This is a genomic window from Kutzneria sp. NPDC051319, from assembly GCF_040682195.1.
In the GTDB taxonomy this organism is placed as follows: Bacteria; Actinomycetota; Actinomycetes; order Mycobacteriales; family Pseudonocardiaceae; genus Kutzneria.
On sequence record NZ_JBFBAM010000037.1, the window covers coordinates 1 to 88476 of the forward strand.

Here is an 88476-nt window from a genome sequence, read left to right on the forward strand (position 1 = left end):
CCGCGAGTCCCGCTCTCGGGCAAGCATGTGTCGAGTTCCGTAACTCGACATTCAGTTGCCGGAGAGCGGGACTCGCGGTGTCACTGGCGGCGGAGGGCGGCCAGGGCCTCGTGGCGGACGGAGCCGGCGGAGGCTGCGGTGCCGACGGCCCAGACTGCGACGACCGCCACCACCCACGGCGCCGGCAGCAGCCGGTCCACCAGGGCCAGGCAGACGGTGGCGGCGAGCAGGGCGACCCGGAGCAGGCCGAGGTACCACCGCCGCCGTGCGGTGCCGAAGACCCTGGTGCCCACCAGGTAGATAGTCAGCCCGGCGGTGATGAACCAGGCCGCGGTGGACGGCGCGGGGTCCTGGAGCGACAGATTCACGCCGGCCGCGATCATGACCAGCGCGAAGGCCGGCGGCAGGTGCCCACCGGCGTAGAGGGAGTACGCCAGCGCGGGATTGCCGCCGGACAGGCTGAGCAGGCGCTCGTAGATCTCGGCCGCCGACGTGAAGTAGATCCACCACAGCGCCCCGGCCAGCACCAGCCCACCCACCAGCACCAGCCAGTACCCGAGGTCGTCGGACGGGCGCTTCAGCACCGCGCCGCCCACCGTGATCACGACCTCGCCGAGCAGCAGGATCATGAACAGGCCGAACCGCTCCGACAGGTGCGCCGAGTCCAGCGCCTGGTCGGGCTGCTTCGGCGGCGCGAGCAGCTCACGCCACCGGCTCTCCCGGCTCGGCCGCTTCTTGCCGCGACGGACATCGCGGTGGACGTCGCGGTGACTGCCGAGCAGCAGGAAACCGGCCTCCTGGAGCAGGGTGAAGCCCCACAGCACGTACAGCCACGGCCAGGGAAGGAACGCGGACACGGCGAACAGGACCGTCGACGCCGTGTAGCCCCAACTGATCCGGTGCTGGTCGAGCTCGCCCTTGGCCGGCCACCGGTGCGCGACCGCCAGGATCAGCCGGACGCCGGCCAACGCCAGCGCGAACACCGCCGGATGGCCTTCGAACACGTCATGCGCCTGGGTCGCCGCGATTGCGCACGGCACGGTGCCGAGGAGCACGAACAGCCGGTCGGCGACGCGCTTGTCGTCACCGCGGCGGTTGTACAGCACCGCGAACCCGATCCACGTCCACCACAACGTCGCGAACAGGCCCAGCGCCGCCGCCACCCGCGACCACTGCGGATCGGTCACGATGCCGTGCGCCACCTGGCCCACCGCGAACACGAACACCAGGTCGAAGTACAGCTCCACCCAGCCGACCCGCTTGCCGCCCTCGTCGCTCACGGCACGGATTCTGCCGTCCCGAAAAAATCTTCGGAAAAGGCCACGCCCGTTGTCGAGAACCCGTCGGCGGCTCCGTCCCAGGGGCACGAGCGGCCGTGAGGCCCGCTCCCAGCCCGAAGGAGTCGTCATGCAGCAGACCCAGGTCTTCGAGGTCCTCGACCGCCCGCTCAGCCAGGAGCTGCTGGCCCGTGACCTGTGCCGGCTGGCCTATGTGGCCAAGGACGGCACGCCGCGCAGCATCCCGATCGCCTTCACCTGGAACGGCGCCGAGATCGTGCTGTGCACCAGCAAGAACGCGCCCAAGCTGCATGCGCTGCGGGCGAACCCGGCCGTGGCCATCACTATCGACACCGAGGTTCACCCGCCGAAGATCCTGCTGGTCCGGGGCCTGGTCGAGCTGGACGAGGTCGACGGCATCCCGGCCGAGTACCTCCAGATGAACGGGTCCTACGAGATGACCGCCGAGCAGCGCGTCGAGTGGGAGGCCGAGGTCCGGTCGCTGTACGACGGCATGGTGCGGGTGGTCATCAGGCCGACCTGGGCCAAGCTCATCGACTTCGAGACCACCCTGCCGTCCCCGGTCGAGGAGCTGGTCCGGCAGCGGGCCGAGCGTCAGAGTGCTTGAAGCACTATGACTTCAGTGACAACTAAAACGAGGCTCCTCGACAAACGACAACCGCCAGTGAATTGCCGATACAAACAACAACCCTTGATCGGCCAAGGCGTTCGGGTGATATCCGCGGAAACGGCCTCGCGACGTCCCGGTTCGGGACGAAAGTCGGGCCTTCCCGCCACTCGACTCCGGAGGCGACGTGCCACACAACCCCAATCAGCCCAGAGGCGCCGACGGAAAATGGGTCAAGGGCAAAGGCACTGCTGGCGCGGTGGTCGCGGGATTGGTGGCCGGCCTGCTGGCGGCGGCCAACGGCGCGGATGTCACGACGTCCGTCGGCACGGTTCTCGACACCGCCACCAGCCAGGAAGCCGAAACGGCGACCAGTCGTGACGCGGCGAAGAAAGGCAATGAGAAGGAAGCATGGCAGCGGCTGGCGCTCAAGGAGATCGAGCGGAAGGTGAAGGACGGTCTTCGGTGCTCGGTGCAGTCCTTCGGGCAAGTCCAGCAGTTCTTCGTGAACCACCCGTGCACAAAGCTGGATCAGCTCGTGTACGGACTGGAGGACACGAACGGCAACGTCATCATCGGCACGGTGATGTGGGTGACCATGCCGTCGGCGGCCGAAGCCGAGGAGCTCCGCAAGGTGGAGGATGTCTACGGCAGCGGCGACGTCACGCCGTTCACGTCCGAGATCCTGGGGGTCGGCGGCGTCAAGTTCACCGGACAGCACTACCGCGCCCGATTGGACGGCCCCCTGTTCGTCATCTCCGAGACGGAGCCGTTGCGGGGCCGGCCGTCGGACGAGCTGCTGCTGGACGTGGCGACGGTCGCGGATGTGTTGCCACCGCTGTGAACGGGGAGCGCCGGGCAAGGTGCGTGAAGGCGATGAAACGGGCATCTCTACGATGTGCCGGTGCACCTGGGCGAGATGGTGGCAGGACTGCGCACCGGCCGTGGCTTGTCGCAGGAGCAGTTGGCGGAGCAGAGCGGGGTGAGCGTCCGCGCGATCGGCGAGATCGAGCGCGGCGCCACCCGCCGCCCGCACCGCGAGACGCTCCGCGCCCTCATCGGGGCCATGAACCTGACGCCGGGGGAGCAGCAGGCGCTCGCCGGCGCCGCCCGGTCCGCACCGCCGCCGGACACCCGTCGCCGGCGGACAACAACCCGACCGGCGCTGCCGGCCCCGGTCACGTCGATCGTCGGCCGGTCCGACGATCTCGCTGCGGTGCAACGGCTTGTGCAGGATTCCGCGGTCCGCCTGGTCACGATCACCGGCACGGGTGGGGTCGGCAAGACCCGTCTCGCGGTCGAGGTGGGCTGGCAGGTGGCGGCACGCTTCGACTCCGTGCACGGCCTCGACTTGAGCCCTCTTCGACACCCGGACGACGTCCCGCAGGCGCTGGCCGAGTCCCTGCGCACCTCGGACCCGGCCGCGCTGATCGGCGACGGGCGATGGCTGTTGGTGCTCGACAGCTTCGAACACGTGGCCGCGGCGGCCACCTCCGTGGGGGCGCTGCTGGCCGGATGCTCGCGGCTGACCGTGTTGGCGACGAGCCGGTCTCCGTTGCGGCTGCGGGGCGAGCACCTCTGGCCACTGGCCCCACTGTCCACTCCGGACGGTGACGACACGGCCGCGCTGGCCGACAACGCGGCGGTCCGGCTCCTGGTCGAACGCACCGCCGCAGTTCGGCCGGGATTCACGCTCACCGAGGCCAACGCCGGCGCGGTCGCCGCGTTGTGCCGGCGGCTGGACGGCCTGCCGCTGGCCCTGGAACTGGCCGCCGCCCGGCTGCGCACCCAGGCCCCCGCCCAGGTGCTGGCCCAGGTTCGCGACCTGCACGGCGACGCCGTGGACCTGGCCGACCGGCACCTCAGCCTGCGCCGCACGGTCGAGTGGAGCACGCGTGGGCTCACCGATCCGGACCGTCGGCTGTTCGGCCTCCTCGGCGCGTTCGCCGGCGGCGCCGATCCGGTCGACATCGAGGCCGTGCTGGGCGCACCGCCGTTGTCGTTGGCGACGCTCGCCGCGAACAGCCTGGTCACCGTCGCCGAGCAGGCCGGCAACACCAGGATCGGCATGCTGGACACCATCCGCGAGGTGGTGGAGGACCAGCTCACCGGCCACGGTGATCGGGCCGCCCATGCCGGCCACTTCCTGCGCCTCGTCCGCGACGGCGACCCCCGGCTGGCCGACGAGCTGGAGAACGTGCGGGCCGCCGTGCAGCACGCCACTGACTCTGCGCCGACCTTGCTGGACGTCGCGACCGTGCGGGCGTTGACCAGCCACTACGTGGCCCGGGGACGGTTCGCCGAGGGGCGGCGGATGTTGACCGTCGCGGCCGACGCCGCACCCACCGAGCAGGCTCGGGCCTGGGCCCTGCACGGGGCCGCAGTGACGGCGAACGAGAGCGGCGATCCCGAGGCCGCGCTGGCGTTGGCCACCGCTGCGGCCGACATCTTCGGCGTCGACCCGGACGGCCGGGCTGCGACGCTGACCCTGATCGGCAACGCCCACAAGTTCGCCGGCCGCCACGACGAGGCCGCGGCCGCGTACACCGGCGTCCTCGACCAGGCTCGACTCACCGGCGATTCCCGCCGGGAGACCATCGCCCTGAACAACCTCGGCGCGCTTGCCCACGACCGCGGCGCCTACGCCGAGGCCATCGACTACCACCGCGCAGCCCTAAGCCGTAAACGCGAACTCGGCGACCGCCGCGGCGTCGCCGTCGCTCAGCTCAACCTCGGCGCCGTCCGCAACGACACCGGCGCTCACGCCGAGGCCGCCGCCCTGCTGGCCGAGTCCGCCGCCACCTTCGCCGCCCTCGGCGAACCCGGCTCCGAGGCCTTCACCCTGGCCCTCCTTGCCCAGTCCCAGGCCGGTCTCGCCCGCTGGTCCGACGCCACCGCCACGGCTCGCCGCGCGCTGGACCTGGCCCGCCGCGTCGAGCACGCCCAGGCCATCGGGCTGGCCCTGTTCGCCCTCGGCCAGACCACCGCCGCCGACGGCGACCACAGCGGCGCCACCCGCTTCTTCCACGAGGCACTCACGTTCCCGCTCGGCCGCCCCGACCAGGCTCGCGTCCACGAGCACCTCGCGCAGCTCTGATTCTGCCGGCTTTTCCGCCGGTTCGGCCTGGAGTCGGCGTGCGGTGATCTCTACCGTCTCCCGGGTCACGGCCCGTATTTGTCTGTCATTGAGGAGACGCATGCCGTTGTTATCCCGCGCGTTCCGTGCCGCGGTGCTGGTTCCGCTCGCGATCGCCGCCGTGGCGCTGACCGGCGCCACACCGGCGTCGGCCGACAACACCATTCCGCCGCCGGTGAGCGGCGATGTGCTGTATTGGTGGACCAACACCGGCAATGACGGCACCGGCGTCAAGTGCATGCAGGTCGACCCGGGGCGCGACGACGACTTCGCCCCGGTGGACCAGTACCACTGCCAGTACCGCAACAACCAGGGCTGGCGGATGGGCTCGGTCAACGGCGACCCCACCGTGTTCTGGCTGCAGAACGTGGCCTCGGGCAAATGCCTGGACGACTACGCCTACGGCATGAACCAGGGCAACCCGATCATCCAGTACACCTGCCTGATCGGCACGAACCAGCAGTGGCGCATGATCTGGAACTACAACGACGGCAGCGCGCAGTTCCAGAACGTGAACAGTGGCCTGTGCCTGTCGGTGGACGCCATCAACTCCAGCAACTCCGGGGTTTTCGTGCTCAACCCCTGTTATGTATTATTCAAGGAGGGGTACTAGCCGATCTGGGCGGGCTGACCAAAGCCCCCCGGCCCACGCTTGCCACTGCCGGGCAGGCGTGGCCCGTGGACTCAGAACGCCGGCAGCGTGTGCCAGGCCTGCCCGGCGTCGGGCGCGTCGTCCCGGACGACGGTGCCCTCGATCAGCCCGTACGGCCGGTCGGCTGCGTAGAAGACCTCGTTGTCGTTGGCCAGCCCGAACTTGCCGAGATCGACCACGAAGTGATGCTTGTTGGGCAACGAGAGCCGCACCTCGGCGATCTCCGGACGGGCCTCGATCACGGCCTGGCCCATCGCGTACAGGGTCTGCTGCAGCGACAGGCTGTGCGTGTCCGCGAAGGCGGCGAGCAGCGCGGCGCGGGCTTCGGCGAAGCTCTTGTCCCACTCGACATCCAGCCCCGAGAAGCGCCACTGGGCGCTGACGGCGGTGGCCAGGATGCGGTCGTTGGTCTCGGGCAGGGTCGTGTACTTGTCACGGGGATAGCCGTGGAACTCCGACCCGGTCGTCTTCAACACGATCAGGTCCCGCAGCCCGGACACGACCCACGCGTCGGAGCCGTCGATGGTCACGGCCGTAGTGCGCTTCTCGTCGGAGCCGCGGACGAAGGAGTGGTCGTTGGCGGCGATCCGGCCCCAGCCGTGTTCGTCGATCAACACCCGGGCGCCGGTGATCTGGTCGAAGGAACCGACGAAATGCCGGCCCAGGCGCAGCGCGAACTCCTCGATCTCGCCGACCGGCGCCTCCTTGGCGAAGGCGTAGACGGTGTTCTTCTGCGTGTCGGTGGGCACCACTCCGGAGTTGTCGCCGGTCAGGTGGGTGTCGGCCAGGTCGCCACGCAGCGAGGTGCTCACCGTCAGATCCCGCAGCGAGTGCACGGAACCGTTGCGGGACACCGTCACCAGGCGGTTCTCGGCCTTGCCGTACTGGTTGGGACCAAGGTGGACGGCCACGATCAGCTCCCTCGGTAGCTGGTGAAGGAAAACGGGCTCAGCAGGACCGGCACGTGGTGGTGCCGGTCGGGGTCGGTGATCCGGAACGTCACGGTCACCTCGGGGAAGAAGGCCTCGCGGCCCACCCGCGCGAAGTAGGTGTCGGTGTCGAAGACCAGCCGGTACACGCCGGCCTCCACGTGGTCGGGGCCCAGCGTGCGGCAGCGGCCGTCGTCGTCGGTGACGCCGTCGCCGATGATCCGGCCGTCGGATTCCAGCCGCACCAGCACGCCCTGGGCGGGTTGGCCGGAGGTGGTGTCGAGCACGTGCGTGGTGATCATTGGACGACCTTCGCCAGGCGCAGCAGCGCGATCTTGCCGAGTTCTCGGACGGTGACGGCCAGTTCGGTGTCGGGGTCGTGGGCCAGCCGCTCGCGGAGGTCGGCCAGCAGCTCGTCCCCGCCGCGGCCGGCGGCGCAGACCAGGTAGATCCGGCCGAACCGCCGCTCGTACTCGCGGTTGGCCGTGACGAACTCGGCGGCGTTGTCCACTCCGGACTGTTCGGCCCGTGACGTGGCGCTGCCGGTCTTGTCGCCGATGCGCGGGTGGCCGGCCAGCGCGAGCTCGACCTCCTCGGCGGTCAGCGTCGTCGCCGCCCGCTCGGCTACGGCGAACAGCGCCTCGGGGGAGTCGTAGGGCTGCCCGTCGAGCACGGTCCGCACCCAGCGGGGCACCGCCAGGCACTCGGCCAAGGCTCCCTCGGTCAGCGCTGCCTCGTCGAGGTTCATGTCCAGCGACGGTAGAAGCGCCGGCCGACGGATGTCAACAATTTGTTGAAGTCGATCATGACTGGGACCGGTTCAGGTAGTTGTAGACCGTGAACCGCGTGACCCCGAGCGCCTCGGCCACCGTGGGCACCGACTTCCGCATCTCGAAGGCCCCGCGTTCCTCCAGCAGCCGCACCGCCCGCTGCTTGTCGGCGCGGGACAGCGAGCTCAGCGGCCCGCCGAACTCCGCCTCCACCTCCGCGAGCACCCGATCCAGCGCCCCGACGCCGACCGGCTGATCGTCGGCCGCGTCACCGCTCTGCGCGCTCGCGACCGCCCCTTCCGGCGGACTCGCGTCGCCCGGCACTCCCAGCCGTAACGTCACGCGGGTTGCCCCGCCGGCCAAGGCCGCGCGGAAGATCTCCGGCAGTGCGTTCAACACCTCGTCCGACGGCCCCCGCACGGTCGTGCCGAGAGGCCCGAATGTCGTGTCCAGGCCCGCCTTCTGCGCCTGCTCGGCGGCCTGCGCGGCATGCGCGGGCGGTTCCCCGCCGGGCTCGGCGCGGAACGGCTCGGTGGTGAACTCGGCCTCCAGATCCACCGCCGAACCGTAGCGCCGACCGTTGACCGGCCGCAGCGGAGCGTTCTACTCTCTCACTACTCGGAAAAGTAATTCCGCGATACGGAAATCGGAGTGATCCGGTGCTTCTCGACGCCAACCTCTCGATCCTGTTCACCGAGCTGCCCCTGCTGGAGCGGCCGGCCGCGGCGGCCAAGGCCGGCTTCGACGCGGTGGAGTTCTGGTGGCCGTTCGACACCGCGAACCCGACGCCGGCGCAGGTCGACGCCTTCGTCGACGCCCTCGACACGGCCGGCGTGAAACTGGTCGGCCTCAACTTCTTCGCCGGCGACATGCCGGCCGGCGACCGCGGCGTGGTCTCCTGGCCCGGCCGCCAGACGGAGTTCAACGCCAGCGTGGAGATCGCCGTCGACATCGCCCGCCGCACCGGCTGTCGCACCTTCAACGCCTTGTACGGCAACCGGATCGCCGGCTTCACACCGTCCGAACAGGACGAACTGGCGACCGCCAACCTCACCGTCGCGGCCACCGCCGTGCAGGCGGTAGGCGGCACGATCGTGCTGGAGCCGCTGTCGGGCGCGCCGGACTACCCACTGCTGACCGCGGCGGACGCGCTGGCCGTGGCCGACCGGGTACCGCTGGACAACGTGGCCCTGCTCTGCGACCTCTACCACCTCGCCGTCAACGGCGACGACCTCGATTCCGTGACCAGCAAGCACATCGACCGCATCGGCCACGTCCAGTTCGCCGACGCCCCCGGCCGCGGCGAGCCCGGCAGCGGGCAGCTGGAGCTGCTGCGACACCTGACCACCTTGTCCGCCAACGGTTATCGCGGTCACGTCGGCGCCGAGTACCGGCCGACCGGCGCGACCGCCGACAGTTTTGGCTGGCTGCCGACATTCCAGAAGGAGGCGTCATGAGCAAGATCGGCTTCATCGGCCTCGGCATCATGGGCTCGCCGATGGCCGGCCACCTGGTCGCCGCCGGCCACACCGTCACCGGCTTCGACCTGTCCGAACCGGCCCTGGCCAAGCTGGTCGAGGCCGGCGGACACCGGGCCGCCGATGTCACCGAGGCGATCGCCGGCGCCGAGGTCGTGATCACGATGCTGCCGCAGGACGAGCACGTCGAGGCCGTGACGACCGAGGTCATCGCGGCCGGCGCGGCCGGCCTGCTGCTGATCGACATGAGCACGATCCGCCCCGAGACGTCGAAGAACGTGGCGGAATCGGCCGCACACAAGGGAATCCGCGTGCTGGACGCGCCCGTGTCGGGCGGCGAGGCCGGGGCCAGGAACGCGGCACTGTCCATCATGGTCGGTGGCACGGCCGAGGACTTCGCCGAGGCGCTGCCGCTGCTGCAGAACCTGGGCAAGACCATCGTGCACGTCGGCCCGCACGGCGCCGGCCAGGTCGTGAAGGCGGCCAACCAGCTGGTCGTCGGCGGCACCTACGCCCTGGTGGCCGAGGCGATCGTGCTGCTGGAAGCGGCCGGCGTCGACGCGCGGGCCGGCATGGACGTGCTGGCCGGCGGCCTCGCCGCCAGCCGCATCCTCGACCTCAAACGCGAGTCGATGATCGCCCGCAACTTCCAGCCGGGCTTCCGGATCGACCTGCACCACAAGGACATGGGCATCGTGCAGGCCGCCGCGCGGCAGGCCGATGTGTCGCTGCCGATGGCCGGCCTGGTCGCGCAGCTCATCGCCGCCGCCCGCGCCATGGGCCACGGCTCGCTGGACCACTCCGCGCTGCTCAAGGTCGTCGAGACCCTGTCAGGAAAGGCGTAGCCATGCCGAAGATCCCCGTCATGCAGGCGGTCGTCGAGGTGCTCGCGTCCGAGGGTGTCGACATCGTGTACGGCTGCCCCGGCGCCGCGATCCTGCCGTTCTACGCGGCGCTGGAACAGAGTTCGCTCAACCACCTGATCGTGCGCCACGAAGAGGGCGCCACCCACATGGCCGACGGCTGGGCCCGCACCACCGGCAACGTCGGCGTCGCCGTCGGCACCTCCGGCCCGGCCGGCACCAACATGATCACCGGCCTCTACACCGCGCAGGCCGACTCGGTGCCGATCCTGTGCGTCACCGGCCAGGCCGTCTCCAGCAAGCTGCACCAGGAGGCGTTCCAGGCGGTCGACATCGTGGAGATCGCCAAGCCGGTCACCAAGTGGGCGGTGCAGATCAAGGAGGCCGCGCAGGCCCCGTGGATCTTCCGCGAGGCCTTCCGGATCGCCCGCTCCGGCCGTCCCGGCCCAGTCCTCATCGACCTGCCGCTGGACGTGCAGAAGCAGGAGATCGAGTGGGACGGCGCGATCGACGCCCCGCTGCCGATCGAGGCCGTCACCCCGCACCAGCCCCGCGTCGAACGCGCCCTGGACATGCTGCTGGCGGCCGAGCGACCGCTGCTGCTGGCCGGTGGCGGCGTGATCGGCGGCGAGGCCTCCGCCGTGCTGCGCGAGGTCGCCGAGCTGCTGGGCGTGCCGGTGCAGATCACGTTGATGGGCAAGGGATGCCTGCCCGATGACCACGAGCTGTTCGCCGGCATGGCCGGCATCCAGACCAGCCAGCGTTGGGCCAACGCCCTGTTCCTGGAGTCCGATTTCGTGCTGGCCCTGGGCGCTCGGTTCGGCGACCGGCACACCGGCGACCTCGCCGTCTACCGGGGCGATCGCAAGTTCGTCCACGTGGACGTGGACCCGTTGCAGATCGGGCGCGTCTTCGGGCCGGACCTCGGCGTCGTCTCGGACACCAAGCTGTTCCTGGAGGCGCTGCTCAAGGCCGCTCAGCAAAGGCACGCAAAGCGATCCTGGCAGCAGTGGGTGGCCCGGATCGAGGAGCTGCGCACGCAGCTGCCGCGGCGGGACGACTTCGACACCGTGCCGATCAAGGCGCCGCGCGTGTTCCGTGAGATCAACGAGTTCTACGGCCCGGAGACGTACTTCGTCACCGCGATCGGGCTCTACCAGATCTGGTCCGGGCAGTTCCAGCGCACGCACCTGCCCCGGCACTACCAGGTCTGCGGGCAGGCCGGCCCGCTCGGCTGGGAGATCCCGGCGGCGATCGGCGTGCGCACGGCCAGGCCGGACGCCGAGGTCGTCGCGGTGGTCGGCGACTACTCCTTCCAGTTCCTGGTCGAGGAGCTGGCGGTGGCCGCGCAGTACGACGTGCCGTTCGTGCTGATCATGCTGAACAACGAGTACCTGGGCCTGATCCGGCAGGCCGAGACCGGCTACAACATGAACTACCAGGTCGACATCCACTACGACGAGTACGGCGCGGACAACGTCAAGATCATGCAGGCCTACGGCTGCTCGGGCCGCCGGGTCACCGAACCGGGCGAGATCACCGACGCCCTGGCCTGGGCCCGCAAGGAGGCCGGCCGGACCAGCCGGCCGGTGCTGGTCGAGATCATGATCGACCGGGCCGCCAACGCGTCCATGGGCAGCGCGCTGAACACCGTCGTCGAGTTCGAGCCGGTCAGCTGAGGACGATGAAGGTCCTGCTGGCCCCGGACAAGTTCAAGGGCACGCTCGCCGCCGGCCAGGTCGCCGACCACCTGGCGGCCGGCCTGCGGCGGGTCCGGCCCGACCTGGAGGTGCGGGTGGTGCCGGTCGCCGACGGCGGCGAGGGCACCGTGGACGCCGCCTGCGCCGCCGGCTTCGACCGCCTCGTCACGACCGTGACCGGGCCGCTGGGCAGCCCGGTGCGGGCGATGCTGGGCCTGCGCGGCGGCACGGCCGTCCTGGAGCTGGCACAGGCGTCCGGCCTCGGCTGGGGCAGCTCACCGATGTCGGCGTCGAGCTACGGCGTCGGCGAGCTGATCCGGGTGGCCATGGATATCGGCTGCTCCCGGATCGTGCTCGGCCTTGGCGGCAGCGCCTGCACCGACGGCGGCGCCGGCATGCTCCGGGCCCTCGGGGCGCTGGTCATGGACGCCGACGGTGTGCCGGTGGAACCGGGCGGTGGCGGCCTGGCCCGCGTCGCCCGACTCGATCTGAGCGGCCTCGACAGCCGCCTGGAGCAGGTCGAACTCGTGCTGGCCACCGACGTCGACAATCCGCTGTCCGACGCCGCCCCGGTCTACGGGCCGCAGAAGGGAGCCAGTCCACTCCAGGTGGCGTTGCTGGGCCAGGCGCTGGCCCACTGGGCCGAAGTCGTCGGCGGCGATCCGACGCTGCCCGGTTCCGGCGCGGCCGGGGGAGTGGGCTACGCGGCGCTGGCGGTGCTCGGGGCCGTGCGCCGAGCCGGCGTGGACGTGCTGCTCGACCTGCTGGGATTCGGTGACGCCGTGCACGACGCTGCCCTCGTCATCACGGGCGAGGGCTCCCTCGACGCCCAGTCCCTACGTGGCAAGGCCCCGGTCGGCGTCGCGCGGGCGGCCGGGGGAGTGCCGGTGGTGGCCGTGGCCGGCGTCTGCTCGCTGACGGCCGAGGACCTGGTCGGAACCGGGATCAGCGCCGCCTACGCGCTGACCGACCTCGAACCCGACCCGGCGCGGTGCCGGGCTCGACCGGGCCCCTTGCTGGAGCGGACCGCGGAGCGCATCGTGAGAGATCACCTATGCTGCTGAGCGGGGCCGAGGAGGATCTATGTCCACAATGGATCTGACGTTGGTGGCGCGGCGGGCGGTCACGCCGAACGGCATCGAGGCGGTCGAGGTCGGCGTCCGTGACGGGCGTATCGCCGCGGTCGAGCCGATGGGCGCCTCGCTGCCGTCGGAGGCCACGGTCTGGCTCGACGACGACGAGGTGCTGCTGCCGGGCCTCGTCGACACGCACGTGCACGTCAACGATCCCGGCCGTAGCGAGTGGGAGGGCTTCGACACCGCCACCCGGGCGGCCGCGGCGGGCGGCGTCACGACGATCGTCGACATGCCGCTCAACAGCCTGCCGCCGACCGTCGACCCGGACGCGTTGCAGGTCAAGCGCAAGGCGGCGGCCGGCCGGGTCTACGTCGACGTCGGCTTCTGGGGCGGCGCCGTGCCCGGCAACCTCGCCTCGCTGCCCCCGCTGCACGAGGCCGGGGTGTTCGGCTTCAAGTGCTTCCTGCTCGACTCAGGCGTCCCGGAGTTCCCGCCGCTGACCCATTTCGAGCTGGCCGACGCGCTGCGGGTGCTGCGGGACCTCGACGCCCTGATGATCGTGCACGCGGAGGACGCCGAGGTCATCGACGCCGCGCCGCCCTCGTGCGGCCGCCGCTACCGTGACTTCCTGGCCTCCCGGCCGCGCCGGGCCGAGAACGAGGCGATCAAGGCCGTGATCGCGCTGGCCCGCCGGACCGGGGCCCGCGTGCACATCCTGCACCTGTCCTCGGCCGACGCGCTGCCGCTGATCGCCGACGCCAAGGACGAGGGTCTGCGCATCACCGCCGAGACCTGCCCGCACTACCTGTGCTTCACCGCTGAGGACATCCCCGACGGCGCCACCCAGTTCAAGTGCTGTCCGCCGATCCGTGAGGACGCCAACCGCGACGCCCTGTGGCGGGGCCTGGCCGACGGCGTGATCGACTTCGTGGTCAGCGACCACTCGCCGTGCACCGAGGACCTCAAACGCCTGGACACCGGCGACTTCGGGCACGCGTGGGGCGGCGTCGCCAGCCTCCAGCTCGGGCTGCCGGCCGTCTGGACCGAGGCCCGTCGCCGCGGCTTCGACCTGTCCCAGGTCGTCTCCTGGATGGCCGCGAAACCCGCCTTGCTCGCGGGATTCGCACGCAAGGGCCGCATTGCTGTCGGCGCCGATGCCGACCTGAGCATGTTCGCCCTGGACCAGCCGTTCACCGTCGATGTGCACAAGCTGGCCCACCGCAACCCCGTCACCCCGTATCACGGCCGCGACCTCACCGGCGTCGTGCGCGGCACCTGGCTGCGCGGCCGCAGCATCGTCGGCGAGCAGCCGTTCGGACAACTACTCACCAGAGGAGATTCATGACCCCGGCCTGGACCACGCTTCCCGATCTCGCCTCTCGCCGGCTGGGCGGCGGGGTGCCCTGGGCCAACGACGAGTTCTTCGCCGAGCGGGAGAACCTGATCAAGCCGGAACCGCCCGTGTTCCAGACCTACACCTTCGGTCACAAGGGCCAGGTCTACGACGGCTGGGAGACCCGCCGGCGCCGGGAGCCGGGCGTGGACCAGGCGATCGTCCGGCTCGGTGTGGCCGGTGTCGTGCGCGGGGTCATCGTCGACACGGCGTTCTTCAAGGGCAACTACCCGCCCGAGGCGTCCGTCGAGGCGTGCGCTCTGGAGGGCTACCCCAGCGGCGAGGAGCTGGCCGCCGCGTCCTGGCACACCATCGTGTCGCGGGCCAAGCTGGCCGGCGACTCCGAGAACGTCTTCGACGTCGACTCCGACCGCCGCTGGACCCACGTGCGGCTCACCATCTACCCCGACGGCGGCGTCGCCCGTCTCCGCGTGCACGGCGAGCCCGTGGCCGACCCCCGGCTCCTGATCGGCACCGTCGACCTGGCCGCGTTGGAGAACGGCGGCGAGGTCCTCGACGCCAGCAACGTCTTCTACTCCAAGCCCACCAACCTCATTTCCCCCGGCCTCGCCGCCGTGATGGGCGACGGCTGGGAGACCGCCCGCCGCCGTGACGACGGCAACGACTGGGTGCTGCTGCGGTTGGCGGCCGAGGGCGTGCTGTCCGTCGCCGAGGTCGATACCAGTCACTTCAAGGGAAACGCCCCCGGCTGGGCCCGTCTGAGCGGCTGCGCCGACCGCGTCGACGACCCCTCCGCGTGGTTCGAGCTGTTGCCCCGCACCAGGTTGCAGCCCGACACCCGCCACCGCTTCGTGCTCGACGTCGACCGTCCCGTGCAGCACGTGCGTTTGGACGTCTTCCCCGACGGCGGTATGGCCCGCCTCCGCTTGACCGGCGCCCCCACCGAACGCGGCCGTTCGTCCTTGCTACGCCGCTGGTTCAACGCCCTCCCGGCCGATCACGCCATGACCGTCTTCGACAACAAGGCCGTCGTGGACGCCCGCCCGCTGGACGCCGACCAGCCCCTGCCACACGTCCTCAGCCGCCTGATTTGTTGATCACCCCAAACGGCACGTGCACGCCGGGCACGTGCAGCTCGGCGAGGTTCTCGGGCTTGTCGTCGAAGAAGATGTGTGGCCGTAGGACATCGAGCACGCCAGCCTTCTCTATGCCTCCGAGGAAAAATGCCTCGTTGACCGTCACACCCCACCGCTTGAGGCTTGTCACGGCTCGCTCATGCGTAGGCGCATTGCGGGCCGTGACAACGGAGATCCTCAGCCGGCGGTGATACCCGGGGCACTCGATGCTGTATTGCTCTTCACGCTTCTGGATCGCGTTGAGGCTGGCCAGGAAGTCCTTGAGCGGCCCCTCTCCGTGCGGCGTAACCATGTTGGCGACCTCATGTCCCTTGAAGGCAGGCAGGCCTTCCTTCTCCCATACCTGGTCTGAGACGTCGTCGGCCAAGACACCGTCGAAGTCGAACGCGATGCGGAGGTCTTTGTCGTTGGGATCGTCGGTGAAGGCGGTGTCGAGCACGCGGCCTGCCGGGAGCTTCATGTCTACCGCTGCGCGCACATCTCTGTCGTCCGCCGACAAAAACAGTGACATGTTCAGTGGTGGCATGAACTGATAGGGGGCACGGCCCTGGCTGAAGATCGCGCGAGTGATAGCAAGCTCGTGGTGAGCGATTGATCGCATGACTCGGAGACCTGTATCGGGGTCGTTGCGCGAAAGGATGATCACCTCGACCAGCGGGTCATCCTCGGGTCTGAGGTCGTTGAGCGAAAGCAGCCGGCTCACGAAGGGGAAGGCCTTGCCTTCGGCCAGGGGCACTTCGAGGTTGGCCTCCTGATAGTGGCGATAGGCTTCCTCGCCTTTGGTTTCGAACACCTTGTTCGACTCGGTCAGATCGAACAGGGCGCTGGACGCGATACCGACTACCAGTCGGTTTTTGAGGTCGTAAGGCATGGCGCGCCTCCCGGACAGTGGTTCGTGTTTGGAAGTCGCGCGGGCCGGGCGGTTGGTTACTTCTTTCTCTCTCCCCACCCAGCTACTGGCAGGTTTTCGCGGTGCGTCCCTTCCAGGCGCCGCCCCGCCCCAGCCAGTGTCGCCGCGCCGAGTCGACGGTCATCGCCGTGTACAGCACCGCCACCGCCGGCAGCGCCGGGGCCAGCCACAACGGCAGCCGGTACATCCGCAGCATCGGCCCGTACGTCGCCGCCATGATCACCCAGGCCAGCAGGCCCAGCACCCGGACCTCCATCGGCCCGACGGCGACGGCCAGCGGCGGCACCACGAAGATCAGCAGTAGCCCCAGCACACACCCGGCCAGCAGCAGCGGTGACGTCCTCAGCTGTGTGTAGGCCGAGCGGGCCACCATGTTCCACAGGTCCGCCAGCCTCGGGTACGGCCGCCGGCTGGTGATCGACGTCGACAGCCCCAGCCACGTCCGGTGGCCGGCGCCCTTCAACAGCTGCCCGAACGCCACGTCGTCGATCAGCGCGTCCTTGATCACCGCCAGGCCCCCGGCCCGCTCCAGCGCCTCCTGCCGCACCAGCATGCAGCCGCCCGCCGCGGCTCCCACCCGTGACCGCGGGTCGTTCACCCGGCCGAACGGGAACAGCAGGCTGAAGAAGTAGACAAAGGCCGGCACGATCAGCCGCTCCCACCACGTTTCCGTGCGCAGCAACGCCATCTGCGACACCAGGGCCCGGTCGTCGGCCACTGCGGCCACCACCAGCTTGCGCACCCCGTCGGCCGGGTGCGCGATGTCCGCATCCGTGAACAGCAGGTACTCGCCGTCGCTGGCGTTGTTCACCCCCGTCTGCATCGCCGCCACCTTGCCCGCCCAGCCCGGCGGGGGCCCGTCGCTGCGGACGATGTCCAGCCGCCCCGTGCCCACCGCCCGCGCCGCCTGCGACGTGCCGTCCGTGCTGGCGTCGTCCACCAGCACCACCCGGAACGGCCCCGGGTAGTCCTGCCCCAGCAGCGTCGGCAGGGTCAGGCCCAGGATCTCCGCCTCGTCCCGTGCCGGCACCACCGCCACGACGGCCGGCCATCGATCCACCGGCCCGCCGGCCGGCAGCCGTTGCGTCGTTCGCCAGAACCCGCCGTGCGCCAGCAGGAGGTACACCCACGCCAGCGCCGCCACCCCGGTCACGATCAGCACGCGGGCGAGTATTGCCGATCATGACCGTTCTGCCGGCCGCGACAGACCGGGAGCAGGGGTGTTGACTGGGACGCGTGATGATCCGGAAGAGCACCCTCGGCCAGAGATCCACCGTGTCCCGCCTGATCGCCGCGCTGGAACGGCGGGAGCTGACGATCTTCGCCCACATCGACCACGCGGCCCACGCGCGGCAGGCGGACCTGCGGCTGCCCGCGATCGACGTGCTGGTCTTCGGCAACCCGAAGGCGGGCACGGGGCTCATGGCGGCCGACCCGCGGGTGGGGCTGGACCTGCCGCTGCGCATGCTGGTGTGGGAGGGCGAGCCGCAGCAGGCCTTCGTCGGCCACCACGACCCGAGGGAACTGGCCGGCGAGTACGACCTGGCCGAGCACAAGGAAACCCTGGACCGCATGGCGGAGCTGCTGGAGTCGGTGGCGGCCGAAGCCGCGGGGCAGTGACGGGCCGCGATCGCCCGGGTCGACATGAGTGATCGCCTGATGCCGCAGCGGTAATCGCCGGGGCGGCGTGGAAGAGTTGACCACCGTGCGGAAGAAGTACACGATGACGGCGCTCGTCCTCGGTGTGGTGGCAGTGGTCGGGGTGGGTCTGCTGGTGTGGTCCACGTTGACGACCCAGGTCCAGAACCAGGCGGCGGCCCAGCAGCAGTGCGCGCAGCCCGACGAGGTGGACATCTACCTCCACGACGACGCCGAGTTACCCAAGATCCAGGCCCAGGTGCTGGCCACGCACCAGGACGTGGAATCCGTGACCACACAGACCAAACAGCAGTCCTACGCCGACTTCGCCCGCATGTTCGCCGACCAGCCCGACGTGCTGAAGACGGCCAGGGTGGACGCGATGCCGGCGCTGGTGAAGGTGCGGCCCAAGCCGGTGTGTCGGCCGGCGCGCTGGGGGACACCCTGACCCAGCAGTTCCCGCCGCCGTCGGAGATCCACCGCCTGATCTGCAGCGAACTCCAGCACTGACCGTTCGTCGGAACCGATAGTCATCCCACGTCCGATTCGCGCTGTACACCCGCCGAACGGCCGGTGTCCGATAAGTCGTTTCCTCCTAGAGTGACCTGTTCTACGGGCCCTGAGGAGGGAAAATGACAGGTCGGTTACGCGTGCTCGCGGCCGGTGTCGCGCTGGTGGCTCCGTTGCTCGCGGTGACGGGAGCCACGGCGACGGCCGCGCCGGATTCGTCGTACAAGATCCCGTCGATGCTCAGACAGCAGGCCGACCAGGTGTCCCGGCTGGGACCGGCCACGGCCGGCAGGCTGAACGCCCACGCGGTGGAGATGGACCAGGCCGGCATCGGCGTCCAGGTGTTCGCCGACGGCCCGGTCACCGCCGACCAGGAGAACCAGCTCCGGTCGCTGGGCGTGACCGTGAAGACCAACGCGGCCAAGCTGGCCGACGTGCCGGGCGCCGAACTGCCCGCCGCCGGCCTGGTCAGCACCGTGGTGCCGGCCGACAAGCTCAACGCCGTCGCCGCGCTGCCGTGGGTGTCCACCCTGCGGCCGAGCATCCGGCCGGTGACCGACGTCGGCCCCAACAGGGCCGAGGGCGTCAAGCTGCACAAGGCCGACATCGCCCAGAAGCACGGCCTGACCGGCAAGGGGCAGACCGTCGGCGTCATGTCCGGCGACGCCGACCACGTGGCCGAGTCCATCGCCCGCGGCGAGCTGCCGGCCGACACCAAGATCCTCAGCCAGGCCGACTACGACAACGACGAGGGCACGGCGATGATGGAGATCGTCCACGACCTCGCCCCCGACGCGAAGCTCATGTACGCCACCAGCGGCGAGACCCTGGCCGACTACGTCAAGGGCTTCCACGACCTCGCGGCCAACGGCGCCACCATCATCACCGAGGACCTCGCCTTCGACGACGAGCCCGCCTTCCAGCAGGGCCTGGGCGCCACGACGGCGGAGAACCTGGCCAAGCACGGCATCTGGGTCTCCTCCTCGGCCGGCAACCTCGGCACCCGGCACGCCCCGCGCGTCGCGGCCAAGGGCACCGGCCGCACGCCCGACGACCAGACCGGCGCGCAGACCAACTGCCCCACGCCGATTCACAACACCGTCAACCTGCGTGGCACGGACAACTCGTACAACCTCAACCTGTTGCCCGGCGCCTCGGTCATGCCGACCCTGCAGTGGAGCGAGCCGCGCGCGATCTACCCGACCACCGGGCAGGGCGGCTTCACCGACCTGAACCTGTACCTGGTCGACGCCGCCGGCAACTGCCTGGCGTACAGCAATGCCAAGCAGGCCAACGGTGTCGGCGACACGCTGGAGCAGTTCACGTACACCAACGAGACCGGCGTCGCCCAGCCCGCACGGCTCGTCGTCGACGTGGCCGGCACCTCCTCGGCCCGTGCCGTGCCGACCCTCGACCTCCGGTGGCGCGCCCTGTCCGCCGGTGTCCAGACCCTCGACCCGGTCGACCGCGCCGGCTCGCTGAACCCGGACTCCAACTACCTGGGCTACGCCACCAGCGCCGGGGCCACCGACGCCACCACCGCGACCGACCCCAAGACCAGTCCGCTGGAGGCCTACAGCGCCGCCGGTCCCGTGCAGATCATCACCACCACCCGCTGCCCCGGCAAGGGAATCGGCCCGTGCCAGGGCGTCCCCGGCGGCCACGCCCGGACCTTCTCCGCGCCGACGTACACCGCCACCGACGGCGTCTCCGTCAGCGGCGTCGGCCCGTTCGGCTCCGGCACCTGCCCCTCGGTCAACCCCGGTGACTGCCGCTTCTACGGCACCTCCGCCGCCACCCCGAGCTCCGCCGGTGTCGCCGCCCTGACCCGCCAGGAGTTCGGCGGCCGCTGGATCTCGCCCGAGCTGCTGACGTTCGTCCTCAAGGCCCGCGCCGTGCACCGCGACGGTGACGGCTGGGGCGCCGGCGTGCTCAGCGCGATCTAGTCGATGACTGTTGAGGGGTGTTCGGCTTGCCCGAACACCCCTCAGCCATGTCCGGCGCCGGTACGGTCGCAGGCGTGGAGTTCATGGACGCGGTGCGGCGGCGCAGGATGGTTCGGTCGTTCACGGACGAGCCGCTGGCGCCGGAGGTGGTGGAGCGGATCCTGGACACCGCGCGGCGGGGACCGAGCGCCGGGTACAGCCAAGGCGTGGAGTTCGTGGTGGTGACGGACGAGGCGACGCGGCTGGAGCTGGCCGGCGAGGGCGAGGAGATGCTGGCCAAGGTCGGCATGAAGAACTTCGTGGCGCAGGCGCGGGTGCACATCGTGATCTGCGTGAGCGCCGAGATGTACAAGTCCCGGTACCGGGAGTCGGACAAGATGGCGGTGGTGGGCGACACCACGGAGGACGAGCTGTGGCACACGCCGTACTGGTTCACCGACGGCGGCGCGGCGCAGATGCTGTTGCTGCTGGCCGCGGTGAACGAGGGCGTGGCGGCGGCGTTCATCGGCCCGCAGCCGGCGCTGCTCCGGCGGCTGCTGGGCATCCCGGCCGACTACCACCCGATCGGCGTGGCGCTGCTGGGCCACGAGGCGCCGGACGCCAAGCAGTACGGGGATGTGTCCGCACGCAAGAGGGTCCGGCGCCCGCTCGACGAGGTCGTGCACCGCGGCCGCTGGTGAGGCCCTACGCGTGGAGGGCCCCGAGCACTGCCGGAATCCCCAGCGCGTCGGCGAAGTCGTGCACCGCTAGCCGCTGGTGAGGTCTACGCGTAGAAGGCCTCGACCACCTCCTGGACCCGCAGCGCGTCGGCGAAGTCGGCGAGGTTGGCCGGCCGCAAGCCGCGAATGGCCTGCGCGAAGCGGGAAAGGCGCGTGGTCTCGGCCCCGGTGCCGTCGCCGGAGACCTCCACCGGCGTCCACGGGCCACCGTCCGAAGTGGACAGCTGGGCCCAGTTCGTCAGCCGGAACGACCGCTTGGAACCCCACAGGGTCCACTCGTAGTGCTCCGGCGCGGCGACGTTGGCGTACCCGGTGACCTGCACGGGAACTTCGCCGGCCCGCAGCAGACCCCGGGCCGCGACCTCGCTGCCAGAGGCCGGATAGTCCACGGTGGCCCGCTCGGCCGAGATCGGCCCGACCAGGTGGTCGGTGAGGTAGGCGAAGTGGGAGAACACTTCCCGGATGAAACCGCCCTCAGCCCGCTCGCCGACCCACGCCGCCGGCGCCTGGAACGGCCGCGGCCACTGCGGGAACGTCATCCGCACGTCCACGCCGAGCAGCCGCCCGGCCTCCGGGATCGCCTTCTCCAGGTACAGCGTGCCGTTCGTGTCCGACAGCGGGAAGTTCACGGCCGTCACGCCACCGGCGGCGGCCATTGCCCGACCCTCGGCCAGGTCAACCGCCAACGGCTTCTCGCAGAACACGGCGATGCCCTGCTCCAGCGCCTGCAATGCGTACGGGGCGTGCCACGACGGGGGAGTCGCAATGTAGATCGCGTCCACGTGGTCCGGGAACTCGGTCGCCGGCAGCACGGGGATGTCGGGGAACTCCCCCTGGATCGCGTCCTCGACCTCGGGATTGGCGTCCGCCAGGAAGGTCACCTCGAAGTCGGGATGCTTGACGGCCTGGGCGAAGGTGCGGCGGCCCATCACGCCGAGGCCTATGACGCCCAGCCGGATCGGTGTCTCAGTCACAGGTACATCCTGCTACCGCGGCATCGGGCAGGCGCCCGACAGCCGACCGGTCGGTGCCGCGTGAGTGGGCCGAGCGGACTGTGGTGACGTGGGCGGTCATCTTTCACGTTCATGCTGCTGAAGGGCGATCTTCACCTGCCGAAGGCAGGTACGGGTGGCCTTCAGATCATCGGGCTTCGGCAGCCTCATGTGCACGACCCTGTTCCTGATCCGCGTCACCCTGCGCAGTTCTTGTAGAAGATCCGCATCGAAGCCGATATGCGAAGCCTCCGATCGTTCTGCAGCCAAATCGATTAACTGGCCGAGAGTGAGGTAGTCCAGTGGATTCGAGAGCCTGCCGATGTTGAAATCGGCGCTGAAATTTGCGGATTTTCTGATGTACTCGATTAATTCGCGGCGCAGAACTTGCCCATGCCACTTCGTGCCAAGTTTCGCCTCGAAGGCGAAGGCCAGTGACCTCCGTATCGTTCTTTCCAGCTCGAACAGAGCGGCAGACAGCTCCCTCCAGCCCATCGGAGGTGCGGTGCAAAGCTTGCTCGCCGCCTGTAGGCCGTCGAGCCACGACTTGCCAAGGGCTCGATCGAAGAGAATCAGGTGCCGGTGATCCAGGTCCAAACGGCCGACGCCGGCGGAGATGAGCTCTCCCTGCATCCACTCGGGAACATCGTGAATGGGGACCTCCGTCGTGTGATATTCGATCACCCATTCTTCGAGCCAGGCGATGTAGTTGGGTCCGAGCTCGTACAATGTCTGACAGGCGACGGTGGCAGCCACTTTGTAAACGTCTCTCTTTGTTAGGCGTCCCTCGTGTTCATGTAGTTTCTGGGTGAATCCCCTACTTTGCTGTGCATCCGGGATTTTGCAGTTGTTCCTTGACTCGAGGTCGGCAATCGCCCACTCGGCAAAACGGCTAGACTTTAGGTGGATGTCGGTGCTGTCTATGACGAGAGAGCTGCCGTCCCCGATCGGGAAAGCGGACCTCGGTTGGCGTGAGAGGATCAGCGCACGTCCGCCGGTTTTGTCGATCCACTCGTTCACTGGAACGCGAAGTTGTTCGAGCTTGCGCGGCGATTCTATCAGCAGTTCCATCTCTAGAATTATCGCCACGTTGACACCGGGTTGCGGAGAGAATGTGCTCGCACGGCTGAGGTGGAAAGACTGTGGGTAATACCCAAATTCCGTGAGTTCGTCCAATATTGCCGCGGCTGTGCTATCCACTCGATGGAAAGCGCAGTAATGGAGAAACGAGTGTGAGGTGGACCGCAACTTCTGGATAATCTCTGGATACCACAGGTGATCGGTCATATCAGTTCCTGCTGTGTCTGGAGTCGAATGCAGACAACGCAGTCAATCGCAGTCCATTGTGATCTTCGGCCACGAGTCCTAACTGTATAAGGTGATTAATTTCGTTCGGATATAGCTCTTCTAGGGTGTCGATCTCGAAAGGGCTGGTCTGAATGAGGTCAAGTACATCGTTCTCGGTCGGGTAGTAACGGGCGATGCTTGCCATCATCTGGTGAACCTGGCCGGCTACGGAACGACGCCACTGTCGACGGGTATGGGTCAGCACGTCCGTCGTCACCTCGCGCAGCGTTAGGTCTGCAGGAAGCGACTCGACCATTTGGGCGGCAAGTGTTCGGAGCAGGAAGACGTGTCCGTCGGCTAGTTCCGCTACTTCGGATGCTGCATCCTCGCTCCAGGTGACAGCCATTCGGCGGCCGAGGTGGACGAGAATCTCCATGCTTTCGGTCTTTGTAAGGGGTGGTAGAAAAAGAGTTGTCGCCCACGCGAAGAATGGGTTTTCGCGACCGAAAAGCTCACCTTCCTCAAGTATGCTACTGGTTAGCCCGCTGACCAGTACGTTGAAGTTGGCGTTTTCCTGCACGAGTGCCCTGAGTGCGCCCAGTAGCTCCACCGCCTGTGGCCGGTTTGCGTTCCACTCGGTGGCGGGGCCGACCAGGCTTTCAATCTCGTCCAGCGCGAGTACAACGTTGACCTCTTGTCTGGCGATATGGCTTAGTAGGATGTGAATTGCTCGACGAAACTCCGCCACTGTCGGCGAGCTTGGCAGTTGGACGAGTTCATGTGTGCGGAGTCCCTTGGAGCGTAGCTCGGTGAGAAGGTTAACGCGGATGTCGTCGAGAAGATTGGCGACTTGCTCTTCCGTGTTGCTTGGAAGTGTTTCCAGATCCCTGAGGACAAATATCTGACGCACCTCGGTCGTTTCTGCAACCCGTCTCCCGAACTCCTTGACCAAGGACGTCTTTCCTGTTTTACGTAGTCCGAATACGCCGGAGACGCGTCCCGCCGTGAGGTGATCGGCGAGTTCGCGAAGCGGCCTGATTCGGCCGAAGAAGTCGCGCCCAGTGACCGGCAGGGTCTGTTTGTAAGTATTGGTTTGCGTGAGCCTCCGTAGCAGGCTGTGCCAGATCTCCGACGCCGCGTCGCTGTGGCCCATCTTTGGCAGCGCGATCGCGACGTGAGCGGATTTTGTCGACCAATCGTCCAGTCGTACGGAGACCATTGGGTCGGGGGACCACAGTAGGAACAGATCCGGTGTAGGAGGGTTTAGCGTCATCGTCGTCAAATTTGGGAGATTTTGATAGGTTCGCTGCTGTAGGTCGCGATGTCGCGAGTAATATCCGAGCACTTCTCGAGTTATGCCGAACCGCTGTTCGATGACCGCGCCGAACCGGATAAGTACAATCCAGGAGTCGCGATCCGACGGTATCGGGCTGCGTCTGGCGTATACAAAATCGCTGCCGAGACTTCTCAGTGCTTTGCGATGCTCGGCTGCGACCGGGAAATGGTCGATGAGCTCGTTGATGTGGCCCAGGAGCGAACCTTGACGTACCGCGACGGCACCGTTACGGAAATCATTCGGATTGATCGTCATTTTCCCTCCTGCGTTGGGCTGAGTGTCTGATCGACCGTGCTTCGGTGGATCGTTTGGAGCTGCTCGTTCGGTGCCGTGGTGTCAGTCGTACGCTGGCTTGATATCCATCGGAAGGCACGTACTGTTGGTTATCTTTGATCTCGAAAAGAGATGTCTCGAAATGGTCACGGTGCTGCGCCGTTCGGGTACAGCGGCGTCGCCTGGGACCGCCTTCGCCGAAGGCTGAGCGCTTCGATGCGAGGCTGACTTGGTGGCTGTGGCCGAGGCGCGTCTGTATGTCGGCGATACCTGTGGGCTGGTCCTATTTCGCGTCGGCGTAGCACTCGACGGCCGCGATATCCAGCGGGAACCGGGCCGGAGTGTCCCCGAACACGACCCGTCCGGCCGTCTCGGCCGCCTGTTCGAGCACGGCGACGACTTCGTCGGCGTCCGACTCCCGGCAGTGCACGATCACCTCGTCGTGCTGGAAGAACACCAGCTCCGGCCGCGACCCCTCGACGCCGATCCCGGTCAGCGCCGGACGCAGCGTGGCCAGCAGCGCCAACGCCCAGTCGGCGGCGCTGGCCTGCACCACGAAGTTGCGGGTGAACCGCCCCCGCGCCCGGTTGCGCGCACCGGAGTCGGAGACCTCCTCCACCGGGTCGGGATCCAGCGAGCCGCCGGTCCAGCCCGAGGTCGCCGGGGGACAGGTCCGCCCCAGCCACGACCGCACCAGCCCGCCGGACTCGCCGACCTGGGCGGCTTTCTCCACGTAGTCCACGGCCCGAGGGAACTGCCGTCGCAGCGCGGCCACCAGCGCCCCGGCCTCGCCGCTGGTCTGCCCGTACAGCGCGGCCAGCATGCCGATCTTGGCCCGCGGCCGGTCGCCCCCGAAGGCCTCGTCGGCCAGCGCCCGGTACAGGTCGCCGGAGCTGCCGGCCCGGGCCAGCTTGTCGTCACCGGCCAGCGCCGCCAGCACCCGCGGCTCCAGCTGCCCGGCGTCGGCCACCACGAGCACCCACCCCGGATCGGCGATCGCCGCCCGCCGCACCCGCTTGTGGATCTGCAGCGCCCCGCCGCCCCGCGTGGCCCACCGGCCCGACACCACGCCGCCCGGCACGTACTCGGGCCGGAAGCGGCCGTCGTGCACCCAGGCCGCCAGCCACGACCAGCCATGCGCGGTGTAGATCCGGTACAGCTCCTTGTACTCCAGCAGCAGCGGCACCGCCGGATGATCCACTTCCTTGAGCACCCACGACCGGGTGGACGGCAGCCGGATCCCGGCCCGGGCGAACGCCTTGAGCACCTCGGCCGGCGAGTCGGGATGCAGCCGGTGATCACCCAGCGCCGCGCCGATCCGCTCCGACAGGTCGCTCAGCTTGCGCGGCGGCACACCGTAGGCCTGACGCGCCCCCAACATCTCCGTGAGCAGCGCCGAGTGCACGTCGGCCCGCCACGGCAGCCCGGCGTGCCGCATCTCCGCCGCGGCCAGCGCACCCGCCGACTCCGCCGCCACCAGCAGCCGGAACCGCCCCGGCAGCGCCGTCTCCCCGATCCGTCGCAGCTGATCGCGGTGCACGGCCACCAGGACGTCCATCGGATCCGCCCCACCCAGCGGGTCCGGCGGCTGCTCCGCCTCGAACAGCGTCGGCTGGACGTCGGGGGATCGGGGCGGCCGGTCGGCCGGCACCGGGCCGCCGGTCATCCGCGCCCACGCCGCCGGCACGCTCCGCGGCCCGCCCCACCGACCGATGTAGCCCAGCAGCAGCGTCTCGGCCAGCTCGACGTCGTGGCAGCGCTCCACCCGCACCCCGGCCGCCAGCAGCCGCGGATAGATGTCCATCGTGTGCGCCCACACCCACCGCGGCCCCGACCGCTCCAGGTCGGCCACGGCCGCCACGAGATCGCCCACCTGACGCGCGCCGCCGAGGGGCTCACCGTCTTCGGTCAGCTCCTGAAGCAACGCCCCACCTGCGTCGATGGGCACCACGGCAACCCGCACAGGTACATCTTGACAACAACCCCTGACAGTGTCGTCGCGCCGCGTTCCGCGGCGGGCGGGTTCGCTCTGATCCGGCCTCTTCCCTTGTCTCGTTCGAGCCGCTCAGGTGGTGGGCCGAGTCGGGTGGGTGCTCGAACGAGCCCGCGGTCCGGAGACCGGCGCGAACCCGCGGTGATGTCGGGAACGGCGCGACACAGTAGATCTTGGACGCGTTTGTCGGGGGTTTGTGAAACTCTGGAGTCGTGGCTTCCAGCGCAACCCCGGGCCGGTCCCCGGCCGAGGCGTACGCGGCGTCCAAGCGCCGTGCCGCCCGGCCCCGGTTGACCGACTTCATCTCGGTGCTCTCCTTCGAGCTCGACCCGTTCCAGCGCCAGGCCTGTGAGGCCCTGGAGGACGGCCACGGGGTGCTGGTCTGCGCCCCCACCGGCGCGGGCAAGACCGTGGTCGGCGAGTTCGCCGTGCACCTCGCGCTGGGCAAGGGCGGCAAGTGCTTCTACACGACGCCGATCAAGGCTCTGTCCAACCAGAAGTTCGCCGACCTGACCGCGCGCTACGGCGCCGACAAGGTGGGCCTGCTGACCGGTGACTCCTCGATCAACGGCGACGCGCCGATCGTGGTGATGACCACCGAGGTGCTCCGCAACATGCTGTACGCGGGCTCCTCGGCCCTGCACAACCTGGCCTTCGTGGTGATGGACGAGATCCACTACCTGGCCGACCGGTTCCGCGGGGCGGTGTGGGAGGAGGTGATCCTGCACCTGCCGGAGTCGGTGAAGGTGGTGGGCCTGTCGGCGACGGTCAGCAACGCCGAGGAGTTCGGCGAGTGGCTGGTCGAGGTCCGCGGCGACACCACGGTCGTGGTGGACGAGCACCGCCCGGTGCCGCTGTGGCAGCACATGTTGCTGGGCGGCCGGGTGGTCGACCTGTTCGCCGACGACGGGGCCGACGAGGCCCGGATCAACCCGCAGCTGCTGCGCCGGGCCGAGGAGATGGGCCGCCACCACGTGCCGTTCAGCCACGGCCGCGGCCCCCGCGCGTCACGGGCCCGTGACAGCGGCCCGCGCTTCCGCCCGCCGTCACGGGTGGACGTGGTGAGCCGGCTGGAGCAGGCCGGCCTGCTGCCGGCGATCGACTTCGTGTTCAGCCGGGCCGGCTGCGAGGCCGCCGTCACGCAGTGCGTGCGGGCCGGCATGCGGCTGACGGCGCCGGAGGACGTCGACGTCATCCGAGGCATCATCGACGAGCGCACCAAGGACCTGCCCGAGGGCGACCTCATGGTGCTCGGCTACTGGGAGTGGCGGGAGGCCCTGGAACGGGGCATCGCCAGCCACCACGCGGGCCTGCTGCCGGCGTTCAAGGAGACGGTCGAGGAGCTGTTCGTGCGCGGCCTGGTCAAGGTCGTGTTCGCCACCGAGACGCTGGCGCTGGGCATCAACATGCCGGCGCGCACGGTCGTGCTGGAGAAGCTGGTCAAGTACAACGGTGAGGCCCACGTCGATCTCACACCGGGGGAGTACACCCAGCTCACCGGCCGGGCCGGGCGCCGCGGCATCGACATCGAGGGCCACGCCGTCGTGGTGTGGCAGCCGGGGATCGACCCCAAGCAGGTCGGCGGCCTGGCCTCCACCCGGACCTACCCGCTGCGCTCCAGCTTCCGCCCCGGCTACAACATGGCCGTCAACCTGGTGCAGCAGCTCGGGGCCCAGGCGGCCCGGGAGATGCTGGAGCAGTCCTTCGCCCAGTTCCAGGCCGACCGATCGGTGGTGGGCCTGGCCCGTCGCATCGAGCGCGGCAAGGAGGCGCTGGCCGGCTACGCCGAGTCCATGACCTGCCACCTCGGCGACTTCGCCGAGTACGCCGAGCTGCGCCGCAAGCTCACCGACCGGGAGAAGGCGCTGTCCCGGCAGAACAGCGCCAGCCGTCGCGCGGCGGCCGCCGAGTCGCTGGAGAAGCTGCGCAAGGGCGACGTCATCGCGGTGCCCTCGGGCCGCCGCTCGGGCATCGCCGTGGTGATCGACCCGGGCCTGGACCCGCTGGGCGAGCCCCGGCCGTTCGTGCTGACCGAGGACCGCTGGGCCGGCACGCTGTCGGTGGCCGACTTCCCGGCCCCGGTGGTGGCGCTCGGCCGGATGAGGCTGCCCAAGAACGTGGACTGGCGGTCCCCGCGCATCCGCCGCGACCTGGCCAACGGCCTCCGCGACACGGGCATCCGGCCGCCGCACCGCGAAGGCCGCCGCGGCAAGGGCGACGTTCATGACGACGCCGAGCTCGCGACCCTGCGCCGGGCCATGCGCGCCCACCCGTGCCACGGCTGCGACGACCGGGAGGCGCACGCCCGCTGGGCCGAGCGCTACCACCGGCTGCTGGCCGAGACCGAGCGCGTGGAGCGCCAGGTCGCCTCGACCACGCACTCCCTGGCCCGGGCATTCGACCGGATCCGCAGCCTGCTGCGCGAGCGCGGCTACCTGGCCTCCGACGGCGACGGCGTCACCCCGAACGGCAGCCGCCTAGCCCGCCTGTACAGCGAGTCGGACCTGCTGGCGGCCGAGTGCCTGCGCCAGGGCGTGTGGGAGAGCCTGACGACGCCGGAGCTGGCGGCGGTGGTGTCGTCGCTGGTGTTCGAGGCCCGCCGCGACGGCCCCATGGACCCGCGGCTGCCCACGCCCGAGGTGGCCACGGCGATGCAGGAGACCATGCGCCTGTGGTCGTCCATCGAGGACGACGAGCGCCGCCACAAGCTGGACCGCACCCGCCAGCCCGACACCGGTTTCGCCTGGCCGGTGTACCGCTGGGCGCGCGGCGAGTCCCTGGAGAAGGTCCTCACCGCGGCCGAGACGAACGGCCAGGAGATCTCGGCCGGCGACTTCGTGCGCTGGTGCCGGCAGGTGATCGACCTGCTCGACCAGCTCAAGGAGGTGGTCGGCCGGTCCGAGCCGGTCGGCGCGACCGCGGCGGAGGCGGTCAAGGCCCTGCGCCGCGGGGTGGTGGCGATGGGCACCCTCTGAACGGCGGATTCGCGGCCGCCCCGTTGGTGGCAGCCTGCGGGGGCGACACGGGATTACCCAGGTCGGCCGCGCGGTGGGGGCGGCCTGTGGTTTGATCGCGGCTTAGCGGCCGGATGTCGGAGTTCAGCAGAGCACGGAGGCAACAATGACCAGCCCGTACGGACCGTCCGGGGGCAACGACCCGCAACAGTGGGGCCAGCAGCCCCAGGGTGGGTACCCCGGCACACCGTCCGGTGGCTTTCCGGCCCAGCAGCCGCAGTGGGGCCAGCAGCCCCCCGCGTCGAACCCGTACGGCCAGCCGCAGCAGCCTCAGCAGCAGCCGCCGGGCCAGTACCAGCCGCCCGGCCAGTACGAGCAGCCCAACCCGTACGGCGGCCAGCCCGGCTACCCCCAGCAGCAGCCGCCCCAGCAGCCCGGCTTCAACCCCTACGGCCAGCCGGCGCAGCAGACCGCCCAGTGGGGCCAGCAGCCCGCGCCCGGCCAGCCGCAGTGGGGGCAGCAGCCCGGCCAGTTCGGCGGCCCCGGCTTCCCCGGCGCGCCCGCGCCCAAGGGCGGCAACCGCAAGGGCCTGGTCATCGGCATCGTCGTGGTGGCCGTGCTGATCGTGATCGTGGTGGTCGTGCTGCTGGTGGCCGGCGTGTTCACCAAGAAGGTGTTCGACACCGCCAAGGTCGAGCAGGGCGTCACCGGCGTGCTGACCAACGACTACAAGCTCAAGGCCAGCGACGTGAAGTGCCCCGACAACGAGCCGGTCAAGACCGGCACCACCTTCACCTGCCAGGTGACCGTGGACGGCGCGCAGAAGAACGTCCAGATCACCGTGAAGAGCGACGACGGCCACTACGAGGTCGGGCAGCCGCAATAATCTGCTCGCCCGCCCTCAGTAGAGTCGCATCGTGACCACGCCGCCGTTCGACATCCGGACCCTCAGCGGCGAGGAGGAGCTGCGCGCCGCCCTCGTCCTGTTCCGGCGGTGCCTGCACGGCAACCCGCCCAGCGACGAGGACTGGCCGCTCGCGTACGGCTCGTTCGACCAGGCGACGGTGCTGGGCGCGTACGACGACTCGGGCGTCATCGGCACGCTGACCGCCAACAGCAGCGTGATCGCGCTGCCCGGCGGCAAGGTCGTGCCGATGGACGCCGTCAGCCGGGTCGGTGTGCGCTCCGACCGCACCCGGCGCGGCCTGCTGAGCGCGATCATGCGGGCGCACCTGGCGGGCACGTCCGCGCCGATCGCCACCCTGCGGGCCACCGAGGGCGTGATCTACCGCCGCTACGGCTACGGCGTCGCCACCCGGTCCCGCACCACGAAGCTGGACTTCGCCAAGGCGCGCCTGCACGACCGCGCGCCGGTGGCCGGCGACGTCCGGCTGGTGCAGGACAAGGAAGAGATCAAGCGGCTGATGCCGGAGCTGCTGCGGCGCTTCGGCACGGCCCACCCGGGCGGCATCATCATGTCCGACGGCTTCTGGAACATGGTCCTGCACCGCCAGAACGGCAGCCCGGGCCTGGTGGTGCACGAGGACGGCTTCGCGGCGTACGGGGTGAAGGAGATTCCGGGCGAGACCTACGCGTACGCGATGAGGGTGGGGCACATGTTCGCCGCCATCCCGGCTGCGCGGGCCACGCTGCTGAAGTTCCTGCTGGGCATCGATCTCGTGCGGCACGCGGAGTTCGACGGACGTCCCGTGGACGAGGACCTGGAGCTGTTGCTGGTCGATCCGAGAGCCGTGCACTACTCGGATTACGAGGACGAGACCTGGCTGCGCCTGGTCGACGTGCCGGCGGCGCTGGCCGCGCGCGTCTACGGCGACGCCGAGCCGGTGGTCATCGAGGTGGTGGACGATTTACTCCCGGCCAACAGCGGCCGCTACCGGATCGGCCCGGACGGCGCCGAGCGCACCGACCAGGCCGCGCAGCTCCGGCTGGGCGTGGCCGACCTGGGCGCGGCCTATCTCGGCGACCGTCCCATGAGCCAGTACGCGGCGGCCGGCCTGGTCGAGGTGCTCGACGAGGCCGCGCTGCCCGCCGCGGACCGGCTGTTCCTGCTCGACCGCGCCCCCTGGTGCGGCACGTACTTCTGACGATCTTTCTTCTGGCTGGAGCTCCATGACCACGCTCGCCGGCTGGCGGCACAGCGTCGATCGTTACCTGGGACCGACCCGTGCGCTGGCCGCACTGAGGCGTGCCCCGTTCACCATCGGCCTGCTCGGACTGCTGTGGCTGACCGCGATCGTCACCGGCAGCCTGCCCGCCGGGCCGCCGGACAACCTGTTCGACGTGGTCGCGGTGTCCTGGGACGACCTGGCCGGCGGTCGCTTGTGGACGGTCGTCACCAACGGCATGTGGTGCTTCGACCTCACCGGCTACCTGGCCACCACCGTGCTGCTGCTGGGCATCGGCGTGCCGGCCGAGCGACGGCTCGGGGCCGGGCGCAGCATGCTGGTGCTGCTGGCCAGCCAGGTCGGCGGTGTGCTGGTGGCGATCCCGCTGGTGTGGCTGGTCTCGCTGACCGGTGAGCCGTGGACCTCGGAGATCGTCGCCGACACCACGCTTGGCCTGTCGCCGGGCATCGTGGGCCTCGGGCTGGCCCTGAGCGGGCAGCTGGGCGCCATGTGGCGTCGCCGACTGCGGCTGTTCCTGCTGGTCGGCGCGGCCGTGATGGTGCTGTACTCCGGGACCGTCCAGGATGTGGTGCGGCTGTTCGCCGGTCTGGTCGGTCTGGTCATCGGGCTGACGGTGCTGGGCCGCCCCGTCCGCGTCGCGATCAACGCCTCGTCCCGCTCGGAGACCAGGGTCCTGACCGCGCTGCTGGTCGCGGCGACCGCGCTCGGGCCGGTGGCCACCCTGTTCTCCAAGACCGCCAACGGCCCGCTCGGGCTGCTCCAGTACATGTTCGCCTCACCGGCGCTGGATGCCGGCGACGTCGCCGAGTACTGCGCGAACGGCTTGCAGGACACCGTGAACTGCCGCGTGGTCACCGCTGAGACGCTCGGCACCGGCATCGGCTCCGCCATCACGTCCATCGGGCCGGCACTGCTGCTGCTCGCCGTGGCCGAGGGGCTGCGCCGGGGGCGGCGTTTCGCGTGGTGGCTCGCGCTGGTCTTCAACCTGATGCTGGGCCTGGGCTGCGTGGCGTTCGTCACCGGCTACCTGTACGGCGAGACCAACTTCAGCGACGTCATCCCCAACATCGCGCCGATCGTGCTGCCGTTCGCGGTGTGCGGGCTGCTGCTCGGCACCCGCCGCGTGTTCACGGTGACCGCCCCGAAACGCACCTACCGCCGGCTCGCGGCCGGTCTGCTCGTGGCTTTCGTGCTCACCTCGGCCGCGTACATCGGCATCGGCTACCTGGACCGCGCCCACTTCAAGCCGATGCCGGACCTGACGCTGCTGCTGACCGACCTGCCGTCCCGCTACCTGCCGCCGGGCTACGCCCTGCTGACCGACATCGACTTCCTGCCCACCGGCAGCCTGGCCATCCTGGTGTGGGAGTACACCGGCGCGGTGTTCTGGGTGGTGCTGCTGATCGGGCTGCTGATCAGCTTCTGGCGGGCCAAGCCGGTGCAGGACGCCGAGGCCACCGTGGCCGCCCGCAAGCTGATGGAGCACAACGGCGGCTCCTCGCTGGCGTACATGACGACGTGGCCGGGCAACCAGTACTGGTTCACGCCCTGCCGCCAGGCCGCGCTGGCCTACCGCGTCTCGGCCACGGTCGCGTTGACCACGGGCGGCCCGCTCGGCGATCCCGACCTGCACCGAGACGTCGTTGCCGGATTCCAACGGTTCTGCGCCGACAACGGCTGGACGCCGTGCCTGTACAGCGTGACCGACCGGGTGCGGGACGCGGCCGTGGGCCTGGGCTGGCGGGCCGTGCAGGTGGCCGAGGACACCGTGGTTGCGTTGGCGGACCTGGAGTTCACCGGCAAGAAGTGGCAGGACGTGCGCACGGCGCTGAACAAGGCCGGCAAGGAGGGCATCGCCGCCGAGTGGCTGTCCTATCCGGACGCGCCGCTGGCCATCAGCGACCAGGTGCGAGCCATCTCCGAGGAATGGGTGGCGGACAAGGGAATGCCCGAGATGGGCTTCACCCTCGGCGGCCTCGACGAGCTCGACGACCGGTCGGTGCGCTGCCTGATCGCGGTGGACGCCGACCGGACCGTGCACGGCGTCACCAGCTGGCTGCCCGTGTTCGAGGACGGCGAGGCCGTCGGCTGGACCCTGGACTTCATGCGGCGGCGCGGGGCCGGCTTCCGCGGCGTCACCGAGTTCATGATCGCCTCGGCGGCGTTGACGCTGAAGGAGGAGGGCGCCCGATTCCTCAGCCTGTCCGGCGCGCCGCTGGCCCGCCTGGACCGTGGCGAGGAAGTGTCCTCGCTGCAACGGATCCTGGACATCACCGGCAAGGCGCTGGAGCCGGTGTACGGGTTCCGGTCGCTGCTGTCGTTCAAGGCCAAGTTCCAGCCCGAGTACCGGCCGCTGTTCATGGCGTACCCGGACTCCTCGGCGCTGCCGTCGATCGGCAATGCCATCGGCCGCGCCTACCTGCCGCACCTCACGGCGCGGCAGGGGCTGCGGCTGGTGACGAAGTTGCTCAAGAACTAGGGCAGGCTCAAGAACTGAGGTACCGCACGTCGGTCAGCTCCTCCGACAGCTCCCACAGGCGGCGGCCCAGACGGGGGTCGGTGGCCTTGGGGGAGGGCTTCTCCAGGCGCGGGGATCCCTTGGTGCGCAACAGGTTTCCCGGGCCGATGAGGCTGCCGCCGGGCAGGTTCGGCGCCGTCGCCGCGTACAGCGTGGGCAGCGCGCCGCCGGCCATGTCCTGCACCATCGGCTTGGACAGCACATCCAGCACGGGATTGCCCAGGCCGATCTCGGGATCGACGGCGAAGCCGGGGTGGGCGGCGTGGCTGGCGATCCCGGTGCCGCCGAGGCGGCGGTCCAGCTCCAGGGTGAAGATCATGTTGGCCAGCTTGGAGCGGCCGTACGCGCGCATCGGCTTGTAGGCCCGCTCCTGCTGCGGGTCGTCGATGTCGAAGTCGTTGAACCGGTGCGAGGCGCTGGTGATCGTCACGACCCGGGCGCCCGCGCGCAGGGCCGGCAGCAGCAGGCCGGTCAGGGCGAAGTGGCCGAGGTGGTTGGTGCCGAACTGGGCCTCGAAGCCGTCCTTGGTGGTGCGCCGCTCGGGCACCACCTTCTCGCCGGCGTTGTTGATCAGGAAGTCCAGGTGCTCGTGCTCGGCCAGCACCGCCTTGGCCGTCTCCCGCACGTTGCCGAGGTCGGCCAGATCCAGGTGGACCAGGTCGATGCGGGCGTTCGGCAGCTTGGCCTTCGCCGCCGCGACCGCCTTCTCGCCGCGCTCCGGGTTGCGGGCGGCCAGTAGCACGTGGGCGCCGTGCTCGGCCAGGCCCAGCACGGCCTGATAGCCGATGCCGCTGTTCGAGCCGGTCACCAGCGCCGTCTTGCCGGTGAGGTCGGGCATGTCGGCAGTGCGCCAGGAGGTCATGCCCCAAAAGTGGCACAGCCTGCCACTTGGCGTCAAATGACACTTTGTTCCGCTAGGCTGACGCCGTGACGAAGCTGTGCGGGCTGCGCGAGCGCAAGAAGCAGCAGACCAGGTCCGCCCTGGTGGACGCCGCGCTGGCGCTGTTCGAGGCCAAGGGCTTCGATGCCGCCACCGTCGAGGAGATCGCCGCCGCCGCCGACGTCTCGCCGCGCACCTTCTTCCGGTACTTCACCGCCAAGGAAGGCGTGCTGCTCGCCGTGCACGACGAGGAGTTCACCCGGCTCCTCGACGCCGTCGACACCGCCCCCACCCTGGCCGAGGCCGTGATCACCACCATCGACGGCGACCACGAGCGCTTCCGCCGCGTGCAGGAGCTCCTCGCCCGCACCCCCGCCCTGCGCGCCACCTTTCTGGAGCGGACCGTCGAGCAGGAGCATCAACTTGTCGACAAGCTCCTGCCGCCCGACCCGACCCCGCGGCAGGTCCTGCGCACGCGCCTGCTCGTGGCCGCCACCTACGCCGCGCTGCGCGTCGCCATCGAGAGCTGGCTGACCACTCCCGACTCGCACTGCGCCGAGCACGTCACGGAGGCGCTGGCCCTGCTCGACCAGGGCCTCGCCGTCACACGCTGAACAGGCGGGGCACGTACTGCTCGGGCGGGGTCGGTTTGCAGTTCCCGCAGACCAGTTGCAGGTTCGTGTAGTCCTGCAGGCCGCCTTCGTCGGGCGACACCATGAACTCGAAGTTGGCCATCGGCATGACGGACTCGAAGATGCCCTCCACCCGCCGCTCGCAGTGCACGCAGCGGCCGAGGTCGCGGAAGAACACCGCCCGCAGGAAGTGCTCCGGCGGCGTCATCCGCCTGATCGAGCCGTCCGGCAGCACGAAGATGCCGGCGCCCGGGGCCTCCCGCAGGTGGTCGACCGGCAGGGCAGCGACCCGTGGCGCGAGGAGCTCGTGGATCCGCGCGAGCAACAGCCGGTTCGGGAAGATGATGCGGAACACCTCGTCGCACAGGTACTCGGTCAGCTCCCGGTAGTCCTCGCTGTCCGACAGGCCGATGTAGTGCGCGTGGCAGGCCTCGACGATCGGATCCTTCCGGTCGTCACCGGGCCGGACCCGGCTGATCGACCGGACGTTCTGGCCGAACGGCTCGGGCACCGTGAACATCTCGCCGTCCCGTATCCGGTGCGACTGCATCAGGACGTCCACCGGCAGATACCGCCGGCGCCGGCCGGCCTCGTCGACGTGCTCGACGTACGGCCCGTTCCTGTCGAACAGGAACATCTCGTCCATGATGACCTCGGCCAGCTGGTGCACCGCGGTCGAGGTGCACCACGGACGCACGTACTCGATCATGAGGTCCTCGAGGAAGGTGAGGTCGGCGGGATCGCGGGTGCCGCTCACCATTCGAGTGATCCTCGTGGCGATCTCGTACGCCCGGGTGTGATGGTGTTGGAGCCAGCTCCGCCGCTCAGCCTTCGAGTTCACCGGGGGGAGGGTAGTGCAGCGCGGCCGGCCGATCGGCGGCTCTCGCCGCCTCTCACCGCATCGTGGCGGTCACAGGCTGAACAGGATGCCGCGCAGGATCAGCGCCGCCACGAACACGACCGTGAACGCCAGGTCGATGCCGATGCCGCCGGCCCGTATCGGCGGCATCACCCGGCGGACCGGCGCGATCACCGGCTCGGTGCCGGCGTGCGCCAGCCGGCGCGCGCGGACCGTCCAGTACGGACCGCGACCGGCGAGCGACACCCAGTCCAGGATCATCCGGAAGATCAGCAGCAGGATGAACAGCGTCACCACGAAGCCGAGCAGCGTTCCGAGCAGGCCCATCTCGTCTCCTTCGTCTCAATACGGACAACGTCCGGACCGGTGGGGAAGTGTCCGTGCCGAACCTGTCGATACGCTCAGCGCGTGATCTCCGGCGACGTGGGGCAGCGGGTCCTGGCCAGGGCGACCTGGCGACTGGTCCCGCTGATGGCCGTGTGCTACTTCTTCGCCTACCTGGACCGGACCAACCTGTCCGTGGCGGCGTTGACCATGAACAAGCAGCTCGGGCTGTCGGCGACGGCGTACGGGCTGGGCGCCGGACTGCTGTTCGTCGGCTACGTGCTGCTGGACGCGCCGAGCAACCTGATCCTGCACCGGGTCGGGGCGCGGGTGTGGATGGCGCGGATCATGGTCGTGTGGGGGATCGTGGCCTCGGCCTGCGCGGCGATCCAGGGCGAGACCAGCTTCTTCGTGCTGCGCTTCCTGCTCGGGGTGGCCGAGGCCGGCTTCTTCCCCGGCATGATCCTCTACCTGGGCTACTGGTTCCCGGCGGCGCGGCGGGCCACGGTGACCGGCCTGTTCATGGTCGCCGTGCCGCTGTCCACGGCCATCGGCGCGCCGCTCGGCGGCTTACTGCTGGGACTGGACGGTCTCGGCGGCCTGGCCGGCTGGCGGTGGCTGTTCCTGCTGGAGGGCCTGCCGTCGATCCTGCTCGGCGTGCTGCTGCTGTGGCTGCTGCCCAACCGTCCGGCCGACGCCCGGTGGCTCAGCGCCGAGGAACGGGAGTGGATCACGTCGACCTTGGCCCGCGAGGACGCCGCGGTGCCGGAGATGTCCGTGCGACGGGCCGTCCTGCATCCTCGGGTGATCGCCCTGGGGCTGGTGTACTTCGCCATCGCGTTCGGCCTGTACGGGCTCGGGTTCTGGATGCCGACCATCCTCAAGACGTCACTCGGGCTGGCCAACCTGCCCGCCACCCTGCTGACCGCGCTGCCTTACGCCATCGGGGCGATCGCCATGGTCTGGTGGGGGCGTCGCTGTGATCGGATCGGGCGAGGAGTGGCCTACACCCTGGTCCCGATGGCCGTCGGCGGCGTAGTGCTGGCCGTGTCCGCCTTCCTGACCTCCGCCCCGTGGCTCGGCTACGTGGGGCTGTGCGCGTGCGCTATCGGCGTGATGGCCGCCTTCCCGTGCTTCTGGACGCTGCCGTCGGCCTTCCTGTCCGGCGCCGCCGTGGCCGCCGGCATCGGCGTGATCAACTCCATCGGCAACCTCTCCGGCTTCCTCGGGCCGTACTGGGTCGGGTGGATGACCGACCTGTTCGGCTCCAGCCAGTGGGGCCTGGTCACCATCGGCGCCGTCATGGTCGCCGGCGCCGTGCTCGTGTCTCGGCTGCGGGTCGCCCCGTGATCGAGATCGTCGCCTATGACCGGCGTTGGCCTTCCGTGTTCGCCTCCCTGCGGGACGGCCTGGCCGGGCCCCTAGCCGGTCTCGTCGACCGCATAGAGCACGTCGGCAGCACCGCCGTGCCCGGCCTGGCCGCCAGGGACGTCATCGACCTCACCGCCGTCGTCGACACCCTCGGCCACCTGCCCGCGGTGATCGGCCGCCTCGCCCCGCTCGGCTACAGCCACGAGGGCGACCTCGGTGTCACCGGCCGGCACGCCTTCACCACCCCCGCCGGCGCCCCCGCCCACCACCTGTACGTCTGCACCGCCGACAACCTCGACTTCGCCCAGGTGTTGGCCTTCCGCGACTACCTTCGCACCCACCCCGACACCGCCCGGGCCTACGCCGAGCTCAAGTACTTCCTCGCCTCTCGCTTCCGTGACGACCGCGCCGGCTACACCGCCGCCAAGTCGGCGTTCATCACCCGCATCGTCGCCACCGCCGCCAAGATCACTGATAGCTGACGAACTCCGGCTGCGGCGTCATCCTGAGCACCTCGTCCGGTCCCAGCATCGGCTTGTCCTGCTGGTAGAACAGCTTGAACCCCATGTGGAACTTGTCGGGGTTCGCGATGGCGTGGTAGATGTCCATCTTCGTCTCCACGCCCCCGAACCCGTCCAGGTGCTGCACCAGCGCCAGCTCCGGATGCTCCGCCACCCCCGCCAGATCCGGGATCATCGACGCCCGGAACATGTGCAGCAGCACGACTTTCTGCGGCAGGTCGCGGCTTTTCGTCAGCTCCGCCACCCAGTCCAGCACCCCGTTCACCTCCGTCGCCCCCACGTGCCCGATCACCGTGCCCGGCACCTGCCCCGGCTCCATCCGCCACTCCGCGTCCAGCGCCAGTCCCACATCCGGCTGCGCCAGCAGGTCACGGTAGGGCTGCACCGCCGACATGAAGTCCCTTTGTCCCGGTTGGACGTCCACTATGAACAGCTGATGGTGCTCGCGGGCCACGTCCAGGTACCGCTGCACCTCCTCGGACGCCACCTGGTGGCTGTACGCCCCGTCCGGCCCCGGATACCCGTCCGCCACCGTCGCGATGAACTCCATCGCCGGCTGCACCTTGCGATCCGGCGTCGCGAACCCCTGCGCCGCCTTGTCGACAGCGTCGGCCGCCTCCTCCGGCGTCCCCTGCCCCAGCACCCCCAGCGCCGGCGTGCCCCCCGTCCCGTAGTACGCCACCACCCGGTACTGCGGGAACACCGTCCTCCCACCCATCGGCAACTCCGGCGGCGGTGGCGGCGTGGTCGTCGTCGGGGCGCTGCTCGTGGCCGGCGGCAGCTTCGCCTGCTGCACCGGCGCCTCCGCCTGCGTCCGCCCCCCACACCCCGCCAGCGCCACCACCAGCACCGCTACCGCCGCGGCCGTCCCCAGTCGTGCGTCCATACGGGCGAGTACCCGACGGTGGCTCGGATTAACGTCAGAGATCGAACGACTTCCGGATCTGGTCGAGATGCCGACTGCCCTGAGCAACCGCCGGACCAGCGCCTACGGAATTCAGTCGCCATGGCGGAGTTGACGCAGCTCCGCGAGGAATTCCAGCGCGGCCGTGTACCAGGACACGCCGCTGGACTCGAGCTCGTCGACCGCTGTCGGGATCCACCCAGAGCCCAGTCGTGGCAGGTCGTACCTGAGCTGATGCAGGACGATGTCCCGGAATGCACGGCGGGTCTGCTCGTCATCCGGCCCGAATCCGTACGTGGCTATCCACAGGCACGCACGGTACTCGTCGCTCAACTCCATCGGATCCACCCGCTGGCCGGATGCCAGCCAGAGAGTGGTGAGCGCCCGTGCGGCGCTGATCAAGCCCTTGCCCGGCACGGCGTGGAACGCCATCAGCAGGTCGCCGAGCTCGCCCGTGAACGGCTCAAGGTTGTGCAGCCCCACCTCCTGCAGTCGGCCACCCGTGAATTCGACCTCCGCCCGCATCACCCAGTCGTTGTCATGCTGCATGAAAATGGTGCTGTCCCACTCCGTGGGTCTGACGTTGTAGGTCCAGTCCGCGCCGATCGGGTGGCCGGCGGGGGCGGTGTCGCCGACGACGAGGCGGACGACGCGGACCTCGTCATCCCATTCACGGACGGCCGAGAATGCGGAGACGAGAGTGGTCCACCCTTCGGACGGCAGCTGTGACCGCCACAGTTGCGCGGTCCGCGTCCACTCGATCGCGTGATCTTCCCGGTCCGGGAACAGTTGTGCGCTGGTGAGCTGGCCGGCGGTGAGGGCCGCCAACAAGAACAGGTTCGCCGAATACGTCGCCGCGCGGGCCGGCGCCGACAACCTCGCCGGCTGGTAGTTCAGAGCAGGCAGGCTCCGATGCTGGAGCGCGGTGCGGAACAGCCCCAGGAGCAGGTCGGTGACCTGGGCGATGTCCGGGCGACCGGCAAGCATCGTGCTGACGAATTCCACCACGGTGAGCCGCATGGTGAGCGGCGCGAAGGACAGCACCGCATGGAGGAACCGGTCGTCGATCTCGCGCGGACGTCCAGGCGTGCTGGGCACGGCAGCGGCAGCCACCAGGTTGTCCAACTCCTGCACCACCAACCGGGCGACCAGGAACTCGCCGAAGGTGGCGTGGAGGAACTCGTAGGTCCTGAGCAGTTTCTGGTCGTCCGTCGCTTGGGCGACGTAGACGAAGTAGAAGCGTCCGACCAGCAGTTCGGCTCGCGCGGGCTGGTCGACCATGGCGCGGAGGTCGTTGTCGAGCTCGGCCTCGGAGACCCACTGCTGGTTGCGGTTGAACATGGCGAACGCCACGACCGACAAGTGCAGCATCTCCTGGGCCACAAGCTGTTCGAGCTCGCCATCGCTGAGCGACTCGTCGGACTTCAGCACCTCGCGGCGCGTGAAGTTGGTGAGCAGTCGTTCGTAGAGGTCAGCCTCGTGCAGACGCTCGGCGTGGTGCAGGGCATTGGCATCCGAGTCGTAGATGGCCAGCAACAGCAGCAGGAGCGGTTGTCGCGCGAGTTCCTCGTATCGCAGTGCCGTGGTCGGTGGCAGCGGGCGGACGCGGCGAGCCGCCAGTGTGGCTGCGTTGCACTCGTTCCATGCCGTCAACCAGCGCTCGATCTGCCTGTCGTCAAAGGACTCCAGCAGCAGCGTGACCATGCCGGACACCGGTCTGGTCCGGTCGGCGACCGTCAGCCGGCTGGTCACCACGACCGCGAGCGGGTGGCCCAGGTCCGCCTCGCGCTGCTGGAACGCGGCGATCCGTTCCAGGTAGTTGGAGTGGCTTTGGCCGGTCGCCTGCAACAGCTCGTCGAAGCCGTCCAACAGGACCACCGGCAGCGCGTCGCCCGCGGTCGCCACCAGCTCCGACCAGGTCGTGTCGGCGCCGGTGTCGTTGCGGATCGCCACTTCGATCTGGGTCTGCAGATCGGCGTCGGTGGGGACGTCACGCAGCGGCACCCGGACCGTGAGAAAGTCGCTGGCCGGCAAGCGGGCCGGGAGCATCTGGGTGAGCAGTGATTTGCCTGCGCCGGGATGGCCGAGCACCACCAGCGGCGCCTCCGCGGCCATCGGTGACGTCAGATGGCCGACGAGGAAGTCCTGGAAGTCGGTGCGCAGCGGCTGGTCGTCCCACCAGTCGGTGCTGGTGATCTGGTCGAGGCGTGGCTGCCCGACCCGGAAGTTCGGATTGACGTAGCAGCGGTCGATCGCTGGTTCCCGCAGGTCGCCGAACGTTCGCCCGGGCCGACGGAGCACGGCCTGGTACCTCCGGGCGAGGTCGAGCCGGGTGCCGGCGGGGTCGCGGCCGATGCGCAGGCGCTCAAGGGAGACAGCCAGGCCGGCGAGCGCGACGTCGACGTGCGCACGAGTCGCTCGGTGGTCAAGCTGGTTGGCCCAGTAGCCGAACTCCGGGAACTCCAGGGCCAGCCGGCGGAACATCTCCGCGTACCGTGCGGCGGCGCGATCCGGCACGACTCGGAGACGATCCAGGATCGCGGCGCGCTGGCCGCCGGCGAGGACGTCCCAGGAGGCCAAGCCTTCGAGGAACGCCTGGAGCGACAGGGTCAGTGAAAGATAGTGAGCGCGTAGATCCGCCGTGTGCTGCTCCGAGTGCATGCTGGGCATCGGGACCGGCGGGGCCTTGTCCAATATCAGCCCCTGGAAGGACGCATGCCCACTTTCCAGGGCAACCGCCACCTGCTCGGCCTTGGTCGGGCGTAGTTCTCGCGGAAGGCCGATCTCGCTGAGGCAATCGAAGAACGCGGCCATCTCCGCGACCGCGTTCGCCGCCTCCAGTCGACGGGTCCGGTCGTATCGACTCAGTCCGCGTACCCGGTCGCCGAGGCCGCCGATCAACTCGTTGCTGATCTTGAACAGTTCCGCCTTGGCGTCGAAGAGGCTGAGCGCCAAGGCGGGGCTGAACACCGAAGCCGTCAGCAGTGCCCCGCCGAACAGCTTGTCCAGGGCGGCGACCACTGTGGTCTCAGGGCCGCCGCCCAGCAACACCGCCGCGTCCCGGTACGACAGACCGCGAGCCAACGCGACCTCCTCGGTCTCAGCTCCTCAGTGCGGCAATGAGACGGTCCACGGAGGTCCCCAGGTTCCAGCGCTTCTTCAACGCCAGGAGGCGGTCGACGTCGGCGGGGCCGGCCGGGACGGGGTCGGGGCGGTCGAGGACGACGGGGGCGTCGACGGCGACGCGGACGACGGTGGGGGCGGCGGCGAGGTAGGGGGCGGCCTCGGTGAGCTTGGTGCGGATGCGGGCGGTGAGGCGGCGGTCGCGGGGGTCGGAGACGGCGGTCAGGACGCCGGCCAGCGAGCCGAAGTCGGTGATGAGCTTGGCGGCGGTCTTCTCGCCGATGCCGGGGACGCCGGGGAGGCCGTCGGAGGGGTCGCCGCGCAGGACGGCCATCTCGGCGTAGGCGTCGCCCGCCGAGTCGACGGGGAGGGAGTACTTGGCGGCGAGCTCGGGGGGACCGATGATCTCGACCTTGTTCCAGCCCCGGCCGACGTACATGACGGTGACGGGGGTGGGGGAGAAGCGGACCAGCTGGAAGAGGTCGCGGTCGCCGGTGACGACCTCGACGGGGGAGGCCTTCTCGGCGTGGGCGAGGGCGCCGATGACGTCGTCGGCCTCGTAGCCGACGGCCTCGGCGGTGGCCAGGCCGGCGGCGTCGAGCAGGTCGAGGATGATCGGCACCTGGGGAGTGAGGGCGTCGGGCACCTCCTCCTCGGAGCCGTCGCCGGCCTCGGCGACCCGGTGCGCCTTGTACGAAGGCAGGGCCTCGACCCGGAACGCGGGCCGCCAGTCGGCGTCGAGACAGGCGACCAGCCGCGAGGGCTTCCGCTCGATGAGGATGCGGGCGACGGTGTCGGCGAAGCCGCGCACGGCGTTGACCGGCTGGCCGTCGGGGGAGGTCATGGAGTCCGGCAGCGCGTAGAACGACCGGAAGTACAGGCTGGCCGAGTCCAGGAGCACCAGCGGGGCAGCGGTCATCGCACAAGTCAACCAGCTACCCCTGACAGGCCACGATCCGAGGGGCAATTGCAGAGAAACCTCTGCAAAGGATCCTCTGCGGTCGCTACGGTGGACCCATGACGGAGATCAGGCTCGACGCGAAGACGCTGCGGGCCCTGGCCCACCCGCTGCGGATCAGGCTGCTGGGCCTGCTCAGGGCGGACGGCCCGGCGACGGCGACGGGCCTGGCGCAGCGGGTGGGGGAGACGAGCGGCACCACCAGCTGGCACCTGCGCCAACTGGCCGACCACGGCCTGATCGAGCAGGACGAGGAGCGCGGCAACAAGCGGGAACGCTGGTGGAAGGCGGCCTACGAGTCGACCGAGCTGCGCATCGAGGACTTCCGCGACGACGAGGACTCGGCCGGCGCCCTCAACGCCTACCTGTACGAGATCGCCTCCAGCAGCTATCGCCGGATGACGACCTTCCTGGGCCAGGACTGGGAACAGTCGTGGCGGGAGTCGTTCGTCATGTCCGACCAGGAGCTCCCGCTCACCCCGGCCGAGCTCAAGGCCATGCGCGACGAACTGCACGAGGTGATCGACAAGTACCGCCGGCCCGAGCGCCCGGGCGACGAGATCGTGGTGACCCAGCTCCAGGGCTTCCCGAGGAAGACCCAACGATGAAAATCCCCCTGTTGGCCCTGCTCGCGGGCACCACCATCTCGGGCGTCGGCACGGCGATGACGGTCCTGTCCATCCCCTGGTACGTCCTGCACACGACCGGCAGCGCCGCCCAGATGGGCCTGGTCGGGGCGGCCGAGGTCGCCGGCCTCATCGTCTCCTCGGCGCTGGGCGGCCCGCTGGTCGACCGGATCCAGCCTCGCCTGGTGAGCATCGGCTCGGACGCGCTGGCGGCGATCATGGTCGGCCTGGTCCCGCTGCTCGCCGCGGTCAACGCCCTGCCGCTCGAAGCCCTCATAGCGCTGGTCGTCGTGCAGGGCCTGACCAGGTCTCCAGGCGGCACGGCCGTCGACGCGCTGCTCCCCTCGACCGCGAAGTTGGCGAGAACGCCGATCTCCCGCGCATCGAGCCTGTTGGAGGGCGCGGGCCGCACCGGACGGCTGCTCGGCGGGGCGTCGGCCGGCCTCTTGATCGCGTTCCTCGGCCCGGCCGAGGTCCTGTACGTCGACGCGGCCACCTACCTCGCATCGGCCCTGCTGACCACGGCGTTCATCCACGTCGACATCGCGCAGGCCAAGCCACAGCCCTGGTCGCCCAAGGGCCACCTCGCCGAGCTGAAAGACGGCATCCGCTACCTGAAGGCCGAGCGCCTGCTGGCCGCCGTGGTCCTGATGGTCATGGCCACCAACACCCTCGACGGCGCCTACGGCTCCGTCCTGCTGCCCTCGTTCGGCAACGAGGTCCTGCACAGCAGCGTCCTGCTCGGTCTGATGGTCGGCACGTCCAGCGCCGGTTCGCTGTGCGGGATCGTCTTCTACGGGACGTTCGGCGAACGACTGCCGACCTGGGTCACCTACTCCGTGGCGTTCCTGCTGACCGGTGCGCCGCGACTGATCACCATGGCGATGGAGCCGTCGCTGACGGTGCTGTTCCTGGTGACAGCGGTGACGTCGTTCGCCTCCGGCATGATCAACCCGATCCTGCTGAGCCAGCTGTTCACGCGGGTGCCGGAGTCGATGCGCGGCCGAGTGTTCGGCGTGGTGGCGGCTGGCGCCCAGGTGGGGATGCCGCTGGGCGCGCTGGCCGGCGGCGCGACGGTGCAGTTCGCGGGGTTGACCACGGCGTTGCTGGTCACCGCTGGTCTCTATCTCACGGTGACGCTGTGCCCGTTCGTGTTCCGGGTCTGGCGTCGGCTCGACGAGCCACTGCCCGTGAGCGTGAAAGGCGAGTCGTCAGGCGACCACGTCGGGGGTGCGGTCGCCTGACGACTCGGGCTCGGGGGTGGGCCTGCGGCTCACGATCGTCACCCGGCCGGCGGCCAGCGCGTCGTCCTCACGCCGCGGCATCGGCAGCGGGGGGACCAGCTGCCCGGACTCGGCCAGCTCGCGCAGCAGCCGGTCGGTGGACCGTCGGGTGCGCCGCAGGCTGATCGGCCTGGTCACGGCCCGTGTGGGGGCCGGGTGGAGGATGTGCGCCCAGCAGCCGAGCGCCACCACAACGAGTGCTGACGTCCACAAAACGAACATCATCTACTCCTCGCGGTCACTCTCTGTTTATCGGCCGATCGACTTGCGTCGACTTGAGCCCCCAATCGGGTGACAGGTATGGAGTTAACCGGCACAGCGCGCTAGAAACATCCGCCATCTGGACGCGTGCACCTCCGGTGACCGGAAAGTTATCCAGAAGCACCCCCTTCGGGCGGGGGCCGCTTCGAACGCATGATCCGCTTGCCGGCCGACCTCGCTAGGCTCTTGCCTCATGTCCGTCAGCGCAGCCCCGATCGACGTCGAGTCCCTCCGTGACCGCTTCCGCCGGGCCGCCGAGGCCGCCGCGTCGGCCGGTGTCGACGCCCTGCTCGTGTCCCCCGGTTCCGACCTGCGCTATCTGCTCGGCGCCGGCGGCTCCTCGTTCGAACGGCTGACCTGTCTGGTTCTGCCGGCCGCGGGCAGCGCGGCCGAGCCGGCGCTGGTGGTGCCCAAGCTGGAGCAGCCCGGCTACGCCGGCGTGCCGACCGAGGCCCTTGGCGTACACGTGGCGACGTGGGTCGACGGCGAAGACCCGTACCGACTAGTGGCCGACCTGCTCAAGGGCACGGCGAAGTCCATGGCCGTGACGGACATGATGCCGGCGCTGCACGCCCTGGGCCTGCGCGACGCGGTGCCGGACGCGAGGCAGGGCCTGGCCGGCCCGGTGTTGCGCGAGTTGCGGATGCGCAAGGACGACGGCGAGATCGAGGCGCTGCGCAAGGCGGGCGCGGCGATCGACCGGGTGCACGCGCGGATGGGCGAGTGGCTGCGCCCCGGCCGCACCGAGGCCGAGGTCGGCGCGGACATCGCGGCGGCGATCGTGGAGGAGGGGCACGAGGTGGCGGAGTTCGTCATCGTCGGCTCCGGCCCCAACGGCGCCAGCCCGCACCACGGCGTCTCCGACCGGGTCATCGAAGCCGGCGACGTGGTCGTGGTCGACATCGGCGGCCCGGTGCCGGAGGGCTACAACTCCGACTCCACGCGCACCTACTCGGTGGGTGTGCCGGGCTTCGACGACGTCATGGACACCTACGCCGTCCTCAAGAACGCGCAGCAGGCCGCGGTCGACGCCGCCGGCCCGGGCGTGACCGCCGAGGCGGTGGACGCGGCGGCGCGCGACGTCATCGCCGACGCCGGCTTCGGAGAGTACTTCGTGCACCGCACCGGCCACGGCATCGGCCTGGACGTGCACGAGGACCCGTACATCGTCAGCGGCAACGACCTCGTGCTGGAGGTCGGCATGGCCTTCAGCGTCGAGCCCGGCATCTACCTGCCCGGCCGCTGGGGCGCCCGGATCGAGGACATCGTCGTCGTCAGCGAGGAGGGCGCGGTGCGCCTCAACACCCGCCCGCACGAGCTGGTGGTGCTGCCCTCGTGACGACACCGCTGGAACCGATCGACCGCGCCATCCTGCGCGAGCTGACCCAGGACGGCCGGTGCAGCTTCACCGACCTCGCCGAGCGCGTGGGGCTGAGCGTGTCCGCCGTGCACCAGCGGGTGCGGCGGCTGGAGCAGCGGGGTGTCCTCAAGGGGTACGCCGCGCGCGTGGACGGCGAGCAGGTGGGCCTGCCGCTGACGGCGTTCATCTCGCTGACGCCGATCGACCCGGCCGCCCCGGACGACTATCCGCACCGGCTGGAGCACCTGGCAGCGGTCGAGGCGTGCTACTCGGTGGCCGGCGACGCCTCCTACGTGCTGAAGGTGCGGGTCGCCGGTCCGACCGCGCTGGAGGAGCTGCTGCGGCAGATCCGGGAGCAGGCCAACGTGTCCACCCGCACCACGGTGGTGCTGTCCACCCCGTACGAGGACCGCCCGCCGGGCGTGTGAGGCGCCTTTCCGCGCCGCTTGTCCGGTTTTTCTGGGCCGATAGGTCGAACGGGCTATTGCCGTCGGGGAATGGGAGCGCTTCCATGAGTTTCGGCAGGTCCTGCCCTGCCGTGAAGCGCTGTCGGCCGCCACGGCGACCGCCGACCCTGTGGAGTCAACGATGACCCTGCCTGTCAGAACCCTGCTCAGACGCTCGATGTCCCTGCTCTCCGTCGGCGCGATGACGGTGCTGCTCACCGCGTTCGCCGGCGCCCAGGCCCAGGGCGACGTGCCCGCGCCGCCGGCCGGCTGGACCACCGTGTTCAGCGACGACTTCAACGGCTCCGCGGGCAGCCCCGTGAACGGCGCGAACTGGATGTACAACACCGGCCCCGGCTCGAACTTCGGCACCGGTGAGATCGAGACGATGACCAACTCGACCAACAACGTCCGGCTCGACGGCAACGGCAACCTCCAGCTGATCGCGCTGGGGTCGGGCAACAACTGGACGTCCGGCCGGATCCAGACGCCGTCGGCCGTGGCCGGCGCGCCGGCGGGCGGCAAGCTCGAGGTCACCGCGTCCATCCAGCAGCCCAACCCGGGCAGCGGCCTCGGCTACTGGCCGGCGTTCTGGATGCTGGGCCAGGGGCAGTGGCCGGAGAACGGCGAGATCGACATCATGGAGGACGTCAACGCGCGTTCCCAGGTCGCCGGCACCATCCACTGTGGAGTGTCCCCGGGCGGCCCGTGCAACGAGGGCAACGGCATCGGCAGCGGGCTGCGCGCCTGCGGCGGCTGCCAGACCGGCTTCCACACGTACACGATGATCCTGGACCGCACCAACACGTCCAACGAGTCGATCACCTTCTACCTGGACGGGGCCTCGTACTTCACGGTCACCGAGGGCCAGGTCGGCACGGCCACCTGGCAGCAGGCCTACGACCACAACCTGACGATCCTGTTCGACCTGGCCATGGGCGGCGCGTTCCCGAACGGCGTGTGCGGCTGCACCTCGCCGAACGGCGCCACGACTTCCGGCGGGGCCATGACCGTCCAGTACGTCGCCGCGTACACCACCAGCGGTGGGGGCGGGAACCCGCCGCCGCCCGGCGGCGGCGCGATCACGGGCTACGCCGGCCTGTGCCTCGACGACAATGCCGCGAGCACCGCCAACGGCTCGCACATTCAGGTCTACACCTGCAACGGCAGCGCGGCCCAGCAGTGGAGCTTCGTGCAGGCCGGCACGACCCTGCACGTGTTGGGCAAGTGCATGGACATCGCGGGCGGCGGCACGGCCAACGGCACCAAGGTCCAGCTGTACGACTGCAACAACACCGGCGCGCAGGTGTGGATACCGCAGTCCAACGGCACGTTCTACAACCCGCAGTCCAACAAGTGCCTGGATGATCCCGCGTACTCCACGACGCCGGGCACCCAGGTGCAGATCTGGGACTGCGCCGGCACTGCCAATCAGATCTGGCACCTGTCCTGATCGATGCGGGCGGCCGTCAGACGGCGGTCGCCCGCTCCAGCAGGGCGATGGCGCCCTCCACGGCGTCGGTGAACGGCTCGGTGTTCCCGGCCGCTCGGGCCAGCACGTAGCCACCCTGCAGTACGGCCAGGAACGTGTCGGCCAGGCGGGCGTCGAGGCCGCCTTCGGCGAGGATTTCCCTTAGCTGGCCACGAATCCAGTCGAAGTGCTCGGCGATGGGGGAGCGGAGCGCGTCGCTGGCGATGATCTCCGGGTCCTGCGCGAGCACGCCCATCGGGCAGCCGCGCAGGATTTCCCGTTCCCGGCGCAGCCAGCCGGCGATGCGCTCGGCCGGCGAGCCGGGGGAGGAGAGCTCACGTTCGGCGGTGGCGGTGAGCTCCTCGGCGTTGCGGGTGATCGCGGCCAGCGCGAGGTCCTGCTTGCCGGCGAAGTGGTGGTACATGCTGCCCTGGCCGGCGTCCGCGCGCTGCTGGATGGCCTTCGGGCTGGTGCCGGTGTAGCCACGCTCGCGCAGCAGCTCCCGGGTGCTCTCGACCAGCCGGTCGCGGGTGGACATGGCCGAACTGTACCTACTGTTATGTACGTACAGTGGCACTATGACTTCAGTGAAGACTGAACATAGACACAGTGACCCGTGCCGCGGATTACGTCGAGTGAGACGAAAAGCCGCCAGGAGACCTCAGACGGCCGGTAGAACAAGATCCATGGCTGAAGTGGGGTTCCTGAACGAGCAGTCCGCGGTGCGTCGGCTGGAGCTGGGCGACACCCGGCTCACCTTCGTGGTCGACGGCGCGATGGCGTTGGAGGCGCGGGCCTTCTTCCCGGCGGTGCCGGGGGAGTTCTGGGGCGAACACCCCGAAATGGTCGACGCGCGGGGGCGCATCGCGATGTCCGCCGGCGGACTGCTGGTGGAGCGGGCCGACCGCAAGCTGTTGATCGACGCCGGCCTCGGACCGTTGGCCGGGCCGATCACGGTGGGGGAGCGGCACCTCGGGGCGGCCGACTGCGGCGCGATGCCCGACACCCTGGCCGCGTTGGGCGTCGACCCCGGCGGCATCGACACCGTGGCCTACACGCATCTGCACGTGGATCACGTGGGCTGGGCGTTCGTGGACGGGCAGAAGTTCTTCCCCAACGCCCGCTACCTGGTGGCGGCGGAGGAGTGGGCGCCGCACGAGCACGGTGTCGAGGTGCCCGGCGTGCTGGAGGAGATAACCGTGGCGCCTATGCGCGGCAACCACGAGCTGATCCGCGAGGGCGACGAGGTGTGGCCGGGGGTGCGGGCCATCGTGATGTCCGGCCACACACCGGGGCACACGTCGTATGTGGTGTCCACCGACGCCGGCCGGATCGTCGCCTTCGGCGACGCCTTCCACGCGCCGGCCCAGATCACCCATCCCGAGTGGGGATCGATGCCCGACACCGACACCGCGGGCGTGCTCAAGGCCCGCGCTCGGCTGGTGGGGGAGTTGGAGCAGCCCGGCACCTTGGGCTTCGGCACGCACTTCGGCGACCAGGCCTTCGGCCGCCTGGTACGCAACGAGGCGGGGTTCCCGGCATGGGAGCCGGTGGCAGCGGAGTACCTGCTGGCCGCACCTCGCAGTGTCTAGCTAGATAATATCACTATAGCTTCAGTGACGACTAAATAGAGTGCTCTAACGAGCACAAAAGCAACTACCAGCACGGACCAAAGCGCGAAAGCGTCGACGAAGGCGGTGATCCGGCCAGCGTTCGTGGACACCGCGTACGGCGCCTACAGCGAGGCGCCGAGCACGGCGAAGGCCTGGGGGTCGAGGAGCTTGATGCTGCGGTCGGGGCCGCGGGCGACCCAGGCGTGGTCGAGGGCGTGCTGGAGGAGGGCGGCGGGCAGGGAGCCGCTGAGGTGTTCGCGGCGCTCGGTCCAGTCGAGGCATTCGCGGAGCAGGGGGCGGCGGCCGCCGGGGAGCTTGATCTCCAAGGCGTCGAGCACCTCGTGGCCCCGAGGGGTGAGGGCGAGGCCGCTGGCGGTGGAGATCAGGCCAGCGGTCAGCATGCCGGCGCGCAGGGCGACGCCGAGGTGCCCGGCGATGTGGTCGTAGCAGGTGCGGGCGAAGGCCAGCCGCTCGGCACGCCGGGACGAGCGCAGGCTGTGGGGCTGGGGGATCGGGTCTGCGAGCTCGTTGAGCTGCTCGATCAGGTCGGCCACGCGGGAATCGGTGAGCCGCACGTAGCGGTGCCGGCCCTGCTTGACCGTCTCGACGAAGCCGGCGGCGGCCAGGCGGGTCACCTGCTCGGTGGCCGAGGGTGGCGCGACGCCGGCCATCTTGCCCAGCTCGCCGACGGTCCAGGCGCGGCCGTCGATCAGGGCCATGCACATGGCGGCCCGGGTGGGGTCGGCGAGGACGGCGGCGACTTCGGCCAGCGGGTGCGCGCGCATGCCCCCACGCTAGGCAACTTCTAGTTCGGGGGCCGCCGAACTGTCACGTGGTGGGCAGGGCCAGTTGGACGTCGCCGTGGCCGTCGGGGACACAGGCGGCGTGGCGGACGGTGAGCGTGAGGAACTGGCTCATGCACCGGGCGAAGGCGGTGTAACCGGCGGCGTTGGGGTGGAACGACTGCTGGAGGGCGTGGGTGTAGCGCGTCTTGTCCTGGATGTCGCCCAGGTTGAGGGTGAGGCGGGTGAACCACTCCTGGCCGCCGGTGCAGGCCTCGTGGCCGACGCCGGCGCGGGAGAGGTCCAGGAAGCGGGCACCGCCCTGGTCGGCGGCTCGGCGGATGCCGTCGTTGAGGACGGGGACGGCGCGGTCCTGGACCCAGTGCAGGTCGTCGGTGCGCAGCGGGCAGCCGCTGACGTTCTGCAGGCTGCGCAGGATGTCGGGGGCTACGGGGGCGGCGTAGGACTGGAGCACCAGTTGGTAGGCGCTGTCGGCGTATCCGTGTTCGATCATGACGCGGCGGATGTCGCGCAGCGCGGCGACGACCTTGGGCACCATGGCGTTGACGCGGTTCTGCCAGGTGGGGTCGGCCTTCTTGCCGCAGCCGGGTTTGGTGGTGGCGAAGATGGCGTCGACGCAGCTGGTGAGCAGGGGGCCGAACTCGGGGTCGTCGTTGGCGCCGACGGCCACGACGACGGCGTCGATGCGGTAGGTGCTGGCGATCGCGCCGAGCTGGGCGGCCTGGCTGGGCTCGATGGGGTGTTGGCCGTCGAGCCGGATGGCCTGGGAGTTGGCGCCGGAGCAGGCGAAGTTGAAGATCTTGGTGACGTCCGGGAGCTTGATGCGCTGGACCATGGCCTGCGGGGCTCGGTGGCACCAGTTGCCGCCCGGGCCGTCGGTGTCGGGCGTGTAGTTGCCGGCGCCCTCGCCGGACATGGTCGAGTCGCCGAGGGCGACTACGGCGTGCGGGACGTTCTCGGGTGGCCGAGGGGGCGGCACGATGCGGTTGTCGCCGGTGAGCAGGAGGAGGGCGAACACCGGGAAGACGATCAGGATGATCGCGGCCCGGCGGAGGAAGTTCCGCATCGCTGCGTGAGTCTAGGCCACGGGCGCTGCCCCCGGGCCTTCGGGGGCAGCGTCGGGTAATTCGTTTTACTGGGAGATTCGTTCGAGCTGCCACTTGTTTCCGGAGCCGACGCAGATGTAGTGCGTGTAGGTGTCGCCGGGGTGGGTGGCCCGCCATCCCTGGAGGTGTTCCTGGCCGGCTTGGGTGCAGGCGCTGTTGGACGGGAACACGCCGTCGGGCGTGACCGTGACGGCGGCGGCGATTCCGGTGAGGCCCAGGCCGAGCAGGCCGGCGGCGCCGACGGTGACGGCTGCGCGCGTGATGAGACGCATGGCTACTCCCTGTGGGGGCTGGTGCGCCGGAGGGGCGCGTTTTCGACGCTAGTGGCGTCGGAATTCGTCCCACAAGGTGTGTCGGTCGGTCGGGCAATTAATCGGTGAGACAATGACGACGCGAATCGAAAGTGGTCGAGGTTGTCTCATATTCGGGCCGATGGGGTTTTCGTCGATGGCGGCCCGGCGCGCGCGGTGGCCGGGCCGCCATCGGGGGTCACTTCTCCTGCTGGGCCCACCAGCCCTGGCCGGACTCGCCGAGGGTGTAGATCGGGTCGTAGTAGGGGTAGGTGCGGGTGAGGGCGTCGGCGTCGTCGTGTTCGATGCCGGTGCGGTAGTTCTTGGTCCAGTAGGAGATGCCGAGTTCGCGGTCGTATTCGGAGAGCTGGTGGACCCAGCGCTTGCCGACGTAGGGGACGTCGCAGACGATGCGCGGGGTGGCGTAGCCGGGGAGGTAGCCCATGATGGCGTGCTGGAGTTCCTGTGCTTCCCAGACGGCCAGGCGCCAGTGCTCGGCGTTGGGGATCATGTCGCACATGTAGAAGTAGTACGGCAGGATGTTGGCCTCGCCCTGGAGCGCGAAGCACAGGTCGAGCAGGTTCGCGGTGGTGTTGTTGACCCCGCGCATGAGCACGCCCTGGTTGCGGACGTCGCGGACGCCGACGTCGAGTGCGGTGCGGGCGGCCTCGGCGACCAGTGGGGTGACCGACTGGGCGTGGTTGACGTGGGTGTGGATGGCGAGGTTGACGCCGCGGCGGTGGGCGGTGCGGGCGACGCGCTCCAGGCCCTCGACGACCTTGGGCTGGATCCAGTGCTGGGGCATGCCGGCCAGCGCCTTGGTGGCGAGTCGGACGTCGCGGACGGTGGGGATGTCCAGCAGGCGCATGAGGAACGACTCGAGTTGGGGCCAGGGCATGTTGGCCACGTCGCCGCCGGAGACGACGACGTCGCGGACGCCGGGGGTGCGCTTGAGATAGTCGATCATGGCGTCTTGCCGGTCGACCGGTTTGAGCAGGAGTTTGTGCTTGTCGATCTGGGGTGTGGAGTTGCCGACCAGGTCCATGCGGGTGCAGTGGCCGCAGTACTGGGGGCAGGTCGACACCATTTCGGCGAGGACCTTGGTGGGGTAGCGGTGGGTGAGGCCTTCGACGACCCACATCTCGGCTTCGTGCAGTGAGTCGCGGGCGCTGTGGGGGTGGCTGGCCCAGGTGGTGATGCGGTCGCTGGCCACGGGGAGCATGTAGCGGCGGACCGGGTCGGTGTAGAAGGCCTCGGTGAAGGCGACCGGTTCGAGGTCGGCGTCGGTGGCCATGGTGTTGAGCATCTGCGGCGGCAGCAGCATCGACATGGTGGCGAGGTTCTGCTGGTCGGCCGCGAGGTCGTCGTAGAAGCGCTCGGTGAGCAGGTCTCCGACGACGGTGCGGAGCTGCTTGATGTTCTTGACGCAGTGCACGCGTTGCCATTGGGCGTCGCGCCATTGGGCGTCGGTGACGTCGCGCCAGCCGGGGAAGCGTCGCCAGTCGGGTTCGACGAGTTCGCGGCGTACGTACTCGTACGGCTGCTGGTCGGCGGCGGTGGCCGCGGTCTCGATGGCGGCGGCACGGGTCTCGTACAGCGCGGTCATACCTGCTCCTCGCCCTCAGGGGTACGTAAAGATATGCTGCCAGAGCGTCGGCTGAACGTAAATCTTCCGGCGTGGCCGCGTCCAGTGACGAAGGAGTTCGGGATGGCAGGTGACGTGACCGGTTCGCCGATCGGGTTGCACCGGGTGGTGTCGCCCTCGGGTGTGCTGCCGCAGCAGGCCGAGGTGCTGGATGCGGAGCCGTCGCCGTGGCCGGACGAGGTCGTGGTGGCGGTGGAGCGGTTGAATCTCGACGCCGCGTCGTATCGGCAGTTGAGGGAGGCGCACGGCTCCGGGGCTGCCGTGCGCCAGGCCGTGCTGGAGATCGTCGGAGCGCGCGGGAAGATGCAGAATCCGGTGACGGGTTCGGGTGGGATGCTGCTGGGCACCGTCTCGGCGGTGGGTCCGGACTCCCCTCTCGGTCTGAAGGTCGGCGACCGGATCGCCACGCTGGTGTCCCTCACCCTGACGCCGCTGCGGATCACCGACGGCCTGGTGGGGTGGGACGGCCTGGATGAGCAGGTGCCGTGCGAGGGCACGGCGGTGCTGTTCGGGCGGTCGATCGCCGCGGTGTTGCCGGATGACATGCCGGACGAGTTGGCCTTGTCTGTGCTGGATGTCTGTGGTGCGCCGGCGTTGACCGACCGTGTCGTGCGGTCGAAGGGCGCGAAGTCGGTGTGTGTGCTGGGTGGCGGCGGCAAGTCCGGTTCGCTGTCGCTGGCCGCGGCCCGGGCCGCCGGTGCGACGCGGCTGGTCGCACTGGTGCCGACCGAGGGCGAAGCCGCCGCGGTCCGTGAGACGGGGCTGGCCGATGAGGTCGTGGTCGCTGACGCGCGCAATCCGGTGGCGGTGGCGCAGGCCGTGGGTGAGGCGGTCGACGTGACCGTGGTGTGTGTGGACGTCGCGGGCTGCGAGCACGGGGCGATTCTGGCCACGGCGCCGGGCGGGACTGTGATCTTCTTCTCGATGGCCACGTCGTTCTCGGCGGCCGCGCTCGGCGCGGAGGGTGTCGCGGCCGACGTTGAGATGCTGATCGGCAACGGATATGTGCCTGGACATGCGGATTTCGCGTTGGAGCTGGCCCGGGCGACGCCGGGGGTGCTGGCGCTGTTCCGTGGCCGGGAGCGGCAGACTGCCGGATCGTGAGCACTGTGCAGCGTCAATTCCCTGGGGCAACCCTGTTGGTCGGCGGCCGTGTCTACTCGGCGTCGTCCCCGGACGCGACCGCGATGGCGGTGGCTGACGGGACCGTGGTGTGGGTGGGTCAGGACACGCCCGGCGTCGCCCTGTACGGCGAGACGGCCGAGGTCGTGCATCTGGACGGGGCGTTCGTGGCGCCGGCGTTCGTGGATGCGCATGTGCATGCGACTTCGGCGGGGTTGTTGCTGACCGGTGTCGATCTCACCGGTGCTTCTTCCGTCGCCGAGGTGCTGTCGGCGGTGAGGGACGCGCCGGGGGCGGCGGTGTGGGGGCATGGCTGGGACGAGACTCGCTTCGTCGAGGGCCGCGCGCCTTCACGGGCCGAGTTGGACGAGGTGGCGCAGGGTCGTCCGGTCTATCTCTCCCGGATCGATGTGCATTCCGCGTTGGCGTCGACCGCGCTGATCGCCCTCGCGCCCAAGGCACGGGACTGTGACGGTTGGTCGGAGAGCGGTCCCTTGTCGCGGGCGGCGCATCACGAGGTGCGGCGGGCGGCCAAGGATGCCGTGGCTCCGGCGCAGCGTCGCCAGGCTCAGGAGGCTTTTCTCCAGCTGGCGGCTTCGCGGGGCGTGGCCTGCGTGCACGAGTGCGCCGGCCCGGACATCTCTAGCGCTGACGACCTCAGTGAGCTCCTGAATCTCGGCACCGGCCCGCAGGTCGTCGGTTACTGGGGCGAGGTCAACGGCGTCGAGACCGCCAAGGCCCTGGGCGCTCGCGGCGCTGCCGGGGACCTGTTCGTTGATGGTGCCCTCGGCTCGCGTACCGCTGCGCTGTGCTCGCCGTACGTCGACGACCCGGGTAACTCGGGTGCGCTGTACTTGGATGCGGCGGCGATCGCCGAGCATGTGCTGGCGTGCACTGCGGCCGGTATGCAGGCCGGTTTCCACGTCATCGGCGACGCTGCCGTGGCCGAGGTGGTCGCCGGTTTCGAGTTGGCGGAGAAGCAGGTCGGGGCTCCGGAGCTGGCGTCGTGCCGGCATCGGCTGGAGCACGTGGAGATGGTGACCGCCGAGCAGGCGGCGCGGTTGGCGTCCTGGGGCGTCGTCGCGTCGGTGCAGCCGCAGTTCGATGCCACGTGGGGCGGGCCGGACGGCATGTACGTGCAGCGCCTCGGCGCGGAGCGGGGCACGCGGTTGAACCCGTTCTCCCAGCTCGCGGCCTCGGGCGCTCTCCTCGCGCTGGGCTCCGACACGCCCGTGACCCCGGTCGATCCGTGGGAGACGGTCCGGGCCGCGGTGCACCACCGCACCGAGGGCTTCGGGGTTTCCCCACGCGCGGCGTTCACGGCGCACACGCGCGGCGGGTGGCGGGCGGCCGGGGTGGATGACGGTGTGACGGGCACGTTGGTGCCGGGTGCGCCGGCGACGTACGCGGTGTGGCGTGCGGACGAGCTGGTGGTGGGGGCGTCGGACTCGCGGGTGCAGCGCTGGTCGACGGATCCGCGGTCGCGGGTGCCGGCGCTGCCGGTGCTGGAGCCGGGGGCGGCGTTGCCGGAGTGCCTGCGCACGGTGTTGTGCGGTCAGGTGATCTACGAACGGGAAGGGGCGCTTGGGTGACGTTGCTGGATCTGGACCCGGAGGTCACCGGGCGGGCGCGGGCGCTGGCGGCGTGCGCGGCGGAGCCGGTGATCGAGCTGGCGCGGGCGCACACGACGGTGGCCGTGGAGCGGGCGACGCTGCGGTTGGCCGGCATCACCGGCGCGGACACCACGCATCGCGCGGGTGATGTGCCGTGGGTGAACCGGGTGGTGGACACCATCCGGGAGCAGTGCGGGCTGGAGCACGGCTCGGTGCTGCCCGCGTTCCATGCGCTGCGTGAGCACGATCTAGGCTCGTTGACCGAGCTGGCCGAGGCCACCGCGGCCGGGCAGATCCAGTTCGCCGTGCCTACCGGCAAGGACGCCACGCAGGCGGCGAAGGCGGCGAAAACCGCTGTCGCCAAAGGACTTCGCACGGTCGACCGGAACCGGGGCCAGCGGGACAAGCTGATCGCGAAGCTGGGTGATCCGCCGCAGCGGCCGTGGATCTACCTGATCGTGGCCACCGGCGACATCGACGAGGACGTCGTGCAGGCGTGCAACGCCGCCCGGGCCGGTGCGGACATCATCGCCGTCATCCGCTCCACCGGTCAGTCGTTGCTCGACTACGTGCCGGAAGGCGCGACGCACCACGGGTTTGCCGGCACGTATGCCACGCAGGAGAACTTCCGGATCATGCGGGCGGCGCTGGACGACGTGTCCAAGGAGGTCGGCCGGTATGTGCGGCTGACCAACTACGCGTCGGGCCTGTGCATGCCGGAGATCGCGGTGCTGGCCGGCCTGGAGCGGCTGGACATGATGTTGAACGACTCGATGTACGGGATCCTGTTCCGGGACATCAACCCGATCCGGACGTTCGTGGACCAGCGGTTCTCCCGTCAGGTGCACGCGCGGGCGGGGATCATCATCAACACCGGCGAGGACAACTACCTCACCACCGCCGACGCGGTCGAGGCCGCGCACACGGTCACCGTGTCGCAGCTGCTCAACGAGCGTTTCGCGCACGAGGCCGGTCTGCCGGACGAGCTGTTGGGCCTCGGGCACGCGTTCGAGATCAACCCGAAGGTGCCGGACTCGTTCCGGATGGAGCTGGCCCACGCGCTGCTGGCGCGGGAGCTGTTCCCGGACGCGCCGCTGAAGTGGATGCCGCCGACCAAGCACATGACCGGCGACGTGTTCAACGGCTACCTGCTGGACGGGTTCTTCAACCTGGCCGGTGTCCTCACCGGACAGTCGATCCTGTTGGTGGGCATGATGACCGAGGCGGTGGTGACGCCGTTCCTGTCCGACCGGGACCTGGCGATCGCCAACGTGAAGTACGTGCTCAACGCGGCCGGCAACCTGGCCGAGGACTTCCGGCCCTCGCCCGACGGCTTCATCGTCAAGCGGGCCGAGCAGGTGCTGGGGGAGGCGGTGGACCTGTTGGAGCGCATCGTCGACGACGGTCTGCTCAAGGCGATCGCCGAGGGCACGTTCGGGTTGATGAAGCGTCCGGCCGACGCCGGCAAGGGCGCGGACGGCGTGATCGTGAAGGCCGACGGGTACGTGAACCCGGCCAGCGAGCTCCTGGAGGCTGGCCATGAGTGAAAGTCCGGCTGTGACTGAGCAGAAGCGTTACGTGCGGCCCTATGGCGACACGACCGGCGACGGCATGGTGCAGATGTCGTTCACCCTGCCCGTTGCACACGGTCCCCGGGCCGAGGGCGCCGCGCAGCAGCTGGCCAACAAGATGGGCATGGACCCGGCCATGGTGGTGCACTCGCACGCCATCGGCGCGGACTTCACATTCGTCGTCGTGTACGGCTCGGTCAGCCACCTGGTCGACCTGGACGCGGTGAAGGTCGTGGAGCGGGAGTATCCGCTGCTGTCGCCGTACGAGGTGAACTCGACGGTGAAGAACTCGTTGGGGCGCAAGCTGGTTGTCGTCGGGGCGTGCATCGGCACCGACGCGCACACCGTGGGCATCGACGCCATTCTCAACATCAAGGGCTTCGCCGGCGAGAAGGGCCTGGAGTACTACCGGGAGCTGCGGGTGGTCAACCTCGGCGCCCAGGTCTCCGTGCCGGAGCTGGTGAAGCGGGCCCGGTCGGAGAAGGCCGACGCCGTGTTGGTGTCGCAGGTCGTGACGCAGCGGGACGCGCACATCCTCAACACCCAGGAGATGTCCGCCGCCTTCCGCGAGGCCATGGGCTCCACCCGGCCCACGCTGGTGGCCGGCGGTCCCCGTTTCGATCCGCTGATGGCCGGCGAGCTCGGTGTGGACCGGGTCTTCGGCCGCGGCACGACTCCAGGCGAGGTCGCTTCTTACCTCGTGCACACCATCTCCCAGAAAGGCGTGGCCGCGTGAGCTTGGTCGAGGGTTTCTCCGTCACCCACCGGCGTTATGTGCCGTACTCCCACGCCCACTACGGCGGCAATCTCGTCGACGGCGCCTACGGGCTGGGCATGTTCGGCGATGTCGCCACCGAGCTGTGCATCCGCACCGACGGCGACGAGGGCCTGTTCGCCGGCTACGACTCCGTCCAGTTCGTGGCCCCGCTCAAGGCCGGCGACGTCGTCGAGGCCACCGCCACCCTCACCCGCATCGGCACCCGCTCCCGTGGCGTGACCTTCGAGCTACGGGTCACGTGCCGCGCCACCCCTTCGAAGGGTGCTTCGGCCGCCGAGGTGCTGCCGGAGCCCATCATCGCCACCCGCGCCACCGGCACTGTGGTCGTGCCGCAGGCGTGATCTGGCGCGGTTCGTTCACCAACGTCGAGGTCAACGCCCTGCACGCGGCGGCGTTCGACCATCCCGTCGGCGAGGTCGACTGGTGGACCCAGGTACAGCGCCACAGCCTCGGCTGGGTCTGCGCCCGTGTTGACGAGGCCCTCGTCGGCTTCGTCAACGTCGCGTGGGACGGCGGCGCGCACGCCTTCCTGCTCGACACCATGGTTGTCGACGGGCTTCGTGGTCGTGGGATCGGCACGGAGCTCGTCGCCGCGGCGGCCACTGGCGCTCGTTCGGCGGGCTGCCAGTGGCTGCACGTGGACTTCGAACCCCACCTGCGCGCCTTCTACCTCGACGCCTGCGGCTTCCGTTCGACCGACGCGGGCCTGCTCGCGCTCTGAGCGGTCAGCCGGCCGTGTCCTGCACGTCGGCGCGGCACGCTTCCAGAAAGCGCTCGCCCGCCTCGCTGATGCCGGTCAGAGCTCGATCGAGACTTTCCCGCAGCACCGCCGGCTCCCCGGCGTCCAGTTCGGCCAGGACGTCGTTCACGCCGCCGCGCGCTGCCTTCCACAGGTCCTTGCCCCGTTGTCGTGGCTCGTCGGCGCCGAACAGCTCCACCTGGTTGTAGGCCTTGCGCAGCTCGCCGCGCCGCTCACGCCATGCGGCCTCGGCCCCGGCCCGGTCTGCCACCGGCCCGCTGAACTCCGTCCGGATCAGCTGGAACGCTTCCTCGCTCGCCGTCGACAGGCCCGCATAGGCCTTGACCCGTTCGTCGCGCAGCCAGTTGGCCCGGTCCGCGGCGCGTTTCTGCGCTTCGACGCGCTGCGCCGCCTTCAGCTTGCGGCTTTCCACGAACGCGTTCGCCACCAGGGTCAGCACCACCCCGCTGAGCGTCGCGCCCACGGTGATCAGCTGCGTGGTCGTTCCCGCGTCCATGACGCGAGTATCCCAGGGCGTCGTTTCTCCCTTTCAGGCCGTGAGGGCGTCGAGTCGGCGCTGGAGGCGGTCGGCGTCGTCGTGGCGCTGTTGTTCACGGAACAGGTCCAGGGCTTCCTGCCAGACGGCGCGGGCCTGGTCGTGCTGGCCGAGTGCGGCGTGGGGATTGCCGAGGCCGTCGAGACAGTTGGCGATCTGGCTGTTGTCGCCGAGGTCGCGGCGCAGGGCGAGGGAACGCCGGTAGTGGTCGATGGCCCGCTGGTGGTCGCCGGTGCAGTGGTCGATGTAGCCGAGGCTGTCGAGGGTGCCGGCCTCGGCGTCGGGATCGCGGTGACGCTGGTAGATGGCGAGCGCGGCCTGGCAGTTGGCGCTGGCCTGCTCGTACCGGCCGAGTTGGGCGGCGCACCAGCCGGCGTCGTTGAGGGCATGGGCCTGCCCCGGCACGTCGTCGATCGCCCGGTACAGCTCCAAAGCGCGGTCGGCGTGGACCAGGGCCTGGCTGTAGTCGCCGGACAGGCCCCACGCGCGGGCGAGCATCAGCTCGGTGCGGGCCTGGTTGCTGGTGTCGCCCTGCTGCTCGGCCAGGGCGGCCGACTGGTTGAGGTGCCGGACGGCGTCGTCGTGCTGGCCGAGGTCGCCGTAGGCGAAGCCGAGGAACCGGTGGGCCAGCAGCCGCGCGGTGGGATCGTCGAGATGTTGCTCGGCGGCCAACCCCACCTGCCAGATCGCGGCCTGGTCGTGACGGAGACCGCGGCGGATCTGGAACGTGCTCAGCGCCCACGCCAACTGCCAGGCGGCACGGTGCCAGCCCTGGACGACGGCGGTGTGCTGGGCGGCCAGCAGGCACTGGTGTTCGGCGTCGAACCAGGCCAGCGCGGCGGGGTAGTCGGCCAGGGGGAGAGGCTGGGTGACGGGCGGGTCCAGCTGCTGCGGCGCGCGGTGGGGGCTCAGGATCCGGTCGGCGTCGTAGGCGGTGTGCAGGTAGAAGTCGACCGCACGCTTCAGCGCCGCCGTCCGCGTGGCGTCGGGAAGGTGGCCGGCGGTGTCGACGGCGTAGCGGCGGATCAGGTCGTGCATCTCGTACCGGCCGTACGCGTGGCGTCCGATCAGGGACGCGTCTTCCAACGTGCGCAGGGCTTTCGTGACCTCCGCGAGGGACAAGCCGGTGAGGGCGGCCGCGGCCGGCAGGCTGATGTCCGGACCGGGGGCGGTGCCGAGCAGCCCGAACACCGTGCGCTGCTGTTCGGTGAGGTTGAGCAGGGACCACGAGAGCACGGTGGGCAGGCTGGCCGCGGGGTCCTGGTCGTCCAGCGCGTCCAGCCCCAACTCGAGGAGCTCGGCGGCGAACTCGGCCAGCGGGATGTCCGGGTACATCTGCGCGCGGCCGGCGGTGATGGCCAGCGCCAGCGGATACCTGCCGCACAACCGGATCAGGTCCGCCACCGCCTCGGGTTCGGCGGCCACGCGAGCGTCGCCGAGCCGCCATGTCAGCAGCGCCTCGGCTTCGGCATGGGACAGCACGGCCAGGGCCATGTGCCGGGCGCCGTGCCGCGTGATCAGCGAGCTGAGCGCACTGCGGCTGGTGACGACCACGGTGCAGGTCGGCGCGCCGGGCAGCAGCGGCGCGACCTGGTCGGCGGTGGCGGCGTTGTCCAGCACGATCAGCAGCCGCTTGCCGGCGAGAAGGCTTCGGTAGAGGGCAGTGTGCTCGGCCAGGCCGCCGCTGACGTGCGCCGGGTCCGCGCCCAGGGCGTCGAGGAAGCCGCGCACCGCGGTCAGCGGGTCCAGCGGATCGCTGTCCGGGCCGAAACCCCGCAGGTCGACGAACAGCTGCCCGTCGGGAAACCGGTCCGCGTGCGTGTGGGCCCAGTGCAGGGCCAGCGAGGTCTTGCCGATGCCGCCCGCGCCGGCGATGGCCGTGATCACGATGGTCGGCGACTGCTCGGCGACCGTGTCGATGGCCTGCGCGAGCAACGCCAGCTCGGCCTCGCGGCCGGTGAATCCCGTTGGGGCAGCCGGCAACTGTCGAGGGCGCGCGGCCGCAGGCCTGGGCGGGGCCGGCGTCACGCCCAGCACCTCGCCCATCAGCTCGTCGCGCTCCTGCGGCGTGAGGTCCATGGCGTCGGCCAGCTGCCGCAGCGAGGCGAGCTGCGGATTGGGGCGGTCGCCGGTCTCCAGCCCCCGGATCGTGCGCGCGGAGACCCCCGAGCGCTCAGCCAGCTCCTCCTGGGTCAGCCCGGCCCGCTGGCGAAACCGTCGCACCACCGAGTTGTGCTGGTCGCCCATCGAAAACCACCCGCCACTCGCCCCCTTTGCCTGTCGGACCGTGACTTACCACGCCAATCAGGCACCAGACAAAGTAGTGGGAAGCGCCGCCGCACGCAGGGAAGGACGCCTTACCCGCGTCCAATGCGGGTAAGGCGTCCTTCCCTGCGTCGGCGTGCCCTAGGCTGCGCGGTCGTGGGGGAGATCATGTTGGTGGCAGTGATCGTCGCGGCGACGGCGGCGGGCGTGTGGTGGGTGCCGAGAGGCGGCGCCGCGGAGCGGCCGGGCGGGGGATGGCTTCGACACCCCGGCACCTGGCTGGTGGCCGTGATCGCGCTGTTCTTCGTCAACCAGGTGCTGTTCACGGCCTACGTGCAGCAGGCATTGCACGGCGACACCTCCTCGATCGCCCGGTACATGCCGCCGGGCTGGTTCGACCTGGCCGACCTGGGCCGGCTGTCGCAGGCGCTGCCGGCGTGGCCGTGGACGGTGCTGCACGCGCAGTCGTCGATCGAGCTGCCGCTGGGCATGCTGTCCTACCTGCTGGTGTGCCGGTGGTTCTCCGCCGAGGTGTTCCGCCGCGCGATGCACGCCCGCTGGCTGTGGTCGGCGTCGTGGACGGTGACGTTCTGCCTGATCGAATGGGACCTGTACAGCCCGTACACGGTGGTGGACCTGGTGATCCGGGTGATCTCCGGCATCGTCACGCCGCTGTTGCTGCCGCTGCTGTCGGAAGGCCGGGACACCCCGCCGAGGCTGCTGCCGCTGGTGGCGTCGCTGGCCGCGCTGGGCTGCGTCGTGCTCGCGGTCTACGACACGGTGACCCTCTACAACCTCGGGCACACGGTGTCCTGGCTGCCGATCGTCGCCGGCGCCCTGGTGGTGTTGGCGGCCGCGCGGTTCTGGGCGCAGAAGCCGGTGCGGCACGGACCGACCATGAGCTCGGTGACCAACGCCCTCGGCTGGTTCCTGGTGCTGTTCCTCGTGCCGGCGCTGCCCCTGCGCTACGGCTTCAACTTCGGCACCACGGCGGTGTCGGTCCTGGCCGGCGCGGTGATCGTGGCGGCGGCGGTGTGGCGAGGCTGGGACCACCGCCGGTTCGGCCAGCTGGGCATCGCGGCGGTGGCGGGAGTCGTCGGCGCGGTCGTGGGCTACGTGATCGCGCACGGCTACCCGGAGGCCCGGCTGCTGGCGGCCGCGGTCGGATTCCTGCTGGCCGGCGCCGGGGTGTGCGCGGGCCTGGACCGGATCGGTGACAGAACGGGCAACAAAAGGCCGGTGAACATTGACGGCCTCGGCCGACAATGACAACCCTGGGGCATGGCAAAACACCACCTCGCACAACTCAACGTCGGCCGTCTGAGATATCCCTTCGGTTCCGGCGAGGCCGACGAATTCATCGCCGCGCTCGACCCGATAAACGCGCTCGTGGACCAGGCGCCGGGATTCGTGTGGCGGCTCACCGGCGTGGGCGGCAAGGACTCCGCCGCCATCGACCCGGACGAGGACCTGGTCACGAACCTGACCGTGTGGGAGTCGCGCGAGGCGATGTGGGAATTCACCTACCGCGCGGAACACCGCGAATTCCTGCAACGCCGACGGGAATGGTTTCAGCCGCAGAACGAGGCGTCCACCGTGCTGTGGTGGATTCCCGCCGGGCACATCCCCACTCCGTTGGAAGGCCGGGACCGCCTTTTCCGTCTCCGCGAATGCGGGCCGACGCCGGAGGCGTTCTCCTTCGGCCAGCACTTCGAACCGGTCACCACACAGCTCGCCGCCCTGTGAGCTGTGTTCACCGAATTGTGTCCGCCTACGGACAGGGGCCTCACACCCGGCCCGTAGGCTGAACGGGTGGCCGCCCCCGTTGTGACGTCGGAATCCGACATCCCTCTCGCGTTGCCGACCCGACGTCGCCGCGCCGTCCCCGTGCTGATCCGCATGGCCGCCGCCCTCGCGGGCGGCGGCATCTTCTACGCCAGCTACCCGCCCCGCCCCCTCTGGTACCTCGCGCCGCTGGCGTTCGCGCTGCTCGCCTTCGCCCTGCGCCACCGCACCGCCCGCGGCGGCTTCCTCTACGGCCTGCTGTTCGGCATGGCGTTCGTGATGCCGCTGCTGGAGTGGCTGCAGAGCTTCCTCGGCCGCGAGTTCGGGCCGTTCCCATGGGTGGGCCTGTCGTTCGTGGTGTCGCTGTACATGGCGCTCGCCGGCGCCGCGATGGCCGTGGTCAGCAAGCTGCGCGGCGGCCCGGTGTGGATGGCCGCGGTGTTCCTGGGCAGCGAAGTCCTGCGCACCTACTTCCCGTTCGACGGATTCCCGTGGGGCAAGGTCGGCTTCGGCCAGCCCGAGGGCCTGTTCCTGCCGCTGGCCGCGATCGGCGGCACCATGCTGCTCGGGTTCGCCGTCGTCGTCACCGGCACGGGCCTGACCGAGCTGATCGTCCGCTGGCGGGCCGGCGACCGCCGCCGCGCCCTCGTGCTGCCGGTGATCCTGGTCATCCTGCCCGTCGTGGCCGGCGCGGCCAGCTGGTCGCTGGTCGGCACCGACGCCCAGGCCGGCACCCGCACCGTGGCGATCATCCAGGGCAACGCCCCCGACGACGGCATCAACCTCATGTACGACACGCCGATCCTGCGCCGCAACCACCTCGCCGCCACCGAGAAGCTCGCCGCCGACATCAAGGCCGGCCGCGTGGCCAAGCCCGACATCGTGGTGTGGCCCGAGGTCGCCACCGACCTGGAGCCCGACCCCCGCTACGACATCGAGCTGTCCCAGGCAATCCGCGACGTCGGCGTGCCGTTCCTCATCGGCGGCCGCCTCATCCAGAACCCCACCACCATCCAGAACGTGGTGCAGGTGTGGGATCCGAACACGGGGCCGGGCCAGCGTTACGCCAAGCAGAAGCTGGTGCCGTTCGCCGAGTTCATCCCGCTGCGCGCCATCTCCGCCGCCGTCACCCCGTTCGTCGCCGACACCCGCGACATGATCCCCGGCGACGAGCCCGGCGCCCTGGCCATCGACAACACCACCGTCGGCGTCGCCATCTGCTACGAGGTCGCCTACGACCAGGTGGTCGGCGGTGCCGTGCGGGCTGGTGCGACAATGCTCGCCATCCCCACCAACAACGCGTGGTACGGGCCTGGCGAGATGAGCTACCAGCAGCTGGCCATGTCCCGGGTCGCGGCGGTGGAGTACGGCCGCGCCGTCGCGGTCTCGGCGACCAGCGGGGTGAGCGCCCTCGTCCAACCCGACGGGACGGTCACCCGGCAGAGTGAGCTCTACACGGCGGCGACGCTGGTGGCGAAACTGCCGCTGCGCACGACCGCTACGCTGGCCACCCGGCTCGGCGCATGGCCCGAATGGGTGGCGTCCGTGACCGGCCTGGCGGCACTGGCGCTGGCAATCGGCGCACGCCTGCGAAACCGGTCGACGACCCCGCGTCGTGCGCCGGCGCGAACTACTGACGACACACCGGAAGAGGATCTTTGATGGCGGACCAGCGGGACAGCCGCGCGGAGCTCGGCCAGGTGCTGGTGGTGATCCCGACCTACAACGAGCGGGAGAACCTGGGCCCCATCGTCGCGAGGCTGCACGAGGCGCTGCCCGAGGCGCACGCGCTCGTCGTCGACGACGGCAGCCCCGACGGCACCGGCCGGCTCGCCGACGAGATGGCCGCGGCCGACGACCGGGTGCGAGTGCTGCACCGCACCGAGAAGGCCGGCCTCGGCGCCGCCTACGTCGCCGGCTTCGGCTGGGCGCTCGAACGGGACTACGGCGTCATCGTCGAGATGGACGCCGACGGCTCGCACGCCCCCGAGGACCTGCCCCGGCTGCTCGACGCGCTCACCGACGCCGACCTCGCCCTGGGCTCCCGCTACGTGCCCGGCGGCCGCGTGGTCAACTGGCCCAAGTACCGCGAGCTGATCTCCCGCGGCGGCGGCCTGTACTCCCGCCTCGCGCTGGGCGCCAAGGTCCGCGACATCACCGGCGGCTTCAAGGCCTTCCGTCGCGAGGTCCTGGAGAAGATCAACATCCAGTCGGTGGCCTCGCAGGGCTACTGCTTCCAGATCGACCTCACCTGGCGCACCATCGAGGCCGGCTTCGAGGTCGTCGAGGTCCCCATCACCTTCACCGAGCGCGCCGTCGGCCAGTCGAAGATGAGCGGCTCCATCGTGCGCGAGGCTCTGTGGCGGGTCACCAAGTGGGGCGTGCGCCGCCGCCTGGAGCAGGTCGGCGCCATCAAGCGCTGACCATGGGCCCGGCCGCCGCTTTCCGGACACCACCGGCGCGGCGTCCGAGCGCCGGCTCGGTTCCCGCAGACGCGAATCACCCCCTGGCCGCGTCGGCCAGGGGGTGATTGCTGTTTCGTGGTGGGCTCGGTGAGGACCAGGCCCGACGTCTGTGGCGCGCGGGGCCGTCACCGGCCCCGCGTCCACCTCACGCCGTGCGCGTGCGGCGGCCCTTGAGCTCTTCCAGACGCTCGGTGAGCAGCTCCTCCAGCTCCGGGATGCTGCGGCGCTCCAGCAGCATGTCCCAGTGCGTGCGCGGGGCCTTGATCTTCTTCTGCTCCGGCTCGTTGCCGTCCATGATCTTCGACTCAAGGCCGTGCAGTCGGCACTCCCAGACCGGCGGGATCTCGGCGTCGTCGGAGAACGGCACCTCGAAGTCGTGCCCCTTGGGGCACGCGTACCGCACCGACCGGCGCGGCGCGAGGTCGTGGTTGCGGTCAGTCTCGTAGCTGACCGCACCGAGCCGGCTACCACGCAGAACGCGGTCGGCCATGACGGTGTCCTTTCGCTCGGCTCGGGGCGCAGGGCCCCGGGTTGTGCTTACCGAGTGCAACGACGGGACTGGTCCAATCGTTCCCCGGTGAGGGGTTTCGGCACCCAGGGTGACGTCGTTCACGTGTCAACCAGAGTGTCCCGTCTCTGGGATGCAATCGGTCGGACGTCGTGACGCGTTATCCAGCCACCGAGTGCAACTATCACTCGTTCGGCCTAGTCCGGGTCGCTTGGAGCCTACCCGGCCGCCAGTCTGACTGCATTCCGCAACCACACGTGGCGACAAGACCTCAATGAGTGACACTTTCCCCGTCTTCTGATGACAGAGCGTAGCATATGTGGCCAACGCGAAGCTGTTCACGGTTCGTGTCGACCCCCGGAACCTGCCCGAACGACAGCGCCGCGGCGCGCGAACGAGCACAAACGCGCATCCGGGCCTGGCTCGCGTCGGACACCATGATGGCGGAGCGGGCACGAGCCTGCCGCGCGAGGGCGCTCAGGTGAAGCTCAGCTGCGCGGGGGACACCGGCTCGGCGGCCAGCTCCCCGAGACGGAAATGACGCCGGCACAGCACCTGGTAGCGCACCTCGTCCGCATGATCGGTGTCCGCGACCAGCACCGTGTCGCCCTCCCGCAGCACCCGGCCGTCGCTGACCCGCGCGTTGAACCGGCCCGGCAGCCCGCACCAGCACAGCACCTCCACCTGCACCGGGTGCAGCTCGTCGGCCAGCTCGAACAGCCGGCGCGCGCCCGGGAACAGGCGGCTGCGGAAGTCGGTGGCGATGCCGAAGCAGTACACGTCCACCTGCGCCTCGTCGGCCAGCTCGGCCAGCTGCTCGACCTGCTCGGACGACAGGAACTGGGCCTCGTCGACCACCAGGTAGTCCACCCGCTGCCCGCTCGCCCACCGCGACCGCACCAGCCGGCGCAGGTCGTCGCCGTCGGCCACCTCGGTGGCCTGCCGGCTGATGCCGATCCGGCTGGAGATCTGCGGCCGCCCCGACCGGTCGTGGCGCACCAGCACCAGGCCGTGCCGGCCCTGCCGGGCCTGGTTGTGGTCGATCTGCAGCGCCAGCGTCGACTTGCCGCAGTCCATCGGCCCGAAATACCAGCGGATCCGGCCGGTCTGCGGTGCGCAGCGGCGCGAACCCGCCGCGGGCGCCGAGGACAGCGCGTCGGTGGCGTCGATGATCGATCCGGATTCGCTCACGGCGGGTGACCCTAACGGGTGCGAGACTGACGCCGTGGACCGGCGTATCCGCAGGGACGTTCGGGTCGACGGGGTCGTGCAGGGGGTCGGCTTCCGCCCCTACGTCCACGCCCTGGCCACCCGCCTGCGGCTGGCCGGCCGCGTCGGCAACGACGTCGCCGGCGTGTTCGTCGAGGTGGAGGGCGCGCCGGAGGACGTGGGGGAGTTCCTGGCGTCGCTGGCCCGCGACGCCCCGCCGCTGGCGCACATCGAGCACGTCCACGTCCACGAAGCCCCGCCGGCCGGCGCCCAGGGCTTCGAGATCGCCCTCAGCGACGCCCACGGGGCCCGCAACACCCTGGTCTCCGCCGACTCGGCCACGTGCGAGGACTGCCTGCGGGAGCTGTTCGACCCGGCCGACCGCCGCCACCGGTATCCGTTCGTCAACTGCACCAACTGCGGGCCGCGGTTCACCATCGTCCGCGACGTCCCCTACGACCGGCCGCTGACCACCATGGCCGGCTTCCCGATGTGCGGGCCGTGCCGGGCGGAGTACGAGGATCCCCGCGACCGCGGCTTCCACGCCCAACCCACCTGCTGCCCCGACTGCGGGCCCACGTTGTCGCTGGGCGAGGCCGTGGACCCGCTGGCCGAAGCCGTCCGTCGACTCCGGCGCGGCGAGGTGCTCGCGGTCAAGGGCCTTGGCGGATACCACCTGGCCGTGGCCGCGTCCCATCCGACAGCGGCGGCGACGCTGCGAGCGCGCAAGCACCGCGAGGACAAGCCGTTCGCGGTCATGTGCGCCGACGTGGAGCAGGCGCGGGGGCTGTGCCGCGTGGACGAGCAGTCGCTGCGGGACCTCACCAGCCGCCGCCGGCCCATCGTCCTGATGCCCCGTCTCGGCGACGCCCCGGTCGCCGGGGCCGTGGCGCCCGGCAACCGGTACCTGGGCCTGCTGCTGCCGTACACGCCGCTGCATCACCTCCTGCTGCGGGATCTCGGCGAGCCGATCGTGCTGACCAGCGGCAACCGGTCCGAGGAGCCCATCGCCTACCGTGACGCCGAGCCGCTGGCCGACATCGCCGACGCCGTGCTCGACCACAACCGGCCCGTCCACATCCGCACCGACGACTCCGTCGTCCGCGCCGGGACGCTGCTGCGGCGCTCCCGCGGCTACGCCCCCGAGCCCGTGACGCTGGCCCGGCCCTGCCGGCGGCCGGTGCTGGCCTGCGGCGCGGAGCTGAAGAACACCTTCTGCCTGGCCAAGGACGACCACGCCTTCGTCTCCCACCACATCGGCGACCTGGAGAACCTCCAGACCTACCGGTCGTTCACCGAGGGCATCGAGCACTTCTCACGCCTGTTCGACGTCACCCCGCGGGTCGTCGCCCACGACCTGCATCCCGAGTACCTGTCCACCAAGTACGCCCATGGTTTGGCAGACAGCCCGGACGGGGTGGAACTCGTGGGCGTGCAGCACCACCACGCCCACATCGCCTCCTGCCTCGCCGACAACCGCGAGGCCGGGCCGGTGATCGGCGTGGCCTTCGACGGCACCGGCTACGGCCCCGACGGCACCATCTGGGGCGGCGAGTTCCTCATCGCCTCCCTGACCGGCTTTGAGCGGATCGGGCATCTCGCCCCCGTGCCCATGCCCGGCGGCGCCGCCGCCGTCCGCCAGCCGTGGCGCATGGCCGCCGCCTACCTCGGCGACTCGGTTCCCGGCTGGCGGCCCGAGTGGGACGCCGTGATCGCCATGGCCCGCAACGGAGTCAACTCCCCCCTGACCTCCAGCGCCGGCCGCCTGTTCGACGCCGCCGCCGCGCTGCTGGCCGTCCGTGACGAGATCAACTATGAGGGCCAGGCCGCCGTCGAGCTCGAACAACTCGCCGACCCCACCGTCCAGGACGCCTACCCGGTCCGCGTCGATGACCTGATCGTGCAAGGCATCGATCTCCTGCACGCCATCCTGTCCGACCGTGGCGCCCCACGGCCGGTGATCGCCGCCCGCTTCCACAACGGCGTCGCCGCCGCGATCCTCGCCGCCTGCGTCCAGGCCCGTGACCGCAGCCGCCTGTCCACCGTCGCCCTCTCCGGCGGCGTCTTCCAGAACGTCCTGCTCCTGACCCGGACAGCGGAGTTGTTGGCAGACAACGGCTTCCGCGTCCTCACCCACCGGCGCGTGCCCGCCAACGACGGCGGCATCAGCCTCGGCCAGGCCGCCATCAGCGCGTGCCGGTGACCGCCGTTTGATCGCCGCCCGAACGCCGGCGGCTCGCCGCTACTGTTGCGCGATGATTTCTTCGGACCCGCCGGTGTGGGGCTGGGCGACGGAAACGGGCCCGGACCGGGAGCGGAACGCGGACGCGGTGGCGGCCGAGCTGCTCCACGGGCGGTTGACCGTGGCGTTGGCGGACGGGGCCGGACGGAGTCCGCAGGCGGCGGAGCTGGCGCCGCTGGCCGCGGCGGTGGCGGCGCGGGCCGCGGCTCGGCGGACACCGGTGTGGGGCGTGCTGGCGGCGGCCGGGTTGTGCGAGGACCCCTCGGTGGAGATGCCGAAACCCACCGGGGCGATCGTGGTGGCGTCGCCGCACACCGATCTGAAGTGGCGCGTGGCGTGGGTGGGGGACTCGACCGCGTGGACGGTGCGTGACGGCGCGGTGCGGCGGGCCACCATCCCGCACACCCTGGGGGAACGCCTGCGGCAGCAGGGCGGGTCGGAGGACGAGGCCCGGGCCAAGGACAACGTGCTGACCAAGAGCCTGTCCAGGGTCGCGGTGCACGGTGTGGAGGGCGTGGAGGTCACCGGTGAGTGGCTGATCCTGGCGTCGGACGGGCTGGCCGCCCCGTCGCGGCTGAGCGCGCAGGCCCTCGCCGCGGTGATCGCCGACGCCGACGGGCCGCAGGGTTGCGCCGATCGGTTGATCATGGCCGCCCGGGAGGCCGGCAGCCGTGATGATGTGACGGTGGCCGTCGTGGCACACCCCGAACTGCACCGAGGAGTCACCAGTGGCCAGGACTGACGACAAGCGCAGCGACTGGTACCGCAACACCGTCGAGGACACTCAGGAGATCCCGATCATCGACGACGAGCCGGCGCCGCCGCCCCAGGCCGGCTGACCGGCCGGGAGAGCCGACCTTGCCGATCGCCCTCGTCGCCGTCCCGGTCACCGGGGTGGTGCGGTGAGCCTGTCCCTGCGGATCCTGCTCGGGCTCGCGCCCCAGCTCGTCCTGATCGGCGCCGTCGTGGCCGGGACGGTGATGGCGTATCGCGGCCAGGCCAGCGGCGCGCTGTTCGTCGGGTGCGTGGTCGTCGGCCTCGCGGCGATCATGGGCTTCGTCCTCGTGCAGCAGGGGTTCTTTTTCGGGTGGCCGGCGGGGATGCTGATGCTCGTCGCGACCTTGGCCATGGTGGGGTGCGCCGTGTTCGGGGTCCGCGACCGCGTGCTGCACGAGCGGGGCCGGGACGCCGACTGCCGGATCACCTCCTTCGAACTCAGGTTCCTTGGCGACGCGACCAACGAGTTCGTGTACGGCCTGGCCTGCCGCGGCGACGGCCCGCCGGCCCTCGTCGAAGGACAGTCGGACAACCCCCGGCCGGTGGGCGGTCGCGTCACCGTCCGCTACGACCCCGTCGACACCTCCATCGTCTCCGCGGACGGTGACCACGGCGACGGCCAGGCCCTGTTCATCCTGGCCGGCATCGCCGCGGCGGTGCTGCTGCTGGCCGGCCTGGTCGCGGCCGTACTCGACTGACCAGCGGCTCCGCTACCGGGATAGGCGCACGCCCAGGCGCAGAGCGGCTTCGGCCGTGGGAGCGACCGACTTCTCCCGAAGGAACCGCCCGACCGCCTCGGGAGTGAACGGCAGCCCGGAACGGACGACCCGCCCCTCGGCGTTGACGTCCACGGCGTCGTCAAGGGAATCGACCACCGCCATGGTCAGGATGCTCGCGGCCAGCGTCAGCGGATCCATGCCGATGCCCAGGTAGAACAGCGGCACGTCCCGGAACGGCTCGTAGAACGAGGCCGGCGGATCGACCAGCTCCGGACCGCCGAGCACCTCCTCCGCGTACTCACGGGCGACCAGCCGCCGCAGGTCCAGGTCGCCGAGCAGGTCCCGGCCCGACGGCTGGAACTCTCCGGTCGGCACCAGGCCGTAGACGCCGCCGTTGGTCGCGACCTTGGCCGGATTTCGCCACTGCACCAGGAACCGGCCGTCCCGGCTGACCAACAGCGTCTGCACGTCGGGGATCACCGACCGGCCGGCGAGGTCGAACGGATCGCCGAGGCGGTCTCGGAACGCCGAGCCGCCGGCGCAGAACTCGTGGGCCAGCGCCTCGGCGGTGTCCAGCTTGTCGAAGTACAGGCCGGGGCCGAACGTGAGGTGCCGGCCGGAGATGCCCAGCAGCCGGTAGCAGGGCCGGTTCTCGAACAGCGCGGGCCGGTCGACGCCGCCGATCGCCGCGCTGTAGGAGGAAAAACCGGCCGGCAGGAAGTCCGGCGTCGGCACGGAAACCGCCGGCGACGACGTCCATGACAACCGGAGATCATCCACCGGCACCGGCTCGGACGGCGTCGACAGGGCCAACAACGGGGTCAGCGACGACGCCGGGTACCGGCGCGCGGCCTCACGGGAGAGCCGTCCGCGGGACTGGTTGAGTCGTCGGCGGACGGCCAGCCACTGGTCGACGGCGACGGTCACAGGCGGTCGAGTTCGGCGGCGCGGCGGAGGTCCTTGGGGCGGCCGACGGCGCGGCGCATGGCGATGAGGTCCTCGCGGCGCAGGTAGTGCACGGCAAGACCGTCCACATCGGACACGGTGAGGGCACGGGAGAGGAAGTCGCCGACGGGCAGGGAGCCCCATGGCAGCGAAGGGGTGCAGAGGTCGCCGCTGGCCTGGGCGGACTCGAACTGGACCTTGGGCAGCGAGAAGGTCGGCAGGGTCAGGGGCACGGGGCGGAGGTCGTCGTCGACCAAACAAGCGCTCACGGAGGAGAAGGCCTCGACGAGGGCGGGAGCTTCGGCGGGGGAGCCGGACCAGAGCAGGTCGAGGTCGCCGGTGAGCTCACGGGAACCATGCAGGATGCCGGCGACCTGGCCGATGACGGCGACGCGGGCGCCGCAGGAGTGGAAGGCTCGCAGCAGAGGCAGGGGGTCGAAGTTGCGGGCGCTGTCGGTGGCGATCGTGCCGGCATCGTCGTCGGCGTCGTCGTGGGACAAGCCGGTGGCGGGACGGTCGGCGGTGACAGCGCGGGTCGACGCCACAGCCTGGCGCAACAAGTCCAAAGGGCCCATGCAGGGCATGCAACATCAAGACCGGACCGGAAGCACGCGGTTTTCAGCGCGACAGCCAGGCGTACCAGTCGGCCAGGCCCTCGCCGGTGCGGGCGGAGACGGGCAGCAGCGGGGCATGGGGGTTGACCTGGCGCAGGGCCCGCAGGAAGCGGTCCTGGGAGAAGTCGAGGTACGGCAGCAGGTCCACCTTGTTGAGCAGGACGACGTCGCCGGTCCGTACCAGGTGCGGGTACTTCAACGGCTTGTCCTCGCCCTCGGTGACGGACAGGATCACCACCCGGCCGGTCTCGCCGAGGTCGAACAGGGCGGGGCAGACGAGGTTGCCGACGTTCTCGACGAACACCACCGAACCGGGCGCGGGGTCGAGCGAGGCGAGGGCCTTGCGGACCATCACGGCGTCGAGGTGGCAGCCGGCGCCGGTGTTGACCTGCACGGCGGCCACGCCGGTGGCCTGGATGCGGTCGGCGTCGAAGGTGGTCTCCTGATCGCCCTCGATGACCGAGCACGGCAGCCCGAGCTCACGCACCGTGCGTTCGAGCAGGGTGGTCTTGCCGGAGCCGGGGGAGCTCATCAGGTTGTAGGACCGCACGCCGATCGAGGCCAGCCAGTCCCGGATGTGGCCGGCCAGGTGGTCGTTGCGGGCCAGCAGCCGCTCCTCCAGGTCGATCACGACCCCGCCACCCTGCTCGTGGCTGTGATCGTCACACCCGCACGTCGCGCACATCGGGCTCCACCTCCACGGCCTTGATCAACAGCTCCGTCCCGGCCAGCACCTCGACGTCGCTGGAACCGCACGGGCACAACAGGATCGGGTCGTCGGTGAGGAACTCCACGCCGCAGTCACGGCACAGAGCCCGGCCGCCCGGCTCCACGATCTCCAGCCGGGCGCCCTCGACCGACGTCCCGGCCACCACGACGTCGAAGCAGAACCGCACCGAATCCACCACGACCCCGGCCAGCTTCCCGATCTCCAACCGCACCATCACCACCCGGCGATCACCCAGCCGGGCGGTGATCGTCGAGACGATGCCCTCGGTCAGCGACAGCTCGTGCATGGTCAGCAGATCCGCGGCAGGGGATCGCCGACCAGCATGTCCACGATCCGGGTCCCGCCGAACGCCGTGTTGAGCAGCACCATGCCCGGCTGATCGGCCTCGACCCGCCCGATCACGGCCGCCTGCGCCCCCAACGGATGCGCCCGCATGGCCGCCAACGCCGTCGAAGCCTGATCAGCGGCGACGGCAGCGACGAGACGCCCCTCGCAGGCCACGTACAGGGGATCGATGCCCAACAGCTCGCTGGCGCCCCGCACCTCGGGCCGCACCGGAATGGCGTTCTCGTCGACGATCACCGACACCTGCGCGTCGGTGGCGATCTCGTTGAGGATCGTCGCCACCCCGCCCCGAGTGGCGTCCCGCATCGCGTGCACACCGCTACAGGACGCCAGCAGCTCCGCGACCAGGCCGTTCAACGGGGCCGTGTCGGACACCAGGTCCGCCTCGATGTCCAACTCGCCACGGGCCAGCATGATGGTCACCCCGTGCTCGCCGATCGGCCCGGAAACCAAGATCGCATCTCCGGGCTGAACTGCGGAAACACCCAGCGAACCGGAACCTTCGATGATCCCCACGCCGGCGGTGTTGACGTAGCAGCCGTCGGCCTTGCCGCGCTGCACGACCTTGGTGTCGCCGGTGACGATCATGACCCCGGCCCGGTCCGCCGCCGCCCGCATGGAGGCCACGATCCGGGTCAGGTCGGCGATCGGGAAACCCTCCTCCAGGATGAAGCCGCAGGTCAGGTACAGCGGCGTCGCCCCGGACACGGCCAGGTCGTTCACGGTCCCGTTCACCGCGAGGTCCCCGATGTCCCCGCCCGGGAAGAACAGCGGCGACACCACGTACGAGTCGGTGGTCAACGCCAACCGAGCGTCCCCGACCTGGAGCCGGGCCGCGTCCTCCAACGGCGCCAGCAGCGGGTTGCTGAAGGCGTTCAGGAACACGGCCTCGATCAGCGTGTGGGTGGCCTTGCCGCCGGCGCCGTGCGACAGGGTGATCCGCTCCTCCCGCACCTTGGCCGGCCGCCGCCGCTGCCGCTCGATCCGGTCCAGCACCTGCCGCTCGCGGTCGATCATCCGATGCTCACCTCCTGCACCCGCTTGCGGCTGAACCGGCCGAAGTTGTAGTACGCGGCGCAGGCGCCCTCGGGAGAGACCATGCAGGTGCCGATGGGCGTCTCCGGCGTGCAGGCGGTGCCGAACACCTTGCACTCCCACGGCTTCAACACGCCCTTGAGCACCTCGCCGCACTGGCACGCCTTGGGATCGGCGACCCGCAGCCCCGGCACCTCGAAGCGCGTCTCGGCGTCGAAGGCGGCGTACTCGTCACGGACGCGCAGCGCCGAGTGGGAGATGAAGCCCAGGCCCCGCCACTCGAAGTAGGGCCGCAGCCGCATGGTCTGGTTGATCACCCGCAACGCCACCGGATTGCCCGCCCACGGCACGACCCGCGAGTACTGGTTCTCCACCTCGGACCGGCCCTCGTGCAGCTGCACCATCAGCATGTAGATCGACTGGAGGATGTCCAGCGGCTCGAACCCGGCCACCACCACCGGTTTCCCGTACGAGGCGGCGATGAACTCGTACGGGCGGCAGCCGATCACCGTCGACACGTGACCGGGCCCGATGAAGCCGTCCAGCCGCAGGTCGGGGGAGTCCAGGATGGCCTTGATGGCCTTGATGGCCGGAATGATCGTCACGTGGTTGCAGAACACCGAGAAGTTGTCCAACCCCTCGCCGGCCGCCCGCAGCAGCGTCATGGCGGTGGACGGGGCGGTGGTCTCGAACCCGATGGCCATGAACACCACCTGGCGGTCCGGGTTCTGCCGGGCCAGCTTCAACGAGTCCAGCGGCGAGTACACCATGCGGATGGTGGTGCCCTCGGCGTTGGAGTCGAAGAAGTTCCCGCCGCTGCCGGGCACCCGCATCATGTCCCCGAACGAGGTCATCAGCACGCCGGGCTGCCGGGCGATGTGGATGGCGTCGTCGACCCGGCCCATCGGGATCACGCACACCGGGCAGCCCGGGCCGTGCACGAGCTGCACCTGCTCGGGCAGGTAGTCCTCCAGCCCGTGCTTGTAGATGGTGTGGGTGTGGCCGCCGCAGACCTCCATGAACTTGTAGCGCCGCCCCGGCTCACACAGCCCGGCGATCTTCGACGCCAGCGCCCGGGCCTTGTCGGCGTCGCGGAACTCGTCGACGAAACGCACGGCTCACTCCTCGATCCGGGAGGCGGCCAGCGCGGCCATCTCGTCCTCGTAGGCCTTGCCGATGGACTCCAGGAACTCCATCGCCGCCCGCGCCTCGGCCTCGTCGATCTTGGACAGCGCGAAGCCGACGTGGATGAGCACCCAGTCGCCCGGCGCGAGGTCCTCGCCCTCCAGCAGTCCGATGTTGATGGCCCGCTTCACGCCGGAGACGTCCACCTTGGCCAGGTCGGGCCGGTCGGCGAGGATCTCGATGACCTCACCGGGAATGCCCAGGCACATCACACACCTCCACGAGTTCGAGCACCGTCCGCACGGCCGCGTCCACGGCCGCCGCGACCAGCGGGGACAGTCCGATGTGGTCGGTCACGCTGGCCGGCTCGCAGCCGACCAGCAGCACCCGCGGGCAATGGCCGCCGAGCATCGCCAGCAGCCCCATCACCAGGTCGGGCTGCATGCCATGGGCGTCGACCGAGGCGGCGGGCTCGCTCACGGGATCCAGCTCCACCACGTACACCGTGCCGGGGGCGTCGCCGCGGGAGGTGGCGTCGACGAGGATGGTGGTGTCGTAGCCGTCGACCAGGTCGAACGCCAGGTGCATGCCGGACACGCCGTAGTCGCGCACCTCCACCCCGGCCGGTAGCTCCATAGTGGACAGTCGGCGCGCCACCTCGACGCCGAAGCCGTCGTCCCCGAGGAAGATGTTGCCCACGCCCGCGATCAGCACGTTCGCCGCGTCGAACGGTTCGCTCGCAAGCTCACTCATAGCGGCTGCACCTCCTCGGCCGAGAAGTACCGGAACCGCCCGTAGTCGGGGTCGAGGTCGCCGTCGATCGTCACGGCCACGTGCAGCTCGCCGTCCACGTCGTGCAGCACGGCCTGCACGGTGGCCTCCCGCCCCTGCAGGAACATGTCCTGGGCGTCGGCCCGCCGCTGCCCAGGCCGCAGCCGCACCCGAGAGCCCCGCGCGACCCGCACGCCGTCGACGATCACACTGTCGGTGTCGGGATCCACGGTCGTGTCGGCGCCGGGGTCCCACCACGGCTGCTCGCCGGTGACCGAGCGCAGGTAGCGGATGGTGCCGTGCAGGCGGTCCAGTAGCTCCGGCGGCATCGCGTCCACCCGGTCGACGATGCGGGCGGCACGGGGGTCGGTGGCGCGGGCCTCGCGCTTCTCCTCGTCGGTCAATGCCATCGTGCGCAGGGTGAGGATCTCGTCGATCTCCAGCCCGTCGAACAGCTCCCCGGCGCTCTCCTGCGCGATCGACGGGTAGTCGTAGAGGATGATCGGCGAGGACAGCACCGTGCCGGCGTCGCCGACCAGCACCGGCCAGGTCCGCTCGCAGCGGCACTCCTCGACGGCGCGCCTGGCCCACTCCGGCGGGTCCACCATCGACACGAAACGCCCGGGAGACACCGACATCACCGTGTGTGCGGCGATCAACGCGTGCCGCAGCGCCTCGTCACGGCCGGAGCACTCCGCACCGGAGACATTCGCCACGGTGACGGAAAGCCGTGACGCCCCATACGGTCCCGGCAGCGCGTCGGCCCGCACCCGCAGCTCCCCGGACAGCGGCCACCGCCGCCGCACCACCCGAACCTGCGGCGAGGGCCGTTCCTCCAGCGAACCGCCGTCGACCGTGAACGGCACGGTGTTGTCCCCGGCCAGCAGATCGGCGAACCGCAGCACAGCGTCGACCTCCTGCTCCACGGCCTCGTCCCAGCTGGTCCACTCCGTGTCGCCGACCATCGCCGACGGCACTTCCACGCCGTCGACGAGCACGCTTCGGGCCTGGACCTGGAGGAACCGCAGCCGCAGGTGCAGGCAGCTGTGCAGCGACGGCTCCACCAGCAGCTGCGTGACGCAGCTCGACGGCTCGTCCGCGTAGGAAGCCGGCATGAGCACCCCGAACTGCCAGCGCAGCTGGTTCTTCACCGCCGACGCCCGGTACGGGTACAGCAGATACCCCTCGTACAGGACGGCATCGGCCACCGCCCGCGCCTGCTCCAGGCTCACGGCGACGCCTCCTTCAGCAGGGCCCGGATCGCGTCGTCCCAAGTGGGGATGGCATTGGCCGCCTTGTACCGCAGCATCGCGTCCACGGTGTCGCGGTCGAGGCGGATCCACGCCCCGTGCGGGAAATAGGCGTCCATCAGCTCCCGCCACACCGTCACCGGCATCCGGTACGACGCCTGCTGATGCCAGGGGATCGGGTGCACCCAGAAACCCTTCTCTCCCTTGGCGAACACGGTCCCGGAGAACAGCAGCACCAGCGGCACGACGCCGTCGTCGAGGGCGTGGAAGTACTTGCCGGCCGCCACCTCCAGGTCGTAGGTGCAGGGCACTTCCAGGTCCACCTCGGTGGCGCCGGTGAAGCTGGGGACCATCACGGAGGCGGTGGTGAACTGCATCGGCTTGAGCGTCTCGCCCCACCGCGACCGGTCCCCGAACAGGTAGGTCAGCAGCTCCGCCTCGTGCTCGGCGTAGTGCCGCAGCTGGGGCTCGATGCGGATCTGCACCCGCAGCGCGATGGCGTGCACGTCGGCCGCGTTGACCTCGGCGATGTGCAGTCGGAACACCAGCGCCGGCCCCACGCCGTAGCGCAGCGGGTGCACGTCCAGGCATTCGAAGGCAAGCTCAGCCACGGCCACGCCCCCGCAGCTCGGCGAAGAACCGGTCGATCTCCCGCCACGCCTCGGTGCCGCCGTCGAAGCCCTTCCAGGTCAGCCGCACCAGCCCGACCAGTCGGTAGCAGGCGTCGATCGGCACCAGGAAGCCCTCGAACGTGTCGCCCTCCACGTTGATCAGCAGCGCCTCCACGTCCGGCGCCAGATCGGCCAGCACCGGGTTGTCCGCCATGAGCCGGGTCCAGGAGTCCAGGGCCAGCAGGGATTCCGTCGCACCGGCCGGGCTCGGGTAGAACGCCGCCGGCGCGCCCAGCTCGGAGTTGGTGAACACGAACGCCATCCGCACCGGGATGCCCGCCGTCTCCCACCACTCCCGGCCGCCGACCAGGTCCGGCACGTGCACGTATCGCTCGGGGACGGCGCGGTGCTTGCCGGCGCTGGCGTGCGTGAACAGCAGATAGCACGGCCGGCACGCGCACAGGATGGCCCGCGACTCCACGTTGACCACGTGCGAGTGCTCATGCTCGATGGGTCGCGCGCACATCTCGCAGCGCTCCTCCGGATCCACCGGGGGGCGCTGCGCGAAGCGCCGTAGGCCGGAAGTCATGCCGAGACCGCGACCCGGATCGTGCCGTCGTCCGACGCCAGCAGCGGCAGCGGGTCCAGGTGCCCGTTCCCGTTGACCGCCCGGCCCGCCGCCACCACGTCGTAGCTCGCTCCGCACGACGGACACGACAACAGCCGCCCGTCGAAGTGCCCACCGGACAACGCCTCCTGACACGCCGCGCACCGGTCCCGGTAGGCATACAGGGTCCCGCCGGCGTTGCACACCACCGTCGCCGCGCCCCGCACCCGTGCCGAGGAGACGGCCCCGGGCGCGACCTGTCGGCCTCGCCCAGCTCCACCCACGACGCCTTCTCCGCCGTGACCAGAGGCAGCAGCGGCCGACCACCGGGCCCGGTCTCCAACGGCACCACGCCTTCGACGTCGATGCGCACGATCTCCGGGGCCGCGTGCTCGATGGCCTGCTCGATCGCCAGCTTCACGGTCACTGTGGAGGACGGGCAGCCGTCGCAGCTGCCGCCCAGGGCCAGCCGCAGCACGCCCTCGTCGGTGATCTCCACGAAGCTCACGTCGCCCGAGTGCGACCCCAGGTAGGGCCGCACCCCGTCCAGGGCGCGCTGCACCCGCTGCTCCAGGCTGTGCGGGTGCAGGTCGTGCACCACCAGCACCCCGGCGACGAGCTGGTCGGCGGCCAGGCTCTCCAGCACCGGCTCCGGCGTCAGCTCCACGATCCGCTCCAGCGCGGTCCCGTAGAACTCCACCACCGTGCGGACCAGCTCCTCCGCGCGGGCGGCGAGCGTCGGGTCGGCGAGCGCCTCGAACTCGGCCAGCAGCCGCTCGACGCGGTCGCCCACCTCACCGGCGGAAGCCACCCGTCACTCCCCGAGGGCGGAGCCGAAGGCGTGCGGGGTGTGCAGCTTCTCGATCACCTTGCCGGTGGACAGGTTCATGTGGACCCCGCACGGCAGGCACGGGTCGAAGCTGCGCACCGCCCGCATGATGTCGATGCCCTTGAAGTTCTCCTGGCTGTTCTCCTCGAAGATCGGCGTGTTCTGCACGGCGTCCTCGTACGGGCCGGCCGTGCCGAAGGAGTCCCGCACGCTGCCGTTCCACGGCGTGGGCGGGTACGGGTGGTAGTTGGCGATCTTGCCGCCGCGGACGACCATGTGGTGCGACAGCACGCCCCGCACGGCCTCGGTGAAGCCGCAGGAGATCGCCTCGTCCGGCACGGTGAACTTCTCCCACGTCTTGGTGTTGCCGCCGCGGATCTCGGCCAGCGCCTGCTCCACGAAGTACAGCGCCATGCCGGCGGCGTAGGCCTGGAAGTAGGTGCGGGCCCGGTTGCGCTCCAGGGCGTTGCTCCACTGTGGAATCTTCCACTCGAAGCCGACCTCGGGCCTGGTCGCCGTGCGCGGCAGGTCGATCTTCACGCTGTGCCCGGTCGAGTTCACGTACGGGGTGTGCACCATGTCGGCCAGCGCCGTGACCCACAGGCGGGCGATGGGGCCGCCGCCGGTGTCCAGCGCCAGGTGGTCCTTGCCGTCGAACCAGCGCGGCGACATCGTCCACGAGTACTTGTCGTCGAAGTCCCGCTTGGCCGGCCGGGGAATGGTGTGCTGGTTCCAGGGGTGGCGGCGGTCCACCGGGTTGCCCAGCGGATCGGACGTCACGAACATCTCCTGGTCCTCCCAGTCCTCGTAGAACGAGGAGCCCAGCAGGATCCGGATGCCCAGGTTGATGTCGACCAGGCTCGTGGTCACCAGCTTGCCGTCCACCACGACCCCGGGCGTGACGAACATCTTGCGGCCCCAGTCGGCCATGTTCCGGTAGCTGAAGTCGCAGTAGTTCGGGTCGTTGAGCGAGCCCAGCAGCCCAGCAGGACGCGGCGGCGGCCGACCTCCTCGTAGCCGGGCAGCGCCTCGTAGAAGAAGTCGAACAGATCGTCGTGCATCGGCACGACCCGCTTCATGAACTCCACGTACCGCATCAGCCGGGTCAGGTAGTCGGTGAACAGCTGCACCGTCGCCACCGTGCCGACCCCGCCCGGGTACAGCGTGGACGGGTGCACGTGCCGGCCTTCCATCAGGCAGAACATCTCCCGGGTGGACCGGGACACCTGGAGGGCCTCGCGGTAGAACTCGCCCTCCAGCGGGTTGAGCGAGCGCATGATGTCGCCGATGAAGCGGTAGCCGTGCTCGGCGGCGTGCGGGGCCTCGGTGCGGTTGGCCAGCTCCAGCACGCCCGGGTTGGTCTCGCGGACCATGCGCTCGCAGTAGTCCACGCCGACCAGGTTCTCCTGGAAGATGTTGTGGTCGAACATGTACTCGGCGGCCTCGCCCAGGTTGATGATCCACTCGCCGAGGTGCGGCGGCCGCACGCCGTAGGCCATGTTCTGGGTGTAGACCGAGCAGGTGGCGTGGTTGTCGCCGCAGATCCCGCAGATCCGGCTGGTGATGAAGTGGGCGTCGCGCGGGTCTTTGCCCTTCATGAAGATGCTGTAGCCGCGGAACACCGAGGAGGTGGAGTGGCACTCCACGACGCGCTTGGCCGGCCAGTCGATCTTCGTGTAGATGCCCAGGCTGCCCACGATCCGGGTGATCGGGTCCCACGACATCTCGACGAGGTCGTTCTTCGAGGTGGTCATCGCCGGGGCCTCCCTACGACCAGGACTTGGTGTAGCCGGTGTGGAGCTCCTTGCCCTTCTTGCGCCACTTGGGCTCGCGGTTGGCCTTGCGCAGCGTGATCCCGCGCAGCCGCCGGATCACCGACCCGTACGCGCCGCTCGCCGCGGCCGACACCCGGGCGCCGGGCGGCTCGTCCATGAACGGCATGAACTGGTCCGGGAAGCCGGGCATGGTGCAGCCGATGCAGATGCCGCCCACGTTGGGGCAGCCGCCGATGCCGTTGATCCAGCCCCGCTTGGGCACGTTGCACTTGACCACCGGGCCCCAGCAGCCGATCTTGACCAGGCAGCGCGGGGAGCCGTACTCGTCGGCGAACTGGCCCTGCTCGTAGTAACCGGCCCGGTCGCAGCCCTCGTGCACGGTCGCCCCGAACAGCCACTGTGGCCGCAGCTGCTCGTCCAGCGGGATCATCGGCGCCTGCCCGGCGGCCAGGTACAGCAAGTAGAGGATCGTCTCGGACAGGTTGTCCGGGTGGATCGGGCAGCCCGGCACGCACACGATCGGGATGCCGGCCTTGGACGTCCAGTCCCAGCCCAGGTAGTCGGGCACGCCCATGGCCCCGGTCGGGTTGCCGGCCATCGCGTGGATCCCGCCGTAGGCCGCGCAGGTCCCCACGGCCAGCACGGCCAACGCCTTGGGCGCCAACCGGTCCAGCCACTCGCTGGTGGTCATCGGCTGGCCGGTGGCCGGGTCGTTGCCGAACCCGCACCAGTAGCCCTCCGACTTGATCGACTCGTTGGGGATCGACCCCTCCACCACGAGCACGAACGGCTCCAGCTCGCCCGCGTCGGCCTTGTGGAACCAGTCGATGAAGTTGTCGGCGCCCTGCACCGGGCCGCACTCGAAGTCGATCAGCGGCCAGTGCACGGCGATCTTGGGCAGTCCCGGCAGGGCGCCGAGCACGATCTCCTCGATGCTGGGCTGCGTCGCCGCGGTCAGCGCGACGGAGTCCCCGTCGCAGCTCAGACCGGCGTTGATCCACAGGATATGGATGGGCTGTTCTTCGGTGGTGCTCACTGGTCATCACCCCTGAGCCGGTCGAGAACGAGTTCCCACAGCGCGTGGTAGATGGTGGTCTGGGCCTCCTGCACGCGGTGCACGGAGGCCGACGGCACGGTGAACAGGTGGTCGATGGTGTCCAGCTCGGCCATCCGCCCGCCGTCGTAGCCGGCGATGCCGACCGTGAGCAGCCCGCGCCGGCCCGCCTCGTCGAAGGCGGCCAGCAGATTGGCCGAGTTGCCGCTGGTCGACAGCCCCACCGCGATGTCGCCCGGCCGCGACAGCGCCGCGAGCTGCCGGGCGAACACCACGTCGAAGCCGATGTCGTTGGACAGCGCCGTCACCACGGCGATGTCGTTGGTCAGGCACAGCGCCGTCAGCGGCCGCAGCCCGCCGCCAGGGGACAGGAACAGGGCGGCGACCTCCTGGGCGTCGGTGGAGGAGCCGCCGTTGCCGAACGACAGCAGCCGCCCGCCGGCCGCGAACCGCTCGGCCATCTCCGCCGCGCACCGGGCCATCCGGTCACCGTCAGCGGCCAGCACCCGGGTCCGCAGCTCGGTGATCTCCCGCGCCTTGGCCACCGTGGACGCGCTGACCTGGGCCAGCACCGCCTCCAGATCGACCTTGTCGGCGTACAGGAACGGGTAGAGCGCCTCGACGTCGGTCATCAGGAGCCTTCTTGGATGACGGCGATCGCCTCGCCGGCGTGCACCAGCACCGTCGCGCCAATGTGGGCGTCCACCAGGGCGACACTGACCTCTTCGCGCCCCGAACCCGTCTCCACGACGGCCAGGTCGTCGGCCAGTAGCTCGACCACGGTCACCTCGACCGCGGTGTCGCCGCAGGTGATGCAGCTGTTATCGGCGCACCGGGGTAAGTCACCCGATCCGGTGGTCATCGCACCATCGCCGGCTCCAGGACTCCCGGCTGCTCGAAGAACACGTGCACCAGCTCCCACAGCACGTGGTACGCGGTGACGTGCACCTCCTTGACCACCCGCGGGTCGTCCGAGCGGGCCACCAGCGTGTGCTCGGCGGCCCGCTCGGCCACGATCCGGCCGCCGTCCCCGCCGACCAGCGCCACGGTCAGCATGCCCACGGCGCGGGCCTGCTCCAGGCCACGCAGGATGTTGGGGCAGTTGCCGTCGACCGACAGCGCGAGCGCGATATCGGCGGGCTCGGCCAGGAACCGGATCTGATGGGCGAACGCCTCGTCCAGGCCGACCGCGGTCAGTGTCGCCACGTCCGAGGTCAGCGAGACCGCCGGCAGGGCCCGCTTGCCGACGATCACCGGGTGCACGAACTCCACGGCGACGTGCTGGGCGTCGGTGGAGCAGCCGCCGTTGCCGAACACCACGAGCTTGCCGCCGCGGTGGAAGCGCACGGCCATGGCGTGACAGGCGCGGGCGACTTCCTCGGCGTGCCCGGCCAGGTCGTCGAGGGGGCGGTGCGACGGTCGAACAGCGCGCGGGGACTCGCGCCGTCGGGTGCCCGCGCCATGCGGGGTCACTTCCCTCGTGGTGGGAGGTAGTGCGGGACAGAACTGTCCCCACCCTAGAACTGTTGCCTAGACCACACAACCAGCTGTTGATTTTTACGGAAACGTGTGATCACCGGCTCTGCTCCAGTGTGCCCGGCACCTCGTTGCCCGCCGCGGCGATCGCCTTGCGCACGTTGACCAGCAGCAACAGCACCAGCCCGATGACGAAGAACGCGATCAGCGAGAAGATCGCCGACCGGTAGCTGCCGGTGTTCTGCAGCACCAGCCCGAACAGCAGCGGACCGAGCGCCGAGGTGCCCGAGCTGGAGATCTCGAACAGGCTGAAGTACTCCGCCTCCTTGCCGGTCGGGATCATGCTGGCGAACATCGACCGCGACAGCGCCTGGCTGCCGCCCAGCACCAGCGAGATCCCGACGGCCAGCAGGTAGAACTGCACCGGCTGGCCCGGCTGTAGGAAGTACGCCAGCGTGATCAGCACCGACCACACCACCAGCGACCACGCCACCACGCGCTTGGCGCCCCACCGCTGCGCCAGCTTGCCCAGCAGCAGCGCCCCGCCGAACGAGGCGAACTGCACCAGCAGGATTGCCGAGAGCAGGATGTTGTCGTCCAGCTTGAGCTCGTTCTGCCCGTAGTCGGCGGCCAGTGTCGTGGTGGTCGCGATGCCGTCGTAGTAGACGAGGTAGGCCACCAGGAACAGCAGCGTCCACGGGTACAGCCGCAGATGCCGCAGCGTGTCGCCGAGCTCCTTGAAGCCCGCGGTGATCGCCGAGCCGGCCGCCGGCGCGTGCTTGTCGGCCGACATCGGCATCTTCCGCAGCACCACCGCCGGCACGATCATGAACGCCGCCCACCACACACCCGCGCTGCACAGCGACAGCCGTGCCAGCTCGGACTTGTCGCTGATCAGGAACGACGCGACGAGATTGAGCGCCAGCAGCGAGCCGCCGCCCAGATAGCCCACGGCCCAGCCGATCGAGGACACCGCGTCCCGCTCGTCCGGCCCGGCCAGATCCGGCAGCAGCGAGTTGTAGACCACCCGGGCGCACTTGTAGGTCAGGAACGCCACCATGAACAGCACCGAGCCCAGGACCCAGTCCGTCAGCCCGACGAACACCATCGCCACGCAGGCGATCGCGCCGATGTAGGCGAAACCGAACAGCAGCTGCCGCTTGCGGCCGGTCCGGTCGGCGAAGGCCCCGACGATCGGCATCAGCACGATCAGCAGCACCGAGCCCAGCGACACCGTGTAGGTGAACAGCGACGCCGGCGCGATCGGGATGCCCAGCACGTGCAGCCGGCCGTTCTCGCCCACCGCGTGCTCGGCCACCGACGGCAGGTAGCGGCTCATGAACACCGCAAGCACCGTCGTCTCGAACACCTGCGCCGCCCAGCCGTAGCTGTACCAGCCGAAACGCAGCCGCTTGATCGCCGGCGCGCCGGCAGCCCCAGTCGTGGCCTCAGTCATCGCTGCCTTCCGGCGTCGTCGTCGGGTGGTGCCGAACGGTATCGGTGATCATGGGCCGTCAGCCATGCGGGTCACCAAGTTGTGACTGCACCGCAGCGGACCTACCGTCGGTTCGTGATCACCCGATCGCCGCTGGTCACCGCGGCACTGCTGGCCGTGTTCGCGGTCCTGTCCGCCGGCACGGCCGCGGCCGATCCAAGCAAGCAGGACTGGGCCCGGCTGCGCCTGTGCGAGTCCTCCGACTCCTACACCGCCGTGTCCGCGGACGGGAAGCACTACGGCGCCTACCAGTTCGACCTGCCCACGTGGGCCAGCGTCGGCGGCACGGGCCTGCCCAGCCAGGCCGCTCCCGCCGAGCAGGACTACCGGGCCCTGTACCTGTACCGCATGCGCGGCTGGCAGCCGTGGGAATGCGGCGACAAGCTCGGGCTCGTCCCCGACACCGACGCCGCCTCCCGCCGCGCGCCCACCACCGCCGACGCCGCCTACATCGCCGTGCCCATCTGGCCCGGCAAGGTGTTCCTGGCCGGCGACTGCGCCGCCGCCCTGGCCACCTGGCAGCAGCGCATGGCCGCCTTCGGCTACCTGTTCGGCACCCCCGGCTGCTACGACGGCGCCACCCGCCAGGCCGTCCGCGACCTCCAGGGCGCCAACGCCATCACCGTCACCGGGCAGCTGGGCCGCCTCACGTGGAACGCCGCCTGGCTCGGCAACCCACCCCTCGGTCACCACTCTCGGTGACCACCCCGTTATGCAGGGAAGGACGCCTTACCCGCGTTGAACGCGGGTAAGGCGTCCTTCCCTGC

General features: G+C 70.1%; 85 protein-coding genes and 2 pseudogenes. 41 read left to right on the forward strand and 46 right to left on the reverse strand.

The annotated features are described in order from the left end of the window. Positions 1–80: 80 nt before the first annotated feature. On the reverse strand, positions 81–1280 hold the full coding sequence (locus AB0M73_RS29960) for a low temperature requirement protein A (protein WP_363897318.1): 1200 nt from the start codon (positions 1278–1280) through the stop codon (positions 81–83). Positions 1281–1407: 127 nt separating this feature from the next. Here AB0M73_RS29960 and AB0M73_RS29965 point away from each other — a divergent pair, with 127 nt between their 5' ends. The 4 genes from AB0M73_RS29965 to AB0M73_RS29980 all read left to right on the forward strand — a co-directional run bounded on the left by AB0M73_RS29965 (position 1408) and on the right by AB0M73_RS29980 (position 5654). Then, complete coding sequence (locus tag AB0M73_RS29965) at positions 1408–1905, forward strand: pyridoxamine 5'-phosphate oxidase family protein (RefSeq protein WP_363897321.1); 498 nt, start codon at positions 1408–1410, stop codon at positions 1903–1905. Between the two features lie 259 nt (positions 1906–2164). Further along, entirely contained in the window at positions 2165–2749 is a 585-nt protein-coding gene (locus AB0M73_RS29970) for a hypothetical protein (protein ID WP_363897324.1), read from the forward strand. A gap of 60 nt (positions 2750–2809) precedes the next feature. Further along, positions 2810–5002 (forward strand): tetratricopeptide repeat protein, encoded by a 2193-nt coding sequence (locus AB0M73_RS29975; RefSeq protein WP_363897327.1) that lies wholly within the window; start codon positions 2810–2812, stop codon positions 5000–5002. 100 nt (positions 5003–5102) lie between these two features. Then, on the forward strand, positions 5103–5654 hold the full coding sequence (locus tag AB0M73_RS29980; RefSeq protein WP_363897330.1) for an RICIN domain-containing protein: 552 nt from the start codon (positions 5103–5105) through the stop codon (positions 5652–5654). A gap of 71 nt (positions 5655–5725) precedes the next feature. On the opposite strand, the gene pucL is transcribed toward AB0M73_RS29980, so the two are convergent. The 4 genes from pucL to AB0M73_RS30000 are packed head-to-tail and all read right to left on the reverse strand — an operon-like array spanning position 5726 to position 7950. Then, positions 5726–6604 carry a factor-independent urate hydroxylase gene (pucL, locus tag AB0M73_RS29985; RefSeq protein ID WP_363897333.1) on the reverse strand — a complete coding sequence of 293 codons (879 nt, stop codon included), beginning with the start codon at positions 6602–6604 and terminating at the stop codon, positions 5726–5728. Positions 6605–6606: 2 nt separating this feature from the next. Then, a complete protein-coding gene (gene uraH / locus AB0M73_RS29990; RefSeq protein ID WP_043727310.1) occupies positions 6607–6924 on the reverse strand; it encodes a hydroxyisourate hydrolase in 318 nt (105 codons plus the stop codon). Next, complete coding sequence (gene uraD / locus AB0M73_RS29995; protein WP_363897337.1) at positions 6921–7370, reverse strand: 2-oxo-4-hydroxy-4-carboxy-5-ureidoimidazoline decarboxylase; 450 nt, start codon at positions 7368–7370, stop codon at positions 6921–6923. The genes uraH and uraD overlap by 4 nt, the downstream gene beginning before the upstream one ends. A gap of 55 nt (positions 7371–7425) precedes the next feature. Beyond that, positions 7426–7950: a helix-turn-helix domain-containing protein gene (locus tag AB0M73_RS30000; RefSeq protein ID WP_363897340.1), complete on the reverse strand. Its 525-nt coding sequence runs from the start codon at positions 7948–7950 to the stop codon at positions 7426–7428. Between the two features lie 101 nt (positions 7951–8051). Here AB0M73_RS30000 and AB0M73_RS30005 point away from each other — a divergent pair, with 101 nt between their 5' ends. From AB0M73_RS30005 to alc, 6 genes are read left to right on the forward strand one after another with little or no spacing between them, the layout of a single operon-like run. After that, complete coding sequence (locus tag AB0M73_RS30005) at positions 8052–8849, forward strand: TIM barrel protein (RefSeq protein ID WP_363897343.1); 798 nt, start codon at positions 8052–8054, stop codon at positions 8847–8849. Beyond that, positions 8846–9715: an NAD(P)-dependent oxidoreductase gene (locus tag AB0M73_RS30010; protein ID WP_363897346.1), complete on the forward strand. Its 870-nt coding sequence runs from the start codon at positions 8846–8848 to the stop codon at positions 9713–9715. The genes AB0M73_RS30005 and AB0M73_RS30010 overlap by 4 nt, the downstream gene beginning before the upstream one ends. Positions 9716–9717: 2 nt before the next feature. Continuing rightward, positions 9718–11412: a glyoxylate carboligase gene (gene gcl, locus AB0M73_RS30015; RefSeq protein ID WP_363897349.1), complete on the forward strand. Its 1695-nt coding sequence runs from the start codon at positions 9718–9720 to the stop codon at positions 11410–11412. Positions 11413–11417: 5 nt separating this feature from the next. Beyond that, positions 11418–12497: a glycerate kinase gene (locus AB0M73_RS30020; RefSeq protein WP_363897352.1), complete on the forward strand. Its 1080-nt coding sequence runs from the start codon at positions 11418–11420 to the stop codon at positions 12495–12497. A 28-nt stretch (positions 12498–12525) separates the two neighbouring features. Next, positions 12526–13854: an allantoinase AllB gene (allB, locus tag AB0M73_RS30025; RefSeq protein ID WP_363897533.1), complete on the forward strand. Its 1329-nt coding sequence runs from the start codon at positions 12526–12528 to the stop codon at positions 13852–13854. Further along, positions 13851–14960: an allantoicase gene (gene alc / locus AB0M73_RS30030; protein ID WP_363897355.1), complete on the forward strand. Its 1110-nt coding sequence runs from the start codon at positions 13851–13853 to the stop codon at positions 14958–14960. The genes allB and alc overlap by 4 nt, the downstream gene beginning before the upstream one ends. Here alc and AB0M73_RS30035 read toward each other — a convergent pair. Together AB0M73_RS30035 and AB0M73_RS30040 are read right to left on the reverse strand one after the other, a co-directional pair. Further along, complete coding sequence (locus AB0M73_RS30035) at positions 14941–15870, reverse strand: 5'-nucleotidase (RefSeq protein ID WP_363897358.1); 930 nt, start codon at positions 15868–15870, stop codon at positions 14941–14943. The genes alc and AB0M73_RS30035 overlap by 20 nt on opposite strands. An 82-nt stretch (positions 15871–15952) precedes the next feature. Further along, positions 15953–17071 (reverse strand): glycosyltransferase, encoded by a 1119-nt coding sequence (locus AB0M73_RS30040; protein WP_363897361.1) that lies wholly within the window; start codon positions 17069–17071, stop codon positions 15953–15955. 77 nt (positions 17072–17148) lie between these two features. On the opposite strand from AB0M73_RS30040, the gene AB0M73_RS30045 reads away from it, so the two are divergent. The 4 genes from AB0M73_RS30045 (at position 17149) to AB0M73_RS30060 (ending at position 20683) form a co-directional block, all read left to right on the forward strand. After that, positions 17149–17529 (forward strand): DUF302 domain-containing protein, encoded by a 381-nt coding sequence (locus tag AB0M73_RS30045; protein ID WP_363897536.1) that lies wholly within the window; start codon positions 17149–17151, stop codon positions 17527–17529. Between the two features lie 103 nt (positions 17530–17632). Then, positions 17633–17995 carry a permease-like cell division protein FtsX gene (locus tag AB0M73_RS30050; protein ID WP_363897364.1) on the forward strand — a complete coding sequence of 121 codons (363 nt, stop codon included), beginning with the start codon at positions 17633–17635 and terminating at the stop codon, positions 17993–17995. A 184-nt stretch (positions 17996–18179) separates the two neighbouring features. Continuing rightward, positions 18180–20003, forward strand: a complete 1824-nt coding sequence (locus tag AB0M73_RS30055; RefSeq protein ID WP_363897366.1) for a S8 family serine peptidase — start codon at positions 18180–18182, stop codon at positions 20001–20003. Between the two features lie 83 nt (positions 20004–20086). Further along, positions 20087–20683, forward strand: a complete 597-nt coding sequence (locus AB0M73_RS30060) for a nitroreductase family protein (RefSeq protein ID WP_363897539.1) — start codon at positions 20087–20089, stop codon at positions 20681–20683. 83 nt (positions 20684–20766) lie between these two features. On the opposite strand, the gene AB0M73_RS30065 is transcribed toward AB0M73_RS30060, so the two are convergent. The 4 genes from AB0M73_RS30065 to AB0M73_RS30080 form a co-directional block, all read right to left on the reverse strand. Continuing rightward, complete coding sequence (locus AB0M73_RS30065) at positions 20767–21696, reverse strand: Gfo/Idh/MocA family oxidoreductase (RefSeq protein ID WP_363897369.1); 930 nt, start codon at positions 21694–21696, stop codon at positions 20767–20769. A 96-nt stretch (positions 21697–21792) separates the two neighbouring features. After that, complete coding sequence (locus AB0M73_RS30070) at positions 21793–22785, reverse strand: hypothetical protein (RefSeq protein ID WP_363897372.1); 993 nt, start codon at positions 22783–22785, stop codon at positions 21793–21795. A gap of 217 nt (positions 22786–23002) precedes the next feature. Then, positions 23003–24592 (reverse strand): ATP-binding protein, encoded by a 1590-nt coding sequence (locus tag AB0M73_RS30075; RefSeq protein WP_363897375.1) that lies wholly within the window; start codon positions 24590–24592, stop codon positions 23003–23005. A gap of 301 nt (positions 24593–24893) precedes the next feature. Then, complete coding sequence (locus AB0M73_RS30080) at positions 24894–26573, reverse strand: bifunctional 3'-5' exonuclease/DNA polymerase (RefSeq protein ID WP_363897378.1); 1680 nt, start codon at positions 26571–26573, stop codon at positions 24894–24896. Between the two features lie 242 nt (positions 26574–26815). Between AB0M73_RS30080 and AB0M73_RS30085 the strand changes: the two genes are divergently transcribed. The 4 genes from AB0M73_RS30085 to AB0M73_RS30100 all read left to right on the forward strand — a co-directional run bounded on the left by AB0M73_RS30085 (position 26816) and on the right by AB0M73_RS30100 (position 34183). Continuing rightward, positions 26816–29578 carry a DEAD/DEAH box helicase gene (locus AB0M73_RS30085; protein WP_363897381.1) on the forward strand — a complete coding sequence of 921 codons (2763 nt, stop codon included), beginning with the start codon at positions 26816–26818 and terminating at the stop codon, positions 29576–29578. 145 nt (positions 29579–29723) lie between these two features. Next, the gene (locus AB0M73_RS30090; protein ID WP_363897384.1) at positions 29724–30443 is read left to right on the forward strand and encodes a DUF4333 domain-containing protein; all 720 of its coding nucleotides are present in this window, start codon (positions 29724–29726) and stop codon (positions 30441–30443) included. Between the two features lie 31 nt (positions 30444–30474). Further along, positions 30475–31662, forward strand: coding sequence for a GNAT family N-acetyltransferase (locus AB0M73_RS30095; protein ID WP_363897388.1), 1188 nt, complete (start codon positions 30475–30477; stop codon positions 31660–31662). A 25-nt stretch (positions 31663–31687) separates the two neighbouring features. Beyond that, the gene (locus tag AB0M73_RS30100) at positions 31688–34183 is read left to right on the forward strand and encodes a DUF2156 domain-containing protein (RefSeq protein ID WP_363897391.1); all 2496 of its coding nucleotides are present in this window, start codon (positions 31688–31690) and stop codon (positions 34181–34183) included. Between the two features lie 7 nt (positions 34184–34190). Here AB0M73_RS30100 and AB0M73_RS30105 read toward each other — a convergent pair whose 3' ends face one another. Then, on the reverse strand, positions 34191–35084 hold the full coding sequence (locus AB0M73_RS30105) for an oxidoreductase (protein ID WP_363897394.1): 894 nt from the start codon (positions 35082–35084) through the stop codon (positions 34191–34193). A 65-nt stretch (positions 35085–35149) separates the two neighbouring features. Here AB0M73_RS30105 and AB0M73_RS30110 point away from each other — a divergent pair, with 65 nt between their 5' ends. After that, the gene (locus tag AB0M73_RS30110; protein WP_363897397.1) at positions 35150–35716 is read left to right on the forward strand and encodes a TetR family transcriptional regulator; all 567 of its coding nucleotides are present in this window, start codon (positions 35150–35152) and stop codon (positions 35714–35716) included. On the opposite strand, the gene AB0M73_RS30115 is transcribed toward AB0M73_RS30110, so the two are convergent. Both AB0M73_RS30115 and AB0M73_RS30120 read right to left on the reverse strand, forming a co-directional pair. Beyond that, the gene (locus AB0M73_RS30115) at positions 35706–36575 is read right to left on the reverse strand and encodes a hypothetical protein (RefSeq protein ID WP_363897400.1); all 870 of its coding nucleotides are present in this window, start codon (positions 36573–36575) and stop codon (positions 35706–35708) included. The genes AB0M73_RS30110 and AB0M73_RS30115 overlap by 11 nt on opposite strands. Positions 36576–36644: 69 nt before the next feature. Beyond that, positions 36645–36920, reverse strand: coding sequence for a YggT family protein (locus tag AB0M73_RS30120; RefSeq protein WP_043727351.1), 276 nt, complete (start codon positions 36918–36920; stop codon positions 36645–36647). Between the two features lie 81 nt (positions 36921–37001). Here AB0M73_RS30120 and AB0M73_RS30125 point away from each other — a divergent pair, with 81 nt between their 5' ends. Both AB0M73_RS30125 and AB0M73_RS30130 read left to right on the forward strand, forming a co-directional pair. Beyond that, positions 37002–38267, forward strand: coding sequence for an MFS transporter (locus AB0M73_RS30125; protein ID WP_363897405.1), 1266 nt, complete (start codon positions 37002–37004; stop codon positions 38265–38267). Beyond that, a complete protein-coding gene (locus AB0M73_RS30130) occupies positions 38264–38770 on the forward strand; it encodes a GrpB family protein (protein ID WP_363897408.1) in 507 nt (168 codons plus the stop codon). Before AB0M73_RS30125 ends, AB0M73_RS30130 begins: the two co-directional genes overlap by 4 nt. Here AB0M73_RS30130 and AB0M73_RS30135 read toward each other — a convergent pair. The 3 genes from AB0M73_RS30135 to AB0M73_RS30145 form a co-directional block, all read right to left on the reverse strand. Next, positions 38757–39695, reverse strand: a complete 939-nt coding sequence (locus AB0M73_RS30135) for a hypothetical protein (RefSeq protein WP_363897410.1) — start codon at positions 39693–39695, stop codon at positions 38757–38759. The genes AB0M73_RS30130 and AB0M73_RS30135 overlap by 14 nt on opposite strands. A gap of 111 nt (positions 39696–39806) precedes the next feature. Further along, positions 39807–42797 carry an ATP-binding protein gene (locus AB0M73_RS30140; protein WP_363897413.1) on the reverse strand — a complete coding sequence of 997 codons (2991 nt, stop codon included), beginning with the start codon at positions 42795–42797 and terminating at the stop codon, positions 39807–39809. Between the two features lie 16 nt (positions 42798–42813). Further along, positions 42814–43755, reverse strand: a complete 942-nt coding sequence (locus AB0M73_RS30145; protein WP_363897416.1) for a 5'-3' exonuclease H3TH domain-containing protein — start codon at positions 43753–43755, stop codon at positions 42814–42816. Positions 43756–43853: 98 nt separating this feature from the next. On the opposite strand from AB0M73_RS30145, the gene AB0M73_RS30150 reads away from it, so the two are divergent. Next, on the forward strand, positions 43854–44402 hold the full coding sequence (locus AB0M73_RS30150) for a helix-turn-helix domain-containing protein (protein ID WP_043727359.1): 549 nt from the start codon (positions 43854–43856) through the stop codon (positions 44400–44402). Continuing rightward, on the forward strand, positions 44399–45664 hold the full coding sequence (locus AB0M73_RS30155) for an MFS transporter (protein WP_363897420.1): 1266 nt from the start codon (positions 44399–44401) through the stop codon (positions 45662–45664). The genes AB0M73_RS30150 and AB0M73_RS30155 overlap by 4 nt, the downstream gene beginning before the upstream one ends. On the opposite strand, the gene AB0M73_RS30160 is transcribed toward AB0M73_RS30155, so the two are convergent. Further along, complete coding sequence (locus tag AB0M73_RS30160; RefSeq protein WP_363897423.1) at positions 45632–45925, reverse strand: hypothetical protein; 294 nt, start codon at positions 45923–45925, stop codon at positions 45632–45634. The two genes, AB0M73_RS30155 and AB0M73_RS30160, sit on opposite strands and share 33 nt — an antisense overlap. 232 nt (positions 45926–46157) lie before the next feature. On the opposite strand from AB0M73_RS30160, the gene AB0M73_RS30165 reads away from it, so the two are divergent. From AB0M73_RS30165 to AB0M73_RS30175, 3 genes are all read left to right on the forward strand, one after another. After that, positions 46158–47303: a Xaa-Pro peptidase family protein gene (locus AB0M73_RS30165; protein WP_363897426.1), complete on the forward strand. Its 1146-nt coding sequence runs from the start codon at positions 46158–46160 to the stop codon at positions 47301–47303. Further along, the gene (locus AB0M73_RS30170) at positions 47300–47752 is read left to right on the forward strand and encodes an Lrp/AsnC family transcriptional regulator (RefSeq protein WP_198047657.1); all 453 of its coding nucleotides are present in this window, start codon (positions 47300–47302) and stop codon (positions 47750–47752) included. The genes AB0M73_RS30165 and AB0M73_RS30170 overlap by 4 nt, the downstream gene beginning before the upstream one ends. A gap of 160 nt (positions 47753–47912) precedes the next feature. Next, positions 47913–49223 carry a ricin-type beta-trefoil lectin domain protein gene (locus AB0M73_RS30175; protein ID WP_363897429.1) on the forward strand — a complete coding sequence of 437 codons (1311 nt, stop codon included), beginning with the start codon at positions 47913–47915 and terminating at the stop codon, positions 49221–49223. Positions 49224–49239: 16 nt separating this feature from the next. Here AB0M73_RS30175 and AB0M73_RS30180 read toward each other — a convergent pair whose 3' ends face one another. After that, a complete protein-coding gene (locus AB0M73_RS30180) occupies positions 49240–49779 on the reverse strand; it encodes a TetR/AcrR family transcriptional regulator (RefSeq protein ID WP_363897432.1) in 540 nt (179 codons plus the stop codon). A gap of 148 nt (positions 49780–49927) precedes the next feature. Between AB0M73_RS30180 and AB0M73_RS30185 the strand changes: the two genes are divergently transcribed. Continuing rightward, the gene (locus tag AB0M73_RS30185) at positions 49928–50833 is read left to right on the forward strand and encodes an MBL fold metallo-hydrolase (RefSeq protein WP_363897435.1); all 906 of its coding nucleotides are present in this window, start codon (positions 49928–49930) and stop codon (positions 50831–50833) included. A 143-nt stretch (positions 50834–50976) separates the two neighbouring features. On the opposite strand, the gene AB0M73_RS30190 is transcribed toward AB0M73_RS30185, so the two are convergent. The 4 genes from AB0M73_RS30190 to AB0M73_RS30205 form a co-directional block, all read right to left on the reverse strand. Continuing rightward, a complete protein-coding gene (locus AB0M73_RS30190; RefSeq protein ID WP_363897438.1) occupies positions 50977–51639 on the reverse strand; it encodes a winged helix-turn-helix domain-containing protein in 663 nt (220 codons plus the stop codon). Positions 51640–51682: 43 nt separating this feature from the next. Next, positions 51683–52723: a GDSL-type esterase/lipase family protein gene (locus tag AB0M73_RS30195; RefSeq protein ID WP_363897441.1), complete on the reverse strand. Its 1041-nt coding sequence runs from the start codon at positions 52721–52723 to the stop codon at positions 51683–51685. A 66-nt stretch (positions 52724–52789) separates the two neighbouring features. Further along, positions 52790–53035 (reverse strand): hypothetical protein, encoded by a 246-nt coding sequence (locus AB0M73_RS30200; protein ID WP_363897444.1) that lies wholly within the window; start codon positions 53033–53035, stop codon positions 52790–52792. Positions 53036–53252: 217 nt separating this feature from the next. Continuing rightward, positions 53253–54659, reverse strand: coding sequence for a lysine 2,3-aminomutase (locus AB0M73_RS30205; RefSeq protein ID WP_363897447.1), 1407 nt, complete (start codon positions 54657–54659; stop codon positions 53253–53255). Between the two features lie 102 nt (positions 54660–54761). Here AB0M73_RS30205 and AB0M73_RS30210 point away from each other — a divergent pair, with 102 nt between their 5' ends. The 6 genes from AB0M73_RS30210 to AB0M73_RS30235 are packed head-to-tail and all read left to right on the forward strand — an operon-like array spanning position 54762 to position 60503. Continuing rightward, positions 54762–55802 (forward strand): L-erythro-3,5-diaminohexanoate dehydrogenase, encoded by a 1041-nt coding sequence (locus AB0M73_RS30210; RefSeq protein ID WP_363897450.1) that lies wholly within the window; start codon positions 54762–54764, stop codon positions 55800–55802. Beyond that, entirely contained in the window at positions 55799–57412 is a 1614-nt protein-coding gene (locus AB0M73_RS30215; RefSeq protein WP_363897453.1) for an amidohydrolase, read from the forward strand. The genes AB0M73_RS30210 and AB0M73_RS30215 overlap by 4 nt, the downstream gene beginning before the upstream one ends. Further along, a complete protein-coding gene (locus AB0M73_RS30220; protein ID WP_363897456.1) occupies positions 57409–58980 on the forward strand; it encodes a lysine 5,6-aminomutase subunit alpha in 1572 nt (523 codons plus the stop codon). The genes AB0M73_RS30215 and AB0M73_RS30220 overlap by 4 nt, the downstream gene beginning before the upstream one ends. A 10-nt stretch (positions 58981–58990) precedes the next feature. Continuing rightward, on the forward strand, positions 58991–59740 hold the full coding sequence (locus tag AB0M73_RS30225; RefSeq protein ID WP_363897458.1) for an OAM dimerization domain-containing protein: 750 nt from the start codon (positions 58991–58993) through the stop codon (positions 59738–59740). Further along, positions 59737–60123: a hotdog domain-containing protein gene (locus AB0M73_RS30230; protein WP_363897461.1), complete on the forward strand. Its 387-nt coding sequence runs from the start codon at positions 59737–59739 to the stop codon at positions 60121–60123. The genes AB0M73_RS30225 and AB0M73_RS30230 overlap by 4 nt, the downstream gene beginning before the upstream one ends. Beyond that, positions 60120–60503, forward strand: coding sequence for a GNAT family N-acetyltransferase (locus AB0M73_RS30235; protein ID WP_363897464.1), 384 nt, complete (start codon positions 60120–60122; stop codon positions 60501–60503). Before AB0M73_RS30230 ends, AB0M73_RS30235 begins: the two co-directional genes overlap by 4 nt. Positions 60504–60507: 4 nt before the next feature. Here the strand turns inward: AB0M73_RS30235 and AB0M73_RS30240 are convergent, their stop codons facing one another. Continuing rightward, entirely contained in the window at positions 60508–61038 is a 531-nt protein-coding gene (locus AB0M73_RS30240; RefSeq protein WP_363897467.1) for a hypothetical protein, read from the reverse strand. Positions 61039–61071: 33 nt separating this feature from the next. Continuing rightward, complete coding sequence (locus AB0M73_RS30245) at positions 61072–63324, reverse strand: tetratricopeptide repeat protein (RefSeq protein ID WP_363897470.1); 2253 nt, start codon at positions 63322–63324, stop codon at positions 61072–61074. Between the two features lie 174 nt (positions 63325–63498). Here AB0M73_RS30245 and AB0M73_RS30250 point away from each other — a divergent pair, with 174 nt between their 5' ends. From AB0M73_RS30250 to AB0M73_RS30265, 4 genes are all read left to right on the forward strand, one after another. Next, entirely contained in the window at positions 63499–64611 is a 1113-nt protein-coding gene (locus AB0M73_RS30250; protein WP_363897473.1) for a hypothetical protein, read from the forward strand. A 12-nt stretch (positions 64612–64623) separates the two neighbouring features. Beyond that, positions 64624–65088: a DUF3291 domain-containing protein gene (locus AB0M73_RS30255; protein WP_363897476.1), complete on the forward strand. Its 465-nt coding sequence runs from the start codon at positions 64624–64626 to the stop codon at positions 65086–65088. A 66-nt stretch (positions 65089–65154) separates the two neighbouring features. Next, positions 65155–66789, forward strand: coding sequence for an apolipoprotein N-acyltransferase (gene lnt, locus AB0M73_RS30260; protein ID WP_363897479.1), 1635 nt, complete (start codon positions 65155–65157; stop codon positions 66787–66789). Next, positions 66789–67550, forward strand: a complete 762-nt coding sequence (locus AB0M73_RS30265) for a polyprenol monophosphomannose synthase (RefSeq protein WP_043714006.1) — start codon at positions 66789–66791, stop codon at positions 67548–67550. Before lnt ends, AB0M73_RS30265 begins: the two co-directional genes overlap by 1 nt. 187 nt (positions 67551–67737) lie before the next feature. Here AB0M73_RS30265 and AB0M73_RS30270 read toward each other — a convergent pair whose 3' ends face one another. Then, positions 67738–68082 (reverse strand): RNA polymerase-binding protein RbpA, encoded by a 345-nt coding sequence (locus tag AB0M73_RS30270; RefSeq protein ID WP_043714016.1) that lies wholly within the window; start codon positions 68080–68082, stop codon positions 67738–67740. A 495-nt stretch (positions 68083–68577) separates the two neighbouring features. Beyond that, positions 68578–69291 carry a thymidine kinase gene (locus tag AB0M73_RS30275; RefSeq protein WP_363897483.1) on the reverse strand — a complete coding sequence of 238 codons (714 nt, stop codon included), beginning with the start codon at positions 69289–69291 and terminating at the stop codon, positions 68578–68580. Positions 69292–69337: 46 nt separating this feature from the next. On the opposite strand from AB0M73_RS30275, the gene hypF reads away from it, so the two are divergent. The 3 genes from hypF (at position 69338) to AB0M73_RS30290 (ending at position 73026) form a co-directional block, all read left to right on the forward strand. Continuing rightward, a complete protein-coding gene (gene hypF / locus AB0M73_RS30280; RefSeq protein ID WP_363897543.1) occupies positions 69338–71512 on the forward strand; it encodes a carbamoyltransferase HypF in 2175 nt (724 codons plus the stop codon). A gap of 52 nt (positions 71513–71564) precedes the next feature. After that, the gene (locus AB0M73_RS30285) at positions 71565–72293 is read left to right on the forward strand and encodes a hypothetical protein (protein WP_363897486.1); all 729 of its coding nucleotides are present in this window, start codon (positions 71565–71567) and stop codon (positions 72291–72293) included. 160 nt (positions 72294–72453) lie between these two features. After that, positions 72454–73026, forward strand: coding sequence for a hypothetical protein (locus tag AB0M73_RS30290; RefSeq protein WP_363897489.1), 573 nt, complete (start codon positions 72454–72456; stop codon positions 73024–73026). Positions 73027–73038: 12 nt separating this feature from the next. Here AB0M73_RS30290 and AB0M73_RS30295 read toward each other — a convergent pair whose 3' ends face one another. The 19 genes and pseudogenes from AB0M73_RS30295 to AB0M73_RS30385 all read right to left on the reverse strand — a co-directional run bounded on the left by AB0M73_RS30295 (position 73039) and on the right by AB0M73_RS30385 (position 87670). Beyond that, positions 73039–73974: a hypothetical protein gene (locus AB0M73_RS30295; protein WP_363897492.1), complete on the reverse strand. Its 936-nt coding sequence runs from the start codon at positions 73972–73974 to the stop codon at positions 73039–73041. Next, positions 73971–74567: a hypothetical protein gene (locus tag AB0M73_RS30300; RefSeq protein WP_363897495.1), complete on the reverse strand. Its 597-nt coding sequence runs from the start codon at positions 74565–74567 to the stop codon at positions 73971–73973. Before AB0M73_RS30300 ends, AB0M73_RS30295 begins: the two co-directional genes overlap by 4 nt. 43 nt (positions 74568–74610) lie before the next feature. Further along, entirely contained in the window at positions 74611–75291 is a 681-nt protein-coding gene (gene hypB / locus AB0M73_RS30305; protein ID WP_043714031.1) for a hydrogenase nickel incorporation protein HypB, read from the reverse strand. Next, complete coding sequence (locus AB0M73_RS30310; protein ID WP_363897499.1) at positions 75269–75622, reverse strand: hydrogenase maturation nickel metallochaperone HypA; 354 nt, start codon at positions 75620–75622, stop codon at positions 75269–75271. The genes hypB and AB0M73_RS30310 overlap by 23 nt, the downstream gene beginning before the upstream one ends. A gap of 2 nt (positions 75623–75624) precedes the next feature. Beyond that, positions 75625–76698: a hydrogenase expression/formation protein HypE gene (gene hypE / locus AB0M73_RS30315; protein WP_363897502.1), complete on the reverse strand. Its 1074-nt coding sequence runs from the start codon at positions 76696–76698 to the stop codon at positions 75625–75627. Continuing rightward, positions 76695–77831, reverse strand: a complete 1137-nt coding sequence (gene hypD, locus AB0M73_RS30320) for a hydrogenase formation protein HypD (protein WP_363897505.1) — start codon at positions 77829–77831, stop codon at positions 76695–76697. Before hypD ends, hypE begins: the two co-directional genes overlap by 4 nt. Positions 77832–77834: 3 nt before the next feature. Continuing rightward, complete coding sequence (locus AB0M73_RS30325) at positions 77835–78110, reverse strand: HypC/HybG/HupF family hydrogenase formation chaperone (RefSeq protein ID WP_043714052.1); 276 nt, start codon at positions 78108–78110, stop codon at positions 77835–77837. Continuing rightward, positions 78088–78594: a hydrogenase maturation protease gene (locus AB0M73_RS30330; protein WP_363897508.1), complete on the reverse strand. Its 507-nt coding sequence runs from the start codon at positions 78592–78594 to the stop codon at positions 78088–78090. Before AB0M73_RS30330 ends, AB0M73_RS30325 begins: the two co-directional genes overlap by 23 nt. Then, on the reverse strand, positions 78591–79844 hold the full coding sequence (locus AB0M73_RS30335; RefSeq protein ID WP_363897511.1) for a hypothetical protein: 1254 nt from the start codon (positions 79842–79844) through the stop codon (positions 78591–78593). Before AB0M73_RS30335 ends, AB0M73_RS30330 begins: the two co-directional genes overlap by 4 nt. Beyond that, entirely contained in the window at positions 79841–80473 is a 633-nt protein-coding gene (locus tag AB0M73_RS30340) for a DUF6084 family protein (protein WP_363897514.1), read from the reverse strand. The genes AB0M73_RS30335 and AB0M73_RS30340 overlap by 4 nt, the downstream gene beginning before the upstream one ends. Beyond that, positions 80466–80999, reverse strand: coding sequence for a DUF5947 family protein (locus tag AB0M73_RS30345; RefSeq protein WP_363897517.1), 534 nt, complete (start codon positions 80997–80999; stop codon positions 80466–80468). The genes AB0M73_RS30340 and AB0M73_RS30345 overlap by 8 nt, the downstream gene beginning before the upstream one ends. 59 nt (positions 81000–81058) lie before the next feature. Then, positions 81059–81364 (reverse strand): Rieske 2Fe-2S domain-containing protein, encoded by a 306-nt coding sequence (locus AB0M73_RS30350; RefSeq protein WP_363897546.1) that lies wholly within the window; start codon positions 81362–81364, stop codon positions 81059–81061. A 92-nt stretch (positions 81365–81456) separates the two neighbouring features. Then, a pseudogene (locus AB0M73_RS30355) lies at positions 81457–81891 on the reverse strand (NifU family protein); the annotation flags it as partial. Positions 81892–81894: 3 nt separating this feature from the next. Further along, positions 81895–83663 (reverse strand): annotated as a pseudogene (locus tag AB0M73_RS30360) (nickel-dependent hydrogenase large subunit). A gap of 13 nt (positions 83664–83676) precedes the next feature. After that, complete coding sequence (locus AB0M73_RS30365; RefSeq protein ID WP_363897520.1) at positions 83677–84720, reverse strand: hydrogenase expression protein HypE; 1044 nt, start codon at positions 84718–84720, stop codon at positions 83677–83679. Continuing rightward, positions 84717–85370, reverse strand: coding sequence for an SIS domain-containing protein (locus AB0M73_RS30370; RefSeq protein ID WP_363897524.1), 654 nt, complete (start codon positions 85368–85370; stop codon positions 84717–84719). The genes AB0M73_RS30365 and AB0M73_RS30370 overlap by 4 nt, the downstream gene beginning before the upstream one ends. Beyond that, positions 85370–85600 (reverse strand): HypC/HybG/HupF family hydrogenase formation chaperone, encoded by a 231-nt coding sequence (locus AB0M73_RS30375; protein ID WP_363897527.1) that lies wholly within the window; start codon positions 85598–85600, stop codon positions 85370–85372. The genes AB0M73_RS30370 and AB0M73_RS30375 overlap by 1 nt, the downstream gene beginning before the upstream one ends. Continuing rightward, complete coding sequence (locus tag AB0M73_RS30380) at positions 85597–86133, reverse strand: SIS domain-containing protein (protein ID WP_363897549.1); 537 nt, start codon at positions 86131–86133, stop codon at positions 85597–85599. Before AB0M73_RS30380 ends, AB0M73_RS30375 begins: the two co-directional genes overlap by 4 nt. A gap of 178 nt (positions 86134–86311) precedes the next feature. Then, complete coding sequence (locus tag AB0M73_RS30385; protein WP_363897530.1) at positions 86312–87670, reverse strand: MFS transporter; 1359 nt, start codon at positions 87668–87670, stop codon at positions 86312–86314. A 117-nt stretch (positions 87671–87787) separates the two neighbouring features. Between AB0M73_RS30385 and AB0M73_RS30390 the strand changes: the two genes are divergently transcribed. After that, a complete protein-coding gene (locus tag AB0M73_RS30390) occupies positions 87788–88411 on the forward strand; it encodes a transglycosylase family protein (RefSeq protein ID WP_363897552.1) in 624 nt (207 codons plus the stop codon). Positions 88412–88476: the final 65 nt, after the last annotated feature.

Bases quoted from the DNA above. Each gene is read 5' to 3' on its own strand.
- AB0M73_RS30045 (WP_363897536.1), top strand. From the start codon at position 17,149: ATGATCCGGAAGAGCACCCTCGGCCAGAGATCCACCGTGTCCCGCCTG.
- AB0M73_RS29965 (WP_363897321.1), top strand. From the start codon at position 1,408: ATGCAGCAGACCCAGGTCTTCGAGGTCCTCGACCGCCCGCTCAGCCAG.
- AB0M73_RS30205 (WP_363897447.1), bottom strand. From the start codon at position 54,659: ATGACCGCGCTGTACGAGACCCGTGCCGCCGCCATCGAGACCGCGGCC.
- AB0M73_RS30265 (WP_043714006.1), top strand. From the start codon at position 66,789: ATGGCGGACCAGCGGGACAGCCGCGCGGAGCTCGGCCAGGTGCTGGTG.
- AB0M73_RS30180 (WP_363897432.1), bottom strand. From the start codon at position 49,779: ATGTCCACCCGCGACCGGCTGGTCGAGAGCACCCGGGAGCTGCTGCGC.
- AB0M73_RS30145 (WP_363897416.1), bottom strand. From the start codon at position 43,755: ATGACCGCTGCCCCGCTGGTGCTCCTGGACTCGGCCAGCCTGTACTTC.
- AB0M73_RS30240 (WP_363897467.1), bottom strand. From the start codon at position 61,038: ATGGACGCGGGAACGACCACGCAGCTGATCACCGTGGGCGCGACGCTC.
- AB0M73_RS30020 (WP_363897352.1), top strand. From the start codon at position 11,418: ATGAAGGTCCTGCTGGCCCCGGACAAGTTCAAGGGCACGCTCGCCGCC.
- AB0M73_RS30035 (WP_363897358.1), bottom strand. From the start codon at position 15,870: ATGCCTTACGACCTCAAAAACCGACTGGTAGTCGGTATCGCGTCCAGC.
- AB0M73_RS30075 (WP_363897375.1), bottom strand. From the start codon at position 24,592: ATGACGATCAATCCGAATGATTTCCGTAACGGTGCCGTCGCGGTACGT.
- AB0M73_RS30370 (WP_363897524.1), bottom strand. From the start codon at position 85,370: ATGACCGACGTCGAGGCGCTCTACCCGTTCCTGTACGCCGACAAGGTC.
- alc (WP_363897355.1), top strand. From the start codon at position 13,851: ATGACCCCGGCCTGGACCACGCTTCCCGATCTCGCCTCTCGCCGGCTG.
- AB0M73_RS30200 (WP_363897444.1), bottom strand. From the start codon at position 53,035: ATGCGTCTCATCACGCGCGCAGCCGTCACCGTCGGCGCCGCCGGCCTG.
- AB0M73_RS30245 (WP_363897470.1), bottom strand. From the start codon at position 63,324: ATGGGCGACCAGCACAACTCGGTGGTGCGACGGTTTCGCCAGCGGGCC.
- gcl (WP_363897349.1), top strand. From the start codon at position 9,718: ATGCCGAAGATCCCCGTCATGCAGGCGGTCGTCGAGGTGCTCGCGTCC.
- hypB (WP_043714031.1), bottom strand. From the start codon at position 75,291: ATGTGCGCGACGTGCGGGTGTGACGATCACAGCCACGAGCAGGGTGGC.
- uraD (WP_363897337.1), bottom strand. From the start codon at position 7,370: ATGAACCTCGACGAGGCAGCGCTGACCGAGGGAGCCTTGGCCGAGTGC.
- AB0M73_RS30105 (WP_363897394.1), bottom strand. From the start codon at position 35,084: ATGACCTCCTGGCGCACTGCCGACATGCCCGACCTCACCGGCAAGACG.
- AB0M73_RS30270 (WP_043714016.1), bottom strand. From the start codon at position 68,082: ATGGCCGACCGCGTTCTGCGTGGTAGCCGGCTCGGTGCGGTCAGCTAC.
- AB0M73_RS30325 (WP_043714052.1), bottom strand. From the start codon at position 78,110: ATGTGCCTGGGCATTCCCGGTGAGGTCATCGAGATCCTCGCCGACCGG.
- AB0M73_RS30120 (WP_043727351.1), bottom strand. From the start codon at position 36,920: ATGGGCCTGCTCGGAACGCTGCTCGGCTTCGTGGTGACGCTGTTCATC.
- AB0M73_RS30190 (WP_363897438.1), bottom strand. From the start codon at position 51,639: ATGCGCGCGCACCCGCTGGCCGAAGTCGCCGCCGTCCTCGCCGACCCC.
- AB0M73_RS30330 (WP_363897508.1), bottom strand. From the start codon at position 78,594: ATGAGTGAGCTTGCGAGCGAACCGTTCGACGCGGCGAACGTGCTGATC.
- AB0M73_RS30050 (WP_363897364.1), top strand. From the start codon at position 17,633: ATGACGGCGCTCGTCCTCGGTGTGGTGGCAGTGGTCGGGGTGGGTCTG.
- AB0M73_RS30165 (WP_363897426.1), top strand. From the start codon at position 46,158: ATGTCCGTCAGCGCAGCCCCGATCGACGTCGAGTCCCTCCGTGACCGC.
- AB0M73_RS30195 (WP_363897441.1), bottom strand. From the start codon at position 52,723: ATGCGGAACTTCCTCCGCCGGGCCGCGATCATCCTGATCGTCTTCCCG.
- AB0M73_RS30310 (WP_363897499.1), bottom strand. From the start codon at position 75,622: ATGCACGAGCTGTCGCTGACCGAGGGCATCGTCTCGACGATCACCGCC.
- AB0M73_RS30175 (WP_363897429.1), top strand. From the start codon at position 47,913: ATGACCCTGCCTGTCAGAACCCTGCTCAGACGCTCGATGTCCCTGCTC.
- AB0M73_RS30285 (WP_363897486.1), top strand. From the start codon at position 71,565: ATGATTTCTTCGGACCCGCCGGTGTGGGGCTGGGCGACGGAAACGGGC.
- AB0M73_RS30010 (WP_363897346.1), top strand. From the start codon at position 8,846: ATGAGCAAGATCGGCTTCATCGGCCTCGGCATCATGGGCTCGCCGATG.
- AB0M73_RS30135 (WP_363897410.1), bottom strand. From the start codon at position 39,695: ATGGACGCACGACTGGGGACGGCCGCGGCGGTAGCGGTGCTGGTGGTG.
- AB0M73_RS30185 (WP_363897435.1), top strand. From the start codon at position 49,928: ATGGCTGAAGTGGGGTTCCTGAACGAGCAGTCCGCGGTGCGTCGGCTG.
- hypE (WP_363897502.1), bottom strand. From the start codon at position 76,698: ATGATCGACCGCGAGCGGCAGGTGCTGGACCGGATCGAGCGGCAGCGG.
- AB0M73_RS29980 (WP_363897330.1), top strand. From the start codon at position 5,103: ATGCCGTTGTTATCCCGCGCGTTCCGTGCCGCGGTGCTGGTTCCGCTC.
- AB0M73_RS30345 (WP_363897517.1), bottom strand. From the start codon at position 80,999: ATGTGCGCGCGACCCATCGAGCATGAGCACTCGCACGTGGTCAACGTG.
- AB0M73_RS30155 (WP_363897420.1), top strand. From the start codon at position 44,399: ATGAAAATCCCCCTGTTGGCCCTGCTCGCGGGCACCACCATCTCGGGC.
- AB0M73_RS30385 (WP_363897530.1), bottom strand. From the start codon at position 87,670: ATGACTGAGGCCACGACTGGGGCTGCCGGCGCGCCGGCGATCAAGCGG.
- AB0M73_RS30060 (WP_363897539.1), top strand. From the start codon at position 20,087: ATGGACGCGGTGCGGCGGCGCAGGATGGTTCGGTCGTTCACGGACGAG.
- AB0M73_RS30070 (WP_363897372.1), bottom strand. From the start codon at position 22,785: ATGGAACTGCTGATAGAATCGCCGCGCAAGCTCGAACAACTTCGCGTT.
- AB0M73_RS30300 (WP_363897495.1), bottom strand. From the start codon at position 74,567: ATGGGCCCTTTGGACTTGTTGCGCCAGGCTGTGGCGTCGACCCGCGCT.
- AB0M73_RS30210 (WP_363897450.1), top strand. From the start codon at position 54,762: ATGGCAGGTGACGTGACCGGTTCGCCGATCGGGTTGCACCGGGTGGTG.
- AB0M73_RS30160 (WP_363897423.1), bottom strand. From the start codon at position 45,925: ATGTTCGTTTTGTGGACGTCAGCACTCGTTGTGGTGGCGCTCGGCTGC.
- AB0M73_RS30255 (WP_363897476.1), top strand. From the start codon at position 64,624: ATGGCAAAACACCACCTCGCACAACTCAACGTCGGCCGTCTGAGATAT.
- AB0M73_RS30150 (WP_043727359.1), top strand. From the start codon at position 43,854: ATGACGGAGATCAGGCTCGACGCGAAGACGCTGCGGGCCCTGGCCCAC.
- AB0M73_RS30100 (WP_363897391.1), top strand. From the start codon at position 31,688: ATGACCACGCTCGCCGGCTGGCGGCACAGCGTCGATCGTTACCTGGGA.
- AB0M73_RS30375 (WP_363897527.1), bottom strand. From the start codon at position 85,600: ATGACCACCGGATCGGGTGACTTACCCCGGTGCGCCGATAACAGCTGC.
- uraH (WP_043727310.1), bottom strand. From the start codon at position 6,924: ATGATCACCACGCACGTGCTCGACACCACCTCCGGCCAACCCGCCCAG.
- AB0M73_RS30090 (WP_363897384.1), top strand. From the start codon at position 29,724: ATGACCAGCCCGTACGGACCGTCCGGGGGCAACGACCCGCAACAGTGG.
- allB (WP_363897533.1), top strand. From the start codon at position 12,526: ATGGATCTGACGTTGGTGGCGCGGCGGGCGGTCACGCCGAACGGCATC.
- AB0M73_RS30055 (WP_363897366.1), top strand. From the start codon at position 18,180: ATGACAGGTCGGTTACGCGTGCTCGCGGCCGGTGTCGCGCTGGTGGCT.